Annotated in this window: 116 protein-coding genes and 2 tRNA genes (1 of these 118 cut by a window edge); 60 read left to right on the top strand and 58 right to left on the bottom strand. The window is 38.3% G+C overall.

Annotation, left to right across the window (positions count from 1 at the left end; genetic code table 11):
* A protein-coding gene (gene rpiB, locus N0B48_RS16640; protein ID WP_034724458.1) for a ribose 5-phosphate isomerase B crosses the window boundary here: on the bottom strand, positions 1–195 show its 5' end (the start). 240 nt of this gene lie to the left of the window's left edge; the window shows 195 of its 435 coding nt (coding positions 1–195); it begins with the start codon at positions 193–195; the stop codon falls past the left edge of the window.
* A 554-nt stretch (positions 196–749) separates the two neighbouring features.
* On the opposite strand from rpiB, the gene N0B48_RS16635 reads away from it, so the two are divergent.
* Complete coding sequence (locus N0B48_RS16635; protein WP_259840007.1) at positions 750–1,940, top strand: phosphoglycerate kinase; 1,191 nt, start codon at positions 750–752, stop codon at positions 1,938–1,940.
* Positions 1,941–2,004: 64 nt separating this feature from the next.
* On the opposite strand, the gene N0B48_RS16630 is transcribed toward N0B48_RS16635, so the two are convergent.
* The 7 genes from N0B48_RS16630 to N0B48_RS16600 all read right to left on the bottom strand — a co-directional run bounded on the left by N0B48_RS16630 (position 2,005) and on the right by N0B48_RS16600 (position 12,224).
* Positions 2,005–2,898, bottom strand: coding sequence for a C1 family peptidase (locus tag N0B48_RS16630; RefSeq protein WP_259840005.1), 894 nt, complete (start codon positions 2,896–2,898; stop codon positions 2,005–2,007).
* Positions 2,899–3,432: 534 nt separating this feature from the next.
* On the bottom strand, positions 3,433–4,254 hold the full coding sequence (locus tag N0B48_RS16625; RefSeq protein ID WP_259840004.1) for a class I SAM-dependent methyltransferase: 822 nt from the start codon (positions 4,252–4,254) through the stop codon (positions 3,433–3,435).
* A 115-nt stretch (positions 4,255–4,369) separates the two neighbouring features.
* Complete coding sequence (gene mnmG / locus N0B48_RS16620; protein ID WP_259840003.1) at positions 4,370–6,232, bottom strand: tRNA uridine-5-carboxymethylaminomethyl(34) synthesis enzyme MnmG; 1,863 nt, start codon at positions 6,230–6,232, stop codon at positions 4,370–4,372.
* Between the two features lie 146 nt (positions 6,233–6,378).
* On the bottom strand, positions 6,379–6,801 hold the full coding sequence (gene ybeY, locus N0B48_RS16615; RefSeq protein ID WP_259840001.1) for an rRNA maturation RNase YbeY: 423 nt from the start codon (positions 6,799–6,801) through the stop codon (positions 6,379–6,381).
* 4 nt (positions 6,802–6,805) lie between these two features.
* On the bottom strand, positions 6,806–8,962 hold the full coding sequence (locus tag N0B48_RS16610) for a patatin-like phospholipase family protein (protein WP_259839999.1): 2,157 nt from the start codon (positions 8,960–8,962) through the stop codon (positions 6,806–6,808).
* A gap of 2 nt (positions 8,963–8,964) precedes the next feature.
* On the bottom strand, positions 8,965–11,412 hold the full coding sequence (locus tag N0B48_RS16605; protein WP_259839997.1) for a bifunctional UDP-N-acetylmuramoyl-tripeptide:D-alanyl-D-alanine ligase/alanine racemase: 2,448 nt from the start codon (positions 11,410–11,412) through the stop codon (positions 8,965–8,967).
* Between the two features lie 221 nt (positions 11,413–11,633).
* Complete coding sequence (locus N0B48_RS16600; RefSeq protein ID WP_259839996.1) at positions 11,634–12,224, bottom strand: thymidine kinase; 591 nt, start codon at positions 12,222–12,224, stop codon at positions 11,634–11,636.
* Positions 12,225–12,285: 61 nt separating this feature from the next.
* On the opposite strand from N0B48_RS16600, the gene N0B48_RS16595 reads away from it, so the two are divergent.
* The 4 genes from N0B48_RS16595 (at position 12,286) to fabG (ending at position 16,895) form a co-directional block, all read left to right on the top strand.
* On the top strand, positions 12,286–13,788 hold the full coding sequence (locus N0B48_RS16595) for a DUF8457 domain-containing protein (protein WP_259839995.1): 1,503 nt from the start codon (positions 12,286–12,288) through the stop codon (positions 13,786–13,788).
* Between the two features lie 2 nt (positions 13,789–13,790).
* Positions 13,791–14,465, top strand: a complete 675-nt coding sequence (rsmI, locus tag N0B48_RS16590; protein WP_259839994.1) for a 16S rRNA (cytidine(1402)-2'-O)-methyltransferase — start codon at positions 13,791–13,793, stop codon at positions 14,463–14,465.
* Positions 14,466–14,470: 5 nt separating this feature from the next.
* The gene (locus N0B48_RS16585; RefSeq protein WP_259839993.1) at positions 14,471–15,979 is read left to right on the top strand and encodes a WG repeat-containing protein; all 1,509 of its coding nucleotides are present in this window, start codon (positions 14,471–14,473) and stop codon (positions 15,977–15,979) included.
* A gap of 172 nt (positions 15,980–16,151) precedes the next feature.
* Positions 16,152–16,895 carry a 3-oxoacyl-[acyl-carrier-protein] reductase gene (gene fabG, locus N0B48_RS16580; protein WP_259840167.1) on the top strand — a complete coding sequence of 248 codons (744 nt, stop codon included), beginning with the start codon at positions 16,152–16,154 and terminating at the stop codon, positions 16,893–16,895.
* 73 nt (positions 16,896–16,968) lie between these two features.
* Here fabG and N0B48_RS16575 read toward each other — a convergent pair whose 3' ends face one another.
* The 3 genes from N0B48_RS16575 to surE all read right to left on the bottom strand — a co-directional run bounded on the left by N0B48_RS16575 (position 16,969) and on the right by surE (position 20,183).
* Complete coding sequence (locus N0B48_RS16575) at positions 16,969–18,009, bottom strand: GMP reductase (protein ID WP_259839992.1); 1,041 nt, start codon at positions 18,007–18,009, stop codon at positions 16,969–16,971.
* Between the two features lie 738 nt (positions 18,010–18,747).
* Positions 18,748–19,413, bottom strand: coding sequence for a GNAT family N-acetyltransferase (locus N0B48_RS16570; RefSeq protein ID WP_259839991.1), 666 nt, complete (start codon positions 19,411–19,413; stop codon positions 18,748–18,750).
* The gene (surE, locus tag N0B48_RS16565; protein ID WP_259839990.1) at positions 19,413–20,183 is read right to left on the bottom strand and encodes a 5'/3'-nucleotidase SurE; all 771 of its coding nucleotides are present in this window, start codon (positions 20,181–20,183) and stop codon (positions 19,413–19,415) included. The genes N0B48_RS16570 and surE overlap by 1 nt, the downstream gene beginning before the upstream one ends.
* Before the next feature lie 416 nt (positions 20,184–20,599).
* Here surE and N0B48_RS16560 point away from each other — a divergent pair, with 416 nt between their 5' ends.
* Together N0B48_RS16560 and N0B48_RS16555 are read left to right on the top strand one after the other, a co-directional pair.
* Entirely contained in the window at positions 20,600–21,730 is a 1,131-nt protein-coding gene (locus tag N0B48_RS16560) for an MBL fold metallo-hydrolase (protein WP_259839989.1), read from the top strand.
* Positions 21,731–21,973: 243 nt separating this feature from the next.
* Positions 21,974–24,103: a carboxy terminal-processing peptidase gene (locus N0B48_RS16555; protein WP_259839988.1), complete on the top strand. Its 2,130-nt coding sequence runs from the start codon at positions 21,974–21,976 to the stop codon at positions 24,101–24,103.
* Between the two features lie 52 nt (positions 24,104–24,155).
* On the opposite strand, the gene N0B48_RS16550 is transcribed toward N0B48_RS16555, so the two are convergent.
* Entirely contained in the window at positions 24,156–24,659 is a 504-nt protein-coding gene (locus N0B48_RS16550) for a superoxide dismutase family protein (RefSeq protein ID WP_259839987.1), read from the bottom strand.
* A 101-nt stretch (positions 24,660–24,760) separates the two neighbouring features.
* Here N0B48_RS16550 and N0B48_RS16545 point away from each other — a divergent pair, with 101 nt between their 5' ends.
* From N0B48_RS16545 to N0B48_RS16505, 9 genes are all read left to right on the top strand, one after another.
* Entirely contained in the window at positions 24,761–25,711 is a 951-nt protein-coding gene (locus N0B48_RS16545) for an AraC family transcriptional regulator (RefSeq protein ID WP_259839986.1), read from the top strand.
* Between the two features lie 92 nt (positions 25,712–25,803).
* Positions 25,804–28,047: a TonB-dependent receptor gene (locus N0B48_RS16540; RefSeq protein ID WP_259839985.1), complete on the top strand. Its 2,244-nt coding sequence runs from the start codon at positions 25,804–25,806 to the stop codon at positions 28,045–28,047.
* 83 nt (positions 28,048–28,130) lie between these two features.
* Positions 28,131–28,781 (top strand): hypothetical protein, encoded by a 651-nt coding sequence (locus N0B48_RS16535; protein WP_259839984.1) that lies wholly within the window; start codon positions 28,131–28,133, stop codon positions 28,779–28,781.
* Between the two features lie 130 nt (positions 28,782–28,911).
* Complete coding sequence (locus N0B48_RS16530; RefSeq protein WP_259839983.1) at positions 28,912–30,243, top strand: 2TM domain-containing protein; 1,332 nt, start codon at positions 28,912–28,914, stop codon at positions 30,241–30,243.
* Positions 30,230–30,532 carry a 2TM domain-containing protein gene (locus tag N0B48_RS16525; RefSeq protein WP_259839982.1) on the top strand — a complete coding sequence of 101 codons (303 nt, stop codon included), beginning with the start codon at positions 30,230–30,232 and terminating at the stop codon, positions 30,530–30,532. The genes N0B48_RS16530 and N0B48_RS16525 overlap by 14 nt, the downstream gene beginning before the upstream one ends.
* Before the next feature lie 346 nt (positions 30,533–30,878).
* A complete protein-coding gene (locus N0B48_RS16520; RefSeq protein WP_259839980.1) occupies positions 30,879–31,448 on the top strand; it encodes a methyltransferase family protein in 570 nt (189 codons plus the stop codon).
* Positions 31,449–31,761: 313 nt separating this feature from the next.
* Positions 31,762–32,058: a 2TM domain-containing protein gene (locus tag N0B48_RS16515; RefSeq protein WP_259839979.1), complete on the top strand. Its 297-nt coding sequence runs from the start codon at positions 31,762–31,764 to the stop codon at positions 32,056–32,058.
* A gap of 23 nt (positions 32,059–32,081) precedes the next feature.
* Positions 32,082–32,357 (top strand): 2TM domain-containing protein, encoded by a 276-nt coding sequence (locus tag N0B48_RS16510; RefSeq protein ID WP_259839976.1) that lies wholly within the window; start codon positions 32,082–32,084, stop codon positions 32,355–32,357.
* Between the two features lie 54 nt (positions 32,358–32,411).
* On the top strand, positions 32,412–33,155 hold the full coding sequence (locus N0B48_RS16505) for a LytR/AlgR family response regulator transcription factor (RefSeq protein WP_259839974.1): 744 nt from the start codon (positions 32,412–32,414) through the stop codon (positions 33,153–33,155).
* Positions 33,156–33,319: 164 nt separating this feature from the next.
* Here the strand turns inward: N0B48_RS16505 and N0B48_RS16500 are convergent, their stop codons facing one another.
* Positions 33,320–34,216 (bottom strand): hypothetical protein, encoded by an 897-nt coding sequence (locus tag N0B48_RS16500; RefSeq protein WP_259839972.1) that lies wholly within the window; start codon positions 34,214–34,216, stop codon positions 33,320–33,322.
* A gap of 117 nt (positions 34,217–34,333) precedes the next feature.
* On the opposite strand from N0B48_RS16500, the gene N0B48_RS16495 reads away from it, so the two are divergent.
* Genes N0B48_RS16495 through N0B48_RS16485 form a run of 3 tightly spaced genes read left to right on the top strand, consistent with a single transcriptional unit; the run spans position 34,334 to position 36,251 of the window.
* Entirely contained in the window at positions 34,334–35,068 is a 735-nt protein-coding gene (locus N0B48_RS16495) for a glycine-rich domain-containing protein (RefSeq protein WP_259839970.1), read from the top strand.
* 15 nt (positions 35,069–35,083) lie between these two features.
* Positions 35,084–35,440 carry a hypothetical protein gene (locus N0B48_RS16490; protein ID WP_259839969.1) on the top strand — a complete coding sequence of 119 codons (357 nt, stop codon included), beginning with the start codon at positions 35,084–35,086 and terminating at the stop codon, positions 35,438–35,440.
* Positions 35,441–35,450: 10 nt separating this feature from the next.
* Positions 35,451–36,251 carry a hypothetical protein gene (locus N0B48_RS16485; RefSeq protein ID WP_259839968.1) on the top strand — a complete coding sequence of 267 codons (801 nt, stop codon included), beginning with the start codon at positions 35,451–35,453 and terminating at the stop codon, positions 36,249–36,251.
* A 93-nt stretch (positions 36,252–36,344) separates the two neighbouring features.
* Here N0B48_RS16485 and N0B48_RS16480 read toward each other — a convergent pair whose 3' ends face one another.
* Entirely contained in the window at positions 36,345–36,551 is a 207-nt protein-coding gene (locus tag N0B48_RS16480; protein ID WP_259839967.1) for a hypothetical protein, read from the bottom strand.
* A gap of 80 nt (positions 36,552–36,631) precedes the next feature.
* Positions 36,632–37,819, bottom strand: coding sequence for a tRNA 2-thiouridine(34) synthase MnmA (gene mnmA / locus N0B48_RS16475; protein WP_259839966.1), 1,188 nt, complete (start codon positions 37,817–37,819; stop codon positions 36,632–36,634).
* Between the two features lie 117 nt (positions 37,820–37,936).
* Between mnmA and N0B48_RS16470 the strand changes: the two genes are divergently transcribed.
* Positions 37,937–38,464 (top strand): hypothetical protein, encoded by a 528-nt coding sequence (locus tag N0B48_RS16470; RefSeq protein ID WP_259839964.1) that lies wholly within the window; start codon positions 37,937–37,939, stop codon positions 38,462–38,464.
* 202 nt (positions 38,465–38,666) lie between these two features.
* Here N0B48_RS16470 and N0B48_RS16465 read toward each other — a convergent pair whose 3' ends face one another.
* A complete protein-coding gene (locus tag N0B48_RS16465) occupies positions 38,667–41,201 on the bottom strand; it encodes an ATP-dependent Clp protease ATP-binding subunit (protein WP_259839963.1) in 2,535 nt (844 codons plus the stop codon).
* Positions 41,202–41,353: 152 nt separating this feature from the next.
* Here N0B48_RS16465 and N0B48_RS16460 point away from each other — a divergent pair, with 152 nt between their 5' ends.
* The 5 genes from N0B48_RS16460 to N0B48_RS16440 are packed head-to-tail and all read left to right on the top strand — an operon-like array spanning position 41,354 to position 45,007.
* Positions 41,354–41,578, top strand: coding sequence for a uroporphyrinogen decarboxylase (locus tag N0B48_RS16460; RefSeq protein WP_259839962.1), 225 nt, complete (start codon positions 41,354–41,356; stop codon positions 41,576–41,578).
* Positions 41,578–42,684, top strand: coding sequence for a glycosyltransferase family 4 protein (locus N0B48_RS16455; protein ID WP_259839961.1), 1,107 nt, complete (start codon positions 41,578–41,580; stop codon positions 42,682–42,684). The genes N0B48_RS16460 and N0B48_RS16455 overlap by 1 nt, the downstream gene beginning before the upstream one ends.
* Before the next feature lie 35 nt (positions 42,685–42,719).
* Positions 42,720–43,139 (top strand): SufE family protein, encoded by a 420-nt coding sequence (locus N0B48_RS16450; protein ID WP_259839960.1) that lies wholly within the window; start codon positions 42,720–42,722, stop codon positions 43,137–43,139.
* Between the two features lie 3 nt (positions 43,140–43,142).
* Complete coding sequence (locus N0B48_RS16445; RefSeq protein ID WP_259839959.1) at positions 43,143–44,114, top strand: glycosyltransferase family 9 protein; 972 nt, start codon at positions 43,143–43,145, stop codon at positions 44,112–44,114.
* Positions 44,114–45,007: a glycosyltransferase family 2 protein gene (locus N0B48_RS16440; RefSeq protein ID WP_259839958.1), complete on the top strand. Its 894-nt coding sequence runs from the start codon at positions 44,114–44,116 to the stop codon at positions 45,005–45,007. Before N0B48_RS16445 ends, N0B48_RS16440 begins: the two co-directional genes overlap by 1 nt.
* 59 nt (positions 45,008–45,066) lie before the next feature.
* Here the strand turns inward: N0B48_RS16440 and N0B48_RS16435 are convergent.
* The 3 genes from N0B48_RS16435 to N0B48_RS16425 form a co-directional block, all read right to left on the bottom strand.
* A tRNA-Val gene (locus N0B48_RS16435) sits at positions 45,067–45,141 on the bottom strand.
* Positions 45,142–45,176: 35 nt separating this feature from the next.
* Positions 45,177–45,251 (bottom strand) — tRNA-Val (locus N0B48_RS16430).
* 41 nt (positions 45,252–45,292) lie between these two features.
* Positions 45,293–46,537 carry a bifunctional folylpolyglutamate synthase/dihydrofolate synthase gene (locus N0B48_RS16425; RefSeq protein WP_259839957.1) on the bottom strand — a complete coding sequence of 415 codons (1,245 nt, stop codon included), beginning with the start codon at positions 46,535–46,537 and terminating at the stop codon, positions 45,293–45,295.
* 97 nt (positions 46,538–46,634) lie between these two features.
* On the opposite strand from N0B48_RS16425, the gene N0B48_RS16420 reads away from it, so the two are divergent.
* Genes N0B48_RS16420 through N0B48_RS16400 form a run of 5 tightly spaced genes read left to right on the top strand, consistent with a single transcriptional unit; the run spans position 46,635 to position 50,857 of the window.
* Positions 46,635–47,981 carry a TolC family protein gene (locus N0B48_RS16420; RefSeq protein WP_259839955.1) on the top strand — a complete coding sequence of 449 codons (1,347 nt, stop codon included), beginning with the start codon at positions 46,635–46,637 and terminating at the stop codon, positions 47,979–47,981.
* Between the two features lies 1 nt (position 47,982).
* A complete protein-coding gene (locus N0B48_RS16415) occupies positions 47,983–48,582 on the top strand; it encodes a SprT-like domain-containing protein (RefSeq protein WP_259839954.1) in 600 nt (199 codons plus the stop codon).
* A complete protein-coding gene (locus N0B48_RS16410) occupies positions 48,576–49,658 on the top strand; it encodes a mannose-1-phosphate guanylyltransferase (RefSeq protein ID WP_259839953.1) in 1,083 nt (360 codons plus the stop codon). The genes N0B48_RS16415 and N0B48_RS16410 overlap by 7 nt, the downstream gene beginning before the upstream one ends.
* Before the next feature lie 34 nt (positions 49,659–49,692).
* Positions 49,693–50,355 carry a hypothetical protein gene (locus tag N0B48_RS16405; protein ID WP_259839952.1) on the top strand — a complete coding sequence of 221 codons (663 nt, stop codon included), beginning with the start codon at positions 49,693–49,695 and terminating at the stop codon, positions 50,353–50,355.
* Positions 50,324–50,857, top strand: a complete 534-nt coding sequence (locus N0B48_RS16400; RefSeq protein ID WP_259839951.1) for a GNAT family N-acetyltransferase — start codon at positions 50,324–50,326, stop codon at positions 50,855–50,857. Before N0B48_RS16405 ends, N0B48_RS16400 begins: the two co-directional genes overlap by 32 nt.
* 177 nt (positions 50,858–51,034) lie before the next feature.
* Here the strand turns inward: N0B48_RS16400 and bcp are convergent, their stop codons facing one another.
* A complete protein-coding gene (gene bcp, locus N0B48_RS16395; RefSeq protein ID WP_259839950.1) occupies positions 51,035–51,484 on the bottom strand; it encodes a thioredoxin-dependent thiol peroxidase in 450 nt (149 codons plus the stop codon).
* A 33-nt stretch (positions 51,485–51,517) separates the two neighbouring features.
* On the opposite strand from bcp, the gene nth reads away from it, so the two are divergent.
* Complete coding sequence (nth, locus tag N0B48_RS16390) at positions 51,518–52,138, top strand: endonuclease III (protein ID WP_259839949.1); 621 nt, start codon at positions 51,518–51,520, stop codon at positions 52,136–52,138.
* 32 nt (positions 52,139–52,170) lie between these two features.
* Here nth and N0B48_RS16385 read toward each other — a convergent pair whose 3' ends face one another.
* The gene (locus N0B48_RS16385) at positions 52,171–52,617 is read right to left on the bottom strand and encodes a DinB family protein (RefSeq protein ID WP_259839948.1); all 447 of its coding nucleotides are present in this window, start codon (positions 52,615–52,617) and stop codon (positions 52,171–52,173) included.
* 80 nt (positions 52,618–52,697) lie between these two features.
* Positions 52,698–54,494: a DUF885 domain-containing protein gene (locus N0B48_RS16380; RefSeq protein WP_259839947.1), complete on the bottom strand. Its 1,797-nt coding sequence runs from the start codon at positions 54,492–54,494 to the stop codon at positions 52,698–52,700.
* A gap of 167 nt (positions 54,495–54,661) precedes the next feature.
* On the opposite strand from N0B48_RS16380, the gene N0B48_RS16375 reads away from it, so the two are divergent.
* The 4 genes from N0B48_RS16375 to N0B48_RS16360 all read left to right on the top strand — a co-directional run bounded on the left by N0B48_RS16375 (position 54,662) and on the right by N0B48_RS16360 (position 57,400).
* The gene (locus N0B48_RS16375; RefSeq protein WP_034724389.1) at positions 54,662–55,123 is read left to right on the top strand and encodes a hypothetical protein; all 462 of its coding nucleotides are present in this window, start codon (positions 54,662–54,664) and stop codon (positions 55,121–55,123) included.
* A gap of 170 nt (positions 55,124–55,293) precedes the next feature.
* Positions 55,294–55,998 carry a MotA/TolQ/ExbB proton channel family protein gene (locus tag N0B48_RS16370; protein WP_259839946.1) on the top strand — a complete coding sequence of 235 codons (705 nt, stop codon included), beginning with the start codon at positions 55,294–55,296 and terminating at the stop codon, positions 55,996–55,998.
* Between the two features lie 82 nt (positions 55,999–56,080).
* Entirely contained in the window at positions 56,081–56,479 is a 399-nt protein-coding gene (locus N0B48_RS16365; RefSeq protein ID WP_259839945.1) for an ExbD/TolR family protein, read from the top strand.
* 33 nt (positions 56,480–56,512) lie between these two features.
* Positions 56,513–57,400: an energy transducer TonB gene (locus N0B48_RS16360; RefSeq protein WP_259839944.1), complete on the top strand. Its 888-nt coding sequence runs from the start codon at positions 56,513–56,515 to the stop codon at positions 57,398–57,400.
* Between the two features lie 18 nt (positions 57,401–57,418).
* Here N0B48_RS16360 and N0B48_RS16355 read toward each other — a convergent pair whose 3' ends face one another.
* The 10 genes from N0B48_RS16355 to N0B48_RS16310 form a co-directional block, all read right to left on the bottom strand.
* Positions 57,419–57,808: a hypothetical protein gene (locus tag N0B48_RS16355; RefSeq protein WP_259839943.1), complete on the bottom strand. Its 390-nt coding sequence runs from the start codon at positions 57,806–57,808 to the stop codon at positions 57,419–57,421.
* 262 nt (positions 57,809–58,070) lie between these two features.
* Complete coding sequence (locus N0B48_RS16350) at positions 58,071–59,474, bottom strand: spore maturation protein (protein ID WP_259839941.1); 1,404 nt, start codon at positions 59,472–59,474, stop codon at positions 58,071–58,073.
* 131 nt (positions 59,475–59,605) lie between these two features.
* Entirely contained in the window at positions 59,606–60,430 is an 825-nt protein-coding gene (locus N0B48_RS16345) for an SGNH/GDSL hydrolase family protein (protein WP_259839940.1), read from the bottom strand.
* A gap of 94 nt (positions 60,431–60,524) precedes the next feature.
* Positions 60,525–61,037 (bottom strand): DUF6973 domain-containing protein, encoded by a 513-nt coding sequence (locus N0B48_RS16340; RefSeq protein WP_259839938.1) that lies wholly within the window; start codon positions 61,035–61,037, stop codon positions 60,525–60,527.
* Between the two features lie 54 nt (positions 61,038–61,091).
* A complete protein-coding gene (gene accD, locus N0B48_RS16335; RefSeq protein WP_259839936.1) occupies positions 61,092–61,946 on the bottom strand; it encodes an acetyl-CoA carboxylase, carboxyltransferase subunit beta in 855 nt (284 codons plus the stop codon).
* Between the two features lie 90 nt (positions 61,947–62,036).
* A complete protein-coding gene (gene fbaA / locus N0B48_RS16330) occupies positions 62,037–63,107 on the bottom strand; it encodes a class II fructose-bisphosphate aldolase (RefSeq protein ID WP_259839934.1) in 1,071 nt (356 codons plus the stop codon).
* A gap of 71 nt (positions 63,108–63,178) precedes the next feature.
* On the bottom strand, positions 63,179–64,045 hold the full coding sequence (locus N0B48_RS16325; RefSeq protein ID WP_259839933.1) for an NAD kinase: 867 nt from the start codon (positions 64,043–64,045) through the stop codon (positions 63,179–63,181).
* 1 nt (position 64,046) lies between these two features.
* Entirely contained in the window at positions 64,047–64,697 is a 651-nt protein-coding gene (locus tag N0B48_RS16320; protein ID WP_259839931.1) for a CBS domain-containing protein, read from the bottom strand.
* A gap of 187 nt (positions 64,698–64,884) precedes the next feature.
* Complete coding sequence (locus N0B48_RS16315; protein ID WP_259839930.1) at positions 64,885–65,415, bottom strand: RNA methyltransferase; 531 nt, start codon at positions 65,413–65,415, stop codon at positions 64,885–64,887.
* Between the two features lie 5 nt (positions 65,416–65,420).
* Entirely contained in the window at positions 65,421–66,041 is a 621-nt protein-coding gene (locus N0B48_RS16310) for a toxin-antitoxin system YwqK family antitoxin (RefSeq protein WP_259839928.1), read from the bottom strand.
* Between the two features lie 55 nt (positions 66,042–66,096).
* On the opposite strand from N0B48_RS16310, the gene N0B48_RS16305 reads away from it, so the two are divergent.
* A complete protein-coding gene (locus tag N0B48_RS16305) occupies positions 66,097–66,696 on the top strand; it encodes a hypothetical protein (protein ID WP_259839926.1) in 600 nt (199 codons plus the stop codon).
* Between the two features lie 10 nt (positions 66,697–66,706).
* Here N0B48_RS16305 and N0B48_RS16300 read toward each other — a convergent pair whose 3' ends face one another.
* The gene (locus N0B48_RS16300; RefSeq protein ID WP_259839925.1) at positions 66,707–67,588 is read right to left on the bottom strand and encodes a bestrophin family protein; all 882 of its coding nucleotides are present in this window, start codon (positions 67,586–67,588) and stop codon (positions 66,707–66,709) included.
* A gap of 437 nt (positions 67,589–68,025) precedes the next feature.
* Between N0B48_RS16300 and N0B48_RS16295 the strand changes: the two genes are divergently transcribed.
* Complete coding sequence (locus N0B48_RS16295; RefSeq protein ID WP_259839923.1) at positions 68,026–68,907, top strand: cupin-like domain-containing protein; 882 nt, start codon at positions 68,026–68,028, stop codon at positions 68,905–68,907.
* A gap of 183 nt (positions 68,908–69,090) precedes the next feature.
* Here the strand turns inward: N0B48_RS16295 and N0B48_RS16290 are convergent, their stop codons facing one another.
* The gene (locus tag N0B48_RS16290) at positions 69,091–69,621 is read right to left on the bottom strand and encodes a GNAT family N-acetyltransferase (protein WP_259839922.1); all 531 of its coding nucleotides are present in this window, start codon (positions 69,619–69,621) and stop codon (positions 69,091–69,093) included.
* Between the two features lie 424 nt (positions 69,622–70,045).
* Here N0B48_RS16290 and mutS point away from each other — a divergent pair, with 424 nt between their 5' ends.
* Entirely contained in the window at positions 70,046–72,634 is a 2,589-nt protein-coding gene (gene mutS, locus N0B48_RS16285) for a DNA mismatch repair protein MutS (protein WP_259839921.1), read from the top strand.
* Between the two features lie 29 nt (positions 72,635–72,663).
* Here mutS and N0B48_RS16280 read toward each other — a convergent pair whose 3' ends face one another.
* Both N0B48_RS16280 and N0B48_RS16275 read right to left on the bottom strand, forming a co-directional pair.
* Positions 72,664–72,822 (bottom strand): bacteriocin, encoded by a 159-nt coding sequence (locus N0B48_RS16280; protein WP_259839920.1) that lies wholly within the window; start codon positions 72,820–72,822, stop codon positions 72,664–72,666.
* A 27-nt stretch (positions 72,823–72,849) separates the two neighbouring features.
* The gene (locus N0B48_RS16275) at positions 72,850–73,014 is read right to left on the bottom strand and encodes a bacteriocin (RefSeq protein ID WP_259839919.1); all 165 of its coding nucleotides are present in this window, start codon (positions 73,012–73,014) and stop codon (positions 72,850–72,852) included.
* Between the two features lie 406 nt (positions 73,015–73,420).
* On the opposite strand from N0B48_RS16275, the gene N0B48_RS16270 reads away from it, so the two are divergent.
* The 3 genes from N0B48_RS16270 (at position 73,421) to N0B48_RS16260 (ending at position 75,134) form a co-directional block, all read left to right on the top strand.
* Positions 73,421–73,909, top strand: a complete 489-nt coding sequence (locus tag N0B48_RS16270) for a TlpA family protein disulfide reductase (RefSeq protein WP_259839918.1) — start codon at positions 73,421–73,423, stop codon at positions 73,907–73,909.
* A 7-nt stretch (positions 73,910–73,916) separates the two neighbouring features.
* Positions 73,917–74,576 (top strand): thioredoxin family protein, encoded by a 660-nt coding sequence (locus tag N0B48_RS16265; protein ID WP_259839917.1) that lies wholly within the window; start codon positions 73,917–73,919, stop codon positions 74,574–74,576.
* 162 nt (positions 74,577–74,738) lie between these two features.
* Positions 74,739–75,134: a ribosomal maturation YjgA family protein gene (locus N0B48_RS16260; RefSeq protein ID WP_259839916.1), complete on the top strand. Its 396-nt coding sequence runs from the start codon at positions 74,739–74,741 to the stop codon at positions 75,132–75,134.
* 230 nt (positions 75,135–75,364) lie between these two features.
* Here the strand turns inward: N0B48_RS16260 and N0B48_RS16255 are convergent, their stop codons facing one another.
* From N0B48_RS16255 to N0B48_RS16240, 4 genes are all read right to left on the bottom strand, one after another.
* Positions 75,365–76,282 carry a YARHG domain-containing protein gene (locus N0B48_RS16255; protein WP_259839915.1) on the bottom strand — a complete coding sequence of 306 codons (918 nt, stop codon included), beginning with the start codon at positions 76,280–76,282 and terminating at the stop codon, positions 75,365–75,367.
* A complete protein-coding gene (locus tag N0B48_RS16250) occupies positions 76,279–76,839 on the bottom strand; it encodes a DUF2306 domain-containing protein (RefSeq protein ID WP_259839914.1) in 561 nt (186 codons plus the stop codon). The genes N0B48_RS16255 and N0B48_RS16250 overlap by 4 nt, the downstream gene beginning before the upstream one ends.
* A gap of 85 nt (positions 76,840–76,924) precedes the next feature.
* Positions 76,925–77,335 carry an energy transducer TonB gene (locus N0B48_RS16245; protein ID WP_259839912.1) on the bottom strand — a complete coding sequence of 137 codons (411 nt, stop codon included), beginning with the start codon at positions 77,333–77,335 and terminating at the stop codon, positions 76,925–76,927.
* The gene (locus N0B48_RS16240; RefSeq protein WP_259839911.1) at positions 77,332–78,540 is read right to left on the bottom strand and encodes a BaiN/RdsA family NAD(P)/FAD-dependent oxidoreductase; all 1,209 of its coding nucleotides are present in this window, start codon (positions 78,538–78,540) and stop codon (positions 77,332–77,334) included. Before N0B48_RS16240 ends, N0B48_RS16245 begins: the two co-directional genes overlap by 4 nt.
* Positions 78,541–78,653: 113 nt before the next feature.
* On the opposite strand from N0B48_RS16240, the gene N0B48_RS16235 reads away from it, so the two are divergent.
* The 5 genes from N0B48_RS16235 (at position 78,654) to N0B48_RS16215 (ending at position 84,179) form a co-directional block, all read left to right on the top strand.
* A complete protein-coding gene (locus tag N0B48_RS16235; RefSeq protein ID WP_259839910.1) occupies positions 78,654–79,148 on the top strand; it encodes an acyl-CoA thioesterase in 495 nt (164 codons plus the stop codon).
* 49 nt (positions 79,149–79,197) lie between these two features.
* A complete protein-coding gene (gene thiL, locus N0B48_RS16230; protein ID WP_259839909.1) occupies positions 79,198–80,250 on the top strand; it encodes a thiamine-phosphate kinase in 1,053 nt (350 codons plus the stop codon).
* A 312-nt stretch (positions 80,251–80,562) separates the two neighbouring features.
* Positions 80,563–81,381: a helix-turn-helix domain-containing protein gene (locus N0B48_RS16225; protein WP_259839908.1), complete on the top strand. Its 819-nt coding sequence runs from the start codon at positions 80,563–80,565 to the stop codon at positions 81,379–81,381.
* Positions 81,382–81,760: 379 nt separating this feature from the next.
* A complete protein-coding gene (locus N0B48_RS16220) occupies positions 81,761–82,978 on the top strand; it encodes a multidrug effflux MFS transporter (RefSeq protein WP_259839907.1) in 1,218 nt (405 codons plus the stop codon).
* Positions 82,979–83,276: 298 nt separating this feature from the next.
* A complete protein-coding gene (locus N0B48_RS16215; RefSeq protein ID WP_259839906.1) occupies positions 83,277–84,179 on the top strand; it encodes a DUF6268 family outer membrane beta-barrel protein in 903 nt (300 codons plus the stop codon).
* A gap of 167 nt (positions 84,180–84,346) precedes the next feature.
* On the opposite strand, the gene N0B48_RS16210 is transcribed toward N0B48_RS16215, so the two are convergent.
* The 6 genes from N0B48_RS16210 to pepT all read right to left on the bottom strand — a co-directional run bounded on the left by N0B48_RS16210 (position 84,347) and on the right by pepT (position 89,185).
* On the bottom strand, positions 84,347–85,081 hold the full coding sequence (locus N0B48_RS16210) for a LytR/AlgR family response regulator transcription factor (RefSeq protein ID WP_259839905.1): 735 nt from the start codon (positions 85,079–85,081) through the stop codon (positions 84,347–84,349).
* On the bottom strand, positions 85,071–86,132 hold the full coding sequence (locus tag N0B48_RS16205; protein WP_259839904.1) for a sensor histidine kinase: 1,062 nt from the start codon (positions 86,130–86,132) through the stop codon (positions 85,071–85,073). Before N0B48_RS16205 ends, N0B48_RS16210 begins: the two co-directional genes overlap by 11 nt.
* Before the next feature lie 78 nt (positions 86,133–86,210).
* Positions 86,211–86,807, bottom strand: a complete 597-nt coding sequence (locus N0B48_RS16200; protein ID WP_259839903.1) for a porin family protein — start codon at positions 86,805–86,807, stop codon at positions 86,211–86,213.
* A gap of 153 nt (positions 86,808–86,960) precedes the next feature.
* Positions 86,961–87,212, bottom strand: a complete 252-nt coding sequence (locus tag N0B48_RS16195) for a hypothetical protein (protein WP_259839902.1) — start codon at positions 87,210–87,212, stop codon at positions 86,961–86,963.
* 150 nt (positions 87,213–87,362) lie between these two features.
* Complete coding sequence (locus N0B48_RS16190) at positions 87,363–87,932, bottom strand: energy transducer TonB (RefSeq protein WP_259839900.1); 570 nt, start codon at positions 87,930–87,932, stop codon at positions 87,363–87,365.
* Positions 87,933–87,937: 5 nt separating this feature from the next.
* Positions 87,938–89,185 (bottom strand): peptidase T, encoded by a 1,248-nt coding sequence (gene pepT / locus N0B48_RS16185; protein ID WP_259839899.1) that lies wholly within the window; start codon positions 89,183–89,185, stop codon positions 87,938–87,940.
* Positions 89,186–89,331: 146 nt separating this feature from the next.
* On the opposite strand from pepT, the gene N0B48_RS16180 reads away from it, so the two are divergent.
* The 13 genes from N0B48_RS16180 (at position 89,332) to N0B48_RS16120 (ending at position 105,450) form a co-directional block, all read left to right on the top strand.
* Positions 89,332–89,748, top strand: a complete 417-nt coding sequence (locus N0B48_RS16180) for an RrF2 family transcriptional regulator (protein WP_259839898.1) — start codon at positions 89,332–89,334, stop codon at positions 89,746–89,748.
* An 84-nt stretch (positions 89,749–89,832) separates the two neighbouring features.
* Entirely contained in the window at positions 89,833–90,546 is a 714-nt protein-coding gene (locus N0B48_RS16175) for a phosphoadenylyl-sulfate reductase (protein WP_259839896.1), read from the top strand.
* Positions 90,547–90,557: 11 nt separating this feature from the next.
* Entirely contained in the window at positions 90,558–91,466 is a 909-nt protein-coding gene (cysD, locus tag N0B48_RS16170; protein ID WP_259839895.1) for a sulfate adenylyltransferase subunit CysD, read from the top strand.
* 89 nt (positions 91,467–91,555) lie between these two features.
* A complete protein-coding gene (locus N0B48_RS16165) occupies positions 91,556–92,794 on the top strand; it encodes a sulfate adenylyltransferase subunit 1 (protein ID WP_259839894.1) in 1,239 nt (412 codons plus the stop codon).
* A gap of 3 nt (positions 92,795–92,797) precedes the next feature.
* The gene (gene epsC / locus N0B48_RS16160; RefSeq protein WP_259839893.1) at positions 92,798–93,628 is read left to right on the top strand and encodes a serine O-acetyltransferase EpsC; all 831 of its coding nucleotides are present in this window, start codon (positions 92,798–92,800) and stop codon (positions 93,626–93,628) included.
* Positions 93,629–93,661: 33 nt separating this feature from the next.
* Positions 93,662–94,573 (top strand): cysteine synthase A, encoded by a 912-nt coding sequence (gene cysK, locus N0B48_RS16155; protein WP_259839892.1) that lies wholly within the window; start codon positions 93,662–93,664, stop codon positions 94,571–94,573.
* Positions 94,574–94,597: 24 nt separating this feature from the next.
* Positions 94,598–95,443 (top strand): uroporphyrinogen-III C-methyltransferase, encoded by an 846-nt coding sequence (gene cobA / locus N0B48_RS16150; protein WP_259839891.1) that lies wholly within the window; start codon positions 94,598–94,600, stop codon positions 95,441–95,443.
* Positions 95,433–97,142, top strand: coding sequence for a diflavin oxidoreductase (locus N0B48_RS16145; RefSeq protein ID WP_259839890.1), 1,710 nt, complete (start codon positions 95,433–95,435; stop codon positions 97,140–97,142). The genes cobA and N0B48_RS16145 overlap by 11 nt, the downstream gene beginning before the upstream one ends.
* An 18-nt stretch (positions 97,143–97,160) precedes the next feature.
* Entirely contained in the window at positions 97,161–98,834 is a 1,674-nt protein-coding gene (locus N0B48_RS16140; RefSeq protein WP_259839889.1) for an NADPH-dependent assimilatory sulfite reductase hemoprotein subunit, read from the top strand.
* Positions 98,835–98,969: 135 nt separating this feature from the next.
* Positions 98,970–101,846: a TonB-dependent receptor gene (locus N0B48_RS16135; RefSeq protein WP_259839888.1), complete on the top strand. Its 2,877-nt coding sequence runs from the start codon at positions 98,970–98,972 to the stop codon at positions 101,844–101,846.
* 2 nt (positions 101,847–101,848) lie between these two features.
* Entirely contained in the window at positions 101,849–103,378 is a 1,530-nt protein-coding gene (locus N0B48_RS16130; protein ID WP_259839885.1) for a TSUP family transporter, read from the top strand.
* A 191-nt stretch (positions 103,379–103,569) separates the two neighbouring features.
* A complete protein-coding gene (locus tag N0B48_RS16125) occupies positions 103,570–104,418 on the top strand; it encodes a hydroxymethylglutaryl-CoA lyase (protein WP_259839883.1) in 849 nt (282 codons plus the stop codon).
* Positions 104,419–104,613: 195 nt separating this feature from the next.
* A complete protein-coding gene (locus N0B48_RS16120) occupies positions 104,614–105,450 on the top strand; it encodes a sulfurtransferase (RefSeq protein WP_259839880.1) in 837 nt (278 codons plus the stop codon).
* Between the two features lie 479 nt (positions 105,451–105,929).
* Here N0B48_RS16120 and N0B48_RS16115 read toward each other — a convergent pair whose 3' ends face one another.
* The 6 genes from N0B48_RS16115 to N0B48_RS16090 all read right to left on the bottom strand — a co-directional run bounded on the left by N0B48_RS16115 (position 105,930) and on the right by N0B48_RS16090 (position 109,024).
* Entirely contained in the window at positions 105,930–106,256 is a 327-nt protein-coding gene (locus N0B48_RS16115; RefSeq protein ID WP_259839879.1) for an SUF system Fe-S cluster assembly protein, read from the bottom strand.
* Positions 106,257–106,259: 3 nt separating this feature from the next.
* On the bottom strand, positions 106,260–106,961 hold the full coding sequence (locus N0B48_RS16110) for a 3'-5' exonuclease (protein ID WP_259839878.1): 702 nt from the start codon (positions 106,959–106,961) through the stop codon (positions 106,260–106,262).
* A 15-nt stretch (positions 106,962–106,976) separates the two neighbouring features.
* Positions 106,977–107,324, bottom strand: a complete 348-nt coding sequence (locus N0B48_RS16105) for a tRNA-binding protein (protein ID WP_259839876.1) — start codon at positions 107,322–107,324, stop codon at positions 106,977–106,979.
* The gene (locus N0B48_RS16100; RefSeq protein WP_259839875.1) at positions 107,321–107,830 is read right to left on the bottom strand and encodes a hypothetical protein; all 510 of its coding nucleotides are present in this window, start codon (positions 107,828–107,830) and stop codon (positions 107,321–107,323) included. The genes N0B48_RS16105 and N0B48_RS16100 overlap by 4 nt, the downstream gene beginning before the upstream one ends.
* 148 nt (positions 107,831–107,978) lie before the next feature.
* On the bottom strand, positions 107,979–108,761 hold the full coding sequence (locus tag N0B48_RS16095; RefSeq protein ID WP_259839873.1) for a GLPGLI family protein: 783 nt from the start codon (positions 108,759–108,761) through the stop codon (positions 107,979–107,981).
* Between the two features lie 62 nt (positions 108,762–108,823).
* Positions 108,824–109,024: a hypothetical protein gene (locus N0B48_RS16090; protein WP_259839871.1), complete on the bottom strand. Its 201-nt coding sequence runs from the start codon at positions 109,022–109,024 to the stop codon at positions 108,824–108,826.
* Positions 109,025–109,245: 221 nt separating this feature from the next.
* Here N0B48_RS16090 and N0B48_RS16085 point away from each other — a divergent pair, with 221 nt between their 5' ends.
* On the top strand, positions 109,246–109,710 hold the full coding sequence (locus N0B48_RS16085) for a hypothetical protein (protein ID WP_259839870.1): 465 nt from the start codon (positions 109,246–109,248) through the stop codon (positions 109,708–109,710).
* Between the two features lie 144 nt (positions 109,711–109,854).
* Here the strand turns inward: N0B48_RS16085 and N0B48_RS16080 are convergent, their stop codons facing one another.
* From N0B48_RS16080 to N0B48_RS16055, 6 genes are all read right to left on the bottom strand, one after another.
* Positions 109,855–110,865: a trypsin-like serine peptidase gene (locus N0B48_RS16080; RefSeq protein ID WP_259839868.1), complete on the bottom strand. Its 1,011-nt coding sequence runs from the start codon at positions 110,863–110,865 to the stop codon at positions 109,855–109,857.
* Positions 110,866–110,932: 67 nt separating this feature from the next.
* Positions 110,933–111,778 carry a caspase family protein gene (locus N0B48_RS16075; protein WP_259839864.1) on the bottom strand — a complete coding sequence of 282 codons (846 nt, stop codon included), beginning with the start codon at positions 111,776–111,778 and terminating at the stop codon, positions 110,933–110,935.
* A gap of 698 nt (positions 111,779–112,476) precedes the next feature.
* Positions 112,477–113,121, bottom strand: coding sequence for a response regulator transcription factor (locus tag N0B48_RS16070; RefSeq protein ID WP_259839861.1), 645 nt, complete (start codon positions 113,119–113,121; stop codon positions 112,477–112,479).
* Positions 113,118–113,888: a sensor histidine kinase gene (locus N0B48_RS16065; RefSeq protein WP_259839859.1), complete on the bottom strand. Its 771-nt coding sequence runs from the start codon at positions 113,886–113,888 to the stop codon at positions 113,118–113,120. The genes N0B48_RS16070 and N0B48_RS16065 overlap by 4 nt, the downstream gene beginning before the upstream one ends.
* Before the next feature lie 14 nt (positions 113,889–113,902).
* Positions 113,903–114,547, bottom strand: a complete 645-nt coding sequence (locus N0B48_RS16060) for a hypothetical protein (protein WP_259839856.1) — start codon at positions 114,545–114,547, stop codon at positions 113,903–113,905.
* Positions 114,548–114,560: 13 nt separating this feature from the next.
* Positions 114,561–115,124, bottom strand: coding sequence for a hypothetical protein (locus N0B48_RS16055; RefSeq protein ID WP_259839855.1), 564 nt, complete (start codon positions 115,122–115,124; stop codon positions 114,561–114,563).
* Positions 115,125–115,343 lie beyond the last annotated feature (219 nt).

Genomic DNA, 115,343 nt, shown 5'->3' with positions numbered 1-115,343 from the left:
GATCAAAATTCCCAGTTCATTTTCTCCGTTTTCAACAGAGGTTGCAGCAGGGTGTACAAAGTCCGGATAATCCACACTGTCTGTGGAGAACGTTCCAAAATCCTGAACTTCAAATCGTTCAGAAAGAAAGTTCTTAACAATCTCCTTGTATTCATAGCCTGCATGGTCTGCAGCAATAGCTATTTTTCTTTTCATAATACCTGTATTAAGTCTTTTTAGATTTTATTTCATGACAAAGGTAAGAATAATAACAAAGTCTGTTAGTTAATCGGGGGTAATTTGTTAAAAGGTCTGTGAATAACTGTGGAAAACTTTTCCCAACTTTCTATTTTTAAAGATGATTTTATTTCGTAATGGGAAATGTATTTGAAAATTTTAACCACAACTTTCAAATTCTTTTCTTCACTTACTCCCGAGTTTTTCCATAATTAAATAACTAATAATGGATTTGTGGGGAAGTTATTCACATCTGTTAATAAGTGTGTGAAAAATCACATTTACAAGATATTACAATGTGAATTAAATATGAATTGAATAAAAATTATTTGTTACCAATTATTTTAATAAAACTTATCCCCTAAACTAACAACACTCAACAACAACTACATTATTCTTTTCTTTAAAGAGAAAAAAATTGTTGATTAGTGGGTGATTGGGTTGGGGGGAAGTTTTCCAAAAGTTTTGTTTTTTGGGATCTGTTGAAAAAGTTTAAAAGCTTACATTTGTGAAACGAAAATTCAACGATACTTATGAAAACAATCAATGATTTCAATTTTAAAGACAAGAAGGCTCTGGTGAGAGTGGACTTTAATGTTCCGCAGGATGATCAGCTGAAAGTGACAGACAATACAAGAATCACGGCTGTAAAACCGACGGTTGAAAAAATTCTTAATGATGGAGGTTCTGTGATCCTGATGACTCACCTTGGAAGACCAAAAGGGGAAGTGAAGGATGAGTTTTCTCTTAAGCATATCGTAGATGAAGTTTCCAGCGTTCTTGGGAAGGAAGTGAAGTTTGTGGATGAATGTATAGGAGAAAGGGCTGAAAAGGCCGCTTCTGAGCTTCAGCCGGGAGAGATCCTGTTGTTGGAAAACCTGCGTTTCCACACTGAGGAGGAGAAAGGGGATGAAGGATTTGCTGAAAAGCTTTCTAAGTTAGGCGATGCTTTTGTAAATGATGCATTCGGAACTGCGCACAGAGCACATGCTTCCACAGCTGTCATTGCAGAATATTTTGAATCAACTAAATTTTTCGGTTTACTGATGGCTAAAGAGCTTCAGGCCATTGATAAAGTTTTAAGAAAAGGAGAAAGACCTATAACTGCCATATTGGGTGGTTCTAAGGTTTCAACTAAAATTACCATTATAGAAAATATCCTTCCTGCAATAGATAATTTGATCATTGGAGGAGGTATGGCGTTTACTTTTATTAAAGCTTTGGGTGGAAAAATAGGAAACTCATTGGTGGAAGAGGATAAACTTCCTTTAGCTCTTGAGATCTTAGGAAAAGCTAAAGAACATAAGGTAAAAGTATATCTTCCTTCGGATGCTATCATTGCTGAAGGTTTCAATAATGATGCGGAAAGAAAAGAAGCCGATATTTATGCAATCCCTGAAGGATGGATGGGACTTGATGCCGGTCATAAATCGAGAGATCAGTTTAATGATGTTCTTCTTAATTCGAGAACAATTCTTTGGAACGGGCCGATCGGAGTTTTTGAAATGTCCAACTTTGCGGGAGGAACTATTGCTCTTGGAGACAGTATTGCTGAAGCTACAAAATTGGGAGCATTCTCTCTAGTTGGAGGAGGTGACAGTGTTGCCTTTGTAAAGCAGTTCGGTTACGGTGAAAAAGTGAGTTATGTTTCTACCGGTGGCGGAGCGATGCTTGAAAGTCTCGAAGGTTTGGAACTTCCTGGTGTTGCTGCAATTAATAAATAGTTATAGATCTTATAATAGAACAACCATCTCAAAAAGAGATGGTTGTTTTTTTATGTGAATATTTTTATTGTACGTAGGCTACATATGTCTCAGTTATTACTCCTCCACCAAAGAATGAATTTTTCTTGAAGAAATTATAATCTATCCAGAAATATCCGTTGTCTCCCCAGGATGTTCCCCATGAGTTTTGAATTTTGAAAGCTTGTTTGGCATCATCATAACCTACAATACAAACTGCATGTCCGCCTAACACTTTACCGGAGCGCTTATTTAATATCCAACCTGTGTTTTTAAGATTTTTAAATTCTTCATCCACTGTCATCCCTACTATGACAGGCAAGTTCATGCTAATCAGGTTTTTAATTCCGGGAATATCTGTATTGGAAACAGTTGCCCAACTCATAAATTTGTGACTGGCTGCTGCTGTTTTCTGAGTGGTAGTAGGCTGTGTTGAACAATCTGTATCGTTGTAAGGCATTTCTGTGAAACTACACACCCCTTGGTTTTTTATTAGTTTTAAAGCATTACTTGTGTAAGATCCTGAATTACAATCGGTTCCTGCTTTAATTTGATTGTAAACATATTCGGGGCTTCTTGGCTGTGTAACTCCTTTAAAATTGTATTCAAGTATACTGGTAGCAGCATATGCTGTAGCCCAGCCTACACAGGAACCTTCATTACCCTGATCGCCGATAACAGAGCCATTAATTAAGTAGCTCGCAGGCAATACTTTCTTTGCTGATAAAGCGTCTTTCCCTTTGAATTTAAGACTTAATTCATTGATATCAGCCTTTTCAAATGAATTATAAGTAGCTTCATCAACAAATTTAGCTCCCATTGCATGGATGGATTGATCCTGCTTTTGGGGTGCTTGAGTGTTTAGCTCTTCATCAGATTTGTCACATGATGCCACGGACAGAATGGCAATTGCCATAGAAATAATTTTTAAATTTTTCATACATTGAATTTTTATTAGTTAACGATGCTAATTTATAAATTATTCATATATAAAGTTAATTTATTTTGTTTATTTAATGGTAAAAATACAATTTTAACATTATATATTTATTATTTTATCCATTTTTATGTATTATGATTATTTTTTTCAGTTGCCTTTTATTTTTTGAAATAAATATTTCACTGTGCTATGAAGGGATGAACAGAACTGATCAATTTATTGATTAGTGTGGCAATATGGTTCTGTATTTGTGAAGGGTAGTTGTAAATACACTAATTCGGATTTTTCGATCCATTTTAATTTTTGTAATAAAAAATAAATTTGGTTAAAAATATATGACTCTGTATAAATTGGGTAGTCTTTATTTTTTTTCAATTTTTACAGAATGGAGTAGGGGAGTTTTAATTTTTTACTTTTCGATTTTAAATTCAGTTTAGACATCAAAAGTAAAACCCGGAAAATTGTCCGGGTTTTTGTTTTTTAAGTCAAAATAGGTGAAAATTGGCCTTCAGAAATGGCTCAAAAATCGATTTTCTATCTTTTTTCGATAATGTATATCAAACTTGAAAATTCGTTTGAAAAAAGAGCCTTTACGTTAGAAATCGTTCCGTAGATGATTGCTTTTAGCCAAAAAAGAGGTGATTTTTTGTATTTTTCGCTCAACATTGAGATGTAAAAGGAATCAAGCACTAAGGGTTTGATTTTTCTCATTTTCCAATCAGGTTTCTTGGAAATTAAATTTTCCATACCGTTTTTAGAAAAATGATAAATATGTCGCGGTACATCGTACGCTGCCCAATATTCTTTATAATGTTTTGCATCATAGGAAGTAGGGTTGGGGACAGCAATAATTAAAAGTCCTTTGTCTTTTAATTTCCCGTGAAATATTTTCAGCATTTCATCCTGGTTCTCTACATGTTCAAAAACATGCCATAAAGTGATAGCGTCTAAGCTTTGTTCAGGAATGGTTTGAATATTATCAATGACTGTTGCATTGGAGATTTTGTTGAGTGCGGCTTTTCTGGCATCAGCATCAGGTTCGAAGCCAAAAGTTTCAAAATCTTCTTCTATGTACTTGACAAATTCTCCGGCTCCACATCCATAATCCAAAACTTTTGATCCTTTTTTTATTCGGTCTGCAAGAATATTTTTTTTGTATTGAAGATTAAAAGACTGAAGAAATTTGTATAGCTTTTCTTTAAAACTTCCTGAATCCTGGTGGTGGGAAATATAATCTTCGCTTTCATAATATTTGGAAATATTGGATGGAATAGGAGTGGTCTTGAAAACTCCTATTGTTTCTGTCTCTTTAATTTCAAATATTTCCTGTGAAAGAAAATGATCCTTTATTCTCATTGAATTGATATCTTGATATTTTAAAATTAAGGTATTTAAGAATCCGATTTAACGCATGTAAATACCTTAATTTTTGCTTTTAATTTACAAATGTTTCACGTGAAACATTTTTGATTTAACGTCCTAAATAGACTAGTAAAACGTTTATATCGGCCGGAGAAACACCACTGATTCTTCCTGCTTGTGCAATAGTTTTCGGTCTTACATTAGACATTTTCTGTTTTGCTTCTGAAGAAAGGCTTGAAAGACTCTTATAATCAAAATCTTCCGGAATTTTTATATTTTCCAAACGGTTAAGCTTGGCTACGTTCTCCTTTTCTTTTTCGATATAACCTTTGTATTTGATATTGATCTCTGCCTGCTCTCTTATTTCATCTTCATATTGAGAAGTAAACTCACTGATGGTATCGATTGCATCGAGCTTGTCCAGAGTAATATTGGGTCTGGTAAGGAATTGAGCAGCTCTGTAAGCCTGATCTACAGGGTTACTGTCGATAGATTCTAAAATAGGATTGATAATACCCGGTTTTAAAGAAGTTTCTCTTAAAAATATTTCAAGTTCCTGACTCTTAGTTACTTTCGTTTCAACTTTTCTTAATCTGTCTTCTTTTGCAAGGCCTAAATGGTATGCTTTCTCAGTTAATCTGATGTCTGCATTATCCTGTCTTAGCAGAAGTCTGTATTCTGCACGGGAAGTAAACATTCTATAAGGTTCTTCAGTTCCTTTCGTAATTAAATCGTCAATCAATACGCCGATATACGCTTCATCTCTGTTTAGGATGAAATCTTCTTTATCGTGTACTTTATTATGGGCGTTGATTCCGGCAATTAATCCCTGGCCTGCCGCTTCTTCATATCCCGTAGTTCCGTTGATCTGGCCTGCAAAATATAAATTGTCAATAAGTTTTGTTTCTAAAGTATGTTTTAGTTGGGTAGGAGGGAAGTAGTCATACTCAATAGCATAACCCGGACGAAAAACTTTTACATTTTCAAAACCAGGAATATGTTTCATTGCTTTGATCTGTACATCCTCAGGAAGAGAAGAGCTGAATCCGTTTACGTAGATTTCCACAGTTCTCCATCCTTCCGGTTCTACGAAAAGCTGGTGTCTTGTTCTTTCTGCAAAACGATTGATCTTATCTTCAATACTTGGGCAGTATCTTGGGCCTAAACTTTGAATCGTACCATTAAACATTGGGCTTCTGTCGAAACCTTCACGAAGAATATCATGTACGGTTTCATTCGTATAAACGATATGACAGCTTAATTGTTTTGTTAATTTCGGAGTGTCCGTATAGCTGAACTTCTGAGGTTTTTCATCTCCTTTCTGTTCTTCCATTTTAGAATAATCAAGACTTCTTCCGTCTACTCGGGGAGGAGTTCCTGTTTTCATTCTTCCGGCTTCGAAACCTAAGCTTACCAATTGTTCGGTAATTCCGTAGGCTCTTGGTTCGCCCATTCTTCCTCCACCTAATTGTTTATCTCCAACATGAATCAAACCGTTAAGAAATGTTCCGTTGGTGAGAACAACTGATTTACTTTTTATCTCAATTCCTAAAGAAGTAATAACTCCGGTTACCTTATTATTTTCTACAATAAGCTGTTTCACCATGTCCTGAAAAAAATCAAGATTGGGTGTATTTTCTAAAGCGAGTCTCCATTCTTCTGCAAAAAGCATTCTGTCATTTTGAGTTCTTGGTGACCACATCGCGGGGCCTTTTGAAAGGTTCAGCATTTTGAACTGAATGGCAGATTTATCTGCTATAATTCCGGAGTATCCTCCCATAGCATCAATCTCTCTTACGATCTGTCCTTTTGCGATTCCTCCCATTGCCGGGTTGCAGCTCATCTGTCCGATGGTCTGCATATTCATGGTAACAAGTAGGGTCTTTGAACCCAGGTTCGCGGCCGCTGCAGCAGCTTCACAACCTGCATGTCCGGCACCTACTACAATTACGTCATATGTATCTGAAATCATTTTATATTGCTTATTTAAAGCCTTTAATTTTAATATTTTCTATGAATGTTTCACGTGAAACATTTTTAGAGAATGCACTCCAGGTGAGTTGTAATTCTACCTAGCTTTAAGCACTTTACGAATTGCTTCTTAAGTGATTCTTCAATTTATTCAGGATTTAAATCTCTGAATTTAGCCAGATAAAGATCTTCCATTCTGCGCATCTCTTTCTCCTCTTCTTCGGTCTTATCCTTGTAGCCTGCGAGGTGAAGAATGCCATGGGCAAGTACCCTTTTTAATTCTTCTTCGTAATCTCTGGATAGAGTAGAAGCGTTGTCTGAAATTCGCTGCAAAGATACGAAAATCTCTGCGCTTATTGTTTTGCCTTTTACATAATCGAAAGTGATGATATCGGTATAATAATCATGCTGCAGATAATCCTGATTGATCTTAAGCAGATACTCGTCATCGCAGAAAATATAATTGATTTCTCCTGGTTTTTTTCCTTCTGAAAGAATGATATCTTCCAGCCATTTTTGATAATCTGTACTGACAGATTCCTGTAAGTTTTCGTAAAAAAATTGTATCATTGTATTAAAACCAGTGTCCTAAAATAACACTGAATATGCCTTTTTGATTGTTTTTAAGTGAATGGCTAAAATTAACTTTAATCTGCCCGAAAGGAGATTTATAACCAGCCGTAAGTCCCAGTGAACTATAATTTACTTTAACTGCATCTTCAAATTTTATATCATCTGAAAGATTCGCAAAGCTGAAATTCCCGCTGATAAAGTAGTTTTTATTGAATTTAAACTGCAGATCATTTGAAATAAGAATGACATTATTTGCATTAAGCTGAGCAAAATAAAAGCCTCCAAAATTCTTAAAGTTGATCAGATTCTGCTCAAAGATTCCCCCAAGTCTGTATTGATAAAATTCAGGAAGATTGTCCCCGATCGTAATTCCACCGTAAAGATTCAGACGGTATGAGAATTGTTTGGATAACGGAATATTAAGCCTGATATCTGCTTTAACCTGAATGATTCTTTTTTCGACTTCGGATTTTAAAAGATCAATCACCTTACCTTCAGCATTAATGTAAATACCTCTGGAAGGGAAGTCTTTATCGTTCTGGGTGTCACTTTTCAGGAATACATACGGGTTTAAAAAGCGCATATATCTTTCGTGTACGCCATTTATTTCTGCACCAAAATAATCATGGCTTATTCCACCACCAATTGCAAATTTATCCTTCCAAACGGACTGTATATAGGCCTCATTCCTGAACCATTCCCATTTATCTACAATATTGTTGTCTATATTTTTCAGGTCAAAGCTCATTCCGGAAGAGTAGATACCAAAACCGGGGATATATCCGTTATCAATAAAATAATTAAGATAATATCTCGGTTTGTCACCTACCACTACATCTAGTGAAAGATTTGAGTTTTTAAACAGAAGACGTTTTCCGGAGTAATTCAGAAGAAGTCCTGTTTTGAAAACTTCGTCGTAATGCAGTCCCACTTTCAAAAAGTGGCGGGCTTCATCTTCTGTAACGTACAGTTTCAGATAATTCGCATCATTTTCCGGGATGATATCATAATTGATAAAACGGTAATTGTTGGTGGCAACCAGTTTGTCAATTTTCTTATTAATGCTTCCATACGTCTGCATAGAAGGAAGACGGAGCCCCATTTTCCCCAAAACATAGTTTTTACCGTAAATACGGCCTCCATCCAGTGAAATGCTGTCTATCTTGTATACATTGGAATATATTGGATTTACGCGCTCTCTAAGGCGGTCAAATGAACGTTTTGGGAGCTGATCCAATACCGCGGTATACTTCCTGCCTTCTGCATATCCGCTATCCAGAATTTTCTTTTTATCGTCGTAGCTGGTGGCCGTCATCCCTTTAAGATTAGGCTTTATATTAATATCGGTGTACTTGTACTGTTTTCTGGTATCTTTTTTAATTCCGAAATCAATAACCTGATTGAGGATCGATATAATATTGCTTAAATCCTCTCGTGACGATAAATCCTGATTTAGGTCCACACCGATCACGATATCGATTCCTTTGTCCTTTAACGGCTTTGAAGGATAATTGACTGACATCGCGCCATCAATATAAATGCTGTCTCCGATTTTTACCGGATCCATAAGAGAAGGAAAAGCTGAGCTAGCCATAATGGATTGTACCAGATCTCCTTTCTCAAAGATCTGCATATTCCCACTTTCAAGATTGGTGGCAACACACATAAAAGGAATCGGGAGTTTTGAGAAATCGTCTATATTGGAGACGTTTTTAAAAAGTTCCTTGAGAAGATATACATTTCTCTGCCCGGAGCTTATAGAAGAGGGAAGGGATATTTTCCCATTTTTTAAAGGAATGGATAAAAGATATTTATCGACAGTTTTGTTAAAGAAAGAAGATTCCTGTCTGGATTTTGGATCCATGATCAGAGAATAGAAATCGGTATCCATGACGATTTTCTCTATTTCTTTTCCGGAATATCCCGAAGCGTACAGACCACCTACAATGGCACCCATACTGGTTCCGGAAATATAATCTACTTTTACTCCCAATGAATCTAATACTTTCAGTACTCCGACATGTGAAAAACCTTTGGCGCCGCCACCGGCAAGGGAAAGTCCTATTCTGGGATTTTTGGGAATGACGAGATCCTTTTTCACTTGAGAATGGATCATCAGGAGTTGGAATACGAAGAGAAGGATCAGGAGTTTTCTCATAATTAGTCTTTTATATATATCCGTTTCACCCGGGGCGAAATGGATGTTAATACTTCATAGGTTATTGTTTTGCAGTAGCCTGCGAATTCTTTTAAACTTGGTTTTGCATTAAAGATGGTGATTGTATCACCTTCCTTTACATTGGGGATTTGATCTACATTGATCATCATCATGTCCATACAGAGATTTCCTACAATAGGAGCCAGGATCTTATTCACCCCTACATTACCTATCTGATTGCCGATCAGTCTGGGAATTCCGTCTGCATATCCTACAGGAATGGTAGCGATCTTTGCGGCATGATCCGGTTTGTATTTTCTGCTGTAACCTACAGATTCTCCGGTGTCTACGGTTGATATCTGTGAAATTACCGTTTTAAAGCTTACCACAGACTGAAGTTGTTTCTGTATTTCACTACATGGTGATTCACCGATCATTCCTATTCCGATTCTTACCATGTCATACTGATGTTCTGTATAACTTGTAATTCCGGAAGAATTCAGAATATGTCGGATAGGAGCGTATCCCAGCTTTTGAATCAGATAACTGGAGTTCTTTTCAAAAACTTCAAACTGTCTGAAGGTAAATTCCTTCTCTTCAGGCATGTCTGATGAAGACAGGTGACTGAACATACTCTGGACCTTTACGTTTTTATGACTTAAAGTTTCACTGAGCTGATCCAATTCAAAATCTTTAAAACCAAGACGGTGCATTCCCGTCTCAAGCTTGATATGAATAGGATATTTTTTGTCATACCCGGATTTCTGAACCGCTTCATAGAACAATTCCAAAACTCTGAAACTGTAAATTTCAGGCTCCAGATTATATTCAATGATGGCTTCATAACTGTGCTGTTCAGGATTCATCACGATAATAGGAGTGGTAATCCCTTTTTTACGCAGTTCTACACCTTCGTCTGCATAAGCAACGCCCAGATAATCAATATGATGGTGCTGAAGGAATTCCGAAATTTCATAACTTCCCAATCCATAAGCATTCGCCTTTACCATCGCCATCATTTTTGTTCCTGGTTTCAGTAGCGATTTGTGATAGTTGATATTATGAAGAATAGCATTCAGATTGATCTCCAGAACGGTATCATGCTTTCTGAGTTCAAGGATATCCTTAAGCTTTTCGATTTCAAATTTTCTCGCTCCTTTTAGCAGAATAATCTGATTTTCGAGTTCTGTAAGATGCTTACTTTCAATTAATTCCTGAGTACTGACGAAAGTAGAAGTTTTAGCTTTAAATAATTCACTGAACTTTGAAATTTCATCCCCGATTAAGAAAACAGAATCGAAATTCTGATCATTCACCAGTTCGGAAACTTCTTCATAAAGTTCCTGTGAATTGGAATTAACCCCTACAATATCCGTTAAAACCAAGGATTTTTTAGATTTCTTATATTCATTCAAAAACTGAAGCGCTGTCTTGAGAGAATCCAGATCCAGATTAAAAGAATCGTTGATGACGATATTATTTTTAATGCCTTCAATAGCTTCCAGACGCATTTCCACAGCTTTTAAAGTATTGATCTTTTCGATGATCTTTTGATTATCGATATTCAGTTCTTTTAAAACGGTGATCAGAGCCAGAGCATTCGTTAAGGTAGCTTCGTCTCTCTGATGAACAGGGAAGGAGATTTCTTCATCGAAATAAACAACCGTAATTTTTTCATCCTTCGAAATACCTTCTTTGATGAAAACCTGGTTGTTGTTTTTAAATCCGTAAGAAATTAATTTTTTATCAGAATATAATTCCTTTATTTTTTGGTCAACCAATGCATGATCGCCATTGTAAATAATGACTTCAGAACCTTTAAAAAGCATGATCTTTTCATCGATGAGCTCTTCTTCAGATTGAAAATTGGCTGCGTGGGCATTTCCGATATGGGTAAGCAATCCGATCTGTGGATGGAATATATTTTCCAGCTTTTCCATCTCGTGCGGCTTTGAAATTCCTACTTCAAAAATTCCAAATTCATACGAGTTGTTGATTTGAAGCAGGGAAAGTGGGAGGCCGATCTGAGAATTAAAACTTTTCGGACTTTTTACCGTTGGGAATTCATTCCAGAGACACTGGTAAAGCCATTCCTTTAAAATAGTTTTCCCGTTGCTTCCAGTAATTCCAATAGACTTAAGGTGAGAATTTTCGAAATGGTATTTCGCCAGTTTCTGAAGAAAATCCACCGAATTTTCAACAATGATCCATGTAATATTGTCAAACTGCGGATATTGATGTTCAGAAATAATCACAGCAATACCGCGATCTATGGCAGATTCAATGAATTTTTCCCCGGAATTTTTGTGCGTATTGATCGCCACAAATGCCGTATTTTTCGTTGAATAAATAATTCTGCTGTCAAACGCTATATTTCTGATCACTAAATCCTGATCTCCAATGATCTGTGCATTGGTGATGTCTGCAATTTGTTTTACTGTATAGTTCATTGGTACCCCTTCTGCTTTATTTTGAGCTCACTGATGGTAAATTTTTGGGAAGCTGAATACTTTGTTTAGATCATATCCATTTAAAAGCTTTGCCCTATTACCTTTACAAGTTAATTTATTTTTTCTGGACCACTGCAAAGGCGCAAAATAATTAATACAGATACTTTTGTATATGCAGGAATAACTTTGCGCCTTCGAAATCATCCATCCGCTGTGCGGTATTATTTTTTCTTTCTTAAAAGTACTTCGTCAATAAAAACACGCCGGCTTACTGCTTCGTAACTTTCCGTTTCGCCAAGCTCTACCAGATTATTTCCCTGAGAAATTCTCATCGAGTAGTTGGCCAGATTCCCCGTTCTCTTGCAAATAGCATGCACTTTTGTGACGTATTCTGCCGTAGCCATCAAATTAGGCATCGGTCCGAACGGACGTCCCAGGAAATCCATATCAAGCCCTGCCACAACCACTCTTACGCCGCTGTTGGCAAGCTGATTGGCAATATCTACAATGCTTTCATCAAAAAACTGTGCTTCATCTATTCCCACCACATCACAGTTAGAAGCCAGCAGAAGAATTTCATTGGGATTATCTACTGCTGTACTGCGGATTTTATTCTGATTGTGAGAAACAACGTCCTCTTCAGAATATCGTGTATCCAGTCTCGGTTTAAAAATTTCCACGTTCTGACCCGCCATTTCTGCTCTTCGCAATCTTCGGATCAGCTCTTCGGTTTTCCCCGAAAACATAGAGCCACAAATAACTTCCATCCAACCACTTTGTTTGGAATGATTAATTGTATTTTCTAAAAACATTTGTTAAATTAGCCGTATATTTTTAAGATCAAAAGTAAGCAATTTTAATAAGATTCTTATTATGCAGAACATCCAAGATTTAAAGGAAAAAATTTTTTTTGAATCCAAGAATATCATCGATATTTTGGAGAAAATAAACAACGTAGACGAATTACTTTCCAAGCAGGATCTTGTAGATGAGCTTGCGAACAGGATCTCTTTTTTAAGGTTGCTGGAAAAAAATATCGAGTACTTTATTACCGATCATTATCAGCAGAATGCCGAGAGCCAGTACGTTTCATCCCACTCTGATGAGGGGCATGAGTCTAATCATGAGGTGACGGAAGAAGAGGCGATCTTCAATAATGAGTTCAATGAAATAGATGAAAACGAAGGTGAAAATTATTCAGCAACATCAATTGATGATGAGGAAATATTTAATCACCAGCTTGACGAAATCGTAGAAAATGAATTCCATGAGAATATCGTCAGCTTTGCGGAAGAAAACAACGGACAGGCGTCATCCGAAGGTGCTCAGGAAAAGGTTTCTCACCAAGATCTTACAGAAGAGGAAGCTGTTTTCAATAATCAGCTGAACGAAATTGATGAAAATGAATCTTTCAATCCTAATGAGAAAGTATTAAGCTTTGTGGATGAAGAAAGAATCCTTGCCGATGCGAAACCTGATAATGATGAAGATCTCAATGAAGATTTATTCATCACTGAAACGACGGAAGAAGAGGCGATTTTCAATAATCAACTGAATGAAATAGACGAAGATGAAGACAACGTTTCACATGAAACAAATGCTTCAAACCACCCTGAAAATGAACAACCGGATCATTCTACTCCGGAAAAAAATAAAGAACAGACGGAAAGGATTCCAAGTATTTTCGATACTGAAATGCTGGAAGACGAAATTCTGATCGAGGAAAACGAAGAGCAGTTCATTGCGTCGAATGTTACCATCGAACAGGGAGAAATGCTTACGGAAACTTCTAATGTGGAAGGTATCTTAAGCGAAATAAAAAATGATTTTCCTTTGGAAGAAAAGGAAGAAAACATCCTTGCGGAAGTCTACGACAGAAGAAAAATTGTCGATATAGATAAACCGTTTCCGGAAACAGAAAATCAAAAACTTGCCTCTGATGAGAGCTTCGAAGACCTCGATGCCTATCAGCAGGAGAAAAAAATAAAACTGGCCAATATCAAAGGATTGAAAGCTGTACAGACTCTATTTGACGACGATCCGCTGGAAAGGGAAATCCCAAATGAAAAACCAGCACCTGAAGTAAAAGAAGAGCAGGCAGGTATTCTGAAAACCAACATTCCTACCCAATTTATGGAGGCGGATAAGGTAAAACCTGAATTCAGACTGGATCTGAACGACAGAATTGCTTTTTCAAAAATGCTGTTTGACGGAAGCCAGACGGATCTGAATGAAACGGTAGCCCGTTTGAACGGATTCAGAAACCTGGAAGAAGCAAAAGAATATCTCAGCGATCTTTATTACGAAAGAAAGTGGAGTAAAGTAGATGAATATGCCCAGAGACTCTGGATATTGGTAGAAAATAAATTCTTATAATTTTGAGCGGAATCTTATATTTTGTTCCCACACCCGTTGGGAACCTTGAAGATATGACCTTCAGGGCTGTAAAAGTCCTCAAGGAAGTTGACTATATTTTATGTGAAGACACAAGGACATCAGGAATACTTTTAAAGCATTACGAGATCTCCAAACCTTTAAAATCTTATCACCTTCACAACGAGCATCAGGCCACTGAAAAAGTGATTGCCGATCTTAAAAGCGGTCAGGATATCGCGATCATTACCGATGCCGGAACTCCCGGAATATCCGATCCGGGCTATTTATTAGCAAAAGCTGGATCAGACAATAATATCGAAATGATTTGTCTTCCCGGAGCGACAGCTTTAATTCCGGCACTTGTAGTATCCGGACTTCCGAATAACGAATTTCTGTTTGCAGGATTTCTGCCTCAGAAAAAAGGAAGACAGACGAAGCTGAAGCAACTGGCAGAAGAGAAAAAGACGATTGTTTTATACGAAAGCCCGCATAAGATCAATACCACTCTGGAGCAGATCAAAGAATTCTTTGGTGAAGAAACAAAAGCCAGCCTGAGCAGGGAAATTTCCAAAAAATTTGAAGAAACCAAACGCGGAACAATCAATGAATTAATTGAATTTTCCAAAAGCAAAACTTTAAAAGGAGAGATCGTTCTTATTGTCAACAATTCTATTTAAATTCATTGAAAAACTTAGTTTTCGCACTGTGCTCGTCGGTGTGTATGGCCCAGACCAATCAGTATACCAAGATCCTTTTGTCTAAGAAGATAGGGATGGAAGTTCATTCCTACTCAGAAGGCTACGGAACGGTGTACGATTCGAAAAATAAAAAAGAAAGCATTGTAGATTCTTTGGGAAATATTACGTTTGAATCGCCTCACAGTATTTCACATATATTTAAAAACCGTTTCATTCTTACTTCAGGAGAATCCGGTTATAAAACCAAATCTGCCATCATTGATGAAAAAGGAAACGAATTACTTCCTTTAGACGATCAGAGCTTCAATACACCCTGGTTAAGCAAAAAGCGTATCATTTCTTCAAAAGAGGGAAAAGAAGCGGTTTATGACTATCAGGGAAAAGAAATCATTCCATATTCAGAGAGAATCCTGTTTGTGGCAGAAGACCGTTTTTTCGTGCAAAAGGATAAAGTATGGTTTTTATATGATCTGGAAGGAAAACAGGTGAGTCCCCGTGAATTCAAAGAAGATTATCACTTTGAAAATGGTAAAGTATTGATCATTAATGACGATAATCAGAGCGAAATCATTGGAAAAAACGGTCAGACTCTGCATAAGTTCTCAGCACATATCTACAGTTTGGCTTCTTATCCATATCTGATTACAAAAAACAGAACGACGGGAAAATATGGTTTAGTGGATGCTGAAGAAAATATCCTCGCTGAAGAAATCTATGATGATGCTTCACCGGAATATTTTGGCGCAAAAGAATATGTTTATCTCAGAAAAAAAGGAAAAGCAACCGTTTTCAATAAAAAAGACAAAAAGCTTTATCCAAACAGTTTCAAGTATTTAACGCCGCTATTCAATAATCTGTTCAGTGTTTACAGTGATAAATCAAAGAAAACCGGAGTGGTGAACCTTAATGGAGAGATTGTTGTTCCTCAGGAATATGATTTTATACAGAGCTTCAGTATTTCGGGAAAAGATTTTATTTACCTTAAAAAAGGACAGGAAGAACAGTTTCTGGATAAAGATCTGAAGAATATTCTGGATGAAAATACCCAGGTTATTGCTTTCTATCCTGATCAGCTGATCATCAAAAAACAAGACAGCTACTATACATTTTCTGTTCTCAACGGATCTGTTTTTTTACTCAAAGACATTGTTGCTATTAAAGAACAGGAGCCGGATTTCTTCAATATTTTTAATCTGTATTCAAAACCGGTAGTTTGTAAAAATTCCAGTAATTTATACGGAATCATTGATGAAAAAGGGAAGGAGATCGTTCCTTTTATGTATGACGACATTATTGCATTTGAAAATTCTGAGAATGAAATTGTCGTGAAGAAACAGGATAAATATGGTGTTGTGAATTTTCAAAATGAACCACTGAAGGATATTATTTATGATAAATACTATTGGCAGAAGGAAGTTTTGAGACTGGATAAAGACAAAAAATCTGATATTCTTTATTTTACAAGGTTCAAAAACAGCGGCAGCCGTCTTTAGAATATGATAAAAAACAGACAAAAATTTTAAGTAATTTGATGATTTGGAATGCATTGAATAACAATTTATAATATCTTTGCGGACTGTTTAATTCGTATAAAATTAAATATGCTAAATTGCCGTTTTTTCAAAGACGGAAGTTTTACTAAGAATATAATTATCAAGAGATATGATGAAACTATTAGAAGGAAAAGTAGCGCTAATCACCGGAGCTACAAGAGGAATCGGAAAGAAAATTGCTGAAATGTATGCTGAACAGGGTGCAAAAGTAGCATTTACCTATGCCGGTTCTGTAGACAAAGCTCAAGCATTAGAGGCAGCTTTAAGTTCTGTAACCCAGATCAAAGGATATCAGTCTGACGCATCAGATTATGATGCAGCTCAAAAGTTAATCGATGATGTAATGGAAGAGTTCGGAAAAATCGATATTCTGATCAACAATGCAGGAGTTACAAGAGATAACCTGCTGTTGAGAATGTCTAAAGAAGACTGGGATCAGGTAATGAGAATCAATTTGGATTCAGTATTCAACCTTACAAAAGCGGTGATCAAGCCGATGATGAAGGCTAAAGCAGGATCTATTATCAATATGACTTCTGTAGTTGGAATCAGCGGAAATGCAGGACAGTCCAACTATGCAGCTTCTAAAGCCGGAGTAATCGGATTTACTAAATCTATTGCACTGGAATTAGGATCAAGAAACATCAGATGTAATGCGGTGGCTCCTGGATTTACTGAAACTGAAATGACAGCAGATCTGGATGAGAAAACCCTTCAGGCATGGAGAGACAGAATTCCAATGAAGAGAGCAGGGCAGACAAAAGATGTTGCCAATGCCTGTATCTTCTTAGGAAGCGAAATGTCTTCTTACATCACAGGACAAACCCTGAACGTAGACGGCGGAATGCTGACTTAATCATAAAAAAATAACCGGCTGTACATCACTTGTACAGCCGGTTTTATTATGTATTACATCAAGCGGAGATTTTTTAATCTTTAAAAACCTGATTCTCCTGCTCCTGAACCCTTATAAAAGTAGTTCTCTTGGACAATTCTTTAAGTTTGGAAGCTCCTACATACGTACAGGTAGAACGCACGCCACCTAAAATATCTTTTACAGTCTCCGAAACAGGACCTTTATAAACCGCTTTTACAGTTTTTCCTTCAGAAGCTCGGTATTCTGCAACGCCTCCGGAATGTTTATCCATAGCCGTTTTCGAGCTCATTCCATAAAACAACCGGTATTTTTTTCCGTTTTCTTCAATGATCTCACCGCCGCTTTCATCATGGCCGGCAAACATACCACCCAGCATCACGAAATCTGCACCTCCACCAAAAGCTTTAGCTACATCACCAGGAACTTTGCAGCCTCCGTCAGCAATAATGTGTCCTCCAAGGCCATGGGCAGCATCAGAACACTCAATAATAGCAGAAAGCTGAGGATAACCAACGCCGGTTTTCACTCTGGTCGTACACACTGAACCAGGCCCGATACCAACTTTGATAATGTCTGCTCCTACGAGAAGAAGTTCCTCCACCATTTCTCCGGTCACTACATTTCCTGCCATGATGATCTTATCAGGAAAATTAGCCCTTGCCTTCTTCACAAATCCAACGAAATGCTCAGAATAACCATTAGCTACATCGATGCATAGAAACTCGATTTTTGGATGCTTTTCGAGAATCAGTCTGAGTTTTTCCTCATCTGCTTTTCCGGTACCGGTACTTAAGGCAATATATTGATGGATGCTTTCCGGCTGACTGTCCAGAAACTGACTCCACTCTTCAGGAGTATAGTGCTTATGAACGGCTGTAATAATCTTGTCTTTCGCCAGTTCTACCGCCATTTCAAAAGTTCCCACCGTGTCCATATTGGCTGCGATAAGAGGAACGCCTCTCCATTTCTTTTTAGTATGCTTGAATGTGAATTCTCTTTCGAGATTGACGTCTGAACGGGATTTTAATGTAGACCGTTTAGGACGGAACATTACATCCTTGAATCCAAGCTTTATATCATATTCTATTCTCATAATCTGGAAAAAATTAATAAGAATAAATGTAACGAAAACTTTTAAGGAAAAATTGAAAAGAGAGGGTTTTATAGATTTTTTAACCTGGAAGAGGCGTAAAGCGGTTGGAAGATGGAAGCAAGGAGAAGGAAGTTCCGGGCGCTTGAAATTACAAGATACGAGTTTGAGAGTCAGAGAGTTTTTGGGTTTGAGCGTTTTAAAATTTTTAGAGCCGAGTTACCATTCTAAACGCGAAAGGTGTATCCTGCGAAAATCTGGGATAATTTATAAAACGATCTGTTTATTCAATAGGAGCGGGCTTTAGCCCGCTTACATAAGAATCTGTATTTATCAGGCTTTAGCCAAACCTTAAATTTAAACACAAACGCTACAAATCTTTTCCACAAATAGCACAATCATCTGTGTAAATCTGTGCAATCCGTGGTTAATAAAATTAAACTAATTATAGATGAAATCGCGGAGATGAAGAACTAGAAGAAACTATCGGCATCAGAAGACGCTCAAAAGAAAAAAAATGACACACACGTCTGCGAAAATCTGAGATAATTGATAAAACGATCTGTTTATTCAATAGGAGCGGGCTTTAGCCCGCTTACATAAGAATCCGCATTCATTTGGCTTTAGCCAAACCTTAAATTTAAACACAAATACCACAAATCTTTTCCACAAATAACACAATCATCTGTGTAAATCTGTGCAATCAGTGGTTAAAAAAGCAAAATAAAAAAGGGCGGAAAATCATCTTTTCACGCCCCATAAGTTTATAGTTCCCCGATGCATAAAGCCAAGCTTTTCATACAGTCTTTTCGCACCTGTATTGCTTTCCGCGACATGCAGAAAAGGTGTTTTTCCGTCATCAAATATTTTTCCCGAAACAAAAGTCACCAATTGTTTGGCTAAACCTTTTCCCAGATAATCCGTATCTGTGATCACAGCGCTTACCTCCGTCATATCATTCATCTGCATTCTTTCACCCGTTACGGCAACAAGTTTATGATCCTTAAAAACACCAAAGTAGCGTCCCAGTTCGGGCGTCCTTGCTTTAAAATAATAGGGATAGAACTTCATCACAAAAGCCAGAAGCTCTTCATAGTGTTCTTGTTTCAGCTCAATAATTTCCTCAGTCAGATCAGTTTGAATAGGGTTTTCCAGAACATACTGGTCACAGACAAGCCGTGACAGTTCAGTCTTTAAATTCCCCAAATCAGGTTGGGCTCCGAAAATCAAAAAATCATCACAGATCTTTGCATAGTCTGTGATGTCTTTTTCTCGTGAAAGCTGTGCTGCACCTCCAAAAGAGGCTACTTCAGGGTTATAAAACTTCGTGTCCCCAAAATTAAAGCAGAACTTTTCATGGTATTCATTAAGTGAATGGTAAACAGGATTGTCTAGCTTTCCGTACATCAGTCGAAATTCATTACTTCCTCCAGCGTCTTCATATATTCATAAGCTGTAAGATCGAACTTAACAGGAACGATGGAAATGTATCCGTTCGCCAATGCCGTTTCATCAGCATCTTCAGAATCATCCATATTGTTGAAATAGCCGGTCAGCCAGTAGTATTTCTTTCCGTGAGGGTTTACTCTTTCGTCAAAGCTTTCTTCCCATTTCGCATTAGCCTGCTTGCAAACTTTTACGCCTTTGATTTCTCCGGCAGTCAGTTTCGGGATATTTACGTTCAGAACAATTCCTTTAGGCATCGGGTTTTCCAGTGTTCTTTTGACAATATTCTGGATATATTCTTTGGCTTGTGTAAAATCGGCTTCCCAGCTAAAATCCATCAATGAAAATCCGATAGCAGGAATTCCTTCCACACCTGCTTCTACAGCTGCAGACATCGTTCCGGAATAGATCACATTGATTGAAGAATTGGCTCCATGATTGATCCCTGAAACTACGATATCCGGTCTTCTTGTCAGAATTTTGTCAAGCGCCATTTTTACGCAGTCTACAGGTGTTCCGCTGCATGAAAAATCAGTCTGCGGTCCATCAAGTTTAACTTCTTCGTAGCTTAAGGTAGAATTAATGGTAATGGCGTGGCCTTTTCCACTTTGGGGAGAGTTCGGAGCTACTACAATAACGTCTCCGATTTCGTTCATAAATTGTATAAGGTTTCTGATACCAGGTGCGGTGATTCCATCATCATTAGTAACCAGAATAAGCGGTCTTTCCATAAAATCAGTTTAATTTAAGAAGGTATAAGGCATTAATTGCCAGTTTGAAAACTCGTCTTTTGTCATTATGGACATCAGGAAAAAGTTCTCATCCTTCAAATTTAGCTAAAAACTTTTGAAGATAAATGCAATTCAAAAAATATAAGTTTAGGCGTAGGAGACAGAATTGAACTATTAAAACGCTATGATTCGTATGATTGTGTTGTTTCCGTAACAACAGAATTTAATATAGTATCAAAGCTTTTATCGGGACTTGATCTTGAAAATTAACTACAATTATTATCAATACTGAACCTTTTAACAATGAAAATTGAGCTTTTCAGCAAAGTATGATTATATTACATTCCCGAAATTTGCTTTATCAAATTTTAGAACATGGAAATATTGGACATTAAAAACAGTGAAACTTTAACCCAATGAAGCGATTTTTAAGAATACTTAGGCGTACACTGATCTTTATTTTATGTGTAATTGTTGTATTGGGAATTGCAACGTATTTTTATATGAAACAACCACAATTCGGAGCTCTGCCGGAAGGAAAAAGGCTGGAAATGATAAAAAAATCTCCTCATTATAAAGACGGAAAATTCAGAAACCTGGTAGAAAAACCCACCCTGTCGGCAGGATATAGCTTTACCGGAGAAATCTGGAAAGGACTCACGAAAAAGTATCCACACACTGAGCCCATTGATGTATTGCCTTCTGTAAAAACAAATCTTAAAACAATTCCAGCAGACCGCAATGTCATCGTTTGGTTTGGACATTCATCCTTCTTTTTGCAGGTGGATGGCGTTAAAATTTTGGTAGATCCGGTTTTCAGTGGAAAAATGACACCATTTCCCGGAAAGGCTGATGCCTACAAAGGAAGTGATATTTATTCCGTTAATGATATGCCTGAAATCGATTATATGCTTCTTTCTCACGACCATTATGATCATCTGGACTATGAAACAGTCAAAGCATTGCAACCAAAAGTAAAGCATGTGATCTGTGGTTTAGGAGCCGGGGCACATTACGAAAGATGGGGCTATACTGCACAACAAATTTTAGAGAAAGACTGGGGTGATCGGGTAGATGTGAAGCCCGGATTTTCCATTTTTGCTGAGAATACCCATCACGATGGCGGTAGAGGATTTAAAAGTTCTCAGGCTTTGTGGCTTTCGTTTTTTATAGAGTCACCGGCTATGAATATTTATTACAGTGGTGATGGCGGATACAGCAGCCGTTTTAATGATATTGCTAAAAAACATCCTCAGATTGATTGGGCTGTTATGGAATGTGGTCAGTATAATAAAGCATGGCAATCAGTTCATGAGCTCCCACAGGAAGTAGCACAGGCAACTGCGGAACTAAATGCAAAGAACATGATTCCGGTGCATCATTCGAAATTCACACTTGCAAAACATCCTTGGAATGAACCATTAAAAGAGATTACAAAATATTCTCAGAATAAGAATTACAGACTTGCTACACCAATGATTGGGGAATTGGTAGACCTGAACGACAGCACACAGGTCTTTAAACAGTGGTGGAAAAATGTCAGATAAAAACATTTTACCAATACAGAATAAATATCTTAAAAATTTATTTTAATATTCTGATTATTAATGGTTTAATTTAATGTAAGAGAATAGGTAAGAAATAGGCTATAATGCTTTTAGTAAAAAACATTCAAAACTATCCGATAATTGTAAATAAGGTATTAAATTTGATAGTTTGTAACAGCGAATTAATTGCTGCTACTAATTGTAGTATATATTTTAAAAAAAATCAATAAATAAAGACAGTTTATGTGGAAAAATTTCAAACTGAATAAATTTTTACTCCTAATTCCATTGACAAGTCTAATGTTTTGTTTCAACTCGCCAAAGAACGACGACGAAAAGATGCAGACGATCATGGTGAGCGTAAAGAATACACTTTCTTATTTACATTACAGCCCGAAACCCATCAATGATGCCTATTCCAAGGACGTTTATAAACATTATTTCGAACTGGTAGATCCTGCAAAAAGATATTTCCTGCAGTCTGATATGGATGAATTCAACAAGCATGAAACAAAGCTTGATGACTATATCAGCCAGGGTGATCTGATATTTTACAAACTTACGATCGACAGACTGTATCAGAGAGTAGACGAGATCGATAAGATCACTCAGGATATTTTCAGCAAGCCGATCAATCTTCAGGAAGAGGAATCATTGACGCTGGAGCCGAAGCTTAAAAAAGTACCGGCTAACAAGCAGGAACAGTATAACGAGTGGAGAAAGTATATCAAATACAATATTCTTCAGGAGATTGAGTCTATGAACAGTAAAGAGGAAGCTCAGAAAGAGAAGAAAGATTCTGTTCAGAAATATAATTTGAAAGACACGATCAAATATCAGCCGTTAAACCAGGATCAGAAGATCAAAAAAGCAACGGATGAAGTAAAAGACCTTGTAAAAGATACGTTTACAAGATTTAAGAAGAGAAAGAAAATGGATTGGTTTACCGTGTATATGAATGCATATACCGAAGTATTTGATCCACATACCAATTATTATTCTCCAAAAGATAAGGAAGATTTTGATACTCAGTTCACTGGAAAAGTGATTGGTATCGGAGCGCTTATTCAGGAGAAAAAAGGAAACCTGTTCTTAGGAGCTTTAACGATTGGTGCACCGGCATGGAAGTCTAAGCAGCTTTCAGAAGGAGATAAGATCTTAAAAGTAAAATCCAAACCGAAAGAAGATGCCGTAAATGTAGTAGGAATGCTTTCTGATGAAGCCGTAAGACTGATCAGAGGGGAGAAAGGAACACCTGTAACGTTGACAGTTCAGAAAAAAGACGGAACGATTAAAGATGTAACGATGATCCGTGAAGAAGTAGCTATTGAAGATACTTTTGCAAGAAGTATCGTAGTGAATTCTCCAAACGGAAAGAAATACGGATTTATCAACCTTCCAAGCTTTAATGCTGATTTTGAGAATGCTAAAGGAAGAAACGCTTCTGATGACATCAAAAATGAGATCATTAAACTTAAAGAACAAAACATTGAAGGAATTGTTCTTGACCTTAGAAATAACGGGGGAGGATCATTAACTGAAGTAGGGGATATCATGGGACTTTTCATGGAAGCAGGACCATATGTTCAGGTGAAAGACGGAAACGGAAAGATCCAGACCCTAAAAAATAAAAATGAAACTCCTATTTGGACCGGACCTTTAGTGATCATGCAGAACGAGCTTTCAGCTTCAGCTTCAGAGATCCTTGCGGGTGTAATGCAGGATTACGGAAGAGCAATGATTGTTGGTTCTCCGCAGTCTTTCGGAAAAGGAACAGTGCAGACTTTTGTAGACCTGAACAGATTCTTAAATACGGAAGATGATTTCGGATCTTTAAAACTGACCATCCAGAAGTTCTACAGAATCACAGGAGAATCTACACAGAGAAAAGGAATCGTTTCTGATATTCAGATGAAAGACTTCTTTACCTATGCAGAAGTAGGAGAGCGTTATGATGACTATGCTTTGGCTTGGGATAAGATTCCTGGGACAAAATTCCAGAAACTTAATTATTTCAACATTCAGGCTCTTGAAAAAGCAAGTGCAGACAGAATGGCTAAAAACAACAACTATCAGCTATTGTTGGAATCTGCTCAGTGGAGAGAAAAACTGGATAAAGAAGAAAACATCACCCTTAATATCAATAAGTTCAATGAACTGATGAAGCAGAGAAAAGCTCAGATCGAGAAATTCAAAGCTTTAAGCAAGTTTGAGAACGGTCTTAAGTTCATGATGTATCCAAACGAAATTGAAAGAGAGAAAAAAGACGAAGCTTTCAAAAAGAAATCCGAAATGTGGATCAAAAATCTTAAGAAAGATCCATATCTGCAGGAAGCAATGAATATCGTTTCCGATATGGGAACTAAATCATAAAACAAAAAAGGCGCTGATCTTCGATCAGCGCCTTTTTTATTGCAATAGAGAATTACTTTATTTCTACACAACCCACTCTTCCGCCTGCATTTCCTGTAGGCTGAGTATGGAAATCATCAGCTGCAGCATGTACGATAAGCCCTTTTCCAATGATATTTTTAGATTCATCTGTACAGGTAAGGCACCATTTAGTCGTTTTGAAAGTCAGAACGGCTTTTCCGGTTTGGTCAGCGGTTAGATTTCCGATATCTCCCATGTGGAAATGATCGGCACCCCATTTTCCGTGATCGTCTTTAGCCGGGTTCCAGTGTCCGCCGGTAGACGTTCCATCGGCTGCAGAACAGTCGCCTTTTTCGTGGATATGTACTGCATGGATACCGGGAGTAAGATTCGTTACTTCAAGTTTCATAACAACCTCGTCTCCTTTCTGGGTGAACTTTGCCGTTCCGCCAGTCTGGGTTCCGCTCTTAGCGTTAACTGTGTACGTTTTTGTCGTGCAGCATGAAGCCGCTAAAAATGCACAGCCCGCCAGTAATGCTATTGTTTGTACTTTCATTTTTAAATGATTTAAAGTGATTATACCGTTAAATTTATAAAACATTTTCCGAAAGACTTTATGATTTCAATCCTTTTTTCGAAAATAGCAATATATGACAAGTGAAATACAGCGTATCTAGATATCTTTACGGATCAGCATTGGATAAAATGGAAGAACATAAAAAAAGAATCATAAAAGCCATCAGATACATTGATAATCACCTTGATGCTGATCTTTCTCTGGAAAAAATTGCAGAGATAGCCATGTATTCCTCCTTTCATTTTCACAGGATATTTAAGCTCATTACCGGTGAAACTCTACAGAACTATATCAGCAGGAAGAAAATTGAAAAAAGTGCCTTTTACCTGGCGGCAAAGAAGAATTTGGAAATAAAAGAGATTTATCTCGATCTTGGATTTTCCAATCATTCCGTTTTCAGTAAGACTTTTAAAAAGTATTACGGGATATCGCCATCAGCTTTCAGAAATTCTGCTCCGGAAACCTTTCACAAGATTTTACAAATAGAAAGCAAGAAGGGACAAGTAGATACCGTTTTCAGCCAGTACATTTGCCATGTAGAAAACCTGTTAAACTGGACAAAAATGAATTTAAAAATTGAAGTAAAAGAACTGCCGGAAATGAATCTGGCTGCAGTAATGAGCTTAGGAATTGCCAATGTGGAACCTTCCTATAATGTCCTTATTGAATGGGCAAAAAAGAAGCAGTTATTCCCCCGGGAAAAAGTCAAAATGATCTCCGTTTATCATGATAGCTTTAAAGTGACTCCGCCGGATAAAGTTCGAATTCATGCATGTATGCTTCTTGATGAAAGACTAGAGGAACAGAGCGGACTGGTTTTTTCAGAAACCATCGAGGCGGGCAAATTTATTTTAGGAAGCGGAGAATTTACCCTTCAGGACTTTGAACAGTGCTGGGTATCCTTGTTTTTATGGATGAATGAAAACCATTATTCCATGAGAAAAGCGTTCCCGTTTGAGATCTATCATTCGAACTTTAAAGAACATCCGGAGGGCAAAATGATCGTGGATTTCTGTATCCCGATTCACTAATTTCCCATTCAGTAGTCAAAGTATGCCTTTCAGTAAAATTTATTTTAAAAGAAGACATATTCCGTATTATTTTTGATCCGAAAATAAAAACCATGAAAACACAGGGAACAAAACTTTTATTACTGATCGCTTTTCTGTCCTTTGTCGCAGGATATGCACAAGTCAGGATCTCAGGAAAAGTTACTTTTAAAAATAAAGGAGTCAATGAAATCAATGTCACCTTGAAAGACACCTATGATGGTGCGACCACGGATGCACAAGGTAATTTCTCCTTTGAAACCTCAGAAAAAGGAAATCATATTCTGACATTTACCCATCCGAAGTATCAGAATATAGAAAAAGCAATTGTTATTGATAATCAGGATGTTTCTGTCAATGCAGAGCTTAAGGAAGAGATCAGCGAGATCGATGCGGTGGTGGTTTCTGCAGGTTCTATCGAGGCCAGTGATAAAAAGAGAGCCACAGCACTTTTGACACCTATTGACATCTATACCACAGCTGGTGCAGACGGACAGATTTCTTCGGCTTTAAACTATCTTCCCGGCGTTCAGAAAGTGGGAGAATCAGAAGGCCTTTTCATCAGAGGAGGGACGGGAACAGAATCCAAGATTTTTATGGATGGAAGTTTAATCAACAATTATTTCTCGAACTCAGTTCCCGGGATCGCCGGAAGAGACCGTTTCAATACTTCTCTGTTTAAAGGGAATGTCTTTTCAAGCGGTGGTTATTCTGCCTTATATGGACAGGCTCTTTCCGGGGCACTGATGCTGGAAAGTGTAGATCTTCCGGACCAGAGTTCTGTAGATTTTGGAATTTCACCCATATTTTTGAGTGCAGGATTTCAAAAGCTGGGAGAAGATAAAACCCATTCTTTTGGAGCTACTTTGGGATACTCACTGCTGAGTCTTATGCAGAATGTTTTCAATTTTAATACAGATTTTATCGATGCTCCGCAGGGCTTAAACGGTGATTTTAATTTTAGAATCAAAACGAAATCAGGCGGTTTTCTGAAATATTACGGAATGTATGACTCCAATAAAATGGGGGTGAAGACGGAAAGCTTAGAACCGGGATATGATTTTGCCCTCGTAAGACTGAAGGGAAATAATACCTATCATAATCTTTCTTTTAAACAGAAATTCGGAAAATACCTCCTGAATGCTGCCACTTCTTACTCGTACAACAAATCTGATCTTAATTTTTCTACGGAAACCAATAATTTGGAATCAGATCCATCAAAGCTTTTAACCAATGGAAATTACATCAATTTCAAAGCGGTCGTTGAAAGAAAAATTAATAAAATCAGTGCTGTAAGAGCTGGTTTTGAATTGAATAATACAGATGAAAAACTCAATTTTGGTGAAGTACAGAAACATTATACCGATCTGATCTCTGCCGTTTTTGCGGAAACTGATCTTGGGTTCAGTAATGCTTTGTCAGCCAAAATAGGTGTAAGAGCCGAAAACTCTTCATTCCTGGGGAAAACCAATTTTGCCCCCCGTTTCGCACTGGCTTACCGTCTGGCAAAAGACTGGACGACTTCCTTTGCCTACGGATTATTTTATCAGAACCCTGAAAGCAGATACATCAACGGACCATCGGATCTGGATTTCCAGAAATCACAGCATTATATTTTCCAGGTTCAGAGGGCATCAGAGGGAAGAAGTCTGCGGTTTGAAGCCTTTTATAAGAAATATGACCAATTGATCAAAACATTTAATGTTACACCGGACAATGAGCAGAATCAACAGGTACAAACGGCTTTGAACAATAATGGTTACGGCTATGCCAAAGGACTGGAGCTTTTTTGGAGAGACAAAAAGACTTTCAAGAACATTGATTACTGGCTGAGTTACTCCTTCCTTGATTCTCAAAGAGATTTTATCAATTATCCGATGAGCTTAAAACCGAATTTCGCTTCCGCACATACGCTTTCTGCTGTAGCTAAAAGATTTATCCCGGAATGGAAGCTGGGCGTGAATTTATCCTACACCTACGCAAAAGGACGGCCTTATTATGATATTGCAACGAAAACTGAGAACAGTAATGTGGTCAATTACATCAGAAATGAAGGAAAGCTGAAAGACTACAATGCCTTGAATATCAGCTTTAATTATCTTCCTAATTTAGGAAAGAAAGATGCCAAAGCATTTACAGTATTTGTATTGAGTGTTTCCAATGTATTAGGATCTAAAAACGTCTATGGCTATAATTTCTCTCTTGACGGATCCAGAAGCTCATCGGTAGTTCCCCCGGTCAATACCTTTGTGTTTATAGGTGCTTTCATTAGTTTTGGAGTAGACAGAACGCAGGATGCCATTAACAATAATTTATAAAAAATAACCGCGACAGATATCACAATCGTTGCAAAATACATAACTTCGGATAGACAATTAGTTCACTTAAAAAAATTGATAAAATGAAAAAATACCTATTAAGCTTTGCTTTAGCTTTTATGAGTTTAACAGCTTTTGCACAGGCAGATTACGAAAAAATAATGACTGAAAAAATCGCGAAAACAGAGACCTGTAAAACCGCGGAAGATTTCCAGACATTGGCTAATGATTTCCAGAGAATCGGGAGTAAGGAAAGCTCAAAATGGCTTCCTCCTTATTACGCTGCATTTTCCCAGATTCAAAAAGGAAGACTGATGATGAGAAACGGAAATATGCAGGGGCTGGATGAAACAGCCGGAGAGGCAGACAAATATCTGGCAATGGCCCAAAACCTTGCAGGAGCAGACAATGCAGAAATTCATTTGCTGAGAAAAATGGCAGCATCCTTAAGAATGATGGTTAATCCGGCACAGCGCTATATGACGGACGGAGCGAAAGCCACTGAAGAAATGGGGATTGCAGAAAAACTGGATCCGTCAAACCCAAGAGTAGCTCTTATCAAAGCAGAAGACGTTTATTTCACGCCTGAACAGTATGGGGGAAGCAAAACCAAAGGTCTGGAAATGTTCAAAGAAGCAGTGACAAAATTTAATGCCTATAAGCCGAAAACAAGCCTAGATCCGAACTGGGGGAAAACAGAAGCGGAGTACTTTCTGAGTATGCCGGCAAAATAACACTGAAATTAAAGCCTTCCTGACACGGAAGGCTTTTTTAATTCCATTCGGGAAGGAAAATCTGCCCTTCGGTAAATAATAATTTTTGATACCTTTATTAAAGACTAATTTTGAATCAGGAAAACCGCTCATGAAACGAAAAGGATTTATCATATTATTTTGGGTCTCGCTGGGGACAGCACTATTTTTCTTCTTATTTTTTACAAAAGAGAAGAGTTTCCACAATTTTTTGATTACGCTGCTCATCTCTACGATGTATTCCTTTGTTCTTGGGTTTGGAAATGCTTTTATCAACGACTTTCTCAACAAGAGATTTCCGTGGTCTGAAACTACCAGAATAAGAGCAGCATTAAGTGTGGTCTCCATCATCATCGGAAATTTCATTCTGGTCTATTTCTGTAATTATATCAACTATGTACAGATTCAGGAGGTAGCAACAACAGAATCTTTTTTTTCCAAAGAATATGCAACCACTAACTGGTTTATGATCAATATCGCGCTTCTGATCTCCGCTTTTCTCCATGCCAAAAGTTTCATGGAAGAAATGAAGAAAACATCCAGAAAAGAAGTGGTGGAACAGAAGCTGATCGCAAAGTCGGCCAACGCACAGTTTGAAAGTTTGAAAAACCAGCTGGATCCGCATTTTCTCTTTAATTCTTTAAACGTATTGAGTGCTCTGATCGATGAGAACCCCCATCAGGCGCAGAAGTTTACGGCTTCAATGTCAAAGATTTACCGGTATGTACTTGAACAGAAAGATAAAGAGCTGGTGACGGTGGAAGACGAAATTGAATTTGCAAAAACCTATTGTGATCTTTTAAAAACCAGATTTGAAGACAGTGTGGATTTTATTTTTGATGTTAAAAAAGAGGAATACCGGAGATATGTAGTACCGCTTTCACTTCAGCTTTTGCTCGAAAACTGTATCAAACATAATTTTGCGACCTCTTCGAAACCTTTAGTCATTAAAATATTTTCGGAAAATGATACGCTCTGCATTGAAAACAACCTGCAGGCAAGAGAACAGATGAAGGAAAGCGCAGGAATAGGACTGGCCAATATTGTTCAGCGTTATGCATTGCTTACGAAGAAGAATGTTTTCATTGAAAAATCGCAGGATTATTTTAAAGTAAAAGTTCCGATACTTTCCAATAAGCCTAACACAATCAGTGTAAAAACGGAAGATGATAACGGATCTTACGAAAAAGCAAAGAAACGGGTAAAGGAATTAAAAGGCTTCTACGGAAACCTTATTTCCTACTGTACCATCATCCCTTTTCTGATTATCATCAACCTGATTGTTTCTCCTAAAAACCTTTGGTTCTTCTTTCCCATGTTAGGATGGGGAGTTGGGGTAGTTTCGCACGCATTCCAGGTTTTTGGAGTCGGTGAATCCTGGAAGGAAAAGAAGATCCGGGAAATCATGAATAAACAAAAAAATAGAAATAATGGAAACCTATGATGAAGACAACATCCGCTATGAGCAAGCCAGAAGGCAGGTGGAGCGGTTAAGAGGATTTTACGGGCACTTATTCGCCTATATCGCGATTAATGCCATGATTGTGGTGTATAATATTAAGCATTTAGAGCCGGGAGAGAGCTATTTTCAGTTTAAAAACTTCTTTACGGCGACCTTCTGGGGGATTGGGCTGGTAGCTCATGCTATAGCTGTTTATTTGCCTAATATCGGTTTTATCAGAGACTGGGAAGAAAAGCAAATCAGGAAACTGATGGAGAAAAAGAAAAAGTAAATCGTGACGAATGATTGAGCTAAAATCAAACTGAATCTTAACCTTACCTTAATTTGGGTTAAATAAAGCGGGTTACGAGTTATGAGTTTTAAGTTATGAGTTTCAGGGGTAAGAGATATGGAACTGGAGAAGAGATAAAACGTTGCGTATAAAAAGCTCTCCAGTTTTGAAGTTGATCCAGTATATCGGTGTAAAAGGCTGTTACTGATTTGAACCACGAAACCCGCATCCGAAACATCATGAAGTGCTAAGATTTATACTTGAGATATCCTGAAATCAGTATAAAAACAAATGCCTTAACCTAAGTCTAAGCCTAAATCTTAACCTTAACTTTAACAATACAAATATGCATCCTCTACAAATCTTGTTTTCCATTTCAATGGCTGCCTGGTTTATCACTGAGTTTCTCTACAAAAATGTGCTGAAATCCGGCAAAGAGGACAAGAAAGACAAGGATAAATCCACACTGAACATCTTGTGGATGGCCATTCCGTTTTCCATAGCCACTTCAGTAGCCGCTTCGTATATGACAAGATTTCCAATCTCAGAAGGAGTCTGGATCTTGTATGTGGGTGAAGCATGTATTCTGATCGGAATTATATTCAGATTTATCATTATAAGATCCTTAGGGAAATACTTTACAGTAGATGTAACGATAAGAGAAGATCATCAGATCAAAAAAGAAGGGTTTTATAAGTATCTGAGACATCCTTCGTATGCATTTTCTCTATTAACTTCCTTAGGATTAGGTTTGTATCTTAATAACTGGTTTTCACTTGTTCTGGCATTCCTGCCACCATTTATCGCTTTCGCTTACCGGATCAAGATCGAAGAGCAGGCTCTTGTAGAACAGTTCGGAGAAGAATATTTGGAATACCGGAAAAAGACAAAAAAACTCATCCCTTTTGTTTACTGATCTATTATTCGAAATAAGTATCTGCCTAATTGGCCAGATCTGCGAGAGATAAATTAGAAACACAAAAATCCATTTATATTAATCCGATAACTTGCTGAAAATCTTTGATTTTCTAGCACCTTAAATATTCTCAATTCTGGAAAAACCTTGCGCCTTTGCGCTTATCCAAAAACAAAACCTTTAAACCAAACCCACCTTTTTACGATTCAGAAAGCATATTCTACCACTCAGTCATATAAAGTTGAATGAAGCCCCATTTCCGACCTACCTTTGATTCAACAAAAAACAAATTCACCTTTTTAAAATAAAAATTATGGAAACAATAGGATACACAAAAGAAACACGGGCTTACAAAAAAGCGGCAAGAAGAGTAAAGGACCTGAAAGGATTCTACGGAAATCTTACCTCATACTGCCTTGTTATTCCTTTCTTACTGGCACTGAATCTTCTTACATCTCCAGGTCATCTATGGTTTTACTGGCCAATGCTCGGATGGGGAATCGGAATTGTAGCGCACGCTGTGAGTGTTTTCGGGATAGGAAAAGAATGGGAAGAAAAAAAGATCAAAGAATTGATGGATCAGGAAACGGGAAACATAAAAACATTATAATTAATCATTAAAACTTTACAATCATGGATTACGATAGCGCATACGAGAGAGTCACTCAGCTTAAAAAATTTTACAAGAGCTTACTTTGGTTTGGAATAGTAGCAGGAATTATCTTTTTTGATGATATTTTTGAAAACGGAACGTTCGATTTTTCTTTATTTGACGGATCTGTTATTCTCGTGATCTGGGGGATTTTCTTAACGGTAAAAGCTGTGAAACTATTCCTTTTAGACGGAGAATGGGAAAGGGATATCATAGAAAAAGAGATGAAGAAAAATAAAAAGAACCTGGATTTTTAAGCTGTTTATTTTTTATCTAATTTTATCCCGATTTAAACTAAAAACTGGAACTCAATGATCAAGACTGTCATTATCGAAGACGAAAAACCTGCTTCAAGGAAATTGGAAAGAATGCTGAGTAATTTCCCAGAAATAGAAGTGGTTGCTAAAATAGAATCGGTAGAGGAAGGGGTAGCCTGGTTTTCTGAAAACGAGCACCCGCAGCTGATCTTTTCAGACATTGTTCTTGGAGATGGCCTGTCTTTCGATATTTTTGAAAAAGTACCTACCAAAGGGTTTATCATTTATACGACAGCTTTTGATCAGTATACTTTGAAGGCATTTAAACTCAACAGCATCGATTATCTTTTAAAACCTATTCTGGAAGAAGATCTTTCCGGAGCCGTGGAGAAGTTTAAATCATTCATTCCGGCCAATAATACGACGGGTTCTGAAGATATCAAACAGCTGATCCGAAAGGAGAAGTCTACACTGTCCAGGGTTTTGGTGAAGATCGGATATAATCTGAAAATTGTTCAGACTCAGGAGATAAGCTGCTTTTTCAGTGAAAACAAGATTGTTTACCTTCAAACGGAAGAACGTGTGTACCCGTCCGATTTTACACTCGATGAATTGGAAGATATTCTGGAAGAAAAGAAATTTTTCCGGGTCAACAGGCAGTTTATCATCAATTCGGATTATATAAAAAACATCCACACCTCTCCATACTACAAAGTGGATATGGAATTTCAGCCACAGGAAGAAATCACAGTAAGCCGGGACCGCGTGAAGGATTTTAAAGAATGGCTGGTGGGGTAGAGTGGTTAGATACTAGACATCAGACATCAGACATCAGATTTTTAGGTTTAGGCTTAGATTGAAGCCATTGTGGCGACATTTCATAACTCCAGAACCCGAATCTCGAAACCCACCCAAAACCCTCTCACTCTAATACCCTCAAACGCTCAAACTCAAAACCCCGACTACCTGTAATCTATCCTGTTAGACTCCGTATCCTCAAGCTGTTTTAGAATAGATTTTGGGATTTCATCACTGTCAATCGGGAAGCTTATAGAATCGGAAATAAAGGTCTTTCGGTCTGCTTTCTGGAATATTTCAAACAGGGCTATCGGCTCTTGATTAAAACTGATGCATGTACTTATAAAATGAACTTCATGGAGCTTGTATTCTGGATTTTTAAGCTTTTCCTTGATATCTTTTATCCTTGAGATAAAATGTCGCTGGCGGATAAACGTATTGCTGTTCATGATGATGAATACGTAATCGGAGTAGGCCGTCACTTTTCCGAAGTATTTATGATGGTCGCCGCCGCTTCGCTCGATGAAATATTCACCGGTAGTTTCGGATTTGTAGATCTCCATGGCAGAGCGCCATATACGCTCATCTCTTGCCTGTAGAGGATTCTCGGGAAGATTTCTGTTATATGAATACCAACAGCCCACGAGGCGGTCTAAAAGAGCTGTATTCTGTTTCACATTATTCATATCGATCCTGAGATCATTGAAATTGAATGCTTCCGTGTTTGAATTAACGAAATCAATATAATTTGAATAACCCAGAACTTTCACAATCTGGCTTAATTTGGCGAGATTCGGCCGGCTTAAAACCGCATTGTTGTTTTGATGATACTTCTTTAATTTATTGATGATCAGATGTTCGTAAAGATAATTGGAGCCCAGAAGATCAGGTTCTTTCTTAATTTCTTTTTCTGAATGATCATTGAGAATCAGATCGTTTAATTCTGCACTGATGTATGTCCATTCTGTTTTGGTGACATCTTCCCATTGATTTTTCTTTAAAAAATGCTGACTCAGGAAATTCATTAATTTCTCAAGATGCTGAATATCCTCTTTTTTCATTTTGTTATTAATTGATAAGACTAATATAAGATTTTTATACATCCGAATAAGATTTGTGAAAGACTTTTATATTTTTTTATCCATTGATATTTGAGTAGAAAAATAAATGATAACACAATGGAAACTACAATCTTATTAAAAGACGAAACCCTTTGGGGCAGGATACAGAGTTTTTCACTCGATGCTTCGGATGCTGATTTTCCTTTTTCGAAAAAGCTGGCCAAAGAAGAGCGCTGGACCTTAGATTTTACCCAAAAAGCCATTAAGGAATATAAAAAATTTGTTTATCTCTGCTGCGTCCTTCCCAATGGAGCATCTCCAAGCGAAACGGTAGACAAAGTATGGCACATGCACCTGATTTACACCCAGAACTACTGGGAGGAATTTTGCCCCAATATCTTAAAAAGAAAGCTCCATCATCATCCCTCAAAAGGAGGATTTAAAGAAAACGGTAAACACCGGAACTGGTTTTCAGAGACCATGAAAAGCTATCAGGAGATCTTTCAGCAGGAAGCTCCGAGAGAAATCTGGTATGAAAAAGAAAAAATCCAGAGCAGGACAATTTGGCTGAAAAGGTTAAGGATTATCCCTTTATTTATTGCCCTTTTCATGCTGTCTTCGTGCCTGGGAGAAGTGATGGGAACATTAACAGCAGTAGCATTGCCGATTATAGGGATCTTTATCTTCTTTCGTGCAGTCGCTTCATACCATAGTAACAGCGAAAATATCACCGGTAAAAAGAAAGATGATGGCAGCACAGGCGGAAGTAGCGAAGGGGGTGGTTCCAGCTGCAGTGGTGATGGAGGAGGAAGCGGTTGTAGCGGCGGCTGTGGAGGAGGTTGTGGAGGTTAAACGAAACAGAGAGCTATGAAAAAGACACTATTGTACTCAATCCCGGTAGTGATAAGCCTGGTTTGGCTTGTTTTTACACATCAAATCTATAATCCAATCTTTATGAAAGGCCCTGAATTCCTAAAGTTTTATTTAATTCTTTTGCTTGGCTTTTATGCTTTCGCAATGTTCCTGAAGTTCTTTAAAAAAGGAAATTCAAAAATAGCATTTTACTTTATGATCATTATTTTCCTGATAGGAATTGTGAAGCTGATAAAAGGATTAATGCTGGAAAAACCAGTCGGATATCTTGTTGTGATATTGATTGTCGAAGGGGTGATCATCCTGTGTCAGCCAGGTTTACGATCCAATATCAAACAGAAGCACATTTAAAACCAATATCATGACCAGGAAATTCACGGAAGTTGAGAAAAATATTCTGTACAAAAATATGCCTTTGCAGAAGCAGGGTCATGGCGTGGGATGGGAACCGGTTTTGTTTATTATCCTGACCATACTCCTGTTTATGTTTGGAATTAAAATAATCTTGTTTGATTATAATCCGTTTTTTGATGATGAAAAAGAGACTTTGGGCTCTTTTCTTTATTTTATGATGGCGTTTATTCCGATCGGTGCAGGGGCTTTTGTAGGCGTTGCCATTTTATTTACGCTCGTGAAAAATATGATTTTGTATCCGAAGTATGGAAAATATGCAGTAGAAAAATCATTTGATGTGGCAGACACTCAGATTATTCAGGGGAAAGGATCCGAAGATTTTATCATCCGGATTTTCAATACCGGAGGAGGGAAAACAGAAATAAAAATCGATCTGAAAATAGCCGTAGAATCCTCTTTAAAAGGTAATTTTCTCAAAGCAATTGAAAAATACAAAGTTAAAGATTCTGAAAACATCAATATTCCGTTTATGAAAATCCTGCGTATCCTTGAAACGAAACCTTTTTCAGGAATGATACATCTAAGATTAAGTGATTTTTCCACCGGTATGAAACTGGATTCCAGCCAGCTGATTTATTCTTACGATGTTTTTTTCAAAACAAAATATAAAGTAATCTCCAGTTTCAAAACAAAAGAACCTCTTTTTATCAATTTCTACGGAGATCCTTTTGAAAAAGAAATCAATTTTACAATGAAGAATGTAGAAAGTAAAATAACTTACTATTTTGTTGAAGATTATTTGCTTTAGATGGAGTTGTATTTGGCTGTTCAAACCCAGAAAGATAAAAAAGAACCCCAAAACAAAGTGTTTCGGGGTTTTATAGATATCAATTAAGATGATTTAAATGTCTTGTTTTTCCTTTGTCGGTTTGTAACCATATTTACGTACCATGACAGAAGTGATCACTGCAAGAATAAGGGTGGACGCTATATTTGAAGCTTCCGTGTGTACAATCATCTGATAAAGATTATACCCAAAAACGGCACTTACAACAGGAATTAAAAAAAAGTTGACAAAAGAATACTGGTTTTTTGAAGTCGTTTTCATAGTGATATTTTTTATTGTTATTTACTGAGTAAGTCTAACAACTCAAAATTCGTTACAGAAAATTTTCAAAAACTTTTTCTTTAGGCAATAACACCGCTTCCAATCAGCTCTTCATCAATATACCACGCTGCAAACTGACCTTCCGCAATCGCCGACTGTGGCTCTTCAAATTCAACATACAATGCATCCTCAAACTGATAAAGTACTGCTTTCTGCAATGTCTGTCTGTATCTGAATCTCGCCATTACTTCCATAGATGCCCCATTCTCCAGCTTCATATCCTCACGAACCCAATGCAGCTCCGAATTATCGATTTTCAATGCTTTTTTGTGCAATCCCGGAGAACTGTGGCCTTCGCCCACAAAAATAATATTGTTTTCCATGTCTCTGGAGATGATAAAACAGCTTTCTTTATGGCCGCCGATACCAAGTCCTTTGCTTTGTCCGATCGTGAAAAACTGAGCTCCCTGATGCTTTCCGATTACTTTACCGTCAGCTTTTTTATAGTTGATTTTCTGGGTTAAAAATTCCAGCTCTTCCTCTTTTGAAGAAAATTCAGGTTTTTCTACCGAGAATAATGGTGAATCTTTGAATATTTCCACAATTTCCCCTTCTTTAGGAACCAGCTGTTGCTGTAAAAACTGAGGAAGACTTACCTTTCCGATAAAACACAATCCCTGAGAATCTTTTTTATCAGCAGTCACAAGACCGATTTCTTTGGCAATTTCTCTTACTTCCGGTTTTGTCAGCTCTCCGATTGGGAACAATGCTTTTGAAAGCTGATCCTGACTCAGCTGACACAGAAAATAAGACTGGTCTTTATTGTTATCCTTTCCGGCTAAAAGATGGAATATTTCCTTTCCATTCTCATCAAAAGTGGAATTTACCTGCGCATAATGTCCTGTTGCCACTTTATCAGCACCTAAAGACATTGCGGTTTTCATGAAAACATCAAATTTTACTTCTCTGTTGCACAAAACATCCGGATTCGGAGTTCTACCTTTCTGGTATTCATCGAACATATAATCTACGATGCGCTCTTTGTAAAGGTCACTCATATCAATCACCTGAAAAGGGATTCCTAATTTCTGAGCCACCATCAGGGCATCATTACTGTCTTCTATCCATGGACATTCATCCTCCAGTGTTACCGAAGCATCATTCCAGTTTCTCATAAACAAAGCCACGACTTCATGACCTTGTTGTTGCAGCAAATACGCTGTTACACTGGAATCTACACCTCCAGATAATCCTACTACTACTTTCATTGTATTTCAATTTTACGAAACTCTTAACGGGAGTTCTTAGTTTGACCCGGCAAAAATACAATTAAAAAAATTCGCAAAAAAACCATAATTTTAAACATCGATAAAAACAATATTAATATGAAAAAACTCATTATTCCTTTATTTATAATAATTTCAGGATCAATGTTTTCCCAGGTTTCAGTAGGCACAGAGTCTCAGGACAATAATAAATGGACCTTCGGAGGAGGAATCGGTTTAGGGTTTGGAAGCAACAGTGCTTTTTATCTGCAGGCCTCACCAAGAGTGGGATACAGACTGACCGATGATCTTGAGGCGGGAGTGATAGGAAGTGTTTCCTGGCAGACTTCCAATTCTTACAAATCCACGATGTTTGGAGTCGGCCCTTTTGCCAATTACTATTTCGCAAGATCCTTTTATGTAGGCGCGAATCTTCAGCAGTATTTTATTAATTATAAAGACAAACTGTATGATTATAAATCCAATGAACAGGAAACGGCTCTATATCTCGGAGGCGGCTATATGCAGAGGATAGGAGGGAACTCTTTTATGCAGCTGGGAGTAATGTATAACGTACTTTGGAAAGAGAATTCAAGCATATTTTCGAGTGGTCTTGTCCCGAATATAGGATTTGTGGTAGGACTTTAATTTTTATTTCCCACGGATCTCAAGGATTTGCACGGATAATTGTGCATATTTTTCTTTTTTGGTTGAAATAAAAAACATCAATAGGAACGGGCTTTAGCCCGTTTTATTTTTACCCATATTTGAGAACGGCTTTAGCCAAAACCTAAGAAAACAAAAAGCACCGGAACATTCCGGTGCTTTTCATTATAATGATATTATTTGTTTACGGTTGAGAAGACTTTTCAGTCGTCTTTTTCGGTTTTGAAGTCTTTCCGGTCAACGCGTCTTTAGCTTCATTTACCTCAAGAACTACGGTTTCTCCTTCATTTAATTGCTTGTTTACCAGCATTTCTGCCAATAGATCTTCAATATATTTCTGGATCGCACGTTTCAATGGTCTCGCACCGAAATCTTTATCCCATCCTTTTTCAGAAATAAAGTTTTTCGCATCTTCCGTTAGCTCTACTTTATAGCCTAGTTTTTCAAGTCTGCCATATAGTTTGTTCAGCTCGATATCGATAATTTTTTTGATATCATCCTGTACCAGAGAGTTGAAGATTACAATGTCATCAATTCTGTTTAGGAATTCCGGAGCAAATGCTTTTTTAAGGGCATTTTCAATCGTACTTCTCGCTCTTGTATCTGAACCGGTCTTTTTAGCAGAAGTTCCGAATCCTACACCATCCCCGAAATCTTTAAGATCTCTTGTTCCGATGTTTGAAGTAAGGATAATGATTGTATTTCTAAAATCAATTTTTCTACCTAAACTGTCCGTAACGTGACCTTCATCTAAGATCTGTAATAGAATATTGAATACATCAGGGTGAGCTTTTTCAATCTCATCCAGAAGAATCACAGCATAAGGTTTTCTTCTTACCGCTTCAGTCAATTGTCCACCTTCTTCATACCCAACGTATCCCGGAGGAGCTCCAACCAATCTTGAAACCGCAAATTTTTCCATGTATTCACTCATGTCGATTCGGATCAGAGATTCATCGGATTCGAAAAGCTCTCTTGCCATTACTTTAGCAAGCTCAGTTTTACCAACACCTGTTGTTCCAAGGAATATAAACGTACCAATAGGTCGGTTCGGATCTTTAAGACCAGCTCTGTTTCTCTGAATTGCCTTAACGACTTTTTTCACAGCTTCTTCCTGGCCGATCACTTTTCCGTTCAGTTTGTCATCCATCTGAGCTAATTTGTCAAGCTCATTTTTACCGACTTTCGTTACAGGAACACCACTCATCATAGAAACCACTTCAGCAACATTTTCTTCCGTTACGGTTTCTTTTTTCTCTTTTACATCTTTGTCCCACTTGTCCTGAGCTGAATTCAGTTCCATCTGTAGACGTTCCTCCTCATCTTTAAGCTTTCTCGCCTCAAGATAATCCTGAGCCTTAACCGCTTTCTGCTTCATTTCTTTGATGTCCTCAATTTTCTTTTCAAAATCAATGATTTCAGTCGGAACTTTCATGTTTTTAATATAAACACGTGAACCAGCTTCATCCAATGCATCAATAGCTTTATCCGGTAAGAAACGGTCTGTAATATATCTTGCTGTCAAATTGACACAAGCTAGAATCGCTTCAGGAGTATACACTACATTATGATGTTCTTCGTACTTATCTTTAATCTGATTCAGGATCTGAATGGTTTCCTCAATATTGGTAGGTTCCACCATTACTTTCTGGAATCTTCTTTCCAAAGCACCATCTTTTTCAATATACTGACGGTACTCATCCAGAGTTGTAGCACCGATACATTGAATTTCTCCCCTTGCCAAAGCCGGTTTGAACATATTGGATGCATCCAGACTTCCCGTAGAACTTCCTGCACCTACAATAGTGTGAAGCTCATCGATAAATAGGATGACGTCTCTGTTCTTTTCCAGCTCAGTCATGATCGCTTTCATTCTTTCTTCAAACTGGCCACGGTATTTTGTTCCGGCTACTAAACTCGCCAGATCCAAAGTAATGACACGTTTTCCGTAAAGAACTCTAGACACTTTCTTCTGCTGAATTCTCAAAGCCAGTCCTTCTGCAATCGCAGATTTACCAACTCCCGGTTCACCAATAAGAAGAGGGTTGTTTTTCTTTCTTCTCGATAAGATCTGAGAAACACGCTCAATTTCTTTTTCACGACCAATTACAGGGTCCAATTTTCCGTCTCTTGCCAAAGAAGTAAGATCTCTACCAAAGTTATCCAATGTAGGGGTTTTACTTTTTGCAGAGCCTAAATTTCCTGAAGGCTTTCTCATCTGCTCAAATTCCTCGCGGTCATCATCATCGTCATAAGCACTCATCTGTGGTGCCTGTCCGGAATTTTTAAGCATCGTCTGGTATTCCTTTGAAACTCCTTCATAGTCGATGTCATAAGCTCCTAAAATGTTTGAAGTAGGGTCCTCATATTTATAAAGAATGCCTAAAAGCAAATGAACGGTATTAATTTCATTGCTTTTATACTGTCTGCATTCTAACTCTGCACGTTTGATCGCATGGTCTGCCATCTTGGTGAAAGAAATATTAGTAACCTCCTCAGAAATAGGATTAAGACTTGCTGTATTTAAAGTTTCAATTTTTCTTCTGATTTGTGTTAAATCCGCATTAAGGTTTTGAAGGATTTCTTTTGCAGAGTTTTCCGTTTTTATAATACCTAAAAGTAGATGTTCTGTATTAAGAAATTCACTTTTCAGCCGTTTAGCTTCGCTTTTGCTTTGTTTGAACACTTGGCTCAAACCTTGTGAAAACTTATAATCCATAATATATCTCATTAGAATAATAGCAACAGTGCCAATTATTCATTATCTAAATTACAAATATTTTACCAAAAATCAATTAATGACTTTATGGCAGAAAAAATTTTATTATCTTATTGAAAATGATTAAGTTTGTTATCCTTTAAAATTTCCCCATGAATCCCGAAATTACTACTTATATCGGATATTCTGCATCAGTTTTTATAGTATTGAGTTTCATACTGAAAGATGTAAGAAAAATTAGAATTGTCAATATGATAGGCTGTATCTGTTTTGTCATTTATGGTATTTTTAATGGTTTGCTTTGGCCGGTTATCATTCCAAACGGACTGATTTGCTTTATTCAGGTCTATTATTTAATATTTGGCGGGAAAAAATAATGAAGAAGAAAATATTGACCTCTGCTTTCAGTAATCTATATACGGACCAAAGAATTGAGAAGGTTTGCAAGACCCTTTATGACAACGGCTATCCCGTAGAAGTCATCGGAAACGACTGGGGTGGCAGCGAAAAAATGGAACGTCCTTATCCTTTTTCAAGGATAGAATTAAAATCGACAAGTTTAAAAACGGCCTATTTTGAGTTCAACTGGAAATTATTTAAGCAGCTAAAGATAAAAGCCGATCAAAATACTATTCTTCACGCCAATGATATTGATGCGCTTCTTCCCAATTACCTGATTGCAAAAAAACTGAATATTCCTTTGGTTTTTGACAGCCATGAGATTTTTACAGAAATGCCGGCAATACAAAACAGGTTTTCGCAGAAATTCTGGAGAGTGCTGGAGGGAAATATCCTTCCCAAAATAGAATTCATGATGACGGAAAGTCAGAGCTATGCCGAATGGTTTCATGAAAAGTATAAGGTAGATGCTGTCGTGGTCAGGAATATTCCCAGAAAAATTCTGTCTGCTCCTGAAATTCCTGACAATCATCCTAAAATAATACTATATCAGGGCGCCGTAAACCAATCCAGAGGAATAGATAAAGTGATTCTTGCCATGCATTCCATTCACGATGCCGTTTTAAAAATTGCCGGAGACGGTCCTTTGAAAAAGACCTATGAAAATCTTGTTGTTCAGGAAAAACTACAGGAAAAAGTAATTTTTCTAGGAAAATTAAAACCGGAAAACCTGAGAGAAGTGACAAAAACGGCAGATGTAGGGTTCAGTCTTGAAGAAAATAATGGAGTGAGCTATTTTTACTCCCTTCCCAATAAAGTATGTGATTATATTCAGTCCCGGGTACCGCTTGTGATGATCAATTTCCCTGAAATGCAGCGCATTAAAAACCAGTTTGACATAGGAGAAATGGTTACTGATCACGAACCCGACACTATTGAAAAAGCAATTAACAGAGTGCTTAAAAGAGGGAGGAAGGATTATGGAAAAGAACTTGATAAAGCAGCAGATGTATTTTGCTGGGAAAATGAGGAAATGAAAATTTTACAGCTTTTTGAAAAAGCATCTCACAAATTATCTTTATAAAATTGGCTATCTTTGCAAAAGATAATTGTTAAAACATGACCATTAAAGAAAAACAGCAGGAAATAATTGACGAATTCGCGTTTCTTGATGACTGGGAACAGAAATATGAGTACATTATTGATCTTGGAAAAGAGCTAAAAGGTTTGCCCGAAGACAGAAAGACGGATGATAATCTCATCAAGGGCTGTCAGAGTAAGGTGTGGATCGATGCTGAATTCAAAGAAGGCAAGCTTTTTTTCGATGCTGATTCAGACGGGATTCTTCCAAAGGGAATTGTTTCTCTTTTGGTAAGTATTTACAGCGGTCATTCTACACAGGAAATTTTAGATTCTGATTTTGAATTCATTGCAGAGATCGGACTTCAGGAATTTCTTTCGCCATCCAGAGCAAACGGATTAATGGCGATGACCAAACAAATTAAATTTTACGCAGTTGCCTACCAGCTAAAATCTTAGCCTTTGACCAGAATTCTAGCATATCGTTTTTCCGCTTTCGGTGATGTCGCGATGACAGCACCTGTCTTCAGGGAGTTTCTGGAGCAGAATCCTGACGTGGAAATTATCATGGTTTCCAGAAAGAATTTCGAAAGTTTATTTTCTGATATTCCGAACGTTACATTTAAAGGGATTAATCTTGATGAATACAAAGGTTTCTTTGGATTGAGGAGACTCGCTAATGAGCTGATCAAAGAATTTAATCCTGATTTTATCGCCAATCTTCATGATGTAATCCGAACCAAAATCCTGGATAAGATCTACAGGAGAAAAGGACTTAAAGTCTTTAAAATCAATAAAGGAAAGGAAGAAAAGGAAGAGCTCACCGATGTCTGGAATCTGAAGAAAGTGCAGTTAAAAAAGACGGTGGAGCGCTATGCTGATGTTTTCCGTGCAATGGGTTTTAAAGTGGAACTGTCTAATAAACTGAGGCCGGCACCGGGAGAAAAATCCGGAATAGGTTTAGCTCCTTTCGCGCAACATAAAGGAAAGATGCTTCCTTTAGAAAAATCATACGAACTGGCCAGGATTCTGGCGCAAAAATATAAGATCTATTTCTTCGGTGGCGGGGAAAAAGAAACCGAAACCCTCGAAAAATGGGAAAGAGAAATCCCGAACACAAAAAGTCTTTCAGGAAAATTAAATCTCTCGGAAGAACTTCGCAAGATCTCAGAACTTGAGCTCATGATTTCCATGGATTCTGCCAATATGCACCTGGCGAGTCTTATGGGAACCAGATGTGTTTCTATTTGGGGCTCAACGCATCCTTATGCGGGGTTTTTAGGCTTTGGACAGAGTGAAAATGATGTGGTTCAGGTGAAAGATCTTACCTGCAGGCCCTGTTCCGTTTTTGGGGATAAAGAATGCTACCGTGGCGACTGGGCTTGTCTTGAAGAGCTCAATGTTCAGAAGATTGTTGAAAAAATCCAGTTATAATGGTGCTGTCGGTCTGTATTCCTGTATTTAATTTTGATGTCCGTGATTTGGTATCAGCTTTAAAAAAACAGATTGAAGCCGATGGAATCAGCGCAGAGATTATCCTGATCGATGACGCATCAGACGAAAGCTGTAAAAAAATGAATCATATACTTCAAAACGAAGTCAATCAATTTATTTTCCTTGAAAAAAATATAGGACGGTCCAGAATAAGGAATCTCTTCCAAAAATATGCGGCAGGGGAGTATCTGCTCTTTCTGGATTGCGACGGAAAAATAACAGAGGAAAATTTCTTAAAAAAATATACTGATTTTATCCAAAAGAACCCGGAGACCGAAGTTATTTACGGAGGAAGAAGTGTTTTAGAGGCCGCTCCGGATCGTGAAAATTATTTAAGGTGGAAATTTGCCGTAGAAAGAGAAAACCTGGCTGTAGAGCTTCGTTTGGGTAAACCTTATTTAAGTTTTCAGACCAATAATTTTATCATCAAAAAAGATACGTTTGAAAAGGTGTATTTCAATCCTGATTTTCAGAAATACGGGTATGAAGACCTTCTTTTTGCAATGGATTTAAAATCTGAGAACGTAAAAATTGATCATATTAACAACACGATCCTTAATAATGATCTGGAAAGCAATGCAGTCTATCTGGAAAAAGTGGTAGAATCTGTGGACAGTTTAGCTAAAATGCTCAAAGATGAAAGGCTTAATGCAAAATTGGCTGAAGTAAAATTAGTCAGATTGTACAGTCAGCTGCCTTTTAAATCTTGTATCAGATTCTTTTTAAGCGATAAAATGCTGTTGGGAGTAAAGAAAAAGCTTTTAAAAGGAAATGTTAATCTGCGATATCTTGATCTGTATAAATTAGGACTTCTCATGAAAAGCATGAAATAATCTCTTCAGATCTTAAGATTAGGTATTAAAAAAATCTCCCAGTTTCCTGAGAGATTTTGTGGGCCCTGAGGGATTCGAACCCCCGACCCTCTGGGTGTAAACCAGATGCTCTGAACCAACTGAGCTAAGAGCCCTGAACTTTTTTTGAAAGGCTTCAGTTACCTTTGTGTGGGCCCTGAGGGATTCGAACCCCCGACCCTCTGGGTGTAAACCAGATGCTCTGAACCAACTGAGCTAAGAGCCCCTATACTTGTTTCCTCGTTTAGAGTGGTGCAAATATACGACTTATTCGGAAATCTCCAAATTTTTTTCTAAAAATTCTCCTACTACAAAGTTACTTCCGCCGATAAAAATCATTTCTTCTTTTGTACATTGCTCTTTTGCAGAAAGATACGCTTCCTGCACAGAATCAAAAATTTTATAAGAAATTTTGGACTCCTGCAGCAAATTTTCATAGTCTTCGGGATGTCTTCCCCTGTTGATGGATGGTTTTGCAAAATAAAACTCAGAATTTTCAGGAAGAAGAGCCATCACTTCATCTATTTTTTTGTCAATGACAAAGCCCAGAATCACGTGCTTGTGCCGATCTATAGAATTAAGCTGAGAAAAAACATACTCCAGTCCGGCCTGGTTGTGGCCAGTATCACAAATGGTAAGCGGATCTTGAGAAAACTCAAACCAGCGACCAATAAACCCCGTATTTTGATGCACATGAAGCAGTCCGTTCTCTATATTTTCATCAGAAATACTGATATTCAGCTTTTTTAATTCTTCAACCAGGGCAAGAACAACGCGGATGTTTTTCTTCTGATAATTCCCTTTAAGATCAGAAGCAAGGTCCGTTTGTAAGGTTGTAGCGTCAATAAACGGTGCATTTTCAAGTTTAGCCTTCTGTCTGATGATATTTTTAACCGTATCCGTTTCTTCTCCGGAAATAATGGGAATATGAGTCTTGATAATGCCTGCTTTTTCTGATGCGATCTCTTCGATTGTGTCTCCTAAAATGTTCTGGTGATCCAATTGTACATTGGTAATAGCAGCGAGAAGAGGCTGAATGATATTCGTGGAATCCAGTCTTCCGCCAAGCCCAACTTCAATAATGGCAAAATCTACCCCTTGCTGATAAAAGTATTCAAAAGCCATAATGGTGGTAAATTCAAAAAAGGAGGGAAGGATATCTTCGGGAAGGGTTTTCAGTTTTTGAATGAAATCATAGATAAACTTTTTATCGCAGTTTTTCCCGTTGACTTTGATGCGTTCCGTGAAGTCGATAAGGTGCGGAGAGTTGTATAAACCTACTTTATAACCGGCATCCTGTAAAACAGAAGCCAGCATATTACTCGAAGATCCTTTACCATTGGTCCCTCCGATATGGATGCATTTTATCTTTTCCTGAGGATTGCCGAAAAAATCACACAGCTTTGTAATATTTTCTAACCCAGGTTTATAGGCCTTCAGCCCGTCGATCTGATAGTTGGGAGCCTGTACGAAAAGCCAGTCTACAGCTTCCTGATATTGTCCGTTTGTCATGATGCAAAATTCACAAAAGTTTTTTTAAAATAAAATATTAATTATTAAAACTGTAACTTTTTTATATTTGGCTCGTCTAATATTGAAAATTATTAATATGAAAAAAGTTTGGATTATCGTTTTTGGATTAAGCTGTCTGGGCCTGAGTGCTCAGAAGAAATGGTCCTTAAGAGAATGTGTAGACTATGCCGTAGAGCATAATCTTCAGGTTATCCAAAATCAATATTCTAAACAGATCCAGGATTCAAACCTTAAAATGGCCAAAAATCAGTATCTGCCCTCAGTATCCGCAAGTATGTCTAACAATGTGAGTTTCGGGCAGACTTCATTTGGAACAGGAAGTTTGAGGAATGACAGGTTCAGTAACAGTGCTAATCTGGGAGCGGATATTTTACTGTATAACAATGGGAGACTGGAGAAAACTGTCAGAAAAACCCAGTTTGATGTAGAAGCCAGCCAATATGATGTGGAAACGATCAAAAATGATATTTCCCTTCAGATTGCACAACAATATCTTACCACCCTCCTGAATAGAGAAATCGTAAAGATCTCGGAGAGCGCTGTTGAAAATGCCCAAAAGCAATACGACAGAGCAAAAATTACAACTCAGGTTGGAACTACAGCTCAGACCATTCTTGCGGAAGCAGAAGCAGCATTGGCGAGAGAGAAGCAAAACCGCAAGACTGCTGAAATTAACGTTGGCAGAAGTCTTTTTGCCATGGCACAGCTCTTACAGCTTCCCGATTATAAAGATTTTGATATTGAATATGTGGAGGTTCCTGATCAACTGGAACAACCATTAAAATCAGTGGATGAAGTTCTTACCACGGCTTTTGAAAATCAACCTCAGGTTAAAGCCGCACAAAGCAGGATCAATTCTGCCTTAGCACAAACAGAAGTAAGTAAAACGGCTTTCTGGCCTACGCTTACAGGAAGTGTGGGAATAGGAAGTTTTTACAACAATCTTTTAACCACTAATACCACAGGTGTTGATGCGACAGGGAATCTTGTGATGGAAAGAAATTTATTCGGTCAGTATAAAGATAACTTTGGACAGAATGCCAGTATTTCATTGAATGTTCCGATTTTCAATAAAGGAAACACCAAGCTGCAGGTAGAACAGTCTAAAATCAATGAAAGCGTAGCTAAGATCACGCTGGAGCAGCAGAAGCAGACGGTAAGACAGAATGTACAAAAGGCCCAGTTTGACGTGGATGCCAATTATGAGACCTTCCTTTCGGCAGTAGAAACAGAGAAGAGTACAAAACTTGCTTTAGAATTTGCTGACAAAAGTTACACCGCAGGAAGAACCACTATTTACGATGTTAATGTTGCGAGAAATAACTATGCAAACGCACAGGGATCCGTGGCACAGGCGAAGTACAATTATCTTTTCAGTCTTAAATTGCTGAATTTCTATGCAGGAATTCCATTAACTTTGTAAAATGTCTATCCAGTCATTAGAAAAATATTTACCTCAAAATACACTAAAATACTTAAGGGTTTGGTTTGCAGATTACTTTATTCACATAAAAGTTACACGCAGCCGGAACTCCAAACTGGGAGATTACAGAAAACTTCCGGATAAATCCCATGAAATAACGGTGAATTCAACATTGACTCCACCGCTTTTTTTCTTTGTGCTTACCCACGAACTGGCCCATCTGATCGCTTTTGAGAAATATGGACGCAGAATATCGCCACACGGCATTGAGTGGAAAGAAACGTTCAAAAACATGCTTCTCGAAAGCCTTGAAGTCTATGATGAAGATCTGAAGCCCATTATCATCCGATTTTCAAAATCTCCAAAAGCCAATTTTATGGCTAGCCCGGATCTTGTAAGATATTTTCATACTGAAAAACAAGATGATAGGCTGCACTTTATAGAAGAACTTCAAAAAGGAGAATATTTTATCTACCGGAACGAAAAGTATTTATTAGAAGGTCTGATTAAAAAAAACTATCTTTGTAAGAACCTGGCTACGGGAAGGAAGTATTCTTTCAAGCCTCTGGCAAGGGTCGAAAAATGTAGGCAAGAATGTTAAAATCAGATAGATACTGTGTCATCATGGCGGGAGGAATCGGGAGCCGGTTCTGGCCTATGAGTACACAGAAATTTCCAAAACAGTTTCAGGATATTTTAGGAATCGGGCGTACTATGATTCAGCAGACGTATGACAGAATCAGCCGTATCATTCCTAAGGAACAGATATTCGTAATCACGAATAAAGAATACGTTGCGCTTTCCCACCAGCAGCTTCCGGAAATTCCTGAAGAAAATATTGTGGGCGAACCTCTGATGAAAAATACAGCGGCATGCAACCTGTACATGGCGAACAAGATTGCTGAGATAAATCCTGATGCCACGATGATCGTACTTCCGGCGGATCATTTGATCTTAAAAGAAGAAGTATTTCTGGAGAAAGTAGAACTGGCTTTTGATCTTGCTGCAAAGCATGACTATCTGGTCACTTTAGGGATTACGCCTACCAGACCGGATACCGGATACGGATATATTCAGTTTGTAGAAAAGAAAAGTTCAGATTATTTCAAAGTAAAAACATTTACGGAAAAACCTATTCTTGAAATTGCCCAAAGCTTCCTTGAAAGCGGAGATTTTCTATGGAACGCAGGGATATTTATCTGGAATGTGAAAAGCATTCATCATGCATTTGAACTCTATCTTCCAGAAATGATGCAGCACTTTATGGCTTGCGAATACAATTCCGAAAAAGAAGACAGCTGCATTGAGACCATTTACCCGAAAGTACAGAAAATTTCTATCGATAACGGAATTCTGGAAAAGGCGAAAAATGTATATGTAATTCCATCGGATCTGGGCTGGAGTGACCTTGGAACCTGGACTTCCGTATACGAAAACACTGAAAAAGATAAAAACGGAAACGCGGTGAAACTGAAGCATTTCCTCAATTATAATTCCAAAAGGAATATCATCAGACTGAAGAACAACAACAAAGCCGTAATCATCGATGGCCTTGAAGATTTTATTATCGTTGATACAGATAAAGCATTGCTGATCTGTCCAAGAGACAATGATCAATTGATTAAAGACTACGTTCTTGATCTGAAAAGTTTCAAGAAAGGAGATAAGTTCATGTAAAAATAATGGCTAACTTTCTGCTGATTTTTGAATTATGATAAAAACCGCAACACGATCAACCATTTTTTTGTTTCTGCTTCTTGGGTTTCTGGGATTTTCTCAGAACAAGAAAAATTTTTCCAGTATCCCGAATATTTTGCAACAGATCATTCCGAATGAAAGGATAGATTCCTGGGTTTTGGTATACAACAGTTATGGGAAAAATCAGGAGATCAGAACTTCAGGCGGAAAAAAAGACTATACACCACAATTTTCCGGCTTTAATTTATTCCCTACAGAAGACAGCTTTTACTATATCGTTTATGCTACAGGCGGAAAAATGAATTACATCACGGATCTTGAAGGTTTGAGGAAGTTCGTCGGGAAAATTGACAATGCAGAAGAAGCGGCTATCATTCTGACAGCTGATGGATACATGGTAGACGAGGAATTTAAAGACGTTGCGGGCAATTATTATGAAGATGCTGCCAGTTATTATCTCGATCTAGGGAAACTTACCTCAAAAGAATGTCCTTACCAGAAAACACATTATACGCTGACCGTCAATAAGTCTTCAGGAACTGTTTCCAACGTGAAAGACAACGGAACTTATATTGAACTTTACAATAAAAAGTGTGCGAATAATCCAAGGCTTTTAAAAATTCAGAAAAAAGAAGAACCCAAAGATGACCCAAAGAAATCTACCAAACGAAAATAGCGTTTACGAAACAGAAAGACTGATTATCCAGCCTGTATCGGTGGATGACAGAGAATTTATTTTTGAACTTTACAACAGACCGAAGTTTATTCAGTATATCGGCGATCGCGGGGTAAACAGCCTTGCTGATGCTGAAAACTATATTAAAAACAGGTTTCTTCCCCAGTTTGAAAAATGCGGCTTCGGAAATTATTTGGTGCTGACAAAAGATAAAGGCGAAAAAATAGGCGCAGTAGGAATTTTTGAAAGAGAAGGACTTGATGTCGTAGATATAGGATTTTCCCTGCTGGAAGAATTTGAAGGGAAGGGATATGCCTATGAAGCGGCTCAGAAGGTAAAATCGATCGGGATGGATATCTTTGGTCTGACGAAAATCTCTGCGATCACTTCAAAAGATAATTTTTCATCACAAAGCCTCATTAAAAAACTGGGCCTGGAATTCAAAAACTATGTAACTCTTCCCAATGACGATGAAGAGTTGATGTACTTCGAAACCAAATAAATTGTAATATCAGGAAGTCTGAAGCTGGAAGAGGGAAGTTATTGAGATCTGAAGCATAATTGCATCATAAACTTTATTATTTTTTTAAACGATGTCATCAAATTTTACGATGACTGTTTAAAATAATGCCCAATACTACTTCCATCATCCCTCTTCCAGCTTCCAATCCTGTAATTTCTATCCTTCCAGAATCTGGTCAGCCGCAGTTTTAGACGTAACTTTCTCAATTACTCTTGTGCAGATTCCGTTTTCATCAAAAATAAATGTGGTTCTTACAATCCCCATATATGTTTTTCCGAATGTTTTCTTTTCCTGCCAAACCCCGAATTTTTCGATAGCATCGTGATTCTCATCGGCGAGAAGATCATATGGAAAAGCAAATTTACTGTGGAAGTTTTTCTGCTTTTTTACACTGTCTCTGCTTATACCCAATAATTGAAATCCGGCTTTTTTAAGCTTTGAGTAATTGTCACTCAGGTTGCAGGCTTCCACGGTACACGTTGGTGTGCTGGCCTGAGGATAAAAGAAAACGACTAATTTCTTTCCGATCAGTTTTGATGAGGTTATGGGTTCACCATCCTGATTTGTTCCTTCAAATTCAGGTAATTTATCTCCAACTTTCAGCATAATGAATTAATTTTGTTCAAATTTAATGGTTAAATGACAAAAAAGCAAAGAGCTGAGCTCGTTCAGAACGAACTGGAGAAATTATATCCCACCACACCTGTTCCTTTGGATCATACCGATCCTTACACCTTAATGGTTGCTGTAGCACTTTCTGCACAGACAACCGATAAAAAAGTGAATCAAGTGACTCCCCATCTTTTCGAGGTAGCCGGAACTCCGCAAAGGATGGCGAGACTGGAAGAATTTGAAATTAAAGAACTCATCAAAGAAATAGGATTGTCCAATACAAAAGCAAAAAACCTGAAAAGAATGGCCGAGCTTTTACTGGAAAGACATGATGGTATCGTTCCTCAAACTTATGAAGAGCTGGAAGCACTTCCCGGAGTAGGGCATAAAACCGCTTCTGTGGTGATGAGCCAGGCTTTCGGATTTCCTGCTTTTCCGGTGGACACCCATATTCACAGGCTGATGACGCAATGGAAACTTACTTCAGGGAAAAACGTTGTAGAAACGGAGAAAGATGCGAAGTCTATATTTCCTGAAGAAGCATGGAATAAGCTTCACCTGCAGATTATTTTCTACGGAAGAGAGTATTCACCCGCCAGAGGAAAAGGGGAGAAGGACTTTCTTACGAAAATGATGTTTGAAAAGTAGAAATGTATTTCTTCTATAAGCTTTTTTGTATTTTATAGATCAAGCAGTCTTCTGTGATAATTGATCTGGCCCAGATGATAGTCCAGATGGGTAATCAGGTGGATGAGAAAGTATCCTGTAGTCATTTTATCTTCAAAAACGACAAGAGGATATTCCTTTTCAAGGTCTTCCGGAGTCAACTGGCTGAGGACTTGATCAACCATGGCTGTAGTGGCTTCTGCCATTGCTAAAAGTTCTGTCTGAGGAATATCTTTCAGTGAAAATTCCAGCTCCCGGTTTCTGACATAGCCGGTTTTTCCAAGCTCAGCACCAATGAAGTTGTTAAGGTTTCCAACCAGATGGAGGCATAGATTTCCGGCTGAATTGGTAATGTTTTGGTCGGTTTTCCAGATCGAAGCTTCATTCTGATAGGATTCTATTTCAGTTTTTAGTTTATTCAAATCTCTGTTATAAAGAGATCTCAGGCTTTCTATGATCATTGTAATAAAGTTAAATTAAAAAAGATGGGACATTAAAATTAATCATCCCATCTCTATTATTTTTATTTTTTTATATAAATCTATTGCTGCTTCTTAGCCCAAAGATCCATCTTCCTGTTTAAAACATCCAATGGAAGACATCCCTGACTTAAGATCTCATCATGGAAGCTTGCTAAATTAAACTTCTTGCCAAGCTCTTTCTGATACTTTTCTCTAAGCTCACGGATTCTCAACGATCCGATTTTGTAACCTAACGCCTGTCCCGGCATTGCCATATATCTTTCCACCTCTGCCGTAGCGCTGGCTTCATCATAAGAAATATTGCTCAGGAAATATTTAATAGCTTCCTCTCTAGTCATAGTTCCGGTATGAATTCCGGTATCTACGACCAATCTTACCGCTCTCAGCATCTGATCGCTCAGGTAACCCATTTTCTGGTAAGGGTCTGTGTAAAGACCAAATTCAGGTCCAAGAGTCTCACAATAGTGCGCCCAGCCTTCTCCATACGCTCCAAACCATCCAAATCTCATGAATTTAGGAAGCTTGGTGTTTTCCTGCTGAAGAGAAACCTGATAATGGTGTCCCGGTATCGCTTCGTGAAGGAAAAGAGATTCCATCCCTGAAGTCACATTGAATTTAGTTGGGTCAGGAAGCGGCATATAAAATATTCCCGGTCTTTTTCCATCCGGAGTTCCCTGGATATACTCTGCGCTGGCACTTGCTTCCCTGAATTTTTCCGTTTGTCTGATCTCAAACTTCGTTTTCGGCGATACGCTGAACATTGTTTTCAGCTTAGGAGTAATCTTCGCTAAAATACCGTTAAATCCATTTAAAACCTCCTTAGATGTCTTATACGGCATCGCTTTAGGATCTGTTTTTACAAAATTGATAAACTCTTCCAGTGTTCCGGAAAAACCGACCTGCTGTTTTACTTTCTCCATTTCAGCACGAAGCATAGCGACCTGTTGAAGCCCGATTTTATTGATTTCCTCTGGTGATTTCTTGGTTGTCGTCCAGCTTTTAGCATAATACCTGTAGATCTCATTTCCGTTCGGAAGACTGTTGTAGCCATCCGTGTCTCTTGCTTTTGGCAGATATTCCTTCTCCAGGAATGTGCCCATTTTGGTATAAGCCGGAATGATCTTTTTGGTGATCGCTTCTGCATAAAGCGCGGAATATTTATCTTTCTGAGCCTGGGTAAAGCTTTTCGGGAAATTTTTTACCGGGCCGTAGAAAATATTTTTATCCATATCAGCCGTTGTGATCTCTTCTGCTCTCATCTGAGGGATCATTTTAACGACCAGTTTTTTAGGAAGGACCACTTTATTGGTGATTCCTTCACGGAAATTGTCAGCAGCTGCATTCATCCATTCCGGGAATTTTTCCATTCTTTTCAGCCAGTCGATGTAGTCTTTTTCTGTTTTAAAAGGCTGACTTCCTTCGCCGCTTCCATACAGAGGAAAATTCAGGGGAAGTCCTCCAAACTGCGTGAAAGGAATATATTCCGGGTGATAGGCATAGGCCTCGATTTTATCTTTTAAAGTATAATCCAGGACATCGTAAACTACTTTTTCTTCATCCGAAAGTCCTTTGTAATCAACGCTTTCCAGCTGTTTTTGTACAGAATTGTAAAAAGCAACCTCTCCGGAAATAAAATCCTTGTCAATATTGATCGGAAGCTGGTCGTTGTATCTTGTATCTCCCTGAGAAGTAGCTTCTAAAGGATATAATTTCAGATACTGCTCATAATACCTGGATGCAATGGAATCCATATTCGTAGGTGTCACCTTCGTCAGGGGAGAATCGGATTTTTTGCAGGAAGCAAGGCTGATCACCAGTCCAAGTCCTACAATACCTTTTGATAAAATGTTTTTCATTTTCAGAATCTTTATGCAGCAAAAGTAAGTATTATTGACATATACGGAATGATCAATCATAATGATTTAAAAAAATAATTTTCAAAATATTTTCAACTTTGAATCAATTTTTTATCTTTGTCTAAAACGTTTAACAATCATATTATTACAGCTCTTTTTAAGAAATAATGAAAGGGATTTTAAAAATTTACCATCCGGAGGAGACTCTAAAATACAATATTAGAAACACTTATTGTAAAGCGGTCTACAGCAACCAACAACATTTATTAGAGGTTGAAATTATAACGGATGACAGTTTGGATCATGTAGATGATGATTCATTACAGTACAACTTTCCGCAGCTTTCACTTGAAATTTTCGATTTTCCTATCGAATCGAAGGAAATTGAAGGAAAAGTGATCAGGATTAATGATTCTGAAGAAGAAACCTACACGGAAGTGGATTTATTCGACGACGATGATGCCTTTATCTACGATAATGAGCTTCAGTTTGAGAAAAATGAAGAAGGTGAACTTCAGGTCATATGGAAGGGTACTATCGACGATTTCTATACGGGATCTGATACACCGATCCCATTCCGTTTAAAATGCGAATTTACACAGGATGACATTGATGTAGGCGAGGAATAGCCACTTTTTCATCCTTTTTATATCAAATTTCTTTTCAAATTTTCTTTTGGAGAGAAATTTGCTGTCTCTAAATCATAACAAACTTTAAGTTGTTTTTAAGCATTTTTTAAGAGAGCAATTCATAATATTCCACTACATTTGTCGTTAAATTTTTATAAAAATTCACATTAATGCTGTTAACGGAACTTACTCAGATTTTATTTGCACAGATTACTGCTCCTGCAGTTGCAACAGACGATTTAGAATTTTCATTTTGGAAGATCATGTTCCACGGAGGGGCTTTCGCTAAAATAGTGATGTTTGTCGTTCTGGCTTTAGGTGTGTTTTCGCTATACCTGTTTTTTGAACGTTTCTTCTTTATTAAAAGGCTGACTTCAAAAACAGATGCTAATTTCATGGAGAATATTGAAGATTTTATCAAAGAAGGAAAGATAGAGTCGGCTGCAGATTATGCAAAAAAGCAGAACTCTCCTGAAGGCAGAATTCTGGAAAAAGGAATTTCAAGACTGGGACGTCCTGTTTCTGACATTGTAAGTGCCATGGAATCCCAGGCACAGATAGAGGTAGCCAATATGGAAAGGAATCTGAACCTTCTAGCTGTGGTACCAAGTATCGCGCCGATGCTGGGACTTTTGGGAACGGTTATAGGGATGATTATAGCATTCTTCAACCTTTCTCATGCAACGGGATCTTTCTCGCCAAAAACATTGTCTGAAGGTATTTATACGGCATTGGGACAGACGGCGGTAGGTTTGGCGGTAGCCATTCCAGCTAACTTTTTCTACAATATTCTTTTAACGAGAATTGACAGATTTGTATTGAAAGCACAGAATATGTCCGGAGAATTTTTAGACCTTATCAACAAACCTTTATAAATCTTTCTTATGAAATCGCTTCCTAGAATGTTTTCAAACAGTAGCGATTCCATCTGACCGTTAAAAAAAGAAAAGTAAAAAGATGAAAATTCAGAGAAGAAATAAAGCGAATCCCGAATTCAGTTTGGCAGCGATGACCGATGTTATCTTGCTGATGCTGATATTCTTTATGATCACTTCATCCGCCGCCAATCAAAGTGCGATTGATGTAAAGTTGCCTAAAGCGGGAGCGGTTGAAGATAATATTCCTAATCCTTTGACGGTAAGTATTAAACCGGACGGAACGTATTTTGTAGATGATAATCCTGTGACAAGAGACCAGCTGGAATCTGTCATTGTCAGTAAATTAACAGATCAAACGAATAGATCTTTTACTATTCGGGCGGATGAAAATACGATGCACAAAGATGTTGTCTTTGTGATGGAAATTGCTGAAAAAAATAAATTTAACATTGCGATTGCAACCGTTAAAGATAAATAGTGACTCCGAAACAGTCGGAAAGAATCATTTAAAATGAAAAGTTACACGGTAAACAAAAACGAGCAAAACAAAGACAGGATAAAAAGTGCAGTACTTTCTATCCTTATCTGGTCTGGAATCCTGCTTTTTGTTTTTCTTTATAAACTAAAGCCGGAACTGGATAAGCAGTCTGATGAAGTCGTTACAACGATGCTCGTTAATTTCGGTGATAACAGAAATGGGAAAGGGATTGAAGAGCCGGCAGATCAGCCGGGAAGTCTTGCTGCAGCCACTGAAGAAGTAACTCCTGAACCTGTTGAAACGGCCGTGCCTGAAACGAAAACGGTCATAAAACCTGAACCAGCACCTGAACCCAAGAAAGCAGAGGTGAAGGAAAAGGTGATTACAGGAAGTAATTCGAAGGTAAGCATTCCTAAGAAAGAAGAATCCAAGAAAGCCGATAAGAAGACCGCCACGAGTGCAAGCGCTTCAAAAAATACTAAGAAATCCGGAGCCACAACCGCCAATTCTAAAACCGGAAACGGGGATGGAAAAGGAACAGCAGCCATCGGAAACCTGATCAGAGGAAGAGGAACAAAAGCCGGAAGTCAGGGAACTGGTGAAGGAATCGGAAATGCAGGAGATCCATTAGGAGGAGACGGAAACGGAGACAGTAAAGTAGGAATCGACAGAAAGCTGATTGGTTATATTCCCGGAACCATGGGAAGAGGGGGTGCACAGCCTAGTAACAGTTGTACGGCAAGCGGAACCATCACCATTGCCTATACGGTGGATAAAGCTGGAAATGTAGTCTCTGCCAAAAGATCGGGAGGAACATCGGATCCCTGTATATCTTCTACAGGAGTTTCCTGGGTTAAGAAATATGTAAAAGCGGAAAAGGCAAGCACATCCTCCACCGGATCTTATAAAATTACATTCTAAAATACAAAAGCACTTTATTCAAGTGCTTTTTTTTATTTCGTTGATTCTGTTAATAACAGGAAGTGCAAAAATTCCGCTAGTTTGAAGATACAACTCGTAGAACGTTTTTGCTTTATCTAAAAACTCATTATTTTTTTCTCCTCTGCCTTTAAAATAGAAAAGATTCCCCAGCATTTCGTAATAATCTTTATGATCTCTTTCCTGTCTTTCGTTGACGATTTCTATAATTTCCTCTTTTGTTTTTGAGGCAAGTGTAGTAAAATCAAATTTGAAAATGTCTCTCATTAAAGACTCAAAGTCTAATTCTTTCTGCATTAAACTTTCTTCAGGCTTGTCTAAAATCAGTTTTTCCAGTGCTTGGGTTAACTGACGTATTAATCTTAAGGTGAATTCTTTATCTGTGATCATAAATTTGAAGTTTATATTTTAAAGTTAATGATGGCTTCTGATAAATGCTGAACGGTGGCTTCGAGTGCCTCAGCCACCCAGAAGATTTAATCGTGACTTTTTGATGATGTTTTATTATTAAATATTTTTAACTGATTTGCCCTAATCGGAAGTCATCTACACAAGAGTGTGTTTTTTGTTGATGTTTATGATTTGAAATCTTTATTTAACTTAGATTGATACGGATTGTCGGTGGCTGAGGCTCTCGAAGCCACCATTCTTTTTACGCGAAAAACAAATACGCCAGCACAATCGAAGTAATAACCCCCACCAGATCCGCCAAAAGCATAGCAATTACCGTGTATCTTGTGTTCTTTACGGCTACGGCTCCAAAATATACCGCAATCACGTAAAACGTCGTATCTGAGCTTCCCTGAAGAACTGCGGCTAGTTTTCCTTGGAAACTGTCTGCTCCGAAAGTTGCCATCGTATCTACCATCATTCCTCTGGCTCCAGATCCTGAAAGAGGTTTGATCAATGCAGTGGGAAGTCCGTCTACAAATCTCGGATCGGCACCTGCGGTATTCGCTAGCCATTTCATTCCGTCGATAATTACGTCAAAAACCCCTGAAGTCCTCAGTAAGGAAATAGCAATCAGCATTCCTACCAGATAAGGGATAATTTTGACACAGGTTGTAAATCCTTCTTTAGCGCCTTCAATAAACGCATCAAAAACATTGATTTTTTTATAAACTGCCCCCAGAACTATCGCAAGGAAAATGAAGAGGATAAGCCCGTTACTTAAAACCTGGCTGAAAGTATCCAGCTCGGTTTTATTAAGACCGGTCAAATACCATACAAGAAGTCCGATAAGTACCGAAACTCCGCCTATGTATGCAATAACAGTAGGTTTTAATAAATTGATTTTTTGATAAATTGAAACAATGATCATGGCTGCTAATGTCGCTGCAAAAGTGGCGATCATGCAGTAAAGGAAGATGTCCGTGGGGTTTTTGGAGCCGGCAGAAGCTCTTAAGGCAATGATAGAAACCGGAATCAAGGTCATACCGCCTGCATGAAGACACAGAAACATGATCTGTGAATTGCTGGCAGTGTCTTTATTGGGGTTTAATGTCTGGAGGCTTTCCATCGCTTTTAAACCGAATGGAGTGGCGGCATTGTCCAATCCCAGAAGATTCGCGCTGAAATTCATCAGCATATGCCCGAAAGCCGGGTGGTTCTTAGGAATATCAGGAAATAATTTTGAGAAAAAAGGTTGAATTAACCGGCTCAACAGATTAATTCCTCCTGCTTTTTCAGCAATACTCATGAATCCCATGAACAGGGTCATAATCCCGATTAGACCGATACAGATCTTAACGGCCGTTTCGGAGGTTCCGATCACGCCATCTGCTTCCTGAACCCTGTAGACCTTTACATTCTGTTTAAGAGAATCTGTTTTGTAATGAATTCTGCTGTCCGCAAAATCATTCTTTTTCATCAGGCTATCTCTGACAACGGGGGTAAGCGCATTCATCGGTTGTGAAGCGATCTGAACCGTATCACCGCCTTTTCCTACCACCATATCATTGAAGATGGTTTTGTAGTGGCCAGACGAAATGTATTTTATACTGGCGATGCCAATGGCAATGATAATGAAAGCCGACCAAATTCTGCTGAGGACCATTTAATTTTATTTTGGATTTTAAATGTAGTGAAAATTACTAAAAAGAGAAATTGAAAAAGCAGTATTGCCGAAAAGGCAAGATTTTTAATTAAGATTTCCTCACCAATTTTGCCATCCTACAGTGATACATTTTACTTTGCCATTCTCTTTAATGTATTGGCTGTTTCCGGTTTAATTTCCCCTAAATATTTTAGCTGTGATGCATCTTTATTGGTGAGAAGACTATAGAAAATGCATGCATTGAAAAATGAACCCGTTTTATTGGGATGAATTTCATCTTCTAACAGTTCAATATCTGGATGTTTCGTCATGACTTCATAAAACTTTTCACCGTTTTTAGATTGAATTAAATCATTTTTGGACGCCAGTAAACTGTGGCCCTCCGAAAGTAATTTTTGATGTTGCTCAAAATCTTTAATCAGCGGCGAGCAGGATGCCGGGGCAAGGATTATTTTAGATGGATAGCAGTATTTTTGGGGATAATTCTCCTTTCCTGCCCATGTTGTGAATAATATGAATTTACAATCCGGATTAGAAACCATTTTCTTTATTGCCTTTATGGAATGGTCAATATCCAGATCTCTATCTTCAGGAATTAAAATACTCACTTGTCCGGTCTGCATAATAATGACATCCCAATTTCTTTCGGCAATCATTTTCTCTGTCTCCGTAGTTTCGGAGTCGGTCTTTTTTCGGGTATTTATCATGTTTTCAGTCTGGGCGACAATAATATTGTCAAGATGATCAGACAAAGACATACCAGGAAAAGTACTTTGATAGATTTTAAAATTTTGATCGGTTTCGTTCAACATGGCCTGAAGCATTTTCGGCATATCATGAAAATAGGTTAAACTATTTCCAATAAAAAGAACATTTACTTCTTTGTCAGGTCTTACATTTTGAGATTTACAAAATGAAACACAAAATATAATGATTAATAATAGAGTATTCTTCATGGAATTGTGAATTAGTGCTAAATGTAAATGTTTTTTTGATATAAACATCATAAAGGCAGAAATTCTCTTTAGTAAACCGTGAAAAATTTAGTTATTATTTCTCATCAAGATAAACCAGATATCCCTCAAAGTCATCATCTAAATTTTTCAAAACCTTCGCATCATCCATTTTCTTGGCAAGACTGTCGATGAAAAAATTCTTTTCAAAAAACTGGCGGTGAATTCCCGGAAGCAGTTCCATGAAATAATCCATACCGATTTTGTTGTTGTGAAGATCCATTTTCGTTTCCAAAGGTTGATTGGGAAAGAGTTCTTCATGCATATCGGTTATTCTCTTGCAGAAATTCAGTGCTTTTTCCGGTGAAGAGACCTTGCAGCAGTACATCATGATGAAACAGCACCAAAGCGCGTGTCTGAAAGCATTTCCGATACCGTTGTTAGATGCCGTTTTCGGAAACTTTTTCTGAGCAATGGCGAAAGCCTGTACCGTTGCATGAAAGCTTAATAATGCAAAAAGAGGATGGGGAAGAAGAAGTGATAAAAGACGCATGATCTTTTTCAGGCTCATGCTTCGGATGGTATTAAAAAATATCTTAAAAGTCCTCATAAATAAAAATCTCTCCCTAATTAGAGAGAGATTGTATAGTTTTTGTTACAGATCTTAAGCTTTTGCAGCTAATAAATTCACTGTTTTTGCTACCGTATCTCTAATTTCTGTTCTTTTTACGATGAAATCTACAAATCCTTTTTCCTGTAAGAATTCAGAGGTCTGGAAACCTTCCGGAAGATCTCTTCCGATCGTTTCACGGATTACTCTTGGACCTGCAAACCCGATCAGCGCTTTCGGTTCAGCCATGATAATATCAGCGGTCATAGCGAAAGAAGCTGTGATGCCTCCAAAAGTAGGATCACAAAGGTAAGCGATGTATAAAAGTCCTGCTTCAGAAAGCTGAGCAAGCTTAGCCTGTACTTTGGCAAGCTGCATAAGAGAGTAGGTTGCTTCCTGCATTCTCGCTCCTCCGGACTGACAGATGATCATGTACGGAAGTTTGTTGGCGATACAGTAATCTACTGCTCTTCTGATCTTTTCTCCCATTACAGAACCTAAAGATCCTCCAATAAAAGCAAAATCCATACAGGAAACCACCATTTGAGTTCCTTTTACGGTTCCTACTGCATTTCTGATAGAATCTGTAAGCTTTGTTTTTGCTCTTACTTCTTTTAAACGGTCTTTATAAGGTTTTGTATCCTTGAAGTTTAAGATATCAATACTTTCAACATTAGCATCGAGTTCAGTGAACTTCCCTTCGTCAAAAAGGATCTCAAAAAATTCTGCACTTCCAATTCTTACGTGAAATCCGTCTTCAGGAGAAACGTAGTTGTTTCTTCTCAGTTCATCATGCTCTACTATTTTTCCTGATGGAGTCTGATGCCAAAGGCCTTTGGGAACATCCTTTTTTTCATCAGTAGAAGTGGTAATGTTTTTTGCTTTTCTTTTAAACCAGTCGAATGCCATTTTGATTGTATTAGGGTATAAATGTAAAATGTATTAATGTAAACCGCATCCATCAGGGATACTATTTACATTAATACAAATGTACAGTTCTTATTTTAAAGTATTTACGTTATTTAAGTCTTCAAACGCCTGAACCAGTCTTGTAGAGAAAGTTTCCTCCCCTTTTCTTACCCAAACTCTTGGGTCATAGAATTTTTTGTTAGGCTTTTCTTCTCCTTCAGGGTTTCCGATCTGAGCTCTTAAATAATCGATGTTGTTAACCATATAATCTCTAACCCCTTCCGTGTAAGCGAATTGAAGGTCAGTGTCAATATTCATTTTGATAACTCCGTAGTCGATAGCTTCTCTGATCTCTTCTAAAGTAGATCCTGAACCTCCGTGGAATACAAAGTTAATCGGCTTGTCAGCTGTTCCGAATTTCTCCTGAACATATTTTTGAGAGTTGTCAAGGATTTTTGGGGTAAGAACCACGTTTCCTGGCTTGTAAACTCCGTGTACGTTACCGAAAGCGGCAGCAATGGTAAAGTTGTCAGAAATTGCTTTTAATTTTTCGTAAGTATAAGCGATATCTTCCGGTTGAGTGTATAATTTAGAGTTGTCAACATCAGAATTGTCTACACCGTCTTCTTCTCCGCCTGTAACACCGATCTCCACTTCCAGAGTCATCTGCATTTTAGCCATTCTTTCGAAATATTGAGCTGAAGTTTCCAGATTTTCTTCCAGAGATTCTTCAGAAAGATCCAGCATGTGAGAAGAATAAAGAGATTTTCCGGTCTGCTTATAATGCACTTCACTTGCATCTAATAATCCGTCGATCCAAGGCAATAATTTCTTAGCACAGTGGTCGGTGTGTAAAATTACAGTTGCTCCGTAAGCTTCTGCAAGAGTATGAATATGTTTTGCTCCGGCGATAGATCCTAAAATAGCTGCTTTCTGACCGTCATTATTTAATCCTTTTCCTGCGTTGAAAGCGGCTCCACCGTTTGAAAACTGGATAATTACAGGAGAGTTTAGTTTTGCTGCGGTTTCCATAACAGCATTTACATTGCTTGAACCAATTACGTTTACTGCAGGCAGTGCAAATTTGTTTTCTTTAGCGTACTGAAAAATATCAGTAACTAATTGACCTGTGGCAACTCCTGCCGGAAAAATTCTGCTCATGTTTTACTTTTTATTTTAAATTATTAGGCGTTTTTAAAATTCCTGTAAAGGTAATCATTTTTGAGGAATTACTAATTTCTTTTGTCCCTGCCCCAAAGCAGCTTCTGACGGATTGTTTCGTAGAAACTTAAATGGTTGGGCTGTACCAGAAGGATCTGGAAATCTGCCTTTTTGATGATAATTTCTTTGTCGGTTTCTATATGAACCAGTCTCGAGTCCAGCGAAAGAGAATACTGGGGCACTCTGCTTTCCACTCTAAATTTGATTTCCACTCTGTCATTCACGACCAAAGGTCTTACATTCAGATTGTGTGGAGCGATAGGCGTAATGACAAAATTTTCGTTGTTCGGAGAGATGATCGGTCCGCCACAGCTTAACGAATAAGCCGTAGATCCTGTAGGCGTGGAAACGATAACCCCGTCACCCCAGAAAACATTTAAAAATTCATCGTTGATATATGAATCTACCGTGATCATAGAGGTTGTTTCCTTTCTCGAAACGGTAACGTCATTCAATGCATACGGGAAAAAATCGTCAGATCTTGGAGAAACCACTTCAATCACAGCACGGCGGCTGGTTTTTACATCACCTTTTAAGATGGCATCAAGTTCTTTGAATGCTTCTTCCTTGGTAAAACTCGCCAGAAATCCTAATCTTCCGGTATTGACACCTACGATAGGGATTTCCAGGTCTTCGATAAAAGTAAGGGAATTCACGATAGTTCCGTCACCCCCGAAAGTAAAGAAAAGGTCTACCTCCTTATCCAGAAGGTCCTGTTTGCTGTTGAATGTTTCAAATATCTTTGAGAACTGAAGCGCTTCAGCCATTTCATCGTACAAAACAGATTTTACGCCTCTGGTTTCAAGTTCTGAAATAAACTTGCTTAAATATAAAAAAGTATCGAGGTCTTTTTTCTGAGAATATATGGCTGCCTTCATGTTATATTTCTATGAATTTTTGGAAAAATCCGAACCGGTCTTTAAACAGATCAGATTTCTCATCAGAATAGTATTTTTCAACAATTCTGTAATCGTACCTGTCAAAAGTAGCGTCTATCGAGGAGAGATTTTCATTGCTGATCTTTATCGTCACATGAATCACTTCATCGGACATAAAGGTGATAAATCCACCATAAAACTTCGAGTTATTGCTTTCCACAATATTGGCGATCTCCGTCATCGAATATTTTCTGGCCGGTGTTTCTATCGTAAGGATAGCTCCGGTCTCTGAAAACAGGGGATAGCGGGAAAGATTCTGAAAAATATCTTCACAGGTGATATACCCGAGGTACTTTTCATTCTTATTGATCACCGGAATTACATTAGCGCTGAAAGTATAAAACAGACGGATGCTGTCCATGATATTATTGTCTTCCAGAATCGCAAAACGCTCGATCTGATGTTCAAGATCTTTCAAAGTTCCATCACCTTCATAAAGAAAGTCTTCTGCGATAGCGCCGTAGAAGTGGTGAGATTTTTTGATGAAAATATGAGAATATCCGAAATCGTCTAATGTGTTCCTTGCTGATTCTATTGAGTCAGTCAGGCTAAAACACGGAAAGTCTTTTGAGATATAATCCTTGATAAACATTGTGCTAATTTATAAAAAATTAAATGAAACTATTTCTGAAAACATCACTTTTTTTCAGAAAAATTGAAAAAATTGACATCAAAATTTGTTTGTAAAGAAAAAAAAAGTACCTTTGTCGCCTTTCATTTTTACTTTTTATTAGATTTATTTCAAACTGCACTGTCTTTTAAGGACATATGCAGTTTTTTTATTTTAGGGCTTTTGCAAACTCCCACATCACAATTCCACCGCATACACTTACATTTAAAGAATGCTTGGTTCCCAGCTGAGGGATTTCCAGGAATGTGTCAATATTGGGTAGCGCCTCATCACTTATTCCCTCTACTTCATTTCCTAAAATCAATGCATATTTCTTTGATTTGTCTATGCTGAAATCAGTGATCATCATGCTGTCTGTGGTCTGCTCGATCCCGATGATTTCATAGCCGCGGCTTTTATAATCACTGATAGCCGTATTAATATCGCTTTCATGCCCCCAGTCCACACTTTCTGTAGCTCCCAGTGCTGCCTTATGGATCTCACGATGAGGCGGTTGTGGCGTAATGCCGCAAAGAATAATTTTTTCGATCAGAAAAGCATCTGCCGTTCTGAATGATGCACCTACATTGTGCATGCTTCTGAGATTGTCTAAAATAATGACTAATGGAATTTTCTCAACCTTCTTAAATGTTTCTACATCGATTCTGTTCAGTTCTTCCAGTTTTAATTTCTGTGCCAATTGTTTTATTTTGTTGAGATTAATTTTCCGTCTCTGTAGACCTCCGTCTTTTCAACGCTTCCGTCTTCACGGTAATGAACTCTGTTGCCATTCCATTTATCGTTGACGAATTCTGTTTCACGCTGCAGTTTTCCTGATGGATAAAGTGCTTTCCATTTTCCGGTAGCGATTCCGTTTTCATACTGCCCGATTTGCTTTACAGATTTTCCGTTTTCATAAAAGATTTTACTTTCACCATGTAATTTAGCGAATTTATAATTAGAAATTTCAGCAATTACACCAGCGGGCGTATAAAAAGTAGCTGTAAAGCTGTTATCATAAACATTTTTGTCGCCATTTCTAAAAACTTCCTTCGAGGTCAGAACACCATTCTTATCGAAATAAGACCATTCTTTCACCTTATAGTCTTTTTTGTATTCTCCTTTAGCCTGAACCTTTCCGTTATCGTGATAATAAATGGCATCGCCTTCCACTTTGCCTTTTTTCCATTCAAGAATCTGTTTTACCTGTCCGTTTTCAAAGAAATCTTTGCAGGATCCTTCCTGAAGTCCATCTTTAAATCCACATGGTTTTTGTGCTAGTGCCCACGATGATGCAGTCATTATTAGCAGAAAAAAGTATTTCATAGATTTTTTTATTTCAAAAATAGCAAAATACTTATATTTGAATTAAAATATTAACATGAAAAAAATATCCGCTTTATTGCTGTTGGTATTCGCTTTTCTATCTGTACAGGCACAGAATACCTATTATCCGCAGGCTTTTTTCGATAAAAAAATGGCCAGAGAGATGCTTAGTTTCGGAAATTCAACGATTGAAGGAGTAGCTTCCACAAAACAAAAGGGACAATTCGGGATCAAACCTCTGCTTGGAGCGAAACATTATGCACCCAAAGGAACCGTGGTGATGCTTTTTCCTGTAACACCTTATTTTGATGAGTTTTACAGCATGAGAAGAAAATATGAAAACAAAAAGACCACTGTATACATGTCCGAAGATGCTTTTAAATATAAACTTGAAGCTTTGACAGATGATTACGGAAGGTTTAAGTTTGAAAAATTAAAACCCGGAAAATACTATCTGGAAACCATCGTCAACTTTACGGCGACAGGCAGTTATCAGGAACAGACCGGCAGAACAGATTCTTATAACGTATATGGAGGATACTTGTATTCTTCACCGATATACCAAACTTTTTTCTATGGCTATTCTGCAGCAAACAGAGAAAGCAAATTTGTAGAAATAAAAGAGGACGGAGAAATAAAGGAGATCAAACTTTAAGGTTGATTTTTTACTTTTTCAGCCCCATAATCTGATGAACACTTTTTTCTATACTTTGTGCTAATGCTTCCATCGGAATATCGTTTTCATCATTATTGAAAGGATCTTCAATTTCCTCAGCAATAAGCTCGAGGCTCATCAATACATAATAGACAAATACCGTCAACGGAATCATCAGAAGCCCAATGGTAATGACGTAGGCAACAGGCAGAGCCAGTACATATAAGATGATAAATTTCTTAACAAACGAAGAATAAGAGTAGGGAATGGGCGTGTTTTTAATTCTTTCACAGCCACCGCAAACATCGAGAAACCCCGAAAGCTGAGTGTCGAGATACAGCATTTCAATATCCGAGATCTTGCCTTCTTTTTTCAGCTGATTCAGTTTATGGGTTAAAAGAATAATAATTTCGCTGGGACCATGATGCTTCAGCGAATTTTCAATTTCGGAATAATCTTCATCCAAAGCGAGTCTTGTAGATTCCTTAGATAAATGTTTAGCCAGGAAATGCGGAAAATATTTTAAATATCTCGAGATTTGCTCTGCATCCTGACGGTCATTCTCTAAAATGGCATTGATTTTCACTGCAAAATTTCTGGTATCATTCACAAGTTTTCCCCAAAGTTTTCTGCCTTCCCACCATCGGTCGTAAGCGGTATTGGTTCTGAAAACCAATAGTAAAGAGAGTACAAAGCCCAGCAGAGAATGAATCATTCCTATATTGCTCACCCCGGATTTTGTGGTAAGATGCAGATATTCCACTTCCAGATACTGAATGCCCCACGAATAGAGTCCCACAAGGATCATCGTTGGAAAAAGGATCTTCATGGTATCACTTTTATGCATGCTGAAAAGGATTTTCAGGAAATGCTTGGTGTTGTAGGCTCTCATAAATTCACTTAGTCTTACAAATATAATTTTTTCATTTGAGCTCTGCTTTGTCGGTAACCTTAAAATAAGTTTAAAAAGGCAAGGGGTGAATTGTCGGATTTTTACAGATGATTGTGAATAGTTTTTGAAACATTAAGAGCATTGAAGGAGGTAAGAAAAGTTAAGAAAAAATCTCAAAATTTTTTGAGCTGTAGTCCTTAAAGCGAAGTTCCCTTTGTGATCTTAAAATAATGGTTCAATTATAAAAAACTCTGATTTTTTCAAGCTTAAGTGCACTTTTATCCTTAATATATTTTACTTAAAAAAACTAAAGTGTTTAAAATATTTTGTTCATTTTGTGGTTTAAATCAGGCTCCCAAAGTCTCCAATACCATTTTTTAATTTTCACAGATTTCAAAAAAAGACTATTTTTATTTCGCATTAAATAACAAAATAAGATGATCCTCGAAAACGTAGATGTAGTCAACGATATCAGTAAAGAAGATTTTCAGAAGAATTATTTCAAAAAACATAAGCCGCTTTTGATCAAAAATTTTGCGGCCAGATGGGATGCTTTTGACCAATGGAATCTCGCTTATATCCGTGAAAAAGCAGGTGATCAGGACGTTCCGCTGTATGACAATAAACCGGCTGATGCCTCCAAAAGTTCAAATGCACCGGTGGCGAATATGAAGATGAAAGATTATATCGACAGGATCAAAAGCGGACCTTCAGATCTGCGAATCTTTTTCTATATCATCACAGACAGACTCCCGGAATTACTGAAAAACTTCACCTATCCCGACCTGGGAATCAAGTTTTTTAAGCGACTGCCTACACTTTTCTTCGGTGGAAGCGAAGCGCATGTTTTGATGCATTACGATGTGGATCTCGGAGACTTTCTCCATATTCATTTCGAAGGAAAAAAAAGGATTCTGTTATTTGACCAGAAACAATCTGCCTTCTTATATAAAGTACCGCTATCTGTTCATACCGTCTACGATATAGATTATGAAAACCCCGATTACGAAAAGTTTCCCGCCTTGCAATATGCCAAAGGTTACGAGATTTTCATGGAGCACGGTGATGCCCTCTTTATTCCGGGTGCATTCTGGCATTTTAACAGATATCTGGAACCTGGGTTTTCAATGTCACTCAGGGCGCTTCCCAATAAACCTGGTGTTTTCGCCAATATGATGTACCATGTTTTTATCATGAGGTATACAGATAAACTTCTGCGTAAAATTTTTAAGGCTAAATGGGTGAATTACAAACAGAAGCGGGCGTATGAGAAAGGGACGGAAGTATTTGAAAAGAAGAGTAAGTGGGGAAGGAGTTAAAGTAAAGGGATGGAAGCCTGAAGAGGGAGGCTGGAAGTTACTGTTTCTCCTGATACTTCTTGTTGTGGTTGTAATTCAAGAAGGTCAATGTCGAAGATAAATGATCAAAAAATTAATAAAAAAATATTCAGTAGTTCTGTAGAACTTTAGAAACTTCCATCTTCCGACACCCATCTCCCATCTTTACTCATTAATAAGTCCAAAGATCTTAGCATCCACAAATTTCCCTTTTTCAAAAAAGTAATCGCGCAGAATTCCTTCATCTTTAAAATTTAAAGAATGTAAAAGTTTCTCCGAAGCAATGTTCGCGGGATCTGTGAAGGCATCGATGCGGTGAAGTCTCATGCTTTCGAATCCATAGATAAGGATAGGAAGGATGGCTTCTTTCATATAAGATTTTTTCCAGAATTTAGGATTCAGTTCATAGCCGATCTCAGCCCGGAAATGCTCAGGATACCAGTTGTGATAACCGCATGTTCCAATAACTTTCTTTTCTGATTTCAATTCCAAAGCCCATCGGAAACCTTTGCCTTTCTCGAATTCATTATTAAAATAGGTGATGATATTTTGGGCATCCTCCAGGGTTTTGAAGGTGTCCAGATCATAATATTCCATGACTTCATCCAGAGAAAAATATTCGAAGAGATCTTCTGCGTCATGGGGAGTAAGCTGTCTTAAAAGGAGTCTTTCAGTTTCTAAAACCGGATAGATCATATCACTTATTTTACTTGAAAAATACGACAAATATTTTATTCTGAAATGGATAAATTATCTGAGCTAAAGTTAAGAAGTGTGAATGGTAAATTTTGCTTCGCAAGTGAAAGGTGAATTTTTTGAGTCGATGTGAGGTTTTTAGGCTGAGGCTAAGATTGAGAATGGTCAATGGTCAATTTTGCTTCGCAAGTCAATGGTGAAAAGCTTCCAACTCAAAGACTCGCGGTACAAAACTCATCACTCATCATTTATAATTCATCACTTTCCAAAACCCTCTCACTCTAAAACGCTCCGACTCTCCAACCTGTAGTACCCCGCATCTCGAACCCCAAAACCCGCATCCCGAAACTTCGAACCCCTCAATCTTAATTTTCTTAACCCGAACTCAGGTAATTTTAATTAAATTTGGGGCTCATTTTTAATTATGGCAAAAACGAAGAAGGAAACTCCGCTCATGACGCAGTACAATACCATTAAGGCAAAATACCCTGATGCACTGCTGCTGTTCAGAGTAGGAGACTTTTATGAAACTTTCGGGCAGGATGCTGTGAGAACCTCTCAGATCCTCGGAATTGTGCTTACCAAAAGAGCGAATGGAGATGGTCATATAGAGCTTGCCGGATTTCCGCATCATTCTGTGGATTCTTATTTGCCGAAACTGGTACGAGCCGGAATGAGAGTCGCTATCTGCGATCAGCTGGAAGATCCGAAAACCGTCAAAGGAATTGTTAAAAGAGGCGTTACAGAGCTTGTGACACCCGGAGTGACGTTCAATGATCAGGTTTTAAATTCAAAAAAGAACAACTTCCTGCTTTCCCTGCATAAAGAAAAAGAAAAGTTCGGAATTGCCATGGTAGATGTTTCTACCGGTGAGTTTTTGGTGAGTGAAGGAAATTTAGAAAAAATTCTTCATATCATCAATACTTTTGATCCGAGCGAGATTGTTTATCAGAGAAGTGTTCAATTGCCAGAACAGCTTAAAAATAAAAGTGCCTTTAAACTTGAAGACTGGGCTTTCCAATATAATTTTGCCTACGAAAAACTGACTTCCCATTTTAAAACGAAGTCTCTAAAAGGTTTTGGTATTGAAAATCTTCCGCTTGCCATTACAGCGGCAGGAGCCATTTTTGCTTACCTGGTGGAAGATACCCACCACAATCTGCTTGCCCATATTACGAAACTTCAGATTATTCCGCAGGAAGATTATCTGATGATGGACAATTTTACATTAAGAAACCTTGAAATTGTATATCCGAGTAATCCACAAGGGAAGTCGTTGCTGGATATTATTGATAAAACGTCTACTCCCATGGGAGGAAGATTACTGAGAAGAAGGATTATTCTTCCGTTAAAATCTGTAGAGGAGATCATGAGAAGGCTTTCTCTGATTGATTTTCTGAACGAAAAAGATCATCTGAAATACGAAATCTGTCAGCTGTTGAAATCCATTTCGGATCTTGACCGACTGATGGGAAAACTGGCTGCAGAAAAGATATCTCCGAAAGAACTGGGCTATCTGCGTCAGAGTTTGATCAATATTCATGAGATAAAAGCTTTGCTTCATCCGCATGCAGATGTTCTGGCCTGGCTGGAACCTTTGTTTGATATGGAAGAGCTGATCAAGTTTTTACAAAATCATCTGAATGAAGAGCTTCCGGTGAATATTTCAAAAGGAAATGTAATCAAAGCAAACATATCCGAAGAACTCGACAGATTGAGAAACCTGCAGAACAAAGGCCGCGGTTTTCTGGATGATATGTGCCAGAGAGAAATTGAAAGAACGGGAATTTCAAGCCTTAAAATAGATTTTAATAATGTTTTCGGATATTATATAGAAGTAAGAAATGCCCATAAAGATAAAGTTCCGGGTGAATGGTTAAGAAAGCAGACGCTTGTGAATGCAGAACGCTACATCACCGAAGAACTGAAAGAATATGAAAGCCAGATCCTTGGTGCCGAAGAAAAAATAGGCGTTCTGGAAAATCAGCTGTACAGAAATGTATGTGCCGAAACCATGGTCTATATGGATCAGATTCAGGGGAATTCTAATATTATTGCGCAGCTTGATGTAGCGGCAGGATTATCGGAACTGGCTGTTTCAGAAAGTTATACAAAGCCGGTTCTGAACCAGGGCTATGCTATAGATTTAAAAGAAGCAAGACACCCGATTATTGAAAACGCACTTCCTTTAGGGGAAAAATATATTCCGAATGATATCTTTTTAGATAAAGACTCCCAGCAGATCATTATGGTTACAGGTCCGAACATGGCCGGTAAATCAGCGATCCTTCGCCAGACTGCGATTGTATGTCTTTTGGCTCAGATCGGAAGTTTTGTGCCTGCAAAACATGCTGAGATCGGGGTGTTAGATAAAATTTTCACAAGGGTAGGAGCTACCGACAATATTTCTGCCGGTGAATCTACGTTCATGGTGGAGATGAACGAGGCAGCGAATATCCTGAATAATATCTCGGAGCGAAGTCTGATTCTTTTAGATGAGATCGGACGTGGAACCTCTACCTATGACGGGGTTTCCATCGCATGGGCTATTGCAGAATACCTTCACCAGCATCCTACACAGGCTAAAACCCTGTTTGCAACGCATTATCATGAGCTGAATGAAATGACCGTGAATTTTGAGAGAGTGAAAAATTTCCACGTTTCCATTCAGGAAAACAAAGGAAATATCATCTTCTTAAGAAAGCTGGTTCCGGGAGGTAGCGAGCACAGTTTTGGTATCCATGTGGCTAAACTGGCGGGAATGCCGGCAAAGGTAGTCAACAGGGCCAATGAGATCCTGAAAACCCTTGAAGCAAGCCGTACACAAAGCACCAGTACTTCTGAAAGCATCAAAAGAGTCACAGAAGAAAATATGCAGCTTTCGTTCTTCCAGCTGGATGATCCGGTTCTGGAAAATATCCGCGAAGAACTGACGAAAATAGATATCAATACACTGACACCTATTGAAGCTTTAATGAAGCTGAATTCGATAAAAAAAATGATTGGAGGTTAGTCCAATCATTTTTTTATCCTATCTGAAGATTAACAGCAGTATCCATCTTTGCCTCTCGGGCCGATAATCATGAAATGACTCGGTACACCCCTGAGTTTACACAGGCCTTCAGCACATGAAGCGCCTCCGCTGATCTCTTTCAGCTCCTTTTTCGTGAGCTTTCTGCTTTGAATGTTTGAGTTTTTCATACATCTTGATCTAATGATGATCAATACTTAGCAGCATGGTCCGTCCTGAATTCCATATACTCCGTATTGTTCTTCACCCGTTGCCGGATCAAAGCAGCTCACCACCAGTGGACAAATCGGTCTTACTCCACCGCTAATTTTCTTAAGCTCTTTTTTGGTCAGCTTTTTAGGCTGAAAATTTGATTTTTTCATAATATTTTTGTTTTGATTGTATGCTAATTTACATTTAATTTCTTTTAATTCAATGGGTTGTGATTAAAAAAATAATGTTAAAATTATCAATGAAAAATCAATAAATGCTTCTTTTACTGCATTCTCAACCTTATTTAAATAATGTGTGTTCGGGATAAGAGTTTTTTATTTTAATTATAGTCAGGAAGCCTGAATCGGCTTAGATCTTCGTAATCCAGTTAACCGTGTCAAGGTTCAAAACCTTGACACGGTTAAAACAGCCTTATTTAAAAACTAATTGATCAGAGGAATTTAAAAGTATCTAATATAAAAGACCCATTTAACTATTTCTCCAGCTTTTTATCCAACCACAAAGCAGATAAAGATCACCCTGGATTTAAATGATAATTAATGACTATTTTTGAATATGAAGAATTTATTAACCTTATTAACTGTTTTTCTGTGTATTACAGCTTTTAATGCCCAGCAGACAGATGTCCCCTCCATGAAATATGAAGACCTTGAAAAACGCATTCAGAAGGAGAATGATAAGCTTTTGGTGGTCAATTTCTGGGCCACAACTTGTGCTCCTTGTGTAAAGGAACTGCCTGATTTTATGGAGGTCAACAATAAGTTGAAGGATAACCCAAAATTTAAAATGATCCTGGTTTCGTTAGACAGATTGGTAGATAAGGAAAGAGTCATTAAGTTCATCAAAAATAAAAATCTTACCGCCGAAGTAATCCTGCTGGACGACATCAAAAGAATGAATACCTGGATTCCAAGGTTTGAAAAGAACTGGGACGGAAACATTCCCGTAACCATTTTCTATAAAAACGGCCAAAAAGTACATTTCAACGATGGCGAAATGAGCAAAGAAGATCTCGAAAAAACAATTAACGATAACTTACAATAAAATAAATATGAAAAACCTGAAAATTTTAATGGCGGCATTCATTGCCGGGCTTGGATTGCTAAGCTTTACAGCTGCAGATCATGAAAAGGAGGGATCTCAGAAAGTGAATTCACCGGCCTCTTCAAAAGGCTATGAAGTAGGAGATGCAGCGGCTGATTTTAAGCTGAAAAATATTGACGGGAAAATGGTTTCTTTAAGTGATTTTAAAAGCGCAAAAGGATTTATAGTCGTTTTCACCTGCAACCATTGCCCGTATGCCAAAAAATATGAGGACAGAATTGTAGAGCTGGATAAGAAATTCAAAAATCAGGGGTATCCGGTTATTGCTGTTAATCCCAACGATCCGAATGTACAGCCTGAAGACGGCTACAAACAGATGATCGACAGAGCCAAAGAGAAGGGCTTTACCTTCCCATATCTTGTGGATGAAGGACAGAAGGTATATCCGCTTTATGGAGCCACAAAAACACCCCACGTTTTCGTCCTGAAGAAAGAAAACGGAAAGAATATCGTGAAATATATCGGTGCCATCGACAACAACTACGAAAATCCGAATGATGTATCGGAATATTATGTTCAAGATGCGGTGAATGCCCTGATCAAGGGAGAATCTGTAAAAATGGACAAAACAGTTGCCATTGGATGTACAATCAAAGTAAAGAAATAATATATTTGCTTTAGCAATTTAACATAAGATCGGTGTTCTTTGAATACCGATTTTTTATGACCGAAAATTGAATGAGGTTGTATTTATTCAATAGGAGCGGGCTTTAGCCCGCTTAAACAATAACGAACCATAGAAAGGCTTTAGCAAAAACTTAAAACAAACATGGAGTTAAAATTCAGTCTGAAATATCTTCTTCTCACCATATTGATCTTTCTCATAGAAGTCTTGATTGCCACCAAGCTGGCAGATATCTTCTTTGTAAGAGCTTATCTCGGAGATGTTATTGTCGTGATGCTTCTCTACACTTTCGTAAAGAGTTTAGTGAAAATAAACAATGAGAAACTTATTCTTGGGATTTTTGTTTTTTCATGTATTGTAGAATTTGCACAATACTTTACGGTGGCAGAAAAACTAGGCTTCCGCCCTGGAGACTTTATGTATACCGTCATTGGAAATTCTTTCTCGTGGGTAGATATTCTGTGTTATGCTGCCGGATGCCTAATGCTGTATCTTTTTGTAAAATTAAATCCAAAAAAGGAAGAAGAACTTAGCCTGTAAACCTGGTTTTTTTCCTGTTATTCAAGGATGAAAATTAAAGACTGTCGTATTCTGTCCCTTACTTTTGTGCCGTTTTCTTCAGCAGGGATCCATTTCTCATCTTATGCTCTTTAATAAACTCATTTCTTATCGATTCATGTTCGTTGGAAGTTATTGGGTTGTCTGAAATCTGATATCTCCCCAAAAAACTCACCATTCACTTGCGAAGCAAAATTGACCATTCACGTTTCCTATCTTCCGAAACTGTCGTATTTATCTTCCGCATACTTGATGAAACGGTTCAGCAATGCTACATTGTCCTTTTCCATTGGAGAAAGCTCTTTATCTACATTATTGGACACAGGAATATACCAATCAGTCTGTTCAAAGAAATATCTGTACGTTTCCTTTTTGAAAGAATAGCCATGTCTGGCAAAAACAGAATTTTTAATGATCTCAAGATCTATTTTTCTTAAATTTTTAAGTTCCTTCTCCGTCAGTTTCTGTTTGGAAGCATTCAGTTTAAAAATAGCTTCAGAAGCCATTCTGTTTTTGGAGGTCGTATAGCTTTCTGTTTTTCCGGTTTCTTCATTGGTGTATTTTTCTACAAAATCCTTCGGATTAGACCAGTCTACGAGATCGGAATCCTGATCCAGCATAAAGTTTGGGTTGTAGACAAAGTCTTTCTTGGAAAGTTTAATGGTTTTTAAAGGCGATTTTACCGCTGTTTTATTGAAAGCATTCCATTTTCCGGTGATGCTGTCGCCGCTTAATTTTATTTCAAATCTACCGTCGGTTTTATCATTTCCGGGCTCATCCAGGACAAAAGATTTCATACTTTCATTAAAAACACCCCTGAAAGGACGCTGATTACCATTGACAATACTTTGTCCGTAAACACTGTCCTTGGTGATCCTGTTGATCTTCAAAGAAATTTTCTTATTCACGAAATCTTCATATTTTTCGCCATCGTCAGAAGTAATCATTTCTTTTCCGGCAAAATCTCCGGTATAAATTCCGTAATATTCTTTATAAATTTCAGGAACCACAACGGAATCCTTTTTAGCAATCACAGAATCTTTTCCTGTTTCGGTTATTTTCCCATCTTTCTTACAGCTCAGCAGAGAGACTGCCAGCAAAGAGATAAGGGTGTAATTTAAAATTTTCATATATGTTTTTTTGTTATTAGGTATTCAATTAAAAGGATATTGGGAATCCAGCCCAGCCATGCGATAATCTGGTAGACATCCATAGGATTTGGGTGGAATAAATATACAATAATTACTTTCCAGATTCGTAAAGTGAGGGCAGATAAAGTGAGTGCAAAACTACGCCACATCCACTGCTTATGTTCCTTAAACCTTTTCTGTCTTGCAGCTTGATAGGCTTTATACGTAGAAAACCACCATAGAGAGCCTAAAATAACGAATGACATTTTGGAAAGGTAGCCTCCGTTGGCAAAAAATCCCATGTAGATTCCAGAGGGTGCGGCTAGAATTAGAATTAAAAAAATGTAGACTTTTCCAATATTCCTATGAAAGTTTTTAATCCCGAAATCCTTTCTGAGAATAGCCAGAAATCCGGAAAACAGCACAAAAATACTGGTATACACGTGGGTGTAGAAAAACGAAAGATATTCCGGCCTGTCCTGAACTTCCGTCTGCTTGATCATCAGAAAGCTTACATTCGGATTGAAGGGAATATATTCGAGGGTAATTTTAAGCATCAGCCAAAAAAAATATCCAAACCCCACAATCAAAAGGGTTTTCAAGATAGAAGGGATATATTTCCTGGCGGGAAGCATATTATATTTAGTCGAAATTAACGACAAAAGGAAGATTGTACCATGTCAATATGGGAGATCCTTTGTAGGTTGCAGGTGCCCATTTAGTCTTTATAGAGTTGATGGTTCTTTCTACTTCCCGGTTAAGATCTTCATTACTTCCGGTTACAGTCACTTTTTCTATTTCTCCATTAATGTTAACTGCAAATTTTGCTTTGGACCGTAATTCTCCTTTACCTCCTTTTATACGGTTTACTCTTATTTTTTGACTCACGATGGTCATAAACTGTCTGATTCCTCCCGGGTATTCCGCTGGTTTCTGATCTTCTGGATCACGACGATCGCTGGAAGAATCTGTAGCAGGAGCCTTTGTTTCCTGAACCTGTGAAAATGCAGTCACTGATAAGAAAATCAGAGCTAATACTGTTATTTTTTTCATATCTCCAAATGATTTAAATGTTGTGAAATAAGCCATCCTTCACTCCAGCAAGCCTGAAAATTAAAACCTCCCGTCACCGCATCAATATTCAGAACTTCACCGGCAATATGGAAATTGGGAAGAAGTTTTGAAGTCATGTTTTTGAAGTTAATTTCCTTTAAATCAACACCTCCGGCGGTCACAAACTCATCTTTAAACGTAGATTTTCCTGTAACCTTAAGCTTTTTTCTGCAAAGGTTTTCAAGGATCTTTTGCATTTCTTTTCCAGAAATTTGGGAAACTTGCTTATTAAGGTCAACTTTTGAAACATCAAGTACTTTTTGCCAGAACCTGTTGGTGACATCAAAGATCTTTGCCTGCCCAATTGTCTTTTTCGGATTGGACTGTTTAAAATTATGGAAACTTTCTTCTGCTTCATCCATAGATTTTGAAATAAAATTCACTTCGATCTCAAAATGATACTTTGATTTGGCCAGACTTATCGCTTCCCACGCTGAAATTTTCAGAACAGCTGGTCCGGAAAGGCCCCAATGGGTAATCAATAAAGGTCCGCTTTCCTCAGTTTTTAAAGCAGGAATTGAAATTTCGGCATTTTCAAAGCTGGTTCCGGGAATATCCTGTAACAGCTCATCTTTAATATTGAATGTAAAAAGAGATGGAACAAGATCCACGATCTTATGACCCAGATTTTCAATGATCTTCAATGATTTCGGAGAACTTCCGGTCGTATAAACGACATAATCCGCCTGAAAATCTCCCAAACTGGTCTTGACAAGATATTTTTCACCCTGTTTTTCAATTTCCTTAACGGAACATTTTGTTTTAACCTCTACTTTTTTATTCTGAATTTCAGTCTGGAAAGTATTGATAATGGTCTGTGAAGAATTGCTTTCCGGAAATACCCGGTTGTCATTCTCTATTTTCAAAGGAACACTGCGTTGGTCAAACCAATCCATCGTATCCCCTGGTTGAAATTTAGTGAAAACACTTAACAATTCCTTGTTACCCCTCGGGTAAAACTGAACCAGTTCCCGGGGATCAAAACAGGCATGGGTGACGTTGCAACGTCCGCCGCCAGAGATTTTTACCTTCTGAAGTACATCCGAGTTCTGCTCCAGGATGGTAATGCTGTATTTTTTTTCGTCAAGATTCGATGCACAGAAAAAGCCTGCTGCACCGCCTCCGATAATGATGATCTGTTTCATGTATGGGTAATCTTATGCTGAAGATTATTTTTTCAAAAGTACAATTTTTATAAACCATCTTATTTGAGTAATTTTGAAGAATATAATTTAATCATACTAAAAACAACTTTTACATGATTTTTTACCATAAATTCGAAGTACGCTGGAGTGATCTTGATGCCAATAAGCACTTAGCCAATTCATCATATGTACAGTACTGTGCGCAGTCCAGAATGGCCTTTATGACCAAAGAAAAAATGGGAGTTACCCAATTGAGCCGATGGGGAATCGGGCCGGTGATCATGCATGAAAGATATTCTTTCTTCAAAGAGATCTATGCAGACCAAACGGTTATTGTAAGTCTGGAGATCGATGGATGCTCAGAAGACTCTTCAATCTACAGATTTGTCCATAAATTCTATACGCCGGACGGAGTGCATTGTGCTACTGCGGAAGCTACAGGAGTATGGATTGATATGATGCTGAGAAAAATGACGACTCCACCGGATGATGTGGTAGAAGCAATGAATAAATACAAAAGCCCTGAAACCATCGTGATGAGCAGAGAAGATTTCAAAAAACTTCCATTCCGTCCTGATAATGTGGATCCGGCAGAATTCACGAAATAGTATTCAAGGTTAATGTTCAAAGTCATGGACATTTAAAAAAGAAAAAATTATGTTTGAAGATAAATCACAGGAACTGACCCCGATTTCCAAATTAGGAGAATTCGGTCTTATAAAGCACTTGACAGAACATTTTCCACTGTCCAACGAGTCTTCGCAACTTGGAGTGGGAGATGATGCAGCTGTTATCAATCCTGGAAATAAAAAAGTTGTTCTTACAACAGATGTCCTTGCAGAGGGTGTTCACTTTAACTTAGGCTACGTTCCTTTAAAGCATTTAGGGTACAAAGCGGTTGTCGTGAATCTTAGCGATATTGCAGCCATGAATGCGGTGCCTACACAAATTTTGGTTTCTCTTGCCGTTTCCAACCGTTTTCCGGTGGAGGCTTTGGAAGAGATTTATTCCGGGATCCAGGCAGCATGTACAAGATATAAGGTTGATCTGATTGGAGGAGATACCACAAGCTCCAATTCCGGATTGGTGATGAGCATCACGGCTGTAGGAATTGAGGATGATGAGAATATTGTAAAAAGAAGCGGGGCAAAACCGAATGACCTTCTGGTGGTAAGTGGAGATCTTGGCGGTGCTTATATGGGGCTTCAGATCCTTGAAAGAGAACACGCTGTTTTCCTTGCAGATCCAAATATGCAGCCGCAAATGGAAGGTTACGACTATATTCTGGAAAGACAGCTTAAACCTGAAGCGAGAACAGACGTGAAAACAATCTTAGAAGAATTGGATATCAAACCGACTTCAATGATCGATATTTCGGACGGTCTGGCTTCCGAAATCCTTCATCTTTCTGATCAGTCCAAAACAGGATTCAGACTGTATGAAGAAAAGGTTCCGATGGACAGCCTGACGATCTCCACAGCGGATGAATTGAACCTTAATCCTGTCATGACAGCATTAAGTGGTGGGGAAGATTATGAATTACTGTTCACCATTTCTCCGAATGATTTTGATAAAATTAAAAACCACCCTGATTTTACAATCATTGGTCATGCAGTAGATAATGAAGAAGGGAATTATATGGTTGCAAGAGGCTCCAATCAGCTTGTTCCACTTACGGCGCAGGGATGGGATGCTTTTTTAAATAAGTAAGATGTTTACCATTACATTACTGCCAAGCTTAGTTATTGTTACATTTATCATTGTAACCCTTTATAAACATTATGTAAAAAAACGACCACAGGATCTTAAGGGATCATTGGGCTTTGTTTTAGTTTTTGTATTGGTTTGGAGCTTGATTTATTATTTAATTTTTAGTTGAAAAAAGAGAAGAATAGATCAATACGGAAGATAATAAGCTGGTAGCATACACAGATTATATTTAATTTTGAATATTGTAGAAAACCGCAGCACTTTTTTTGCTGTGGTTTTTGTTTACCTGAACAACATTAAAGAAAGACACCGATGAATTCATCAGAAAAAAACATTCCCGTCCATCACCTCACCTCTGAGCAATTTCAGCTAACGACTCTGGATAGCGGACATCCGGAGAACTTTAATGATGTTCACCGGCATAATTTCTTTGAAATCATCTGGTTCAGACAAGTGAAGGACAACAGCAGTTTAGAACTGGATTTTGAACATCACTCTCTCAAAAATAACCAGATTTGTATCATCGCACCCGGACAGGTTTTCAATATGAAACTGAGAGGTGAAAAAGGCTATGTGCTGGCCATAAGCCGGGAAATATTTAAAGAAGCCTGCGATATAGAAACGATTCTCACAGGAGGAACGTGCCCTTTTTCTTTAGATCCTCAAAGCGCAGAAACCTGCAGCACCATTATTTCGCTGATGGAAAAGGAATATAATGCGACATCAAGGATGGACTTATTAAAAACCTACCTGAGAGCATTCTGTATCATTATCACAGAGCAGATCAATCAGCAGGATTCTTCAATTAATGACAGACAACGCATTCAAAAGCTGATAAGTCTGATCGAAGAGCATTATACCGTTGAGAGAGATACAGGCTTCTATGCGGATCAGATAAAAGTAAGTGCCCATCATCTGAATGATATTGTCCGCCTTTCGAGAGGAACGACGGTGAAAAAGATGATCGCCCAACGATTGGTACTCGAAGCCAAAAGAGAACTCAGTTTTGGGGCTTTAACCGTTAAAGAAATTGCTTTTAAACTGGGGTTCAGTGATGCCTCTTATTTCTCCCGCTTTTTCAAAAAACATACAGGCCAGAACCCTGATGGATTTAAAGGCGGAAAAGAGTAGTTATATATCAGACACAAGACACAAGACATCAGATATCAGATTTCTAGGTTGAGGCTAAGGCTGAGATTGAGAAACGTCAATGGTCAATTTTGCTGCGCAAGTGAATGGTGAATTTTTGGGTAGATATTAGACACAAGACATCAGATTTCAGACAGCCCATAACCCTCCAACTCCAAAACCCTTGTTACATGACTCATAACTCATCACTTCCCGAAACTCTTAAACCCTCAAACCCTCCGACTCTCAAACTCTTACCGCGCATCCTCAGTTTGTGCTGGTCTTCCTTCAGTTCCTGTATTGAAGTGCTTTGTTTTTTAGAGGAATTTTGCAGGAAGAAAAACCGCCTCTGCGGAACCTTTAATGATTGACTGATCCCTTTATGAGAAATTTAAGTATCGTAGTGTTTGTTCTGGCACTCCTCAACACCCTTGAATCACTGAGTATAGACCTTTATCTGCCGGCCTTCCCAAGCATGGCCCAGATTTTCCAGACCGATATCGGACATATTCAGATTTCTATTTCTGTGTTTTTTGCAGGATTTGCCTTCGGACAGCTGCTTTGGGGCCCTTTATCTGACAAAACTGGCCGTAAACCGATGCTCTATTGTGGACTTTTACTTTTTATTATAGGAGCGACTGCGATATTTTTCACAGAAAACATTTACGTATTATGGGCGATGCGTTTCTTACAGGCTTTCGGTGGAAGTGCCGGAATAGTCATTGGCCGTGCTATAGTTATTGATCTTTACGACAGGCAGAAATCTGTAGCCATCTTTTCACAACAATCCCAGATAAGCGGAATTGCCCCCATTGTAGCTCCATTGCTGGGAAGTGTGTTTCTTAAATTCTGGGGATGGAACAGTTCGTTTGCTTTTTTAATGATTCTTGGCCTTATAACCCTATTCATGGTATACAAATACGTTCCGGAAACCAATTCGAAAATGACACTTCCGGACCATACAGAAGATGAAAAAGGATTAAAAGATCACCTGAAAACGATACTTTCCAATAAAGAATTTATCAGCAGTACAATGATCGGGAGCATTGCTTTTGCCTCTCTGATCATCTATATTTCCAATGCCCCGTTTTTATTTATGGAGCTTCACGGATTCTCCAGCGGTGTTTTCAGTTTTATATTTGGTTTTAATTCATTGGCCTTAATAACAGCAGCGTACCTTACGCCTAAATTGATTAAAAGAATAAGCGATACAAAGCTTCTATTAGCAGCAACTCTTTTACTGCTGATTGTATGCAGTCTTCATATCCTGATTGCCGCCGGAAACCTTTCTGTCGCACTGGAAATTATGCTGCTGTATCTATCACTGCTGGCGATAGGAGTTCTTTTTCCCATTACTTCCGCGCATGCTTTATCTCCCTTTAAGGAAGGACGTGGAACAGCGGCTGCCGTGATGGGATTTATGCAGCTGATGGTTACTTTTTTACTCTCAGGATTGGCTGGGTTTTTAGAAGCAGACTCCATAATGCCGATGGTTTTCATGCGTGCAGGGATCGCATTAATCGCCGTTTGGTTTGCGTATCGTTCATTTAAGAGCAAGAAAGTTCCTATAGAACTGGAGAGCCCCAAAGGGGCGATTTAACCAAATAAATTACGTTCAGGATTTGCTCGGCTTCTAGAAGTAGATTTGATCATGCCGATGGTTTTCATGCTGGCTGGCATTGTATTTATTGCAGTTTGGATTGCAGGATTGGAGAGCCCCAAGGGGGCGATTTAGCCAAAAAATAGGATGAAGTCCTATTTTATGTCACCGTTCTTTTATGTCATCCAGTTTATACATCATCCTGCCATTTTTCCGCTTGGTCATACCATTCGGACACTTAATCAAGTAATTTTTGTAACCGACCTCCAAAAGTATCTCTTTGCATAAAATTTAAATTATGAAGAGAAATCTTTTGGCCGCTGCCAGCTGCCTGTTGGGCTATTGGGCCAGTGCTCAAACCGGAATATCCGGTGAACTTAAAACGGAATATATCCCTTTTTCCAATTACATTCGTCCGGAAGACAGTACGAAAACCAATTCTAAGAGCGATTTTAAAAGAGTAGACCTCAATCTCAGCATTCCATTGTCAATGAAAAAAGACAGCAGTGGAAGAGTAAAAGCGTGGTCACTTCTTTTGAGTAGCTCTTATGCAAAAATGAAGCATAAAGACTATGAAAAGCAGCTGTTTCCTGATCAGATGCTGAATGCACAGGTCGGAATCCAGCATATCAGGCCTTTAGGGAAAAAATGGAGTCTGATGATGATGGCTTCAGTGGGAGTCTATACTGATCTTGAACAAATAAGTTCCGATGATATTCTGGGACAGGGTGGAGTGTTGTTTATCAGACATTTTAATCCTAATCTGGCACTTGGAGCAGGTCCTGTACTTACAACAGCTTTCGGGGTTCCTATGATTCTGCCTTGGATTTACTTCGATTGGAAAACAAACGGAAAAATTAAATTGAAGATCAATTTCCCCGAAGGAATGGAAGCCGGTTATATGTTTACCGATAAATTTGCTTTGAAGGCAGTTGTCAACCTTAGCGGTATGACGGTGGAAAGGAAAAAAGACGGAAAATCTATGCTGCTAGGCTACCAGCAAATAACTGCCGGAATCAGACCAGAGCTTAAGTTGAATGACAAACTTAGTCTCGGTTTAACAGGTGGAACAGCTCTGTTGAGAAGTTTTAATGAAAACGACAGAAAGATCAAGAATATTTTCAAAGACAAAAAAATGATGGATCCGAAGTTCGCCAGCACATTGTATGTAGCGGTATCGCTGAGGTGGAATTTGCCATAGGACAAAGATGGAAGCGGGGAAATGGAAGTTACTATTCGACAATTATTAGCTTATAGACAATTGATTATAAATGTCTTATAGATTTAAATAAAAAAGGCATAAAATTGTTTTTAACAACTTCAATAACCTCCCTCTTCCTGCTCCCTGCTTCCATCTTCCCTTCTAAACTATTTACTAATAAGCTTCTTATACACCACCTGATTCAGCAGCTCCTCTTTTCTGGTACGCGAAATGGGAAGCTCTGTTTTATTGATGAACAGACGGCCGCCGGAGATCATATCAATATGGGTGATGTTGATCAGAAACGATTTATGGATTCTGAAAAAATGTTCTGATGGCAGAGATTCCTCGATGGCTTTCATCGTCTGATGGATCACCAGGGATTTATCTTTAAAATGCAGTTTTGTATAATTCTGCATGCTTTCGATATACAGAATATCCACCCAGGATACTTTGATGAAGCTGTCGGACTGCCTTACATAGAGAAAAGGATCATCAAAAGGAGAGTTTTTCTTCATCTTTTCAGAGACAATAAACTGCTGCTGCGCTTTGTTCACGGCCTGGTAAAAACGGTTGAACGCAATAGGTTTCAAAAGATAATCCACCACCTGCAGACGATACCCTTCCAACGCATATTCTGAATAAGCGGTCGTAAGAATGGCTAAAGGTGGATTTTCAAGCTGCTCCAGAAATTCAAGACCCGTTAAATAAGGCATATTGATATCCAGAAATAGAAGATCAATTTCTTTTTCCTTTACAATGGTATCGGCTTCCAGTGCGGTGGCGCAAGTGCCTTCCACGGATAAAAAGTCGATCTGGTCTGCCAGTTCTTTAAGGTGGAATCTCGCCAAAGGCTCATCATCGATGATAAGGCATTTCATTTTGGGAATATTACTGCTCATTGTTGTCGGATAATTGTAAGGTTAAAGTTACTTTATATACATTATCGGCCGCCACAATGGTAAGCTCGTGAGCACCCGGATACTGTAATTTTAAACGTTTTTGTACATTCTGAAGGCCGATTCCGCCGGAACCTTCTTTCTTTTTGTGAGTGGCCAGCTCTGAATAACAGTTTTCGATATAAAATAAAAGAAAACCGTCTTTCTCCATGCAGGAAATCTTTACATAACCCTTATGTCCGGGCAGTCTGCATACATATTTAAATGCATTTTCGATGAATGGAACCAGCAGGAGAGGTGCAATGAATGATTTCTTATTTCCGAGACCCCAGTCTGCAGTCACTTCCAGCTCATTGCCCCATCTTAATTTTTCCACTTCTACCAGATTTTGTAGATGTTCAATATCCTGACCCAAAGGAACCAGACTCTGGCTGCAGTGATAAAGCTGATACCGTAAAATATCCGAAAATTTAAGCAACAGATAATCTGCAAGTTTCGTGTCATTTTTCATCAGAATATGAATATGATTCAGAATATTGAAAACCACATGAGGATTGATCTGATCTTGCAATAATTTCAGTTGATTCTCCAGATGTGCCTGTTGAAGAAGGATATGATCCCGTTCTATTCTTCCGTGTTCCTGATAAAATTTAATTCCACAGGCTGATCCGTTAATCAGAAAAGAAGCAGGCAGCGCCAGATAGAACCCTTTCCATAAAAAGGGAAGATGATCAACAAAATCCTGCGGAAGTTCATTCTTTGAATTGACTTCAATATATGTGAAGATCAGAGAATAAATAAAACTCAGAAAAAGGATAACTGCGGTTGCCTGAACCAGAAATAATTTCATCCTTTTTGCCCGCAAAGCACTGGGAAGAAGCCTTGTGGTGAGAAAGTGAGTGAAAAAAAATGAAGTAATGACAAGGGCAATAGTCTGGAATACAGCAGAAGGTTTGTCAGAATTAGCCTGAAAGTTGATGTACACAGCCGCTGCAAAAACGAGCCAGAACATCGTAACAAAAATATATTCTCTTAAAATAAAAGGTTTTGTCATGGAAGAGGATCAAGTTGGTTTATAAAAAATTAGAAACTGCAGGGCGCAGTTTCTAATACGTAAAGATAATTTAAGTTTTTAGAATAAGAAATATCCTATTCCGAGCGTAAAGCTATGCGGCTTAGATTTGAAATCTTTGCTGATGCTTGAAAGCCCTGTTTCATACCTTAGGTCGGCAGTAAAATTTTTATAATCCACACCGACACCTCCCGTGATTCCGATATTGGATTTGTCAAAGTTTTTAAAGCCATCCTGTAATGCTTTGGACGTTGATAAATTATTCTTAAAAGCATAGCTGTAAACTCCTCCGGCAAATGCTCTTACGTTAAAATCCTTTTTGTTGATTATCTTATAACCAACTACAACCGGTATGTCAATAGAATTCCAGCTTAATTTTGCTGAGCTTCCGTCGTTAGTGTTGAAAGACGTTTTTCTTTTGTTGAATAAGGCTTCTCCTTGTACATAAAGGCTTCCGAAATCCATTCTTGTCATGATTCCTCCCTGATAGCCGAACCCGTATTTCCCTTCCAATGTGGAGGACCCCGAAGAGGTTTTTGTAAAATTTGCCCCACCTTTGATCCCGATGTGGAAAGCTGGAGTCTGTTGTGCCTTGGTCTCTATAAAACCGATGATGCATAATAAAAATGTGCTTAGTGCTAAAAACTGCTGTTTCATAAATTGCTTTTAATAATTTGATGCAAAGCAACAGCTATGGAAAGTGGAATGAAACTTTATTTGATGAACGGCAGGGATGCTTTGACAAGGATCTGTTTTTAACGGAAAAAGCAAAAAAAAAATCGGAAGAGGGTACTTCCGATAGATATCTTTTTAAAATGGTTCTAAATCTTCACAATTGGATGGTGGAATACATCCTCCGGTACCGCCGCCGCCAGGATTTCCTCCGCCTACGGAAACACATCTTCCAGGGTTTCCGTCATCATCCATCTCACAGGCTTTTCCGAAAGTACATTCACAGTCTGTCCAGCAGTAGGCAGAATCACCGTTCATGTGACAGCCGTTTACGCCTCCTCCAAGGATAGTCGACAGATCTTTTCTTGAAAATTTTTTGATTTTTTTCATAGTAAATTGATTTTTAAAGTTAATAGTCTGATGTTTAAGTAAATATAATCAAAAAATTAAATTCTTTTCATCAATCGGAGAAATAATAGATAAAAACTGATTATAATGCAAAAGAAACAACCCACTGCATTTGCAATGGGTTGATCTGTATTATTTACTGAAGTTTAACTGTAAAGGAAGGCTCACCACAGAAAGGACTGGCCGTCCATTAGATTCTGCAGGTTTCCATTTGCCCTTATCCTTGATACGGTAAAAACCGGCTTCTATAAAAGCGTTCACATCTTCATTATTCCCTTTTACTTTCACATTGTAGGCATTCCCTTTGGAATCTAAAATAAATTTTAGGGTTACTTTATAGGGATTGACTGCGAAATTCAGGAAAGTGAGATCTACAGCTTCATTTAAAAGCTTTTGGAAAGCAGCCTTTCCGGTTTCATATTCCGCTTCTTTGGTAATTTTAGGTGCCATGGGAGGCGGAACATCCGTTATCATTTTCTTTTCCTCCTCAGAAATCTTCTCTAAGGCATTTTGATAGGACGCTATTTTTGCTTCCGTAAGGAGCCACTCCTGCTTGGTTCTTTCATCATTAGGCTTCGGATATTTCTTGTACAGAGACTTTATTTTTCTGTCATATTTTGAATCAGCCTTCTCAAATTCAGAGACCTGCGCACTGCTGAATGCAAAAATGAACAGGAAGGCTAATGCTGAAAGTTTCTTCATCAGTATTAAGCTTTTACGATATTAATAATCACTTCAACTGCTTTTTCCATGCTTTCCAGCGCCACATATTCATAAGGTCCGTGGAAGTTCATCCCTCCCGCAAAAATATTAGGACAAGGAAGTCCCATATAAGACAGCTGAGCTCCGTCTGTTCCTCCTCTTATAGCCTTGATTTTAGGCTCAATATCAGCTTCTTTCATCGCTTTTGCAGCAAGATCAATGATGTGCATTTTTCCTTCAAACTGCTGCTTCATATTACGGTACTGCTCTTTGATTTCAACTTCAGCAGTTCCTTCACCATGTTTTTGGTTGAATTCAGCTACTTTTTCCTCCATGAATTTTTTTCTGGCCTCATACTTTTCTTCATCATGATCACGAATGATGTATTGAAGCTTAGCCTCAGAAATATCAGCGGTGATGTCCATTAAGTGATAGAAACCATCAAATCCTTTAGTGGTAGCCGGAGTTTCATTGGCAGGAAGCAACTGGATAAATTCAGCGGCTAAAAGAGCTGCATTAATCATTTTTCCGTAAGCATAACCTGGGTGAACGCTCAATCCGTGGATTTTTACGACAGCTCCTGCAGCATTAAAGTTTTCGTATTCCAGTTCTCCAACTTCACTTCCATCCATCGTATAAGCCCATTCTGCACCGAATTTAGCGACATCAAACTTATGAGCGCCTCTTCCGATTTCTTCATCCGGTGTAAATCCTACGGCGATTCTTCCGTGCTTGATTTCCGGGTGAGCGATGAGGTATTCAGCAGCGGTTACAATTTCTGCACATCCTGCTTTATCATCAGCTCCAAGAAGGGTATTTCCGTCTGTTGTAATAAGCGTTTGCCCGATATATTTTTTTAAGCTTTCAAATTTTGAAGAAGACAGCGTAAATCCTGTAGTTTCATTCAAAAGAAGATCTCCTCCGTCATAGTTTTCCCAAATCTGAGGTTTTACATTTTCCCCGCTGAAATCCGGAGACGTATCGTAATGCGAAATAAATCCTATGGTAGGCGTGTTGTCATTGTCAAGGTTAGAAGGAACATATCCCATAATATACCCGTTGTCGTCAATGGAAACATCTGCCAGGCCGATCGTTTTCAATTCCTCTGCAATATACTTTGCAATGTCCCACTGTCGCGGGGTAGAAGGGGTTGCTTCGCTTTCCGCATCACTGGTTGAATATATTTTTACATAGGCGAGAAAACGGTTCAGTAATTTCTCTTTCCACAATGGATTGAATTCTATTATACTCATCGATCATAAATTTCCAACAAATATACAATGTAAATTTTTCAAAACTGAACTTTGAGGGATATTTTCAGAAGGTTGTGGGGATTGATTTTTTTAATCTCAGGCATCCATTTCGATAATCAAATAAATTGTTATAACTTGCATCAATTATGATGTCCAAACGTTGCAAATATGCTTTGAAAGCGATGGTTAGATTGGCAAGAAACTACAACCAGGGATTTTTGTCAACGGGTATTATTGCACAGGATGAGAACATTTCCAAAAAATTTTTAGAGCAGATTCTTCTCGAACTCAAAAGAGCCAAACTAGTCAACAGCAAGCAGGGAAACGCAGGTGGATATTATCTGCTAAAGTCTCCAGACGACGTTTCGTTGGCAGATATCTACCGAATTTTCGAAGGCCCGATTGCCTTAACGCCTTGTATTTCATTGAATTTCTACGAACCTTGCGATGACTGTATCGATGAGGCCACTTGCTATCTCAGAAATGAACTGATGATCGTAAGGGAAAAAACAAGAAAAAGCATGATGGAAGCGACTCTTACTTCCTTTATAAAAAACAGCTGAAATTTTTTTTAATTTTTATATCCTACTAATTTGGTAGGATAAATAGGATTTATATATATTTGCAGGAGTTAATTTCAATTCAAAATGGAAAATACCCTGAAAATAGAATTCAATCAATTACTGGAAAAGGCCTCTTCAGGTGCTTTCAATGATGATTTTTTAGAAATTCTTGCCAACAGGTTTTCTGGGCAGGTCATCTTTTCTACCAGCTTCAGTTACGAAGATCAGGTAGTGACTCATCTGATAAAAAACCTGAATATTGATATTTTCACACTGGATACGGGAAGACTTTTTGAGCAGACTTACGAAACCTGGACTTCCTCCAGAGCTTTCTTCAAAAAAAATATTAAAGCGTATTATCCGGACCCGGAATCGCTGCAACAGTTTGTTTCAGAAAACGGACCGGATTCCTTTTATCAATCTGTAGAAAAGAGAAAAGCCTGTTGTAATATCCGGAAGGTTATTCCTCTAAAAAGAGCACTTCAGGGATACAAGGTCTGGATCACAGGTTTAAGATCCGAGCATTCAGCAGGCAGAAAAGAAATGCCACAGCTGGAATGGGACCCGGATCACCAGATCATCAAGTTTCATCCCATCCTTCACTGGACGACAGAACAGGTGACAGATTATGTACAAGCTAATCATCTTCCTTATAATCACCTTCACAAAAAAGGATTTGTAAGCATCGGATGTGAACCCTGCACCAGAGCGATCAAAGAAGGGGAAGATTTCAGAGCCGGAAGATGGTGGTGGGAAGATGCTGATAAAAAGGAATGTGGCTTACATGTTCATCAATAAAAAAATAAAATATGTCATTATATCATTTGAATTATTTAGATCAGTTAGAAGCTGAATCCATCTATATTTTACGGGAAGTGGCGGGACAGTTTGAGCGTCCGGCTTTACTTTTCAGTGGCGGAAAAGACAGTATTGTACTGGCTCACTTGGCTGCCAAAGCATTTCCTCACGGAAAAATTCCTTTCACTTTTGTTCATGTGGATACAGGACACAATTTTCAGGAAGTTTTAGACTTCAGGGATCAGCTGACCACAGAGATCAATGTAGATTTGATCGTAAGAAAAGTAGAAGACACCATCCATAAAAGAAAGCTGACGGAACCCAAAGGGAAATTCCCCAGCAGAAACTGGCTGCAGACCTTTACCCTTCTTGACACGATTGAAGAATTCGAATTTGATGCATGCATAGGAGGAGCAAGAAGAGATGAGGAAAAAGCCAGAGCCAAAGAAAGGATATTCTCAGTTCGGGATGAGTTTGGACAATGGGATCCTAAACTTCAGCGACCGGAGTTGTGGAATATTTTCAATGGAAAAATTCAGAAAGGAGAAAATGTAAGAGTATTTCCAATCAGCAACTGGACAGAACTTGATGTCTGGAATTATATCCGGAGAGAAAATATTAGCTTACCATCTATTTACTTTTCGCATGAAAGAGAAGTGGTAGATCTCAACGGACAGTGGATTGCAAATTCTGAGTTTGCAGTTCTTGATGAAAGTGACAGGGTTACCACCAAAAGAATACGTTACCGCACCGTAGGAGATATGACGTGTACTGCGGCAGTAGAATCTGACGCTGTTACAGTAGACACTGTGATTGAAGAAATCGTTGCCACCAGAATTTCCGAAAGAGGAGAAACCAGAATTGACGACCGTGTGACGGAAGCGGCCATGGAAGACCGAAAGAAAGGAGGGTACTTTTAAGCTATAAATAATAAGCAGCATAATAGCAGCACAACAGTAATTCACAGCGAGTGTATCGCTCATCATTAATCATTTTTAAAAAGACAAACGTGGATATATTAAGATTTATAACAGCAGGAAGTGTGGATGACGGGAAAAGCACCCTCATCGGCAGACTGCTTTACGATAGCAAAAGTATTTTGCAGGATCAGCTGGAAGTCCTTGAAAAACATTCTAAAAATAAAAATGAAGACGGCGTAGATCTGGCGCTTTTAACGGATGGGCTTCGGGCAGAAAGGGAACAGGGAATCACCATTGATGTGGCCTACCGATACTTTTCGACTTCAAAAAGAAAATTTATCATCGCAGATGCTCCGGGACACGTTCAGTATACCAGAAATATGATTACTGGAGCTTCCAACTCAGATCTGATGGTGATTCTGATCGACGCCAGAAAAGGAGTTATTGAGCAGACCAGAAGACATTCCATCATCGCTTCGTTACTTAAATTGAAAAAAGTAGCTGTTGCGATCAATAAAATGGATATGGTGGACTATTCGGAAGAAGTTTTTGAAACCATTAAAGCAGATTATTCTAAGATTGCAGAAGGTCTGGGTTTAAATGATGTCACCTATTTCCCGATTTCCGCACTGAAAGGAGATAATATTGTTTCTCTTTCATCCACAACAGATTGGTATCATGGAAGTTCACTGCTCGATTATCTGGAGGAGGTAGAACTTGATGATGTGCATAACAGCGGAAGCCGTTTCCAGGTGCAGTACGTCATCCGTCCACAGACAGAAGAGCTTCACGATTACCGTGGATATGCGGGACAGATCATCAGCGGAAGTTTTAAGAAAGGAGATAAAATAGCGATACTTCCGGCAGGAATTATTACTGAAATAGCAACCATAGAAGTGAATGGTGCTGAAGTTCAGGAAGCATTTGAAGGGCAGCCTGCTGTCATCCAGATTACAGAAGACATCGATGTGAGCCGTGGAGATTTCTTTGCCTCCGCAGAAGAGCTTCCCAATGTTGAAAAAGAAGTGGAAGTATTGCTGTGCTGGCTCGATCATAAAAGCCTGCAGCCGGGGAATAAATACCTGATACAGCATCACAGCAGACAGTTGAAAGCGGTGGTAAAACACGTAGACTACAAAATTAATGTCAATACGCTGGAGCAGGAAGCCTCAGAAGGAGAAATAAAACTTAACGAAATCGCGAAAGTAACCATTAAAACTGCACAGCCTTTGGTTTTTGATGATTTTATAAGCAATAAGAAAACAGGATCGGCAATTTTGGTAGATGAAACTTCCAATGCGACGGTTGCGGCATGTATAATTCAGTAAGACATGAAAGTTTCAGAGCATTTTATTAAGAAAATCCTTGAAAAAAAACAGGGTGGTTCTCAGAGATTCTTTGACAAAAGGAAGATGGAAATTTTTGTTACAGACCTGTATAATGCACTCTTCCTTCCTGAAAAAAATAATACGGAAGATCAGCTTCATGAGAAGTTTGAGGATTTACAGAAAATTCTTTTTGATCTAATAAAGAATGCTTCAGAAGATGAGGTTTTTGCTAAAGAACAGACTGACAAGTTGTTTCTCGCATTACCTGATATCTACAGCACACTGATTCTGGATGCCGAATCTATTTTAGAATTTGATCCCGCTACAGAATCACTGGAAGAAATCCTCCTCTCATATCCCGGCTTTTTTGCCACGTATGTATATCGGATCTCTCATCAGCTTTGGATTCAAAAGGTAAAAATATTGCCCCGAGTAATCTCAGAATATGGCCACAGCAAAACCGGAATAGACATTCATCCGGGTGCGGTGATTGGAAAATATTTCTTTATCGACCACGGAACCGGAATCGTGATTGGAGAAACAACTGAGATCGGAAATCATGTGAAACTGTACCAGGGCGTAACGCTCGGAGCTTTAAATGTTTCAAAGGATAAAGCCAATGAGAAAAGGCATCCCAATATCGAAGACCATGTCATTATTTATTCCGGAGCCACTATTTTAGGAGGGAATACAACCATAGGCAGAGACAGCATCATCGGAGGAAATGTATGGATCACACAAAACGTTCCTTCCGGCTCTATGGTCTATCATAAAAGTGAAATAAAAATAAAAGATAACGGAACCCTTCCCGAATCTTTAACATTTGTGATATAAAAACAACAAAAAACAATATAAAATTGAATCGGTATGAAGTTCCAAAACACACTAGAAACCATCGGAAATACCCCGGTCGTAAAAATTAATAAGCTTTTCGATACCGGACATGAAGTCTGGATCAAACTGGAAAAAGCCAATCCCGGAGGAAGCATTAAAGACAGAATAGCTTTATCCATGATAGAAGATGCTGAAGCTAAAGGATTGCTGAATGAAAACAGTGTCATTATAGAACCTACCAGCGGAAATACAGGCATCGGACTTGCCCTGGTAGCCGCTGTAAAAAACTATAAGCTTATTCTGGTGATGCCCGAAAGCATGAGTTTGGAACGCCGGAAAATTATGGAATCTTACGGAGCCGAGTTCGTTCTGACTCCAAGAGAAAAAGGAATGAAAGGTGCCATTGAGAAAGCGGAAGAGCTAGCAAAAGAAACTCCAAATTCATGGATCCCAAGACAGTTTGACAATCCTGCTAACGTTAAAGTTCATATTGAAACCACTGCCCAGGAAATTCTGAAGGACTTTCCGGAAGGACTGGACTACCTGATCACAGGCGTAGGAACCGGCGGCCATATCACCGGACTTGCACAGGTATTGAAACAGAAATTTGCTAATATCAAAGTGATTGCTGTAGAACCCGAATTATCCCCGGTTCTTAGTGGAGGAGCTCCGGCGCCGCATCCGCTTCAGGGCTTGGGAGCAGGATTTGTTCCTTCAATCCTTGATACCGGACTGCTGGACGAAATTGTACAGATCAATAAAGACGAAGCTTTTGAATTTACCAAAGAAGCCGCCAAAAAAGAAGGACTTTTTGTAGGAATTTCTACAGGAGCCGCTTTAGCTGCGGTTGCGAAAAAACTTCCTCAGATCCCTGCAGGAGCCACTATACTCACCGTGAATTATGACACGGGCGAAAGATACCTATCCATCGAAGGACTTTTCTAGATAACATCCATAAGAAGATTTAAAATGAAAAAACTGAATACGACACCAAAGGTTTACCTTGTGGGTGCAGGACCCGGCGACCCTGATCTGATCACTGTAAAGGCCGTAAAAGCCATTGCCTCAGCCGATGTCATCCTGTGTGACCGTCTCGTAAGTCCTGAAATAATAGACCGTTACGCGAATAAGAATACCGAAATCATCTACGTAGGAAAAGAATGCAGCAAAAATGCTTCTACGCCTCAGACCCATATCAATACCCTGATTGTAGAATATGCTTTACAGGGGAAAACAGTAGTCAGACTCAAAGGTGGAGACATCTCCTTTTTTTCCAATGTTTTAGACGAACTGAAAGCATTGAAAGAGCATCATATAGCTTATGAAATAATCCCGGGAATCACAGCAGCATCCGGAGCAGCTGCTTATGCGGGGATACCGTTAACAGCCAGAGGATATGCGACATCCGTCCGTTTTCTGACCTATTATAAAAAAGAAATTCTAAGCGATACCTATTGGAAAGAGCTTGGAACATCCGATGATACCTTTGTATTTTATATGTCTAAAGGAAATCTGAACAGTCTGGTAGAGAAATTTGTTGCCTTGGGCAAAACAGAAGATAAAAAAATTGCCATCATAGAGCAGGCGACCACACCTTATCAGAAAGTCTACACCTCTTCTCTGGAAGATTTTCAGCAAAACTTTGGAAATAAAGATTTTGTATCTCCATCATTGGTGGTGATAGGGAAGGTGGTGAATCTGCATGAAGAATTTTCGTGGCTGGAATCACCTATACAGGAAGGGATTTACTTTAAATCTGTAACCAACGGAACCTTAGTCTCAAACCATCAAAATATACTGGAATATGCTGTCTGAAACTAAATTAAAAGCCCTTAAAGAAATATCAGGAGATTTTTCAAGAGATGAAGCGGTCTGGGCAAGCGGTTTTCTCGCTGGAATTGCCGGGGTATCTGCCGCCGTACAACATCAGGTTACCTCGGACCTTGATACCGATACCGTTTCTCCGAAGAAAATTACCCTTGCGTATGGCACTGAAACCGGAAACAGTAAGAAACTCGCAGTAGAACTTGCGGGAGTTATTAAGAAAAAAGGGGTGCAGGTAAAACTGTCAGACCTTTCCCAGTACAAACCGAAAGATCTTGCCAAAGAAGATTTGTTTTTCATCATTATCAGCACTCAGGGAGAAGGAGATCCGCCTGCTTTGGCGAAGAAATTTTATGACCATATTCATGAAAACGATTTGAATATCAGTCATTTGAAATTTGGTGTACTTGCCCTGGGAGACAGCAGCTATCCTTTGTTTTGCAAAACAGGAGAGGACATCGATTCCCGTTTTGAAATACTGGGTGCACAGCGCATTCTTCCTTTAAAAAGATGTGATATCGATTATGAACAGGAAGCTCATGCCTGGGCCGAACATATTCTGGATGTTGCCAATAAAACGATAGAAAGCAGCCAGAAAACTACAGTTGCTATAAAAACATCAACAGGAAGAAAAAAATATCAGGGGAAGATTTCAACCATCATCAACCTTAATGATATAGGTTCTGATAAAGAAACCTACCACATAGAAATAGAAACTGAAGAACCTCTGGTGTACAGTCCCGGTGATGCATTGGGCGTGATCGCTTTCAATTCAAAAGATGAGGTTGAAGAAATAATTAGCTTAACAGGAATTGATCCTGAAAAGCAGATTAAAACGGCAAAAATTACAGCCAGCACAAAAGAATTGCTCTGCAAACATCTTAATATTAGCTATCTGCTTAAAACAACAGTTGCTCAATATGCACAAATTACGGGACATTCTATTCCGGAAGTACGATTAAGTCTTCTCGATTTGCTGAGAATTTATCCTGTAAAAAATGCGGATGAATTTGAACAGTTGATCCCTGTTTTAACCGGCCAGTCGCCGCGGTTATATTCTGTTTCTTCCTCACTGGAAGCCCACGGAGATACTGAAATTCATATCACAGTCGCCAAGTCTGAGTTTTTCATCAATGACAAAAAACAAAACGGACTGTGTAGCGGTTTTCTGGCAGAATTTAAGGAAGGAGAAGATATTGAATTTTATATCCAGGAAGCCAAACATTTCAGACTTCCCAAACCGGAAAAAGATATCATTATGATTGGTCCGGGAACGGGTATTGCGCCTTTCAGGTCTTTTCTTTACGAAAGGGATGCTGTAGGAGCAGAGGGAAGAAACTGGCTCTTTTTCGGAGACCGGACTTTCGTTTCAGACTTCCTTTACCAGGCCGAACTTCAGGACTTTCTGAAAACAGGAACATTGACCCATCTTGATCTTGCCTTTTCCAGAGACACCGCAGAAAAAATATATGTTCAGCACAAACTGGAACAAAAAGCACAGGAAGTCTATCACTGGCTGGAAGGAGGAGCATCTCTTTACGTTTGCGGAGCCAGAGAACCCATGAGTAAAGACGTTGAAAAAACCATTCTGAACATCATTCAGGATAAGGGAAAACACAGCCCTGAAGAAGCGCAGAATTATCTGGAAGAGCTGGAACTCAGCGGCAGATATGTGAAAGATGTGTATTAAATCATAAACGGATACGATATGACAGATAAGAATAACCTTTCGCCGGTAGAAAGGATAAAAACCGGCAGCAACGGGCTCAGGGGAACCTTAAAGGAAAGCCTTTTGGACGATTTTACCGGAGCCATCAGAGAAGATGACCAAACCCTCATCAAATTCCATGGAATGTACCAGCAGGATGACCGGGACCGGCGTGAAGAAAGAGTCGCTAAAAAACTGGAGTGGCTGTATTCCTACATGATCAGGCTAAGACTTCCAGGGGGATTTTTAACTTCTGAGCAATGGGCCGGACTTCATGAAATTGCAGAAAACCATTCCACGGGAGTGATTAAAATTACGACGCGCCAGACCATTCAGCTGCATGGGATTTTAAAATCTCATGTAAAACCTACCATCCAGAATTTCAATTTACAACACTTGGATTCGATTGCGGCTTGTGGCGATGTGAACAGAAATGTAACCTGTACTTCAAATCCTTCTGAATCACCATTGCATCAGGTGGTGTATGAACTGGCCGGAAAAATTAGTGAGATGTGTCTTCCGAAAACAAAATCCTATTATGACCTGTGGATCGATGATGAGTTGTTAATCGACAGGAAAACAGAGGAAGATCCATTGTATCAGGACAGATATCTGCCGAGAAAACTGAAAATTGGAATTGCCATTCCTCCCAACAACGATGTGGATGTTTTTATTAATGATATTGCCCTGATTGCCATTGTTGAAAATGACAGAATTGTAGGTTACAATATCGCGGCCGGCGGCGGACTTGGTGCTACTCACGGAAATGATGCGACCTATGCACGTCTGGCTTCCCTTTTAGGTTTTGTAGATACAGAAGAAAAGCTGCTGAAGGCGGTGCATGAAATTATCACAGTACAGCGTGATTTCGGGAACAGAAGTGACAGAAAATTATCCAGATTAAAATATACAATCGATCAACTGGGCATTGAAGGCTATAGAAATGAAGTTGAAAAAAGATGCGGCTTTGCCTTAGAACCAGCCCGTGAATTTAAGTTTGAACAGAGAAAAGACCGTTACGGCTGGACCCGGAATCATGAAGGGAAATGGTTTTACACCTTATTTGTAGAGCATGGAAGGGTTCTGGATATAGAGGAATATTCTTTAAAATCTGGGTTGTTGAAAATTGCGAAGACAGGAAACGTGAATTTCAGGTTCACCTGTAATCAGAATCTGATTCTTTCGGATATCCGGGAAGAGGATAAAGCTGAAATTGAAACCCTCCTTAAAGAACACGGAATTTCAGATTATACGGAAAAAGCCAGCGCATTGCGCAAAAATTCCGTGGCCTGTGTTGCATTGAATACCTGTTCACTGGCTTTGGCGGAAGGGCAGCGTTATCTACCTGTTTTAGTCACTAAAATAGAACCTGTTCTTGAAAAATACGGACTTCAGGACGAAGATATTACCATCAGAATGACAGGTTGTCCAAACGGTTGCGGAAGATCACCCAATGCCGAAATAGGATTTGTAGGAACGGCTTACGGAAAATACAATCTTCATATCGGCGGCGACAGGCTTGGAATGCGTCTCAATACAAAATTTAAAGAAAACATCGGCGAAGAAGAAATCCTTCAAACTCTGGATGAACTTTTCGGAATCTACTTGAAAGGAAGACATTCGAAGGAAACCTTTGGAGACTTTTCTTACCGCTATTTACAAACAATACAATAAATATATGATCAACCTTCTTTACCGGCAGAAAAAGGCCAGAAAACACTACCATCATCTTTTAGGGATCCGAATGTGTATGTGCTGTTCATTAATTGACGACGCATAAATCATTTTTAACCCTAAAATTTTAAACAAGTGAAATCCATATCCCATCAATATCTTAAGCAGAGAATAAGTCTGATCTTATTCCTGACCCTTTCTTTTACTGCCGTTTTACAGGCACAACAGCTTATCGAAGTAAGCGGAATCATTAAACATACGGACACCCATAAAGGCATTGCCGGAGTACAGGTCCAGGTAGAACATACCCAGGATACGGCAGTAACCGATCAGGAAGGAAATTTTAACCTGAGAACAAGGGTGAAAATTCCTTTCAGAATTGTAGTGACCAAGGAAGGATTCGCAGCTCATACTGCCGAGATACTTTCATTGTCCAGTAAAATTGCCATCGAGTTAAATCCTCAGAACACCATCATCAACGAAGTCGTTATTTCAGCTTCCCGTGTTCCGGAAAAAATTCTGAGATCACCGATCGCGATTGAAAAAATTGATATTAAAACCATCCGGGAAAGTCCCGCAGCTTCATTCTACGAAACATTAGAGAATGTGAAGGGTTTACAGCTTTTAACCTCAAGTCTTACTTTAAAAGTTCCCAATTCAAGAGGATTCAATTCTCCGAATAACTTCCGTTTCATGCAGCTGGTGGATGGAGTAGATGTACAGTCAGCTACACTTGGTGTTCCGCTGGGAAATGCCATAGGTCCCACAGAATTAGATATCCAGTCTATGGAGATTACGCCCGGAGCAGCTTCCGCTTTGTATGGAATGAATGCTGTCAACGGATTAGCGAGTCTTCAGACCAAAGATCCATTTACCTCAGAAGGCGTAAGTCTGTATTTCAGAGGCGGAGTGAATCATGTGGATAACGTTAATCACAAAACGGCTGCTCTCGGTGAAAGTGCCGTCAGAATTGCAAAAGTCCTCAATAAAAACTTTGCTATAAAGGTTAATGCTTCCTATTTCAGCGGCGTAGACTGGATCTCGGACAACCGAACAGATCAGAACCCCAATTCATTCATTACCGCCAATCCTAATTTTTCTCTCATCAATAATCCGGCAGAAGATCTCTGGAATAAATATGGAGACGAAAGAAACAACAGGACATCGGTAAAAGTGAATTACAATGGAAAACCAACCACTTTTAATGTATCAAGAACAGGGTATTACGAAAAAGATCTGATAAGTCCTGAAGTGAAGAACATAAAATTTGATGCCGGATTATACTACCGTTTTGGAGATCAGTGGAAAACATCCTATGTTTACCGTTATGGATTGCTGGACGGCACTTTTCAGCGGGGAAACAAGATCCGTCTTCAGAATGCAACGGTTCAGAACCATAAAGTGGAATTGACGGGTAAAGAATTGACATTCAGAGCCTATGTGTCCATAGAGAATACCGGAGATTCTTATAATTTGAAGCCTTTGGCTGATAATCTGGACCTTACGAATCTTTCCAATACCAACTGGAAAAACATTTTTCAGACGACTTTGCAGGACAGACTTAATTCAGGAGTCAATCTGAATGATGCTTTTATTTTAGCAAGACAGCAAGCAGATAAAAACCGGGTGATTCCAGGAACAGCAGCCTTTGAGCAGTTAAAAAATACCATTATTGGCATTAATAACTGGGATTCAGCCAATTCCGGCATTGCAGGAGCACCAGCCACCGGAGGTGCCAAGCTTGAACAGAAATCCCGTTTTTATCAGGGCGAAATTACTTACGATTTCACCCGATTTGTAAAGGTTTTCAGCCTTCTTGCAGGAGCAGATTACCGCCTTTACAGCATCACACCCGATGGGAATAACTTCGTTGATTTTAACAGACCGGTCAGCGAAAGAAATATTCCTCTGTCTGACGGAACTTTCGGAAACAATGTTATTTATCAGAAATACGGTGCATTTGTCCAGCTTACCAAACTTTTTTTCCAGGACAAATTAAAAGTGAATCTGGCCCTTCGTGCTGACAGAAATCCTGAGTTTGAAACAAAATTAAACCCAAGACTGAGCGTGGTTTATTCTCCGGTTAACCAGCATAATTTCAGAGCTTCTTTCCAAAATGGCTACCGTTTTCCTTCTTTATTTGAAGCATTATCCTTCGTTAATAACGGAAATGTGAGAAGAGTAGGCGGGCTCACCAAAGCTAATGATGGATTGGGTTATCTTGAAAACTCTTACACGCTGGCTTCTATCGATCAGTTTATTTCTGCCGTGAATAAAGAAGTAGATGGAGGAACAAACCAAAATCAGTCCGCATTGAAAAACAGAAATATTTTAACGGCGGCCAATCTGCCCAAATTACAGCCGGAAAAGGTGACGTCTTTTGAAATAGGGTATAAATCAGCCTTATTCAACAGCAGACTGGTCATCGATTGGGATTTTTACTACAACATCTACGAAGGTTTTCTGGGACAGGTAGAAGTAGCGGTGCCCAAAAATGAAAATATAGGAAGCGATAATGCTGTCTTAGCGATGCTGGACAGAAGTAAGCAGGACCGATACAGGGTTTATACCAACAGTACCAGTAAGTACAAAAGTTTTGGTACTTCTTTGGGTATACGCTATAACCTCGTGAGAAATTATAATGTCAATGTAAACGTATCTTATAACGACCTTATTTCAACCCATACTTCAGATCTTTTTATTACGGCTTTCAATACTCCTAAATGGGCGGTTAATCTAAGCATTGGAAACAGGGAAATTATCAAAAACATCGGATTTACAGTGGCTGCAAGATGGCAGGACAGTTTTTTATGGGAAAGTCCGCTGGCTTCCGGAAATATTCCTTCCTATTATACCATTGATGCTCAGGCAACATGGAGAATTCCTGAAATAAAGGCGAGCGTTAAAATCGGAGCAACCAATCTCCTTAACCGCAGATACCTTCAATATGCCGCAGGACCTGAAATAGGAGGGCTGTATTATCTGGCATTTACTTATGATCTAAAACTTTAAATATGATGAGTAACTCTTTATATCCCATATTCTTAAAGCTAGAGGAATTATCACTGCTTATCATTGGCGGCGGAAACGTTGCTCTGGAAAAATTGCAGTCCGTTCTGGCCAATTCTCCCAAGGCACGTATTAAACTGGTCGCCAAAGAAATCAATGATCAGGTTAAAGAACTGAAGCAGGATTATCCCAATCTTACCCTGCATGAAAGATCATATACGGATAATGACTTTAACAGCGCTGATATTGCTATAGTAGCCGTTAATGATATTATTCTGGCTGAGCAGATCCGGAGTAGGGCTCATCAGAATAATACATTGGTAAATATTGCTGATAAACCGGGCTTGTGCGATTTCTATCTGGGTTCAATTGTCAGAAAAGGAGATCTTAAAATTGCCGTTTCAACCAACGGAAAATCTCCGACGGTAGCCAAACGGTTACGGGAAATCTTAACGGAAACCATTCCTGATGAAGATATGGAGGGGCTACTGGACAATATGCAGAACATCCGGAATCAGTTAAAAGGTGATTTTACCTACAAAGTCAAAGAACTGAACCGGCTGACCACGGATTATTTAGGTGAAAAAATCATTCAGCCCGAAGAAACAAAACTGGAGATGGAAAAACTGATCAACATAACCAAAACAGTTCAGAGAAGAGCGAATATCTATCTTGGGATTATAGGCGTTTTCATTCTTGTTGCGGTATTGGCTCTGATTATTTATCAGTTCAATTTGTCCGGAGATATTCAGAGTTTTCTGAGTCAGGACGGGCATATTTTCTACTGGATGCTGCTGGCCGGTTTTCTGGCTGAAGTTGTGGCAGGATCAATGGGAATGGGCTATGGAGTGATATGTACCACTATTCTATTGCTTCTGAATGTTCCGCCTCCGGTGGTCAGTGCAAGTATTCATTCTGCGGAGTCGTTTACGTCAGCTGCCGGAAGCATCAGCCATTACAAATTGGGGAATGTCAACAAAAAAATGGTGTGGATTTTATTTCCTGTAGCGGCTGTGGGTGCTTTTATCGGGGCATTTGCATTGTCTCATTTCGGAGAGAAATATGCTCATATTGTAAAACCGGTCATCGCCTGCTATACTTTGTATTTAGGAATCAATATTCTTAGAAATGCTTTTAAAGGAAAGGATAAAAAATCAGGAAAAAGCATAAGGAAAAAGAGGACCAATCTCAGAGCATTGGGATTAGCAGGAGGATTTATTGATTCTTTTGCAGGAGGCGGTTGGGGCCCATTAGTTACCGGAACCTTAATCAAAGAGGGAAGAACACCGAGGTATGTAGTGGGCAGTTCGACGCTGGCTAAATTTTTACTGACGGTTGTAAGTGCTTTAACCTTTATTTTCACCATCGGAATCCATCACTGGAACATTGTGCTGGGTCTTCTTCTGGGAGGCGTTTTCACGGCGCCTTTTTCAGCGATGTTTACGTCACGGCTTCCAGCTAAAAAAATGTTTGCTATGGTGGGTGTTGTGGTAATTGTGATGAGCTTGATCACCATTGTAAAATCATTCATCTAAGTTTTTTGGGAGAAGATGATGATGGATAAAGCAAAGGTTTCCATGTCTTGAATAGCTTATCTGGAATTGAATATCAGTTATCGAAATTTTAAATTATATATAAAAGCTTGAAAATCAAAAATATGTTAGCTTTGTAATAGGCTAACATAAACTTGTTAACTTTTATTATATTTGAGAAAATCAAAGTACCAATGTTTCTAACTGAATGTCCGAGAGATGCAATGCAGGGTTGGGGAGAATTTATCCCCACAAACAAAAAAATAGATTACATCAACTCTTTAATGGAAGTTGGGTATGATATATTGGATTGTCTCAGCTTCGTATCTCCAAAGGCAATTCCTCAGCTTGCCGATTCTGATGAAGTTGCCGAAAATATAGATAAAACTTTATCTAATACAAAAGTTTCTGCAATCATCGGAAATTACAGAGGTGCCGAAAAAGCATTGAAACATCAGTCTGTGGATATTCTGGGGTTTCCATTTTCTATTTCAGAAACTTTTCAGCACAGAAATACGAATAAAAGCCAGGAAGAAGCTTTTAATGAGATCATTAAAATGCTTGAACTGGTTAAAAGTGAGGGAAAACAGCTGAATATCTATTTCTCCATGGCTTTTGGAAATCCGTACGGCGAAATGTGGAAATGGGAAGATGTAGATTTCTGGGCTAAAAGGTTTTCAGAAATCGGAATCAAAGATGTGCTTTTGTCCGATACGACAGGGGTTGCAACTCCTGAAACCATTGCGCTTTTATTCGAAAAAATTCCAGGAAAATACCCTGAGATCAATTTCGGAGGGCATTTCCATAACCGTTACGAAGATTCTTACTCAAAACTAAAAGCGGCTTACGATAAAGGCTGCAGAAGATTTGACAGTGCCATCAAAGGAATCGGAGGTTGTCCTATGGCTAAAGATGATCTGGTAGGAAATATGCCTACAGAACAGGTGATCAACTTTATGAGTGTAGAAAAAGTAGAACATAAACTGAATCTGCTGAATTTTGAGAGCTCTTACAATAAGGCGAAGGATATTTTTCATTTTTAAATAAGAAATAAAGCTCGCGCAAATCAGGCAGATAGAGCAGATAGACTTGTTTTTAAAACATAAAAAATCTGCATAATCTGTGCAATCTGCGAGACAAAATAAATCAATAGGAGCGGGTTTTAACCCGCTTTCCTTTATTAAAAATTCAATTGGCTTTAGCCAAAACCTATCATTTTAACCCCAAAATCACCAACAATGTCACCCATCATCTCATCATCCGAATTAAAAAACCTTTCAGCAGAAAACCTCATCATCCTTGATGCCAGAGTAGGAAAAGACTTACACCAAACATATCTTGAAAAACACATCAAAGGAGCCCGTTTTATTGATCTGGATAAAGATTTGGCTGAGATTGGTGAAGATGCCGCTTTTGGAGGGAGACATCCACTTCCGGGCATCACAAAATTTGCTGAAACGCTTTCAAATCTTGGAATCTCTGAAGATGCTCATGTTGTGATCTATGATGATAAAAACGGAGCCAATGCAGCAGCAAGAGTCTGGTGGATGTTAAAATCTTTCGGATTTGAAAATGTTCAGGTTCTGGATGGAGGATTTCAGGCTGCAGAGAAAAGCGGACTAGAATTTTCGTCCGGCGAGGAAACTTTTGAGAAATCTTCTATCATTAAAAAAGAGGGTTGGCTTCTTCCGGTTAAAGCGTTAGAAAATGTTGAAAATGAACTATTAAGCCATTCTTCAACAGTTGTCGATGTAAGAGATGCTTACCGTTATAATGGTGAGTCTGAACCTATTGATCTCGTAGCCGGACACATTCCGGGAGCCATTAATATTCCTTTTTCTGAAAACCTGAATGAGAACGGAAACTTTCTGAAACCTGAAGTTTTAAAACAAAAATATACAGAACTTTTAAAAGATAAACCTCAGCATCTTATTATCCATTGCGGGTCCGGTGTGACGGCGTGTCATACTATTTTAGCCCTGAATTATGCAGGTTTTCCTGTTCCGGATCTTTATGTAGGTTCGTGGAGCGAATGGAGCAGGAGGGAAGGAAAGGAGATTGCGAGAGAGATTTAAAGTTTGGAAGCAGGAAGAGGGAGCCTGGAAGTTACTGTTAGTTCTATCATTTCTGGCAGCTTGATTTTAAAAAGCCTCTCATTTATTGAATAACTTCTTTTTGCTCTCGCAGATTATGCAAATAGAGCTGATTAGTAATATAAAATCTGCACCATCTGATTCATCTGCGTGAAATTTTAAAATACGTGAGGTGTATTCATTTCCTTCATCAGAATCAATGAAATTGATTCCGCCTTTGCCTCCCTTTATAAAACATTACAATAATTTTCTTTGCGTAAAAAATTAAGAGTATTCTCTCAAATTTAACGCATGATTCCATTATTAAAAAGAAAAGGGGTTTATATAAAACAGAAAAACCCGGAAATTTTCCGGGTTTTGTATTGTATCTGACGCAAGAAAACAAGCTTTACATGGAAAGAGATTGATTTTATGAGATCCAAAAACCTCCATCCTCCCGCTTCCATCTTCCTTACTTCATTTTAAAGCATTCCTAATTCAAACTTCGCTTCTTCACTCATCATATCCTTGTTCCAGCTAGGCTCGAAAGTAAGCTCCAAATCCACGCTTTTCACGCCCTCCACTTCTGCTACTTTGTCTTTTACTTCCTGTGGCAGGGATTCTGCAACCGGGCAGTTCGGGGTAGTAAGGGTCATTATAATTTTTACATCGCCATCTTCGGAGATCTGTACATCATATATGAGGCCTAATTCGTAAATGTCTACCGGAATTTCTGGGTCGTATACGGATTTTAAGACCCTGATGATTTCCTCACCAATGTCAGCAATTTGATCGTCTGTAAATTTCATTTTTTAATCTAGATTGATATTCCTTTTCAACAAATCTTCCTGACGCATACGCCGGAAAACATTTGCCAAAGTTAAGACATCTTTTTCACAATAGTTCACAATTCGTTCCAAGTCTTTCTCTATGTAGTAGATTGATGAAACCATTGAACCGTCTATATCATCTTTGGGCGTAGGAATTCCGAAGACATGAGCCAGTAATTCCAGGGAAACAAAACTTTTATAATCACCGAATTTCCAAAGCTCCATTGTGTCGATATGTGGGATTTCCCAGGGCTTTTTTCCAAACATCTGAAACGGAACCGGCGGCTGCATGCCATTGATCAGGAAACGTCTGGCGATCCATGGAAAATCAAATTCTTTTCCGTTGTGGGCGCAGAGAATGATATTGTTCAGTCTTGGGCTGTTGAAGAGCTCTCCGAATTCCTGAAGCATTTTTTTCTCATCATGACCTGAAAAGCTTTTAATTTTTAACGTGTCATTCTTTTCTACCATTCCGATGGTGATGCAGATGATCTTTCCAAACTCGGCCATAATTCCTGCCCGGTCATAGAATTCTGCAGCGGTCATCTCTTCTTTTCTCTGAAATCTGGTTTTCTTGTCCCAAAGTTTCTGTTCGGTTTCAGGAAGTTCTTCCCACGAACCGGATCCCGGAACGGTCTCAATATCAAGGAACAAAACTTTTTCTAATGGAATGTGCTGTATCATATGTGTTTGTGTTTTTTATCCTACCTGCATTCCGTTTTTTACCGGAAGGGATGGTGCTAAAAGGGTAACATCTTTCTTATCTTCTCCATAAACGCCCAATACCAGACATTCGCTGAAGAAGTTAGCAATCTGTTTTCTGGGAAAATTCACGACGGCCATCACCTGTTTTCCTACGAGTTCTTCTTTCTGATAAAGGGAAGTAATCTGCGCGGAAGATTGTTTAATGCCAAGATCTCCAAAATCGATTTCCAATTGATAAGAAGGATTTCTTGCTTTCTCAAAATCATTGACGGCCAATATAGTTCCGCATCTTATATCTATTTTCTCAAAGTCTGTCCAGGAAATTTCCGGTTTTAGCGTCATGATAATGAATGGATTAAATGTTCTACGTCTGTTTTTTCTCCAGTATATTTTTGTTGCAGCTCTGATCCTTCGCCCATTCTTCTGTAATATTCCAGTGCTTTATTTCCAAAGAATTTTTTGTGAAAATCCGAGACTTCCGGAACCTGCGGAAAGACTTTATGGAAAAGCATTTCATAGTACGCTTGAAATTCGCGCTCGTTTTTGTCTTCAACTACTTGACCGGGAGCTTTCTGCCGTACATGAAGCATTTCGTGGGCAACCATATTCAGGACGAGATTCAGATCAAAATCAAATAAATTCCTGGGGATCATTACTTTTTGAGGTCCTCCTAATTCTCCTTCTGCCGTTAAAAGCATAGAAGTAGGCGAAAGTTCTTCCCTAAAACCAAAGCCGGCAAAGTTTTCATGCTCCAGACTGAAAGAATGGATTAGAAATTTCGCGGCATCCAGAATTTGGTCGTGTTCTTTGTAAGCTTCAAGATGTAAATTGATCTGCTCGAAATTCATTCAGAATATGTTTTAAACAAATGTATTAAAATATTGAAAAACTTGGTAGTGTCTTGGGATAAAATAGAGAATGGTGGGTGCTGAGATTGGATATAGATCTTCAGGACTCCTCCTCAAATGATTGAAAATTATTCCGAAATTTTGACAGTTAGTAAATAGATAATTCTATAGGATTATAATTCTTTGCTTTATCAGCCGACTTTTTTCTCAGCATATTTAAAGTTTCTTTATCTTCAATAACGTCATTAAATTGATTTTGATCTCCTATTTCTTTACGCTGGTAATCAAAAATTTTGGATTTATCAACAAGTTTAGCATCTGTATTCATGTTAGCAGATTTGCTTGTATATTTTCTTTTTCCAAATTTATATAATGTATAATGGTAGTCATTATTTTCATCATAAACTTCAAGAATAAGACCGGGTAATTTATTGAATTTATAGGGACCAAATGGAAAAGGAATATCTTTAGTGAAATAAGCAATCCACGTTCTTCCATACTTTTTTGTTATTGCTTTTTGACATTTATAATTACCTATCTTCTTATATTCGTTTTGAAGCTTCCAATCTATATCGTTGGTTTCTTCATATTTGAAATTTTTATTTGATATAGGAGCAGTAACATAAATTTTTCCATTGGTTGTGCCAATATTTTCGCGAAAGAATGTATAGTATTTAGAATGTTCATTGATGTCACTTTTATCATTCAACTTATTTTCATACCGTAAAGAATCCCCTACGTATTTGTTCATATTCTTGAAGTAAGATTCTTTTTCATTAATTAATAATGCAAATGCATCTTCCTTAGCTATTGTATTTCCTTTCTGACTTTTATACTGTAATTTATAGTCCGCCTCATAGACAACATTGAAACTCGTTTGTGAGAATATTTTTGCAGATAAAATGATAAATAATAGGGTAAGTTCTTTCATATAGTAAAAGTAAAAAATCCATAAAACTAATTATGGATTTATATTTAATTAATATTTATTAATTAGTGAGTGTATAGGACTATTTGCGCTGTTTCACCACAAACTGCATAGTTCATTGACTCTAAAATGTTTGTAAGATGGGTTGTGCTCATCCCCTCTTCTCCACTTACAGCAACAATTTGTCCGCAAGAAGTTCTAAAATTAAATTTTGCACTTACAAGAGCTCCTATTGAAAGTGCTCCGAAAATAAGTAATTTTTTCATGATTTAAATTAATTTTTTAATTAAGGACCAAATATAAATAAATAAGTGAATCACTTGATTTTTTTTTTATTATGTTAAAATAAAGGACCATTTAAAATTTGTTTTCAGTTTGTTTTGGAATGAAAGAACAGGAGAGATTTTTAATAAAATCTAAATTTTTGTTTTTTTCTTAGAAGATGTTCCTTTTTTTATATTTTTAAAAATCATTATAAAACAGTAACATGGATTATACATCATGGAATCTTAGAGGGATTTCCTTTTTTAAAGAGGAAATTATCGACCTTTCTGATGAAAAAATAAATAGTTATCCATCAATAAAAGCCTTTCAGCAAAACGGATTCTATACACCAGAAATTAGAGAAAAGTTGTGTGATTATCTGGAGAATTGTCCGGCGATTGTTTCAACTTCTTACAGACGATTGAATGCTTACACGCTTGAGCCCACCTTCTCTTTAACCTATTTTGCAGATGGGGATTTTATTTTTACCAACTTGTTACAAGAATATATACAGTATGATAATTTTGTTTTGCCTCAAAAATGGTATGAATTAATTAAAACCCGGGATTATCTTCATGAAGGGTTTGAATTAAATATTGAAAAAATGGTATCAGGTGAAATTGATGTTTTCAAAAATTTTGAAAGAAGTTTTGATGAGGCAAGTATGATTAGAAAAGTAATTTTATAATTGATTAATGAATTGATAATATTTGTATTATGTATTTTATTTCAATTCTTTAATTAAAGGAATTCAACTTGTTTTGAATACATAAGAATATAAAAAAGAGCCCTGACTTGGGATCAGGCTCTTCGTATAAAGAAAAAAAATTGGTTAAGGATGTTCGTTTCGGGCTTTGATCACGAGATTCACGAGATCTGAACCGCCACTTGCAAAGTTTTCACTTGGGTTATGGGCACTTTGAGTCGCTACAGCGTAAGGAGCACCATCCCAGTATCCCCAGAACGGGCCGCCGCTTTGTCCCGGCCAGATATCGGCTTTGTGGCTCATGCTTTCATTGTCATCAGCACTCCAGAAATCACCATCTAAAGCAATGTCTGTTTGATAAGTAGGTCTCTGTCCGCCAGTTAAATCTCCTGGATAACCCGCATGAGTCCAATAGGGTTTCCCGTCCCATGCATCGGTATATGATTTTGCACCCATCCAGCCTGTGCTGTTTCCGATAGGTCTGTCTAAGACAATTACCACATAATCATATTGAATTTCCGTAGAATCAATGGTAGGTCCGGCTACTTTGTATTTGTAATAAGTTAGTGTTCCCCACGCACTTCCGTAAGGAGCACTTCCGTTATAATACATTGGGGTAAATTTTAACCAGCCTGTGCTGTTGTTAGGCTTCCAGTCTACAATATGGGCACAGGTAAGGAGATGTCTCGGACCAATCATTACTCCGCTTCCTGAGCCTAATGCGCTTTCTACTTTTCCCACGCATCGCCATGGGTAAGCTGTAGAATTATATACTTTTCTCTGATCGGGACCGAATATAGTTTTTACCCCTTCTGTGGTTAGGAAAGATTCTCTTTCAATGAATTTTGGTTTACGGTCTTTTTTAGCTTCCAGTTTTGGCTGATATTCAAAATCTGAATGGGTAGGATAGAAGTGATCGGTCTCAAGGTCTTTTCCTTCTGCTGCTTTTTCATTGGCAGGCATTCCTATGGATTTCATTCCTTTTGGGTAAGACCGTCCGTCAATGGTTTCCATGGCAGGTCCCTGGTTAGTTAGTTTTTCGGCATTCGCCAGTTTTTCAGCTGATTTTGCTTTAACGGTTTTAAGTCTTGACACTTCTTCCGCCGTCATTGGTTTGGTATTTTCAGTTTTAGACATGATTATTGAGTTTTTAATCAGTTTTTTCCTACTCTTTGGATGGCTTTTCGGATTCCGCCAATGGTTTTTATGAGAATATTTTTTGAGAAAATTCTGCAGTGATGCTTTCTGTCTGATTAATTTGTGCAGCTCCCATTGCGGCTAAGGCCATCGCAACCTGTTTGTCGAGTATCTTTCTGACAATATTACCGTTGGTAGCACGAAGGATTTTACAGAAATGATAAGTGAAATAGCCTCTTATCTGCCCACTCATATTTCCTTCCATAGATACCTGATTGTCTTTACAGGCAGCCCACAACGTATGATTCAGGCCGGCTACAGGAACCAGAGCTTTAGTCATGGTCGTTACTTTTTTTGAATTTTTGGAAGATTGCAGTTCGCTGGCATAAGTCATATAAAATTCGTCTTCGAGCATGGGCGGAATGAAACGGGGCGCTTCATATGTAAGTTCCAGATCCAGTCCGAGATCTATTTTTCTGGTTCCGGTTCCTGAATGACAGCAGTCAAAAATAACTTCCAGATTGACTCCTGCTTTCAGTTTGCTGAGTATGGCTTTAAAATCGTCATCACGGATCACTCCGGCACTTGCATAATCGTGTGGACAAATGGCTTCGTCCAGTCCGTCTATTTCCAGATCTGCTCCGATATTGGCGACTCTTGTTCCATGTCCTGAATAATAAAAGACCAGTGAATCTCCTTTTACACTGCTGTTCACCAATGTTTTAAGGTAATTTAATATATTGGCTCTTTTGGCATTCTGATTGGTGAGAATTTTAATATTTCCCGGAGCAAAACCACAAATCACCAAAGTGTTGGCCATATCTCTGGCATCATTTACACAACCGTTTAAGTCCGGTCCTCCTGATCCTATAGGTGCATAGTCATTGATTCCTACGACAAGTGCTTTTTTCATTTCGATTAGTTTTTAAAATTTCCCCTACTCTGTTTCGGCTTTTCGGGTTCGGCCTTCATGGATTAGTTTTACAGGACAAAATTCCATTATTCTAGGGAGTGAAAACAGAGGGAAAGGACTGATTGTGTGGTAGGTAAAACACCTTTTTTTGATTTGGATGATTTTTTTCAACCACAGATTGTACGGATTTACACAGATGACTGTGTTGATGATTCTAGGTATTTGGAGGGTAGAAATTCTTTTTTTACGCAAAGATTCATCTAAGAAGCGTTGAGTTTTGAGGTAGGCAAAGAGTTCGACTCCGTCGCTGATGAAGCTGGTGGATAAAAACGTGTGCTTAGTCGAATCAATGAAATTGATTCCTCCTTTGCACTCCTAATCCTATGCAGCATTAAAATCGAACTTTGCGTTAAAAAAATAAGCCTTCTTTTTTACAACCGATCCTCTTTAGAAGGATACCAATTAAAGGAAAATTGGAAAATCAGAAAATTGGAAAAATTAACCACAGATTGCACGGATTTACACAGATGATTGCGGGTATTTGGGGGGAAATAAGAATCCTTTTTTAAAACTGAATTATTTTATGGATGATTAGAATGCAGGAAAATTGAAAAATCCGGTAAATTGTAAAAATCTACCGGATGAGTGATTGAGTTATAATGGTTTTGGACTATGTTGATTTAAAAGGAAAAATCAGATCAGCATAAGTCATGTTTTAAAGCAAAAAGAACCAGGCCGACTCTGTTTTTGATTTCCAGTTTTGTGAAAACGGAATCTCTGTAGCCATCTATGGTTTTGGGACTAAGAAACATTTTATCAGCTATCTCTTTATAGGTAAGCTCGCTGCAGGCCCATTTGATAAATTCTTTTTCCCGGTCTTTTAATTCAGATAAAAGAGAAGCTGTTTTTAGATCTTCCGTTCGTACTTTCAATAATTTCTGAGCAACAAAATCAGTATAGAAACTTCCTTTATCGAATACCGTGTCTATAGCCTGAAAGAGAATGGATGGCTGCATATCTTTCAACAGGTAGCCTTTTGCTCCGGCCTTCAGCATTTTGATGAGAACTTTTTCGTCATCTTCCATGGTAAGGGCAATTACTTTGATGTTCGGATGATGTTCGGTAAGCCATTCCGTAGTTTCTATGCCGTTTTTGTAGGGCATATTAATGTCCATCAGCACTACGGCGGGTAATTCCGGGGCTTTTTCTATGGCAGCAATAAAATCTTCTCCGTTGGGATGATTCATGATCACGCTGTACTGAGGATTTTCCATGATCATATTTTCCAATGCTTTGGACATTAAAGTATGATCATCTACAATGGCTATGGGAATGGTTTTCATATGATGTGTTTGTAATAGGTTACTGAGGTCTGTGTTCCTTTATCAAGCTCCGACTGTATGGAAAATTCTGCGTGAATAAGTTTGGCTCTGAGTTCCATATTTTTCAATCCCGAACCGTCCTGTATTTTGGTGGTGTTAAACCCTTTTCCATTATCAGAGATGTTGATTCGTAGGGTGTTATGGTCATCTTCCAGTTGTATGGATACATTTTTGGCCCTGGAATGTTTCAAAATATTATTGATGCTTTCCTGAATGATGCGGAATAGGATTAATCCGTGTTTGGGAGAGATATCAATATCCTGTTTCTGGGTAATGAATTCTATTTTTAATAATTTCAATTTCTGTATCCGTTTTACTTCTCTTTCTATAGATTCCGTCAGTCCGAAATGAATAATCTGCTCGGTGATCAGCGTTTTGGATAAATTTCTGATATCCTGAATGCATTCACCCAACAATTCACTCAGCTCGTTCAGTTCTTCTTTTTCAGCATTTTTCAGTTTGGAAATAAGCTGGTTTTGCCGTAAACGAACTACAGAAAGCTTTTGCCCTACGTCGTCATGGAGTTCCTGCCCGATATAATTTAGAGTCTGCTCTTTTATTTCAACCTGTGAAGTCGCCAGTTCTTTTTCAAACCGCATGTCTTTTTCTTTCTGCTCGAGCAGGAGGGTCGTTTTCTTTTTGATAAAGACCACATAGATGAAGATCATCGTCAAAACGACGATCAGTAAAGTAATGGTAAAGGTAATGACCAAATTATTTTCTTCCATACTTCAATAGGTGATTATCCGACTTTGTCCTGTTTGTTTAAAAATAATCCTAACATCAGTATTCCATTACTGATCAGATTCAACATGAATAAAATAAAAAAGTAGATATGCTCTGAAACCGTTGTTCTGAAATATAAAATAGGAATACTTCCAATAAATAAAATCAGTAAAGAAACCGAAATCCAGAAAGGCAGATAATTATTAAGATCCAGTATTTTATCGGAATTAAAAGTCTGATATAAAAATAAAATAATGGAAAACATCAGTAAAAGGATATCCGTATACAGCATATTAAATGAAAAATGATGCAGGAGATCTTCTTCTATATAAAACATCACTATAATATTGATTACAAAAAGGATCAACAGGATTAACTGAATCTTTTTCAGAACCGGCCAATACAGCAATTGAAAATAATACAGCAAATAGAGGAAAAAAACAATCATTAAAAAGCCAATCACAAAAAATATTTCAGTAGACCAATTCGTAGCTTTAAAGTAGAAGTAGCAAAAAATATCAATAAGGGAAAATAATATATATCCTACGATAAAAAATAAATTCTCTTTCCCGATTTTCCTGTATTTGACGATCATTAAGGCCATCACTACAACGGATAAAACTATAGATATTTGCTTCCCGATTTCTATATTCCAGTTCATGACTTTATTTTTTTTATGGCATATCTGCGGTGGACACTTTAGGTGGAGGCGCCAGATTGGTCATATTCAGGACCTGCATTTCTTTGATGTTTGTATTTTCATCTGATGATGTCTCTGTTGTTGATCTGGCCATTGTGTTGCCGTTTTTGCGTTTTTGCGCAGTGGGTACCAGAAATATAGTCTGATAGCCGGCATATTCCGGTTTTGCCATTTTGTTTTTAGGATGATTTAATGGATATTTTCCCATATAAATTCTGATTCCCGGATTTTTAAGGTGCTGTTTTTTGGCAGTTTCTTTTACATACTTTAGGTAGCCTTCCATATCTTCTACAGAAAACCAATACCAGCGTGAATCGGGCTCTCCGTTTCGATATTTGGTGAGAACGGCATTGTTGGTTACGGTATATTCATCATAAAGTACCCGGCCTTCTTTGTAGCTGATCAGTTTCTTTTTATAACTGTCACTTACAGGTTCTGTGGGCGGGTTGGAGCAGCGGGTGCAGCTTAACGTGCAAAAACTTAAAATAAGAACAGCCAGGAGCGGTCTTAGATTTTTGAATAGAAAAGGAGTTTTCATTTTTTATGGTTTTTAATTTTATAAAACAAAATTAGGGAACTGCTTAACTTTACAAAAGAGGGAAAACACTGTTTTTACGCTTAATAAATTTACAACATTTTGTTTTGACTTTCAGTAAGATAAATCATTTATAAACAATGGCGGCCCAGTGCGGTTTTCAGACGATAATTTATGAAACGGGAACAAGATTAGGACGATCTTACAGATTTATTGAGGAAT

It is taken from the genome of Chryseobacterium herbae (assembly GCF_025154075.1).
GTDB lineage: Bacteria > Bacteroidota > Bacteroidia > Flavobacteriales > Weeksellaceae > Chryseobacterium > Chryseobacterium herbae.
The sequence above is the reverse complement of the archived record's forward strand: the minus strand, read 5'-3'. Positions and strand labels throughout refer to the sequence as shown.

What these genes read in the sequence shown, in the direction of transcription:
- N0B48_RS16635 (WP_259840007.1), top strand. Translation starts at nt 750, where the DNA reads ATGAAAACAATCAATGATTTCAATTTTAAAGACAAGAAGGCTCTGGTG.
- N0B48_RS16630 (WP_259840005.1), bottom strand. Translation starts at nt 2,898, where the DNA reads ATGAAAAATTTAAAAATTATTTCTATGGCAATTGCCATTCTGTCCGTG.
- N0B48_RS16625 (WP_259840004.1), bottom strand. Translation starts at nt 4,254, where the DNA reads ATGAGAATAAAGGATCATTTTCTTTCACAGGAAATATTTGAAATTAAA.
- mnmG (WP_259840003.1), bottom strand. Translation starts at nt 6,232, where the DNA reads ATGATTTCAGATACATATGACGTAATTGTAGTAGGTGCCGGACATGCA.
- ybeY (WP_259840001.1), bottom strand. Translation starts at nt 6,801, where the DNA reads ATGATACAATTTTTTTACGAAAACTTACAGGAATCTGTCAGTACAGAT.
- N0B48_RS16610 (WP_259839999.1), bottom strand. Translation starts at nt 8,962, where the DNA reads ATGAGAAAACTCCTGATCCTTCTCTTCGTATTCCAACTCCTGATGATC.
- N0B48_RS16605 (WP_259839997.1), bottom strand. Translation starts at nt 11,412, where the DNA reads ATGAACTATACAGTAAAACAAATTGCAGACATCACCAATGCACAGATC.
- N0B48_RS16600 (WP_259839996.1), bottom strand. Translation starts at nt 12,224, where the DNA reads ATGTTTTTAGAAAATACAATTAATCATTCCAAACAAAGTGGTTGGATG.
- N0B48_RS16595 (WP_259839995.1), top strand. Translation starts at nt 12,286, where the DNA reads ATGCAGAACATCCAAGATTTAAAGGAAAAAATTTTTTTTGAATCCAAG.
- fabG (WP_259840167.1), top strand. Translation starts at nt 16,152, where the DNA reads ATGAAACTATTAGAAGGAAAAGTAGCGCTAATCACCGGAGCTACAAGA.
- N0B48_RS16575 (WP_259839992.1), bottom strand. Translation starts at nt 18,009, where the DNA reads ATGAGAATAGAATATGATATAAAGCTTGGATTCAAGGATGTAATGTTC.
- N0B48_RS16570 (WP_259839991.1), bottom strand. Translation starts at nt 19,413, where the DNA reads ATGTACGGAAAGCTAGACAATCCTGTTTACCATTCACTTAATGAATAC.
- surE (WP_259839990.1), bottom strand. Translation starts at nt 20,183, where the DNA reads ATGGAAAGACCGCTTATTCTGGTTACTAATGATGATGGAATCACCGCA.
- N0B48_RS16560 (WP_259839989.1), top strand. Translation starts at nt 20,600, where the DNA reads ATGAAGCGATTTTTAAGAATACTTAGGCGTACACTGATCTTTATTTTA.
- N0B48_RS16555 (WP_259839988.1), top strand. Translation starts at nt 21,974, where the DNA reads ATGTGGAAAAATTTCAAACTGAATAAATTTTTACTCCTAATTCCATTG.
- N0B48_RS16550 (WP_259839987.1), bottom strand. Translation starts at nt 24,659, where the DNA reads ATGAAAGTACAAACAATAGCATTACTGGCGGGCTGTGCATTTTTAGCG.
- N0B48_RS16540 (WP_259839985.1), top strand. Translation starts at nt 25,804, where the DNA reads ATGAAAACACAGGGAACAAAACTTTTATTACTGATCGCTTTTCTGTCC.
- N0B48_RS16535 (WP_259839984.1), top strand. Translation starts at nt 28,131, where the DNA reads ATGAAAAAATACCTATTAAGCTTTGCTTTAGCTTTTATGAGTTTAACA.
- N0B48_RS16530 (WP_259839983.1), top strand. Translation starts at nt 28,912, where the DNA reads ATGAAACGAAAAGGATTTATCATATTATTTTGGGTCTCGCTGGGGACA.
- N0B48_RS16525 (WP_259839982.1), top strand. Translation starts at nt 30,230, where the DNA reads ATGGAAACCTATGATGAAGACAACATCCGCTATGAGCAAGCCAGAAGG.
- N0B48_RS16520 (WP_259839980.1), top strand. Translation starts at nt 30,879, where the DNA reads ATGCATCCTCTACAAATCTTGTTTTCCATTTCAATGGCTGCCTGGTTT.
- N0B48_RS16515 (WP_259839979.1), top strand. Translation starts at nt 31,762, where the DNA reads ATGGAAACAATAGGATACACAAAAGAAACACGGGCTTACAAAAAAGCG.
- N0B48_RS16510 (WP_259839976.1), top strand. Translation starts at nt 32,082, where the DNA reads ATGGATTACGATAGCGCATACGAGAGAGTCACTCAGCTTAAAAAATTT.
- N0B48_RS16505 (WP_259839974.1), top strand. Translation starts at nt 32,412, where the DNA reads ATGATCAAGACTGTCATTATCGAAGACGAAAAACCTGCTTCAAGGAAA.
- N0B48_RS16500 (WP_259839972.1), bottom strand. Translation starts at nt 34,216, where the DNA reads ATGAAAAAAGAGGATATTCAGCATCTTGAGAAATTAATGAATTTCCTG.
- N0B48_RS16495 (WP_259839970.1), top strand. Translation starts at nt 34,334, where the DNA reads ATGGAAACTACAATCTTATTAAAAGACGAAACCCTTTGGGGCAGGATA.
- N0B48_RS16490 (WP_259839969.1), top strand. Translation starts at nt 35,084, where the DNA reads ATGAAAAAGACACTATTGTACTCAATCCCGGTAGTGATAAGCCTGGTT.
- N0B48_RS16485 (WP_259839968.1), top strand. Translation starts at nt 35,451, where the DNA reads ATGACCAGGAAATTCACGGAAGTTGAGAAAAATATTCTGTACAAAAAT.
- N0B48_RS16480 (WP_259839967.1), bottom strand. Translation starts at nt 36,551, where the DNA reads ATGAAAACGACTTCAAAAAACCAGTATTCTTTTGTCAACTTTTTTTTA.
- mnmA (WP_259839966.1), bottom strand. Translation starts at nt 37,819, where the DNA reads ATGAAAGTAGTAGTAGGATTATCTGGAGGTGTAGATTCCAGTGTAACA.
- N0B48_RS16470 (WP_259839964.1), top strand. Translation starts at nt 37,937, where the DNA reads ATGAAAAAACTCATTATTCCTTTATTTATAATAATTTCAGGATCAATG.
- N0B48_RS16465 (WP_259839963.1), bottom strand. Translation starts at nt 41,201, where the DNA reads ATGGATTATAAGTTTTCACAAGGTTTGAGCCAAGTGTTCAAACAAAGC.
- N0B48_RS16460 (WP_259839962.1), top strand. Translation starts at nt 41,354, where the DNA reads ATGAATCCCGAAATTACTACTTATATCGGATATTCTGCATCAGTTTTT.
- N0B48_RS16455 (WP_259839961.1), top strand. Translation starts at nt 41,578, where the DNA reads ATGAAGAAGAAAATATTGACCTCTGCTTTCAGTAATCTATATACGGAC.
- N0B48_RS16450 (WP_259839960.1), top strand. Translation starts at nt 42,720, where the DNA reads ATGACCATTAAAGAAAAACAGCAGGAAATAATTGACGAATTCGCGTTT.
- N0B48_RS16440 (WP_259839958.1), top strand. Translation starts at nt 44,114, where the DNA reads ATGGTGCTGTCGGTCTGTATTCCTGTATTTAATTTTGATGTCCGTGAT.
- N0B48_RS16425 (WP_259839957.1), bottom strand. Translation starts at nt 46,537, where the DNA reads ATGACAAACGGACAATATCAGGAAGCTGTAGACTGGCTTTTCGTACAG.
- N0B48_RS16420 (WP_259839955.1), top strand. Translation starts at nt 46,635, where the DNA reads ATGAAAAAAGTTTGGATTATCGTTTTTGGATTAAGCTGTCTGGGCCTG.
- N0B48_RS16415 (WP_259839954.1), top strand. Translation starts at nt 47,983, where the DNA reads ATGTCTATCCAGTCATTAGAAAAATATTTACCTCAAAATACACTAAAA.
- N0B48_RS16410 (WP_259839953.1), top strand. Translation starts at nt 48,576, where the DNA reads ATGTTAAAATCAGATAGATACTGTGTCATCATGGCGGGAGGAATCGGG.
- N0B48_RS16405 (WP_259839952.1), top strand. Translation starts at nt 49,693, where the DNA reads ATGATAAAAACCGCAACACGATCAACCATTTTTTTGTTTCTGCTTCTT.
- N0B48_RS16400 (WP_259839951.1), top strand. Translation starts at nt 50,324, where the DNA reads ATGACCCAAAGAAATCTACCAAACGAAAATAGCGTTTACGAAACAGAA.
- bcp (WP_259839950.1), bottom strand. Translation starts at nt 51,484, where the DNA reads ATGCTGAAAGTTGGAGATAAATTACCTGAATTTGAAGGAACAAATCAG.
- nth (WP_259839949.1), top strand. Translation starts at nt 51,518, where the DNA reads ATGACAAAAAAGCAAAGAGCTGAGCTCGTTCAGAACGAACTGGAGAAA.
- N0B48_RS16385 (WP_259839948.1), bottom strand. Translation starts at nt 52,617, where the DNA reads ATGATCATAGAAAGCCTGAGATCTCTTTATAACAGAGATTTGAATAAA.
- N0B48_RS16380 (WP_259839947.1), bottom strand. Translation starts at nt 54,494, where the DNA reads ATGAAAAACATTTTATCAAAAGGTATTGTAGGACTTGGACTGGTGATC.
- N0B48_RS16375 (WP_034724389.1), top strand. Translation starts at nt 54,662, where the DNA reads ATGAAAGGGATTTTAAAAATTTACCATCCGGAGGAGACTCTAAAATAC.
- N0B48_RS16370 (WP_259839946.1), top strand. Translation starts at nt 55,294, where the DNA reads ATGCTGTTAACGGAACTTACTCAGATTTTATTTGCACAGATTACTGCT.
- N0B48_RS16365 (WP_259839945.1), top strand. Translation starts at nt 56,081, where the DNA reads ATGAAAATTCAGAGAAGAAATAAAGCGAATCCCGAATTCAGTTTGGCA.
- N0B48_RS16360 (WP_259839944.1), top strand. Translation starts at nt 56,513, where the DNA reads ATGAAAAGTTACACGGTAAACAAAAACGAGCAAAACAAAGACAGGATA.
- N0B48_RS16355 (WP_259839943.1), bottom strand. Translation starts at nt 57,808, where the DNA reads ATGATCACAGATAAAGAATTCACCTTAAGATTAATACGTCAGTTAACC.
- N0B48_RS16350 (WP_259839941.1), bottom strand. Translation starts at nt 59,474, where the DNA reads ATGGTCCTCAGCAGAATTTGGTCGGCTTTCATTATCATTGCCATTGGC.
- N0B48_RS16345 (WP_259839940.1), bottom strand. Translation starts at nt 60,430, where the DNA reads ATGAAGAATACTCTATTATTAATCATTATATTTTGTGTTTCATTTTGT.
- N0B48_RS16340 (WP_259839938.1), bottom strand. Translation starts at nt 61,037, where the DNA reads ATGAGGACTTTTAAGATATTTTTTAATACCATCCGAAGCATGAGCCTG.
- accD (WP_259839936.1), bottom strand. Translation starts at nt 61,946, where the DNA reads ATGGCATTCGACTGGTTTAAAAGAAAAGCAAAAAACATTACCACTTCT.
- fbaA (WP_259839934.1), bottom strand. Translation starts at nt 63,107, where the DNA reads ATGAGCAGAATTTTTCCGGCAGGAGTTGCCACAGGTCAATTAGTTACT.
- N0B48_RS16325 (WP_259839933.1), bottom strand. Translation starts at nt 64,045, where the DNA reads ATGAAGGCAGCCATATATTCTCAGAAAAAAGACCTCGATACTTTTTTA.
- N0B48_RS16320 (WP_259839931.1), bottom strand. Translation starts at nt 64,697, where the DNA reads ATGTTTATCAAGGATTATATCTCAAAAGACTTTCCGTGTTTTAGCCTG.
- N0B48_RS16310 (WP_259839928.1), bottom strand. Translation starts at nt 66,041, where the DNA reads ATGAAATACTTTTTTCTGCTAATAATGACTGCATCATCGTGGGCACTA.
- N0B48_RS16305 (WP_259839926.1), top strand. Translation starts at nt 66,097, where the DNA reads ATGAAAAAAATATCCGCTTTATTGCTGTTGGTATTCGCTTTTCTATCT.
- N0B48_RS16300 (WP_259839925.1), bottom strand. Translation starts at nt 67,588, where the DNA reads ATGAGAGCCTACAACACCAAGCATTTCCTGAAAATCCTTTTCAGCATG.
- N0B48_RS16295 (WP_259839923.1), top strand. Translation starts at nt 68,026, where the DNA reads ATGATCCTCGAAAACGTAGATGTAGTCAACGATATCAGTAAAGAAGAT.
- N0B48_RS16290 (WP_259839922.1), bottom strand. Translation starts at nt 69,621, where the DNA reads ATGATCTATCCGGTTTTAGAAACTGAAAGACTCCTTTTAAGACAGCTT.
- mutS (WP_259839921.1), top strand. Translation starts at nt 70,046, where the DNA reads ATGGCAAAAACGAAGAAGGAAACTCCGCTCATGACGCAGTACAATACC.
- N0B48_RS16280 (WP_259839920.1), bottom strand. Translation starts at nt 72,822, where the DNA reads ATGAAAAACTCAAACATTCAAAGCAGAAAGCTCACGAAAAAGGAGCTG.
- N0B48_RS16275 (WP_259839919.1), bottom strand. Translation starts at nt 73,014, where the DNA reads ATGAAAAAATCAAATTTTCAGCCTAAAAAGCTGACCAAAAAAGAGCTT.
- N0B48_RS16270 (WP_259839918.1), top strand. Translation starts at nt 73,421, where the DNA reads ATGAAGAATTTATTAACCTTATTAACTGTTTTTCTGTGTATTACAGCT.
- N0B48_RS16265 (WP_259839917.1), top strand. Translation starts at nt 73,917, where the DNA reads ATGAAAAACCTGAAAATTTTAATGGCGGCATTCATTGCCGGGCTTGGA.
- N0B48_RS16260 (WP_259839916.1), top strand. Translation starts at nt 74,739, where the DNA reads ATGGAGTTAAAATTCAGTCTGAAATATCTTCTTCTCACCATATTGATC.
- N0B48_RS16255 (WP_259839915.1), bottom strand. Translation starts at nt 76,282, where the DNA reads ATGAAAATTTTAAATTACACCCTTATCTCTTTGCTGGCAGTCTCTCTG.
- N0B48_RS16250 (WP_259839914.1), bottom strand. Translation starts at nt 76,839, where the DNA reads ATGCTTAAAATTACCCTCGAATATATTCCCTTCAATCCGAATGTAAGC.
- N0B48_RS16245 (WP_259839912.1), bottom strand. Translation starts at nt 77,335, where the DNA reads ATGAAAAAAATAACAGTATTAGCTCTGATTTTCTTATCAGTGACTGCA.
- N0B48_RS16240 (WP_259839911.1), bottom strand. Translation starts at nt 78,540, where the DNA reads ATGAAACAGATCATCATTATCGGAGGCGGTGCAGCAGGCTTTTTCTGT.
- N0B48_RS16235 (WP_259839910.1), top strand. Translation starts at nt 78,654, where the DNA reads ATGATTTTTTACCATAAATTCGAAGTACGCTGGAGTGATCTTGATGCC.
- thiL (WP_259839909.1), top strand. Translation starts at nt 79,198, where the DNA reads ATGTTTGAAGATAAATCACAGGAACTGACCCCGATTTCCAAATTAGGA.
- N0B48_RS16225 (WP_259839908.1), top strand. Translation starts at nt 80,563, where the DNA reads ATGAATTCATCAGAAAAAAACATTCCCGTCCATCACCTCACCTCTGAG.
- N0B48_RS16220 (WP_259839907.1), top strand. Translation starts at nt 81,761, where the DNA reads ATGAGAAATTTAAGTATCGTAGTGTTTGTTCTGGCACTCCTCAACACC.
- N0B48_RS16215 (WP_259839906.1), top strand. Translation starts at nt 83,277, where the DNA reads ATGAAGAGAAATCTTTTGGCCGCTGCCAGCTGCCTGTTGGGCTATTGG.
- N0B48_RS16210 (WP_259839905.1), bottom strand. Translation starts at nt 85,081, where the DNA reads ATGAGCAGTAATATTCCCAAAATGAAATGCCTTATCATCGATGATGAG.
- N0B48_RS16205 (WP_259839904.1), bottom strand. Translation starts at nt 86,132, where the DNA reads ATGACAAAACCTTTTATTTTAAGAGAATATATTTTTGTTACGATGTTC.
- N0B48_RS16200 (WP_259839903.1), bottom strand. Translation starts at nt 86,807, where the DNA reads ATGAAACAGCAGTTTTTAGCACTAAGCACATTTTTATTATGCATCATC.
- N0B48_RS16195 (WP_259839902.1), bottom strand. Translation starts at nt 87,212, where the DNA reads ATGAAAAAAATCAAAAAATTTTCAAGAAAAGATCTGTCGACTATCCTT.
- N0B48_RS16190 (WP_259839900.1), bottom strand. Translation starts at nt 87,932, where the DNA reads ATGAAGAAACTTTCAGCATTAGCCTTCCTGTTCATTTTTGCATTCAGC.
- pepT (WP_259839899.1), bottom strand. Translation starts at nt 89,185, where the DNA reads ATGAGTATAATAGAATTCAATCCATTGTGGAAAGAGAAATTACTGAAC.
- N0B48_RS16180 (WP_259839898.1), top strand. Translation starts at nt 89,332, where the DNA reads ATGATGTCCAAACGTTGCAAATATGCTTTGAAAGCGATGGTTAGATTG.
- N0B48_RS16175 (WP_259839896.1), top strand. Translation starts at nt 89,833, where the DNA reads ATGGAAAATACCCTGAAAATAGAATTCAATCAATTACTGGAAAAGGCC.
- cysD (WP_259839895.1), top strand. Translation starts at nt 90,558, where the DNA reads ATGTCATTATATCATTTGAATTATTTAGATCAGTTAGAAGCTGAATCC.
- epsC (WP_259839893.1), top strand. Translation starts at nt 92,798, where the DNA reads ATGAAAGTTTCAGAGCATTTTATTAAGAAAATCCTTGAAAAAAAACAG.
- cysK (WP_259839892.1), top strand. Translation starts at nt 93,662, where the DNA reads ATGAAGTTCCAAAACACACTAGAAACCATCGGAAATACCCCGGTCGTA.
- cobA (WP_259839891.1), top strand. Translation starts at nt 94,598, where the DNA reads ATGAAAAAACTGAATACGACACCAAAGGTTTACCTTGTGGGTGCAGGA.
- N0B48_RS16145 (WP_259839890.1), top strand. Translation starts at nt 95,433, where the DNA reads ATGCTGTCTGAAACTAAATTAAAAGCCCTTAAAGAAATATCAGGAGAT.
- N0B48_RS16140 (WP_259839889.1), top strand. Translation starts at nt 97,161, where the DNA reads ATGACAGATAAGAATAACCTTTCGCCGGTAGAAAGGATAAAAACCGGC.
- N0B48_RS16130 (WP_259839885.1), top strand. Translation starts at nt 101,849, where the DNA reads ATGATGAGTAACTCTTTATATCCCATATTCTTAAAGCTAGAGGAATTA.
- N0B48_RS16125 (WP_259839883.1), top strand. Translation starts at nt 103,570, where the DNA reads ATGTTTCTAACTGAATGTCCGAGAGATGCAATGCAGGGTTGGGGAGAA.
- N0B48_RS16120 (WP_259839880.1), top strand. Translation starts at nt 104,614, where the DNA reads ATGTCACCCATCATCTCATCATCCGAATTAAAAAACCTTTCAGCAGAA.
- N0B48_RS16115 (WP_259839879.1), bottom strand. Translation starts at nt 106,256, where the DNA reads ATGAAATTTACAGACGATCAAATTGCTGACATTGGTGAGGAAATCATC.
- N0B48_RS16110 (WP_259839878.1), bottom strand. Translation starts at nt 106,961, where the DNA reads ATGATACAGCACATTCCATTAGAAAAAGTTTTGTTCCTTGATATTGAG.
- N0B48_RS16105 (WP_259839876.1), bottom strand. Translation starts at nt 107,324, where the DNA reads ATGACGCTAAAACCGGAAATTTCCTGGACAGACTTTGAGAAAATAGAT.
- N0B48_RS16100 (WP_259839875.1), bottom strand. Translation starts at nt 107,830, where the DNA reads ATGAATTTCGAGCAGATCAATTTACATCTTGAAGCTTACAAAGAACAC.
- N0B48_RS16095 (WP_259839873.1), bottom strand. Translation starts at nt 108,761, where the DNA reads ATGAAAGAACTTACCCTATTATTTATCATTTTATCTGCAAAAATATTC.
- N0B48_RS16090 (WP_259839871.1), bottom strand. Translation starts at nt 109,024, where the DNA reads ATGAAAAAATTACTTATTTTCGGAGCACTTTCAATAGGAGCTCTTGTA.
- N0B48_RS16085 (WP_259839870.1), top strand. Translation starts at nt 109,246, where the DNA reads ATGGATTATACATCATGGAATCTTAGAGGGATTTCCTTTTTTAAAGAG.
- N0B48_RS16080 (WP_259839868.1), bottom strand. Translation starts at nt 110,865, where the DNA reads ATGTCTAAAACTGAAAATACCAAACCAATGACGGCGGAAGAAGTGTCA.
- N0B48_RS16075 (WP_259839864.1), bottom strand. Translation starts at nt 111,778, where the DNA reads ATGAAAAAAGCACTTGTCGTAGGAATCAATGACTATGCACCTATAGGA.
- N0B48_RS16070 (WP_259839861.1), bottom strand. Translation starts at nt 113,121, where the DNA reads ATGAAAACCATTCCCATAGCCATTGTAGATGATCATACTTTAATGTCC.
- N0B48_RS16065 (WP_259839859.1), bottom strand. Translation starts at nt 113,888, where the DNA reads ATGGAAGAAAATAATTTGGTCATTACCTTTACCATTACTTTACTGATC.
- N0B48_RS16060 (WP_259839856.1), bottom strand. Translation starts at nt 114,547, where the DNA reads ATGAACTGGAATATAGAAATCGGGAAGCAAATATCTATAGTTTTATCC.
- N0B48_RS16055 (WP_259839855.1), bottom strand. Translation starts at nt 115,124, where the DNA reads ATGAAAACTCCTTTTCTATTCAAAAATCTAAGACCGCTCCTGGCTGTT.